Origin of the sequence: Lactiplantibacillus pingfangensis (genome assembly GCF_005404945.1) — a bacterium.
Classification (GTDB): Bacteria; Bacillota; Bacilli; order Lactobacillales; family Lactobacillaceae; genus Lactiplantibacillus; species Lactiplantibacillus pingfangensis.
In genome coordinates, this window is the sequence record NZ_BJDG01000005.1 from 57,672 (window position 1) to 145,862 (window position 88,191).

Below are 88,191 nucleotides of genomic sequence, written 5' to 3' on the forward strand. Positions count from 1 at the left end.
TGCGACTAATGAACCCAATCGGTCGTTGTTGCCACACTAATAACTGGTAACAAGATTGTGGTGAGGCTAAATCGGCCGCAAAAGTCGCCAACCGCCAAGGTGCCCCTTCCGGATACGCCGCTGCAGCTAACTCATAACAAACTTGTGCTACCGGCGTCCCTGACCAAGCGCCACTCTTAACCAGTTGCGGTTCAGGCATCGTTTTGGCCGACTGGAACTTTGTAAGTCATGTCAATGGCATCTTCATGATCGCCAAAATAATAGCGCTTTTTAATTCCAGTTTTCTCAAAGCCTAAGCTCTGATATAACCGTTGGGCGTTTTCATTGCTGTAACGAACTTCAAGAGTCACTGTGTGATAGTTTAAATAACCCGCTCGCCGCATCATTGTCTTCATCATAAAGCTACCAAGACCTTGGTTTTGGAAGTCTGGATGAACCGCAATATTCGTAATATGTGCGTCCTGACGCCGATCATCAAAGGCACAACCACAAAACGCACACAGTCGATCCTCATGACGCATCACAATATAGAAGCGACCACTTTGGCGGCGCAACTCCGTTTTAAAAGCATTTTCATCCCATGGCGTTTTTCCAGCATAGACCGCTCGTTCGATCGCTAACATTTCTGGGACGTCAGTGATCAAAGCCCGCGAGACGTAATAACCAGTTGACCCGACTTGGACAACGTGATTATCAATCTGCATGATTTTTTGGCGACGCTGCGTATGATTTCTAGTGAGCTTCTGAAGGTATTGCTTAAATCTTTTCAACATATGGCGCGTGGTCCTCTTTCGGATGTTTGGCTAACCAGTCACGTTCCGCTTGCGTTAATCGTAAGTAGTTGGGCACAAAATCATGTATTTTGGCTACCGGCGTGGCAGTCCGGCCCATTAAGCCTAACACGCTCGCCTGTGGCAAATCTAATTGTGGTTGAGCACGAACAAATTGATCGTCCAGTTCGGTTTGCAGCACGGTCGCATACTGCGAAACATCGCTCCCAATAAACATAATTGGTTCATGGATTGACGCTAACTGCTGGCACCATTCCGCGACACTGATATGTTGATCGGGTTTCTCACTAACTGGCTGTCCTTGCTTAATTCGATATAAACCGGTAAAAATATTATCCCGACGTGCATCAAACAATGGCGCAACTAATTGTCCCTCGGTCACCACGTTACCGGCCAATACGGCTAAGCTAGATAGGCCAACTAATTCCTTATGTAGCGTGAACGCCAATGTTTTCGCAGTTGTGACACCGATACGCAACCCCGTATAAGATCCTGGACCAGCGGCGACCACTACGCGATCCAAGTCATCTGCCGTTAAGCCTGCTTGGCTAATCGACTTTTCAATAATTGGTAACAATGTACTGCTATGATTACGACCCACATTAGTCGTGGTCGTGGCGAGCACACGGGTCTCATCTAAGACCGCCACACTTAACGGCCGATTAGACGTTTCAATTGCCAACAACTTCATATTAGAAAAAGCTCCTCATTTTGAATTACTTCACATATCTTATCATAATTTACCGACTTTGAAAGGAATACAGCCGTTTTCAAGGCGGTTGCAATCAAATCCTAAGCATTTTACAAAAAAAGCTATTTTTCGTGACCAACTTTCACGTTTGCCCCATCAAATTTACGATGTAATCAATTCGTAAACATTCTTTACATAACTTATACCAATTATTCACCGATAATTTTTCACACGTTTACATTGCCTTGTTATTCTACACAGGTAACTAATATTACTTTGGAGGTAATTGATTATTATGGTAAAGCTTAACAAGTCCCTCGTTGGACTCTCATTAATTTCAGTTTTAGGTTTGGGTTTGGCTGGTTGTGCATCTGGTACTAGTACTAAGGCTGGTAGCAAGAGTGCGGATAAGAGCAAGGCAATCACGGTCGTCTTCTATCCAAACGAATCAGCCAAGAGCTTCGCTGGTTCACGCGACGCTTTGAAGAAGTCAGTTGAAAAGGTCACAGGTAAGACGGTCAAAGTTCAAACGACCACTGACTACAACGTGGCCATTCAAGCAATCGCTTCTGGTAAAGCCCAATTAGCTTACATGGGTGCGAACGGTTATATTCAAGCCCACAAGCTCAGCAAAGATGTTAAGCCATTCGCTGCACAATCAGATGCAGATGGAACATTGAAGAAAGCCACCTACAACTCATACTTAATGGTACAACAAAAAGATGCCGATAAGTATAAAGCAGATGGTAAATTCAGTATCAAAGATATTAAAGGCAAGAAGATTTCTTACGTTTCTAACAGTTCAACTTCTGGTTTCTTAGTACCAACAGCTAAAATCACTAACGAATTCAAGATCAAAGATAAAGATGATTTAACGCAAAATGGTAAATTCTTCAGCAAAGTTCTTTACGGTGGCTCACACCAAGGTTCCGCAGTTAACCTCTTAAAGGGTGACGTTGATGTTGCAGCCTTTGATGATGGCGACTTAATGCCTTACTTGAAAGTGACTGACGGTTCATGGGATAAAGTTGGCTCAACTTTCGCCGTTAAAGATGACGCTGAAGCACCATTCAATGATCTTAAAGGCAAAAAAGTTGTGAATATCGCCATGATGCCAGTTCAACAAGGGCCATGGGTCTACAACACGAAGTCACTCAGCAAAGACGATCAAGATAAGATTGCCAAGGAATTCACTTCCAAGGAATTTGCACAAAACAAAGAAATCTTCTCTGAAAAAGATTCCAAAACACCAAAGCTCTTCCCTAAGAAGTCAGAAAAAACACAATTAGTCTCAGTTGATGATAACTGGTATGCCCCAACTCATAAGTTGGTTGGTTACTAAAATTATCATTAATCTGGATTAACGAAAGGACATGCTATGCTCAAGGTAAACCAACTAGATAAAACATATGGTCAAGACAAGCACTCACTCAAGTCTGTCAGTTTCACGGCCCAACCTGGTGAAGTCACCGCAATTATCGGTCCGTCAGGGGCAGGTAAAACAACAATTTTACGGAGTGTCAATCAGCTTATTCGAGACGATGGTGGTCAGATTTTATTAGACGACCAAGATATTCGTCAAGCAAATAAAGCAGAATTGCGTAAAATTCGTCATCATATTGGGATGATCTTCCAAAATTATAATTTAATCAGTCCACTAACTGCACTTGAGAACGTCTTGCATGGTCGTCTAGGGGCTAAATCAACCTTGGCTGGCATGTTCGGTCTATACAGTACCGCCGAAAAGACTGAAGCGTTGGCATTACTGGCCGAGGTTGGCTTAAAAGATTACGCGTATCAACGTTGTGATCAATTAAGTGGTGGTCAGCAGCAACGGGTGGGTATCGCCCGTGCCTTAATGCAACATCCTAAAATGATTCTTTGTGATGAACCGATTGCTTCCCTAGATCCTAAATCAACAAAAATCGTGATGGATATTTTAAGAAAATTAGCTCGCGAGAAAAAATTAATTATCCTAATTAATTTACATCAAATTGATATTGCGATGTCTTATGCAGACCACATTATCGGTATCAATGATGGCGCAATTGTTTTCGAGGGGCCGACTGCACAAGTCAACGACGCTGTCTTGCAAAAGATTTATCGTCAAGCGACTGAACAGAAAGCTAAGGTAGCGGCGAATGAAGCCTAAATATACCTCACCTCAACAGTTTTTCCGTCAGCGGCGAACACGAATGGGAATCGTTTTTGCCATTTTACTCGCCATCTACTTGGGTTCAGTCTTTTTAGTTAAGTTTCAAACATTCTCGTCACTGGCACAAGTTCCAGCCGGATTAATTTGGCTTTTTAAAACTTTCATCCCTAATCAACACACGACAACTTATTTAGGCCCAATTTTTTATCAACTTTGGCGCACGCTAATTGTTTCAATTTCTTCAACAATTTGTGCGGCAATTCTGAGTCTAATGTTTGCGGTATTGGGAGCGAAAACAACTAGCCCTAATCGTGGGTTTCAATTGACAGTTCGTTTTGGCGCTTCGTTGTTGCGAAACATTCCAGTCGTTGCCTGGGCAATGATTCTGCTGTTTTCCTTTAAACAAAGCGACTTCACGGGTTTTCTCGCCCTATTCTTCATGACGCTTGGGTACTTGACTCGCGCTTTCACTGAAACCATGGAAGATTTAGATGCTGAGAAATTACAAGCGTTACAAGCTGTCGGTGCCAACTATTTCCAATGTGTTTTCTGTGGTGTCTTACCTGAAGCGGCTAGTACCATGACAAGCTGGGTGCTTTACATGATTGAAAACAACATTCGTGATGCTACCCTAGTTGGACTTCTAACAGGGACCGGTATCGGCTTCTTATTCAGCCAATATTTCAAGAGCATCCGCTATGATGCTGCTGGTCTAATCGTGTTACTAATTGCTGTTTTGGTGATTGTTCTAGAGTTAACCTCAACGCAAATTAGGAGGGCTATTGCATGATTGAAAATTCATCTTCGCAACCAAACACGATTAAACCCAAGGTTCCCAATACTGAACGAATCTCACTCATGACCAAGCCTCGGCTAATTTTAAGAGCTGTGCTGGCTGTGCTAGGGTTAGTCACCGTCTATTCATTGGTGACGATTGATACCGCTGGTTTAAAGTTGGGCGATGCCTTTCATAGTTTAGGCATCAATTTAAAGGCCATGTTCCTTCAACCCAATGTTGGTCAAGATTCTTGGGGCGTCTTGTTAAAGGCACTTTCAACCAGTATCGCACTAACAATTTTAACAACCCTGCTCGGTGCCTTGATTGCCTTTTTCATTGCAGTTTTTACTGCCCGCAACTTATCACCAAATTGGCTCGCTAACACGTTAAAAGCTGTCATGGCCTTTATTCGGTCAATTCCAACGATCATCTGGGTACTGATCTACTCCGCAGTGATGGGGCTAGGTGCAAACGCAGCTGTCGTTGGACTGACTTTCCATAGTATTGCCTACTTGGTTAAAGCTTACTCAGAAAGTATTGAAGAAACGCCTCAAGCAACGATTGAAGCTTTAAAAGCTAGTGGTGTGCGCTTTTGGCCAATTATTTTTCAAGCAATATTGCCTTCGATCGTCCCTGCACTGCTAAGTTGGACCTTCATTCGTTTTGAAATCAACTTTGCGAATGCAGTGGCGGTTGGTGCAGCTGCTGGTGCGGACGACATTGGTTACTATCTCTTTATGGCAAGTGGTTTTTACTTCAACTTCCATGAAGTCGGCTTGATTGTCTACCTGTTATTAGGATTTGCAATCATTCTCGAATTGATTTCGATGCGCTTGCGCGGACATTATTTAAAGCAAAATTAGTTTGCTAAGTTTAAAGGAGTTTTTTTAATGACAATTCAAGCAGTTATTTTTGACTGGGCCGGCACGACAATTGATTACGGCAGTCGTGCACCAATCGTTGCTTTCCAACAAGCTTTTGCAAACGTTGGAATCGAAATTACCGCAGCTGAAATTCGACAGGATATGGGGTTAGACAAGTATACTCATATTCAAAAAATTATTAGCCTTCCAGCGGTTCAAAATGATTGGCAAGCACGTTTTCAAGTTTTACCCACAGCTGATGACTGTGACCGAATTTTCCAAGATTTCAAATCAATTTTATTAGCAACTTTAACTGACTTTGCCCGGTTAAAACCCGGCATGGATGCCGTTATTGCTTACTTAACGGAACAACATATTCCTTACGGTTCAACCACTGGTTATGACGAAGAAATGTTAGCAACTGTCTTGCCAATTGCGGCAAATCAAGGCTACTGCCCGACGGTTAACATTACTTCGGCTCAAACAAACGGTATCGGTCGCCCAGCTTCAGCCATGCTGGAACTGGCTTGTGATCAACTGGAAGTCACTGACTATGCCAACGTGGTTAAAGTGGGTGATTCAATCAATGACATTCTTGAAGCACAAAACGCGGATGCCATTAGTGTTGGACTCATTGACGGTAGTAATCTCATGGGACTATCTCAAGCAGAATTCGATGCGTTAACCAACACTGAACAAACCGAATTGCGGACTAAAGTTGCCATGCAATACGAAACTGTTGGCGCAGATTATATTCTTCAGTCAATGGCCGATCTACCAACACTCTTAACAACGTTGAGTCAACCAGTTACCGACTCGGAATAATCAGTTAAAGGAGATTTTATGAAACAACCTTATTTATTACTCACACCGGGCCCATTAAGTACCACGCCAACCGTGAAAGCTGCCATGCAGATTGACTACTGTACATGGGACAGTGATTATCGTCAAGTTACTGAAACCATCCGGCAACAAATCTTAACCCTGGCGAACGCGAGTGCTGATAATTACACGACCGTCTTATTACAAGGGAGTGGCAGCTACGGGGTAGAAGCCACGATTGGCACGGCAATTCCTCGTAAAGACGCCGTTTTAATGGTAGCTATCAATGGGGCTTATGGTCACCGGATCAGTGAAATTGCAGATTATTATGCCATTCCACATGTTGACGTCGTCTTCGGTGAAGATGAGATTGTTGACCCCGACCGGATTGCGGACGCCTTAACCGCTCATCCTGAAGTCACCCACTTTGCGACGGTGCATAGTGAAACGACGACCGGTATTCTTAATCCGATTGAACAACTCGTGCCACTGTTAAAAGCTCGCGGCATCATTTCAATCATTGATGCGATGTCCAGCCTCGGTGGCGTCCCAATTGACGTCGATCAATTGGATTGCGACTACTTGGTCAGCAGTGCCAACAAATGTGTTCAAGGGGTCCCCGGCTTTGCATTCATTATCGCTAAGCAAGCTGAACTAGCTAAAACTGCTGGCAATGCGCGTTCACTGAGCTTAGACCTTTATGCGCAGTGGCAGGCCATGACATCGCAACCAGGTAAGTGGCGATTTACATCCCCTACTCACGTGGTCCATGCCTTCGCACAAGCATTAAATGAACTTGATTTAGAAGGTGGCGTTGCGCCACGCTATCAGCGCTATCACGAGAGTCAATCCCGGTTAAGTGCTGGTATGCAAGCATTAGGTTTTGACCTAGTCATTAACCCAGCCTTTCAGGGGCCAATCATCACGTCCTTTAAATATCCAAACGACAGTTTTGATTTTGCTGACTTCTATCAGTTCATTAAGGAACGTGGCTTCGTGATTTATCCTGGGAAAGTTTCCAACATTCCAAGTTTCCGCATTGGGACGATTGGTGACGTTGACACCACTGACATTAATCGGTTACTTGCGATTATCAGTGACTACCGCCAACTAAACCCATAACTCAATTGTAATCAAAAAGGTCCTTATCAACTGACAGTGAAATTGTCAGTTGATGAGGACCTTTTTTAGACTTTATTTACGATCATCATAGCCGTTTGGATGCTTTTGAGTCCAAGTCCAAGCAGTTTTGATAATTTCAGTCACATCATCATAATTAGGCTTCCAGCCAAGTACTTCGCGGGCTTTGTCACTCGCAGCGACCAATGAATCTGGGTCACCAGGACGCCGTGGGGCAATTGCCGCCGGAATCGGTTGACCAGTGACCTTGCGAGCAGCCGTCAACATTTCTCGATTAGAGAAGCCGGTAGATGAGCCGAGATTAAAGGCATTGCTATCATGACCCTCAGCCAAATATTTCAAAGCTAAGATATGAGCATCTGCTAAGTCCAACACATGGACATAATCACGCACATTGGTCCCATCAGCGGTGTTGTAATCATCACCGAAGATCTTCAATTCATCGCGTTTGCCTTGAGCGACTTGCAAAATAATTGGAACAAGATGTGTTTCAGGGCCATGGTCTTCACCAATACTCCCGTCTGGTTTTGCACCAGCCACGTTAAAGTAACGTAGTGCGACAAACTTGATGCCATAAGCCACATCAGCCCAGTGCATGATCTGTTCCATCATTAATTTGCTAGCACCGTAAGGGTTAATCGGTTCTTGTGGATCAGTTTCTTTAATTGGAATTTGCTTAGGCGTGCCATAAGTTGCAGCAGTTGATGAAAAGACAATTCGTTTAACATCATGTGCCTGCATAACTTCTAACAGTGTAATCATGCCACCCGTGTTATTATCGAAATATTTCAATGGTTTAGCCATCGATTCTGGCACAATTGAAAAGGCGGCAAAGTGGACAACCGCTTCAATCGTTTCTTGATCGAAGACCTGCGTTAAAAAGGTTTTATCGCGTACATCACCCTGATAAAATTTAGCAGCACGATTGATAGCAGCCAAATGACCAGTTACCAAACTATCAACGACCACGACGTCTTGGCCCTGTTCAACCAACCGATCGACCATATGCGAACCGATGTAGCCGGCTCCACCCAAAACAAGAATTGACATAATGAACCTCCCTTTGATTATGCTCTAATCATAGCATAATCGACTGAACTTTCGGCTTAAAATTTACCCAAAAAAGGCTGAGTTTGGATACTCAGCACTAATTAAGTTATTTAATTGGCGCAGCTAACGTCTGCCATTGAATCGACACTTCACAACATTTTTCGTCCCCTAAACGAATCCGGTGACTCGTCGTGACTTCTGCGTCACTCGTCGCGGGCAAGATATTAACTTCAGCCGTAACGACGTGACCATACTGCACTTCATTTTCATAGCGCACATCGACGTGCTTTAAGTTATGTTGCAATAAAAACTCGGCCGGTAACGTATCTAATAACCAGTCAAAATAATGGGCATTATTGACATGCCGATTAGGGTCAATATCAAAAAAGCGGACTTGATAAGGTTTACTAATAGTCGTTGGTGTCGTTTCAAAACTTATCGGTCGTGGCAAACGTGGAATCCGTTTGGTAACCTCAGAATTGTATGGCGCTACTAAAGCGGGATCAATTTTGACAATGCGCCGCGTGGTTTGACTCATGGTGACCCAAATACTCGTAATATAGGCCAAGTCATTCCCGGCATCGTCACGAATCCAGAATTCCCGGAAAGCAAAGTAGGGATTGTAGGCTGACCCCCGGACTGCAATGGTCACCACTTCATCTAAACGTGGCATCCGTGTAATCTCAATGGCGTACTGGGTAACGACCCAGCCAACCCCATGTTGTTGAACAAAGGCAGTCGTCAACCCGAGATCATCACTTTGATCTTGAGAGCCCAAAATGGCGATATTGATCAAAGTGGTCAAGGTTGCGCGTCCGGTTCGATCACATTCATAATAAGTTAAGCGGTGTTTTTCAGTAAAAACTTTTGCTTGCGCACCTAAAGCTGCCATTGAACGCTTCACATCCTCTAGTTAATATCGTGAAACTCGTTGTAAACATCCTGACGTTGTCGCTGCCGCCGTTTAGCAATTTCTTTGATCGCGGCATTGGGTTTACTCCCGGCCGCGATTAACGCCTCTACTTGGGCTTTAATTGGTAACTCCGCGAGTTCATCCGTACTTTTTGGTTCTGGATCATTCGGGTTGCCACTAATTAAGAGAACAAATTCACCCTTTAATTGATGATCATGCGACCAGACGACCATTTCAGCCAGTGTGCCGCGCGCAAATTCTTCATAACGTTTTGTTAACTCACGACAAGCGACAATTTGGCGGGTCGGTTCACAGACTTTTGCTAAGGCGGTTAAGGTCTTAGCAACGCGAAATGGCGATTCATACAAAATTACCGTTTCACGATGCTGTGCTAAGGCGGTTAATGCGTCAGCTTGGTCATGCTTCTTACGTGGCAAGAAGCCATAAAAATAAAATGGCTGTGGCACTAAGCCAGACGCAATCAGTGCAGTTAGCCCCGCATTGGCCCCTGGCAGTGGCACAACCGGGATTTGAGCCGCGACACAAGCGGCCACTAATTCCGTCCCAGGATCACTAATGGAAGGCATCCCAGCATCGCTCACTTGGGCTAAATTAGTTCCTGCTTGCAATTTGGCGATTAATTGGGGCAGCCGTTCCTGTGTATTATGTTCATGGAAGCTAATCTGCTTCGTTTCAATTTCAAAATGATTCAATAATTTTTGGGTATTACGCGTATCTTCGGCCGCAATTAAGTCCACGGCTTTTAACGTTGCGACGGCCCGGTAAGTCATATCTTGCAAATTACCAATCGGTGTTGGGACAAGATAGAGTGTGCCAATGCCACCGTGTTCGGCAAAACTTTGTTGCGTCTCCAATGAACTGTTCCCCCCTCGTTTTTAGGCCCGCTCACGGTCGCCATAAATCACTTCCAAGCAAAACACACATGATTCATCATCATCGCGCCGCTTGCCGTAAAACTGATTACAGACATGGAAGCCCTCATCATAGAGTTTTTCTAAATTTTGACGTGACTTAGAAAGGGGAGCGGTACCAGCTGGTTTTTTAGGCAATTCATTTTCAATTTCAACCATATGCTCACGCAAGTGTTCATTTTCAATCACGAGTTCAGCATTTTTTTCCAGCACAGTCGTCATATCGGCTCTTAGTTGCGCCATTTTTTCGAGCATTTGTTGCATCTGTTGTTCCATGTCACCGAAACTATCATATAAATCACGCTTATCCACACGCTCACCCTCTGCTTTCTATTAATTAAGCGTTTTTAAAAATCGGCCATAACTTTAAGGTCAGGCCTTCTAACACATTTTGAAAGCTGACATTACTAGCCAGTTGGCGTTTGGCGGTCAACGCTAATTCCGTCGCCTGCACCAACTGCTGATCCGTTAACCGGTCAGTCATCGTTTGTAATTGTTGTTGATATTGGCCAAAGCTGAGTTCTTCAACCGCATCCACTTGAAAATGTAATTGGAGTAAATCTTGAAATAGTGCCGCAATGAGATCCAATAACACTAATTGCTGGCCACTTTCCTTACCCAAACTAACCAAATTTGTCTGCACCGCGACGAAACTGCGGGGATCGCCTTTGACAACCTGTTCAAACCAACGCCACAGTTGTTCTACCGCATTGGGTAACCAATCGTCCACTAGCAACATCTGTGCCTGGCTGACACTATTGGTTAACTGTCGTAAAGTTTGCGCCGCCTGTGGCTTAATTCCGGCCGCTTCGAAGTTTTTCTGCAGTTCAGCAGCTCCCAAGGGCGGAAACTCGATAACTTGCGTTCGGGAAATGATGGTCGGTAGCATTAACTGCTTATTCGTTGTTAGTAAGAGCGCCGTCACATTACCACTAGGCTCCTCAATAAATTTAAGTAAACTATTGGCCGCACTCGCCGTCATCTTTTCAGCATCCGAAATGATAAATAGTTTGCGATTTCCTTCGACAGCACTTTTAGAAAATTCCGCTTTTAAATAGCGCACCTGATCAACATGAATGCTCTGACCCGTGGGTGCCACCGTGACAATATCTGGATGCTGGCCGTTGGCAATCCGCACGCACTCTTCACAAGTGCCATCCGGTTCACCATCAACCACATGTAGACAGAATAGCCGTTGGGCAATCCAGTGAGCCAGCTCAGTTTGGCCTGCGCCTTCCATACCCGTGAACAAGTAGGCATGTGCCAAGTGTTGCTGGGCAATAATATGTTTGAACGCGGCTAACAAACGCGGTTGTTTGGTCGTTAAAGTTGTTGTTAACGGCGCCGTTGCTGACATCTTAACCACCTCGGCTCATTAAAATTGATGGAACTGTTCAATTGGCAAAACAAAGACCGTCGCACCGCCGACTTGAACCTCAACTGGATATGCCGAAGCACCATCCATGGTGACATCCAAATTGACCGGTGGTGTCATAAATTGGTCGCGCGCATGACTGGTACTTTTAATCATTTCAAGTACCTCATCAACCCGATCATCATCAATACCAATCATAAATGTGGTATTCCCAGAGCGTAAAAAGCCCCCGGTTGTCGATAATTTTGTCGCGCGGACATTAGCTTCAATAAACTGACTGCTCAGCCGATTACTATCTTTATCTTGAACAATGGCAATAATTAATTTCATCATTTCGACTTCCCCTCGGTTGCGAAATACTGTGGTAACTGGGCTGTCATGACCGCAATGGCCTGGGCGACAACTTGATCCAGTGGTTGACTGGCATCTAAGCGCTTGATTCGTTCCGGATAGGCCGCCAAGAGTCTCAAGTAAGCCGCCTGGACACGATGATGGAAGCTCAATGCTTCCACATCTAAGCGGTTAATTTCATCTTGACGGTGCGTTTGGATTCGCTGAAGGCCAACTTCAGCATCAACGTCAAAATACAAGGTCAAATCCGGATTTAACCCTTCCGTCGCAAATTGATTCATTTCATACACCGCTTGTTCACCGATCCCACGACCAGCGCCTTGATAAGCAATTGAGCTGTCAATGTAACGATCACAAAGCACGAGTTTGTCCTGCGCCAAGGCTGGCAAAATTTTTTGGACGATGTGCTGACGTCGGGCTGCGGCGTATAACAACGCCTCAGTACGATCATCCATCGCGGTATTTTTTCGATCTAAAATAATTTTACGAATAGCTTCTGAGATTTGATTGCCACCCGGTTCGCGAGTCACAATTAATTGATCGCCTAATCGTGGCGCAATTTGAGCCACAATGGCATTCAAGGCGGACGTTTTACCAGCGCCGTCAGGTCCTTCAAAAGTAATTAATTTTCCAGTCAAAATTCCCAATCCCATCTAAAATACATAGTTGTCATAATTGTACTTGATTGTCTCGACCATGTCTAATGCGTTCACCACTAGTGAAGGTAGCCGGTCTTCTTATTTTACCGCATTCACCACTACCAATTGTGTTTTTTGATTGATTCAAAAAAACTTTACTAACGAAAAATGACGCCTAACCACACTTTTAGCACAAAAAAACTGCTGTCAATTTTCAGACAACAGTTAGGTCATTACTATTTATCAATCACAGAACGTTGGATTTCATTACCATGAACTTGTCGCAACCGGGCTTCTCGATATAAATACAAATACTTAACCCGCGCTAACGCTGTTTGTGTGACTAACTCGCTGGTGTTATTATCATAAATCGCTTTTTCGTTTTGTTTCGCACGATCCCAATCGACCTTGGCAGCATTCAGCGACTGTAAGAGTTGTTCATCATAAGTTGCTTTGGGTTGCTTGATCTTCTGGTGCCGCTTAAATAATCCTCTCGCCATGACTTACATCTCCTGACGGCCTTCAACCGCCTTGAATAAGGTCATCTCATCCGCATACTGAATATCACTACCAACCGATAACCCATGTGCCAACCGGGTCACTTTGATGCCCGCTGGTTTCACCAACCGCGAAATGTACATCGCGGTCGCTTCACCTTCTGGCGTGGCATTTGTCGCAATAATCACTTCTTTGATCGCATCATTTCGTTGCAATCGTTTCAATAAGCTTGCGATGTTGATATCTTCCGGACCTTTGCCATCTACCGGAGACAAAACACCATGTAAGACGTGATAGAGGCCTTGATATTCTTTGATTTTTTCCATCGCCATCACATCTTTAGCCTCTTCAACGACCAAGACGGTACTTTGATCCCGAGACTTATCCTTACAAATCACGCAAGGATCATCTTCGGTAATATTTCCACAGATGCTACAAAAATGTAGATCACGCTTGGCGGCCACGAGTGACTTGGCAAATTCCGTCACATCGTCACCGGCCATATCAATGGTATAAAAGGCTAGCCGGGTAGCGGTCTTACCACCGATACCGGGCAATTTCATATAACTATCAATTAATTTTGCAATTGGTTCTGGATATTGCATCTCACTACCTCACGACCGTTTTTTTACTGTAACCCCTTAGTATACTTACCCATTGTACTTTGCGTTTGGGTATCAATTTGTGCTAAAGCGTCATTAACCGCTGCCACTACAAGATCTTGGAGCATGTCAACGTCATCTGGATCAACCGCTTCTGGTTTAATGGCGATATCTTGCATCTTTTTATCACCAGTAAACGTGACGGTCACCATGTCATCTGGTGCTTTACCAGTGAAGGTCTCCTCGTTTAAAGCAGCTTGCTCCGTTGTCATTTGTTGCTGCATCTTTTTCATTTGTTTCATCATATTTTGCATATTTCCCATACCACGCATCATTAGTCATCAAATCCCTTCAACTTAATCTGGTTTTACTTCTACTAAATCACCGAAACGCTTTTCGGCTTCATCAACCACTGGGGCCTTTTGTGGCGCTTGCTGCGTTGCTGCCCCTTCAGGTTGATGAGTTGTTAAATAATCTTTACGCAATTCTGGCCACTGTTCTTTGGGAACACAAACGATTTTTGGTGCCTGACCCATCAACCGGTCTAAACCATTACCAAGTGCATCCATTAAGACTTGATCATCAATCGCCTTTTGATATAAGAAAGCATAATCAAAGGCGACGACCACGCCTTCACCACTCGCGGCAACCGGTTTAGCAACATGCATTAAGGCCCGTTGCGTCACACTCAAGATCGACATTAAGTCTGCCCAGACGTCGCGCACCTTCAGCAAATCATCTTTAGTCGCTGCACCCAAAATCGGATAAATTTGGCTGACATTGACTTTTTTAACGACCGGTCCAGTTGTCGAGCGTGCCCGTGCCGGCTTCGCTACCGCCGCTGACCCACCAGTTGTTTTGAGCGTCGTTAACTCACTCTGCAACTGATCGACCTTGGCGGCCAGCTTTTGAATTGTTGGATCATCCGGATTAGTTGCAGCCGTGGCTTCCGTCCTAGTAATCGGCTTAGCCGTCTCCAATTGAGAAAGCTTGACTGTCAGCACTTCCAAATAGACATCTGGGTGGGTCGTAAACCGCATCTGCTGTTGAACGTCATTCAATGTTTTAATCATCTGATACAAAACTTCCGCGTCAATCTGTTTTGCAAAGTCTGCAAAGCGCTGGTCATCTTCACCCATCGCCACGCTATCGACCATTTCAGGGGCTTGTTGATAGAGTAACACATCTCGCATATAGCTAATCAAATCTTCGATGAAACGGTTGGCATCTTTACCTTCTTGTAAAATTTGACGCATCGTTTCAAGTGCCGGCTTAGTCACATGACTCGTGACTTCTTCGACATAATCAGCCAACAGTTTTTTCGTCACACTTCCCGTTACCATCAAGGCATCTTCGAGCGTCACCGTATTATCACCAAAGGAAATGACCTGATCCAAAATGCTCAACGCATCCCGCATCCCACCTTCTGCCGCTTGCGCAATCACGCGTAAGGCCTTCTCATCATAATCAACATTTTTCTGCTGCAAAATGTAAACCATCCGCTCGTAACTATCTTTAGCGGTGATCCGGCGAAAATCAAAACGTTGTGTTCGCGAAATAATCGTTAACGGAATCTTATGTGGCTCGGTTGTCGCTAAAATAAAAATAACGTTAGCTGGTGGTTCTTCCAACGTCTTCAATAAGGCATTAAAAGCTCCTGTCGACAACATATGAACTTCATCAATAATGTAGACCTTGTAATCGGCCTGAGTTGGTGCATATTTGGCCTTATCACGGATGTCACGAATTTCTTCGACGCCATTATTCGACGCCGCATCAATTTCGATCACGTCATTCATTTGGCCCTTAGTGATGGCCTGGCAACTCTCACACTCATTACAAGGCTCACCGTCGACCAAATGATGGCAGTTAATCGCCTTCGCAAAAATCTTAGCCGCGGAAGTTTTCCCAGTTCCCCGTGGGCCAGTGAATAAATACGCATGACTCGTTTGGTGGGTCATGATGGCATTTTTCAAGGTCTGTGTAATCATCTGTTGCCCGACAATTTCATCAAAACGTTGGGGTCGCCAAACCCGATATAGTGCCCGATACATGCGAATCTTCCTTTCTATGGTTCAAAGTTATGTATAAGTCTGGTCCCACGACCAACCCCGCCCAGAAATAACAATTATGGCACAATTTTTGTCTTTTAAACGCTGGTTATAAACATTTACTTAAATAAAAAGCTCTCAACCGAATGGCTAAGAGCTGTTACATTTCATAAAAACAAAAGGCACAAGATGAAGCAAACTTAGTGCTGCTTCCTTCCGGACCTGACACGATTCGTAAATCCACCCTTGCCTTAAGGCCTTGCGGCAAATACTATAATACATGATTTATTAGTAGAATGCTAGCCATCAGCCTAATTTTTTTCAGCGGCAGCTCGGCGGGCTTTCTTTTCGGCCTTTTTACGCTTGCGAATTTCACGGAAGAAGTTTTCAAGCATTTCACCAGCAGGTCGGGCAAGCACCCGTTCATGTACGGCCACTTGGTGATTAAGCCGATTATCGCTCAACAATTGATACAAACTTCGCACCGCCCCGGCCTTTGGATCACGGGCACCGTAATAAATTTCTGGAATTCGGGCGTTAATAATTGCACCACAGCACATGATACACGGTTCCAAGGTGACATAAATCTGACAATCTTCTAGGCGCCAGCTGTGCAAATATTCGCAGGCTTCTTGAATTGCCACGATTTCGGCATGCAAAGTCGCGTCTTGACCATGTTCACGTAAATTGTGTCCGCGACCAATGATTTCACCATCATGCACAATCACGGCGCCAATCGGGACTTCACCAATCACGTTTGCCATTCTAGCCTCATGCAAGGCTTCAAGCATCCAAGTTTCAGCTTCTGTTGGTTTCAAACTATCCCTCCTTCACACTTTGCAAAATATAGTAGCCTTTATCCTTTTTAATAATGGTACAATTGCCAAATGTTGTAGTCATTAATTTCTTGGCCGAAGGGGCGCCTTGTTTCTTTTGCAGGACGACCGTTAACGTCCCGCCAACCGTCAAATGTGATTGCGCCCCAGTTAGCATCGCGTCAACCACTGCTTTGCCGGCCCGAACAGGTGGATTAGTCACAATGGCAGCATAGTCAGTCTTCGTGACGCCATCATAACAGTCCGACGTAAAAATGGTCACATTTGAAATTTGGTTTAAGTTCGTATTTTTACGTGCCAAGCTTAACGCCAACTCATTCACATCAACCATATCGACTTGACGGTCTGGCGACTGGTAAGCCAATGCCATGCCAATTGGCCCATATCCGGTGCCTAAATCTAGCAGATCTCCAGCCGGGAGTGCTGTCGGATCAAATGCCGATAACAATGTCCGCGAGCCGTAATCTAATGTTCGTTTGGAGAAAACCCCGTTATCCGTAGTGAATTTAAAGTCGTGATTAAAAATTTCAAAATTCCATTGCTTTTCGTCATGCACAACGTCTGGATTGTGTGTATAATAATAGTTGGTCATATTTATTTTCCTCTGAATTTATAGGCTAGTTCTATGATAACTGATTCCGAGAAATAACGACAATTTATTTAAAAAATTTAATTACGGTTAAAGGCCGTCACTAACACAATATCTTGTATTTCGGATTCATTCGACCTACAAGATGTTGTGTTTTTTGATTGTATTTTCCACATCTTGTTGTATACTAAATTTATCGATAAAAACGAATTAAGGGTGATCAATGATGAAAAAAGTAACCGTATTTACGAAGAATAATTGTATGCAATGCAAAATGACCAAGAAGTTTTTGACTGCTCATAACATTGCGTTTGAAGAAAAGAATATCAACACCAATCCTGAATATGTTGACTATTTAAAGAATCAAGGTTTCCAAGCGGTCCCCGTTGTCGAAATCAATGGCGAAAGCGCAATTGCTGGTTTCCGTCCTGATGCTTTAAAGCAGCTCGCTGTATAGTACCACCGCGCTTTTTTGCGTGGTTACATAGTTGCGATTCAACACTTATTTATAAGCGACCCACAATCAATAGGACCCTACTGATTGTGGGTCGCACTTTTAACCACAACTTTCAACACTAGATAGAAAGAGGAGTACTCATGACCCTAAAAAATTTAAAAGACGTCACGTATTACGATTTGAACAACGAAATTAATATTCCAGTTGATAATCAAATTCCGTTGAACAAAGATCAAGAAGCCCTAGCAGCTTTCTTGGATCAAAATGTGCGTCCTAACACAAAACGATTCGACAACTTAAAGGCCCGTTTTGATTACTTGATGGCTCACGATTATCTTGAAGAAGGTTTTGTCGAAAAATACGACTTTAGCTTCATCGAAGCCATCTATGACTATTTAAAATCACAAGACTTCCACTTTAAAACGTTTATGGCCGCTTATAAATTTTATGCTCAATATGCGTTGAAGACCGATAATGGCGATTACTATCTTGAAAACTATATTGACCGTGTCGCCATGAATGCCCTCTACTTTGCCGATGGTGACGAAAAGCTCGCCATGTCCTTAGCTGATGAAATGATTCACCAACGCTACCAACCAGCCACACCTAGTTTCTTAAACGCGGGGCGGGCACGCCGAGGCGAACTCATCTCATGTTTCTTAATTCAGTCAACCGATGATATGAATGCCATCGGTCGGACCATTAATTCAGCCTTACAATTGTCACGAATCGGTGGCGGTGTTGGGATCAACTTGAGCAACTTACGTGGCGCGGGTGATCCAATCAAGCATATTGACGGTGCTGCCAGTGGGGTGGTTCCGGTCATGAAATTATTAGAGGATAGTTTTTCCTATTCTAACCAATTAGGTCAACGTCAAGGTGCCGGCGTCGTTTATTTGAGTGTTTTCCATCCAGATATCATTGCTTTCTTGTCTGCTAAAAAGGAAAACGCTGACGAAAAGATTCGTTTAAAGACCTTGTCACTTGGTGTGACGGTTCCCGACAAATTTTATGAACTCATCAAGGAAGATGCCGACATGTATTTATTCAGTCCTTACGGGGTTGAACGTGAATACGGCGAACCATTCTCATACGTTGACATTACTAAAGAATATGACAATATGGTCAAGAATCCGAACATTAAAAAGACCAAGATTAAAGCCCGTGATTTGGAAAATGAAATCAGTAAGCTGCAACAAGAATCTGGCTACCCTTACGTGGTCAACATTGATACAGCTAACCGTGCCAATCCGATTGATGGCAAAATTGTCATGAGTAACTTATGTTCTGAAGTCATGCAAGTCCAAACACCATCACTGATCAATGATCAACAAGAATACGAAAAGCTAGGAACCGATATTAGCTGTAACCTCGGGTCAACGAACATCGTGAATTTGATGCAATCACCAGATTTCGGACATTCTGTTGAGGCCATGGTTCGTGCCTTGACCTTTGTGACCGACAACTCCAACGTTGACGTGGTCCCTTCTATTCAAAAGGGTAATCACCAAGCACATACGATTGGCCTAGGCGCAATGGGCTTACATGCCTTCTTTGCCAAGAACCAAATGGCTTACGGCAGTAAAGAAGCGGTTGATTTTACAAACATCTACTTCTTACTCTTAAACTATTGGACCTTAAAAGCTTCCAATGAAATTGCGCGTGAACGTCAGACCACCTTCGTTAACTTTGACAAATCAAAGTATGCAGATGGGTCATATTTCGATAAATATACTGAAAAAGCTTGGCAACCAAAGTTTGAAAAAACACAAGAACTTTTTGACGGTATTTTTATTCCAACTCAAGCAGACTGGGACGCTTTAAAAACAGCCGTCATGCGTGACGGTCTCTACCATCAAAACCGCATGGCTGTCGCACCGAACGGGTCAATTTCATACATCAATGATACGACCGCAAGTCTGCATCCAATCATTAATCGGGTTGAAGAACGGCAAGAAAAGAAAATTGGTAAGATTTATTATCCCGCTCCTTACCTATCTAATGATACAATAAACTATTATAAGTCGGCTTACGATACTGATATGCGGAAAGTTATTGACGTCTATGCGGCTGCACAACAGCATGTGGATCAAGGCATGAGTTTAACCCTCTTCATGCGTTCCACTATTCCAGCTGGCTTATACGAATGGAAAGACGGTCGCACAGATAAAATGACAACGCGGGACTTAAACATCCTCCGGAACTATGCTTATCGGAAAGGCATCAAATCCATCTACTACATTCGGACCTTTACGGATGATGATGGTGAAGTTGGTGTCAACGAATGTGAAAGCTGTGTAATTTAGAACATTAGATCACTAGGAGGACAACTGGTTATGGCAACAGACTTGGCTTATTACCAAAAACTTCTCAGTAATGGCAACTATAAAGCAATTAACTGGGATCGCGTTTCAGATGCAATTGACAAAAGTACTTGGGAAAAATTAACTGAACAATTTTGGTTAGATACCCGAATTCCCGTTTCTAATGATATGTCAGATTGGCGTAACTTGGATGACGATCATCGTTGGGTCGTTGGTCACGTGTTCGGTGGCTTGACGCTACTTGATACCTTGCAATCACAAGATGGCTTACAATCATTACGGCGACACGTGGTCACTTCACATGAAACGGCTGTTTTAAACAACATCCAATTTATGGAATCTGTCCACGCGAAGAGTTATTCAACAATTTTTGAAACTTTGAATACTCCCGATGAAATTAACGAAATCTTCGACTGGAGTGACAGTGAAGAATATTTGCAAAATAAGGCTAAATGGATTTACAAATTATATGATAATTTGGATGAAGACCCATTGAAACAAAAAGTTGCAAACGTCTTTCTAGAAACTTTCTTATTCTATTCTGGTTTCTACACGCCACTCTTCTACTTGGGACATAACCAATTACCAAACGTCGCTGAAATCATCAAATTGATTCTTAGAGATGAAAGTGTGCATGGAACTTATATTGGTTATAAATTCCAAATTGGCTTTAAAGACCGTTCTGAAAAGCAACAAGCAGAATTCAAAGACTGGATGTTCGACTTCTTGTATAAGTTATATGAGAACGAAGAAAACTATATTCATTTAGTTTACGATCAAGTTGGCTGGTCCGACGAAGTCTTAACTTTCAGTCGCTACAATGCGAATAAAGCTTTGATGAACTTAGGGCAAGACGCCCTCTTCCCAGATACAGCTGAAGATGTTAATCCAGTTGTCATGAACGGGATTTCAACTGGGACTTCAAACCATGACTTCTTCTCACAAGTTGGGAATGGTTATCGTTTAGGCCAAGTTGAAGCCATGCAGGATACTGATTACGATATTGGTGAACCTGACGATTAATTAAGCTTAATTTTAGAGAGTGGGACAAAAGGCGGGTTGCTACCGAGCATAGCCTAGGAAACCGAATGATTGGGGTTTTCAATCGTTCGGTTTCCGTAGCTAAGCGGAGGTCGCAGTCTTTTGTTCCACGTTTCGACTGTAAATATTCGGAGCTACAAAAGCGGCTGGCGCAATGTGTGCCAGCCGTTTTTTTACTAATAACTGAAGGTTGAAAGGACAAAAGGGCTCGTAGACACTGTCAGATAGGCAACAAGCATTTTCAAATTAGTGACACTCCCGCTCCGGCAGGCAGAATCACTGTGCTATGGTGGGACAGCCGCAGCCATAGTACGGTCTGCGACTTCGATTCAAAGCCGACAACCCACGTCTTAGAATCGCCCTGTAAGATTAGGCGGCCAAGCCCCGCCGACCAATCTTACCGACACAGCACAACGATTCTGCCTGCCTGCGCTAAACCCTAACCTAAAAAACAGTTAAATTGGCTGGAAGTCGCCGCTGATAGTATCGGTGGTAAAGGTCAAGACGTTCCTTATGCTTGAACCGGTCCCACGGCCGTATGCTATCAGTGGCGACTGGAAGCGACCATGTCAACTAATTTTCATACCATAATCATTGACATGGCAGTAATTGTTAGCGATTTTGATCTTTCAACCTTTAGCTAATAAGATAAAATCATTTGAGCACTAAAATAATGTGACTCACGTTGATTGTGAGTGGTAATTTTATTCTGCAGGTTTTCTACAGGTTTGTTGCAGAATACCTGCAGCAAATTAATCCTTGGAATCACTAAAACTAAAAATACTCATCAGCTCTCAAGTAACAATTATTAAATTTAATGTGTATGGAGCTGACGATAAAGATAAACCAGTATATATCAAGAATGATTCCTGAATTATTGCGCCGTTTTATTAACAGTTCTCAAAATTAATGATAATAAGTCTATACAAGATTAAGTGTTAGCCAATTAGAAAGGTGATTATTAATGGCAATTCATAATATTTGCGTCTTCTGTGGTTCAAATTCTGGTTTAGATCCCAAGTTCGCCGATAAGACCCGAGCACTGGGCACTTATTTGGCCCAAAACGATTATCAACTCATTTATGGTGGTGGTAATCATGGTCTCATGGCCGACGTTGCCGAAGCGACTTTAGCAGCTAACGGTCGCGTCATTGGCATTATCCCCCACTTTTTAGCTGCCAAGGGCTTAGCACTAAAAACCGTGACGACATTTGTAGAAACCCAAACGATGAGTGACCGAAAAGAAAAAATGCTGCACCTTGCAGATGCCTTCATCGTTTTACCAGGTGGCTTCGGCACTTTTGAAGAATTTATTCAAATGCTCTCATGGAGTCAAATGGATATCCATCAAAAGCCAATTGCGCTTTATAACATCGACGGTTTTTACGATCCAATGGTAACGATGATGCAAACCGCCACCAAATACGGGTTTGCCCCGCAGGAAAACCTTGACCTCTTCATTGACGGTCATAACTTGGACGAAATCTTTAGTGGATTCCAAACCTTTAAACACATTTTACCGCCCAAATATACTAACTAATGCCCCCCATCCGGGATAGCAGGTAAGATTGACTGCTTCCGGATAGTTGGTCAGACAATTGAAAGGCAACCCAAATAACGCCGACACGTAAAATTGTGTCGGCGTTATTTAGTGCGCTTGAGAAACTTAAAAAGGACCACTACCCTATGTCAGTATCAGATGCGCCTAAATGAGCCACGTGCTATCAGTCAAAATTCTTGTGCCACATTAGCTTAAATAACCCAGACGCCAACGGCAAATAGGAGCGGATAAGCAATGAAAAATAACGAGGCACTCTTCACCGTAGTCATGAAAGTTTGCCGCTTATTTTGAACAGCGAAGAACGGCCGCATGCCTAACCACATCAACGGCAATAATAAGCTGACAAGCCCGGTAATCGCCGGCGCCAATTGTAACCACCAGTTAACTAACGGCCACAAGCTCCCAATCACTAAGAAAGCTTGGATCAACTTAACCGAACCAGGCTTCCCTAAATAGTAAGCCAGCGTGTAACGCTGATTTAGAATATCTTCATCGCGATCAGCAGTATTATTCGCCAATTGAATGGTGAAGAAAATCAAGGTCAGCGGTAGACAGAGTAAAAACGTCACCCCCACCGTCGCCCAAGTTAACGGCTGCACCCCATAAGTCGAAACGACCACACAGGTTAATTGAATTAGGAACGCAATCGACAACGCCACCACCGTTTCACACCACGGCGTCGCGTTGATTGGATGCGGACCAGCCGTATAAAAAATACCAATCACATAGCCGATTAGACCTAATACTAAAACGAGCCAGCCAGTGCGTAAGACGAGCCAGATTCCAGGTAACAATGACAGCCCGTATAATGCCAGGGCCAAACGTCCCACGCCAGCCACTGGCAAAGCTAAACGGCCAATCGGATTTGTTTTAGCCGCGTAACCAGCCCGGTCATGCGCATGTAAATAGTCATAATAATTATCAGACACATTCACTGCCAGATCGAAAATAAAGACCGCCACTAAACACAAGCCCACATTCAGCCAATTAACGACCCCGACTCGATACTGCGCAATTGCCACACCTAACACAAACCACATGATATTTAGTGGTGCCGTGTAAATCTCCGTTAACTCATAAAATACGGACCAAGTTAACCAACGTCGCATTTCAAATTCCCCCAATTCAACACTAATTAACATTTATCCTACACGATTTAATAACAGTTGACGATTATTTTGAAACTTTATCCTAAAGGTTAAAAGACGAACAGTAGCTATCAATCCCAATTTAACAATGGTTATAAGTGAAATACTAATTCAGTAGTAGTCGCTTCTAAGCTAAACTCATGGTGAACGCTCCGTCAGCCAGAATCGTTGTGCTCTGGGGGACAGTCCCAGCCAAAGGAAGGTCTGTGACTTCGATTTAAAGCCGATAACCTACGTCTTTGAATCGCCCTGTAAGATTGGGCGGTCAGGAACGCCGGCCAATCTTACCGACACAGCACAACGATTCTGCCCGTCTCCGCTAAAGCCTAACCTAACACTGTTAAATTAGCTGGAAGTCGCCGCTGATCCCATCGGTCGTGACCGTGGCGTTGGGTCGGCATGTTTCTTGCCGGCGTTACGCCACGGACGGTCCGGGACACTTGCGATTTTGGCAAGCGTTCCGGGCGAGGACCAAGACGGTTCTCAGGCTTGATCCGGTCCCACGGCCGCATGTTATCAGTGGCGACTGGAAGCGGCCATGTCAACTAATCTTCATGGCCTAATCATTAACATGGCAGTAGTTATTAGTCATTTTCATCTTTCAACCTTTAGACTTTGTCCGCAAAAAAAAACGGTTAGAACCGTTGTCAGGCCCTAACCGTTTTATTGACACTTAATTAGTGACGGATCGTATTTTGAATCCATTTGGGTAGCAAAATACTGTGGTGACTACCATGTTTTTTCGTCCGCGTATTCACAACTTGGAGCAACTGTAAAATCGTAAAGATTAACGAATTGCGTTTGCGATAAGCAATATACTTCGGCGCCCAATCCGTGACGTATTTTTCTTTGTATGACCGCAGTCCTTGGAACCCATATAACTGATAGCCATATTCATAAATTAAATGCGCAATCTTTTCTTGAATGAAACTGTATCGTGAAATCCCGACACCGGCTAACGGGGCCATCCCCATATTGAAGTAGGCATAGCCTTGGTCCCGCGCATCTTCAAACAAATGGACGAAGACCGTATCCATAATACCAGATGGCGCCTCATCACTGGAACGCATCAAATCAATTGAGGCCACCTGATCATTGCCTTGTGGCATCAAATTCGCAAAGGCCACAATTTTGTGTTGCGGATCGTAAACCACGGCGATCGGCGCCTGATTCAAATACGTTTCATCGAAAAAGCCTAGCGAGAAGCCTTTCTCAGATTCACCATGCAACCAGCTCTCAGAAACCGCGCGTAATTCTGCCATCGTCTCGGTCGAAAATGGTGGCTTGATCACAGCAAACTCATAATGATCCCGAGTAAATTTATTCATCAAGGCCCGCTCACCACGGAGGCGTTTCCCCGCTAAGCTAAACTCAGCTAATCTAACGTGACCTTCCTCGCCAGTTTTAATGAAGTCAAATCCCATTTCATGCAATCGCATCGTTAACGTCTCATTGATTTCATAAAAGACTAACGAACAGCCATCACTGTCAGCATCGTCCATCAGCTGTTCTAAGGCCGGCTGCAAATAAGCCTGGTTACCAAACGGCTCGCCCATTAAAATCAATTTATCGGCCTTCTGTTGGTATAGAAAAGCTAACTGATCAACCCCATCGACTTGATAGTAATAAACCAACTTGTCATTTAAAAAGGCCAAATGTGAAATCTCATTGCCACCAAATGTCGAAATTAGCGTTTTAATCCGATCAGTATCCAGCTTACCGCGCAAGCGTGGATTATGCCCGCGCGCTAAATACCCGTACATGGCGACCAAAATTAACGCCGCCAATACTAAGCCAATGACGCCAAAGAGCCATAATTTTTGCGATGGAAAGAATAAGGCTTCCGGGACCGCATGCCGATGATGAATTTGGGGGGCATTATAGACCCCGACAATGGTATACAAGACGAAGGTCACCACATACACGCAACCGACCCAGAGTGTCTGTCCCCATGAAAAGGCCAAACGCTCACGATAATAGGCGCGATGCGACAAGGGCACTAAGGCCAAGATGACCACTAAGAAAATAATGAACTTCATCGAAATCGCATCATACACCACTAACCAGCGAATCGTATTCAAAATAGCTACCAACAGAATAATCACCGTTGGCCAAAACGCCCGCTTAACGCGGCCAGCGGTTCCTAACCCGGCCCCAATTAAGAGAAACGCCATCACAATACTACTTGCTTGATTAATAAAAAAGAACGTAAACGGATAAACTTGTAAAAATAACTTATTGTTATAAGCAAAGTTAGGCACGGTCGACATCAACAACATCATGAACCCTGATAAATATAAAAACAAGGTTAACGCCAGCTGTGCAACCCGTTGCAGCGCAATTTTAGGTAGTCCCTCTAAACGGACATTTAGCCGATGACCCGTATCATGAATAAATAAGGTCAGGCCGATGGCGAACGGAATAATATAATAGAATAGTCGGTAGAACAACAACCAGGCCACAGCATCCGGACGCGACACGCCCACGGCTCCGAGACCAAAAATCATGAACACATCAAATGACCCAATCCCACCAGGAACCATCGAAACTTCCCCGACTACTGAGGCAATCACGAATAACGGCACCACGGCAGCGAAGTCGATTGGCAATTGCATAAAGTTCCCAATCAAGAGGAAGAACAAGACACAGCCCGTCCATTCCCCAAAGGAACCACTCAATAGCCGCACCACATTATTTAAAGTCAGGCCTTCAAAAAATTCTGAATCATTGACGCGCGTGAAAATAAATATCGCTGGAAAGTATAAGGCGCCACCAACTAACCAAATCCAGTAACTATCATAGACGCCACCAATTCGGAAAACATAAACTAAGACTAATGAAATCATGCAATACAGCGATAGACCAGAAACTAAGAACAGCGCAATTTTAGAGATTGCAAACACGATCTGCTTTTTAGTCGCTTCTTTATTATAAAAGTTCGCCCGCAATGACGCGCCCAGCACACCACCAAAGCCACCAATATTAGTGAAGGTGTTCGTAATCCAGCCGGCCTTTAAAATATAAGCCAGTGAGTAATGATTAGGCAGAAATTTAGTGATCATCACGTCGTAAGTGAGCATAGGCGTCACCGCCACAATCCCAATAATCACCATACTTAATAAATGCCACCAAGATTGTGACGCCAAGGCAGTGGCTAATTCAGCGCCACTAACTTCCTTCGCAATTTTGCCGACTTCAGTAATGACGAATAGCAGGACTGAAAAAATAAACAGCGCTTTAATGAGCCCCATTCGTTTAGTCAATACCGCCCCCATTTTTCGTAAGGTCGCCTTCAAAAAACATTCCCCCAATAATCTAATTAGTCCCATTATCGCAAGCTTTCACCATTTATACAACCACTCACGGTTTGAGCTTAGGGTACTTAATTATCTTTCGTTAGCCCCGTCATGCTTATCAACATCAGCCTGACGCTCATTCGCGTCTATCATTAAAAACTAATTATTATCAGCAAATTTATTTTAAAATAGTCTTTACCATTCGCTTTCCATGCTTGTATAATTTAGTTATTACTTATTGGAGGGGAATCATATGCATCTCAAGAAAAGCGCGCTACTGGTGCTATTAGGCGTCACACTACTCGGGGGTTGTAGTCAAACGACCACGCAAGCACCTAAATCAGTCGTCAAACAACAAGTGACGACGGTCAACAAGCGAACCAAAGCGGATGCCAACGCTTGGTCAGCAGCAAAGGCGGAGAGCCGGGCTAACGCGGCTTCGGCTAAAAAGTTAAGTGAACAGTCGTCCACATTAACTAAAGCAGACGATGAAGCCAGTTCACAAGCTAACGAACTCAGCGAGAGTCGTGAATCGGCCAGCTCTGCATCCGCCAAGGCGGCTAGCTCAGCTGCTGAAGCAGCTTCATCAACAGCCGCTTCACAATCCGAAGCCAATTCAAAGGCCGCTGCTAGTTCCGCCAAGGCCGCTTCAACGGCGGCAGCTGACACTCAGACGAGTTCTGCCAATCACGCCAACAATTTCTCGGGTGATACAGATACCGCTCAAACCGGACGGATCATTGGTAATAGCCGTTCCAAAATTTATCACGTTGAAACGCAACACAATTATCATATGGCCGGCAAAAATGTGGTCCAATTCAACACTGAGGCCGAGGCCCAGGCCTCTGGTTACCGCAAGTCAATGCGTTAAAACAATTTGGAGGAGTTATCAATGAAAGTATTTTTTGGACTAATCTTTTTCATCGCCGCGGCCTATTGGTCTTGGCACCTGACTCACGGCAAATCCTATCAAGGCCTTAACTGGCTCCGCCATAATTGGCAAGCTCTGATCTTGCTGTTGATCAGCTTTAGCTTACTAGGCGGTGTCATCAGTGGTTGGTTCTTACTGGGGCTCACGGGTTATTGGGGCTGGCACTTATTTAAACGACAAAACTATCGTGGTCTTCAGCTTGTTAAGCATGGTTGGCCAATCATCGTGCTACTTTTTACTATTTTAATCATGTTCGCGATACCTGGCACGGCAGACGCCACGCCAAAACCAACCGTTAAAGTTGAAACGGTTAAAAAGACGCATGCGATTACCGTCAAAAATGATCACAAGTTACAAGCCCTACAAAAGGCCAACGCAAGTTCTGCCAGTAGTTTAAAAACAGAAGCAAGCGATTTAACCAAAGAAAAATCAAAAGTTGATCAAAAGAAAGCGCAAAACCAAAAGGATGGCGCAACTAAGGCAACCGCGACCACGGCCGTTAAAGTTGGCGATAATCCGAGTGCCACTGACCTAGCCGATCGGACGTATGCGGGGGAACAAACGATTACCGTCAATGATAATCATCCGGCTTTCAGTCAAGATGACTTGTCAACCAGTCAAGGTGCTTGGCAACGTTATGGTAATTTGGATCAACTAAACCGTGTCACCGCGGCGAATGCACTCTTGAATCAATCCTTGATGCCGAAAAGCAAACGCGAACCACTCAACGTCGATCCAACTGGCTGGCGCAACAAAAAAATTGCCAGTGGTTGGTTATACAACCGCAGTCATTTAATCGGTTATCAATTGACTGGGCAAAATAACAACTTTAAAAACTTGATGACCGGGACGCGATCATTAAACGCCCCAGAAATGGTCACCTACGAAAATCAAGTGGCGGAATACTTAAAGGCTGATCCTAAGCACTATGTCCGCTATCAAGTGACCCCAATCTTTAAAGGCAACGACTTGCTTGCTCGCGGCGTCCAAATGCGTGGTCAATCCATTGGCGATGATACCGTTAGTTTCAATATTTATATTTTTAACGTTCAAGCCGGGATGACGCTGAACTATAGCGACGGGACTAGTCGGGTGGCTAATTAAGTCCGTTTTTTACTAACGAAGTGACTAAATGATCGTAAAAAAGCAGTTGTTGATGACTTGAGATAATTTTCAAGTCATCAACAACTGCTTTTATTATTATCCAGATTTGGCAAGTGCCTAAGCCTCACCGGTTATTCCCGCTTGATTTTCAGCAATCCAAGCCTTCAATGCCACACCAGTTCGTGACTTGGCAACATTAATGGCCTTACGCGGTGTGCCACTATATTGAATCTGCCCACCATAACGACCGGCGTCCGGACCAACATCAATTAACCAATCGGCTTGCCCAATGACCGCTAAATTGTGTTCAATAATAATCAACGAGTTACCAGCCGCCACGAGTTCGTTGAATAAGGTCAATAACCGATCGGTATCCTTGAGATGTAAGCCGGCGGTCGGTTCATCTAATAAATAAATGGTACCCTTTTTACCGAGTTCAACGGCGAGTTTCAAGCGTTGACGCTCACCGCCAGACAAGGTCGTTAGCGGTTGCGCCAACGTGAGGTAGCCTAGCCCAACGCGATCCAAATTCGTTAATGGGGTGGCTAATTTAGGGACGGCTTGAAAGAATTTCATCGCCTGCTTGACGGATAGTTGAAGCACCTCTGCAATATTTTTACCTTGGTACAGATATTGTAAGGCCGTCTCACTATATCGTTGCCCATGACACAGCTCACAAGTTTGCACCACCGGATCCATAAAGGCCATGTTCGTGATGGTGACACCCTTACCTTTGCATCGTGGACAAGCGCCTTTGCCGTTATAGCTAAACAAGCTAGTCCCAACCCGCTGATTGTCCCGGCTAAATAACTGCCGAATCTCGTCTAAAATACCCAGATAGGTCGCCGGTGTGGAACGAATATTTATCCCAATTGGGGTCTGGGCTAAATCAATATAATCGCCGGCTAGCTGACCTTTCAAAGCCGTGACTAAGGAAGATTTACCAGAACCAGCAACGCCTGAGATTACAGTCATGATTCCAAGTGGCACGGTCACATCAACTGCCTTTAAATTGTTTTGCGTCACATTTCGTAGCGCTAGTTCACCGGTTGGTTGCCGCTCAGCCCCCCAATGGTGCGGTTGCCGTAACCACTTACCGGTCAGCGAATCCGAGGCTAACAGTTCTGGATAAGTCCCGGTGAACGTAATTTTACCGCCACCTTGTCCAGCTAATGGCCCCATTTCGACCACGTAATCGGCAAAGGCAATCATCGCCGGATTGTGTTCAACAACCAAAATGGTATTCCCCTTTGCCTTTAACCGCGTTAACGCACGTTTGACCAGCTGAATATCATGCGGATGTAAGCCGACACTTGGTTCATCTAAAATGTAAACCATATCAACTAAGGCACTCGTCAAATACTTCGCAATTTTAATCCGCTGAGCCTCCCCACCGGACAATGAGCTCGTCCCACGATCAAGGGTCAAATACCCCAACCCAATATCGACCAACGACTGTAGCTTGGTACGCAATTCACGGACGACTTCCGTCGCTAAAGGTGCCGTAATCTGCTGTAAGAATATCAAGACATGGCGTAAATCCATCGCGGCGACTTCTGCAATATTTTGACCGTTGATACGATTCGTCAAAACTTCCGGCTTCAACCGCGTGCCATGACAGGCCGGACAAGCCTTGCGTGTCACGATCTCTGCAATGGCGTCACGATGGTGTTCTGCTTCCTTTTTACCAATCACCGAGCGCCGAATCCGTGGCACTACCCCTTCATATAAAGCTGTCCGGGGAAAGCCCTCACCAGGATGTGACAGCTTCTGTTGTGGTGCGTGCATCAGTAAGTCGTATTCGTCAGCAGTATAATCCTTGATTGGTTTGTCATCGTCAAATAGCCCGCTGGTGGCATACCGCCGCCAACGCCAAGTGTCAGGACCAAAGCTAACAAATGTGATGGCGCCTTGATTCAATGATTTATTTGGATCAATTAATTTTTTCTCATCGATGTCATCGACATAGCCTAGGCCCTGACAAGTTGGACACATTCCTTGTGGCAAATTAAATGAAAACGTATCGGAATAACCAATAAAAGGTTTCCCAATCCGCGAAAATAGTAACCGTAGTAACGAATAACTGCCCGTATATGTCGCCAGCGTCGAGCGGGCATTTTTACCTAAACGTTGCTGTTCAATCACAATCGCAACCGGGAGTTGTTCAATCTGACCAACATGTGGTTGCCCATATTTAGGCAAATATTGTTGTGTGAAACTAGGAAAAGTTTCATTTAACTCCCGTCGTGAAGCAGCCGCGATGGTATCGAATACGAGTGATGACTTACCCGAACCTGATAACCCAACAAATACCGTTGTTTCGTGTTTAGGTACTCGTAGATTGACGTGTTGTAAATTATTCTGTGTAGCATCCTTAATTTCAATGAAGCCCTGTTTGAAAGTTGGTTGCATCTCAACACTGCTCCTCTCATTACCTCGTCCAAAAACAGCTCTATTTCACCATACCACACTCTAAAATTTTTGGGTTATTCCGAATTCTGAGTCGGTGGCAGACTGCGGCACAGCTTAATCATTGATTCCAATTAAATGCCGTGAAAGCGATTGGTAGTTTTTTCACCGTCGGGCTTCGAAACGTCAGTTAACAAATATAACCCGATCACTAGCGGCACGACCACAACTATTTTACAAACCATTATCGGCAAACGTCCGAGTTAGCAGCCTTTGAACAGTCTCAGGTTTTGTTCGCTTTCATCAACTTTACAAAAGTAAACAAAATCAGAGGCATAATGAAACCATTTTTTTACATTGGCGCCCTATGATGTGTCAAAAAGGAGGAATGAATGATGAGTAAAAGATCTAAGACCCAACTATTCTTAGCAGCAGTTCTAATTGGGGGTGGCCTGCTAATCCTGGCACTATTTGCGGATTTGCCTATCAGCAATGCGGTCATTAATTACAACAGTCTCTTCGGTACACTTTTTCAAACTTTTGGTGAATTTGCCGTCTATCTTATTTTTGTCTTATGTGGTCAAATTGCCATGGCTTACGCTAGTCGCCACTTGGATGAGCCCTTATTCGCGGGAGGCTTATTTTTAGGTGGCCTTGGCCTATCCGCTTGGCAACTCAAACAATATTTGAACGAAATTGCCAGTTACGCTTTAACCGCTTTGCATAACAGCCACGTGGGCAAGCCAATCGGTCTAGCTAACAGCGATGCGGCCACCGCGGCGTTACCGGTCGGACAAGCACTAGCATTGTGGCTTGTCATCTACTTATTGATCACCGCTTTATGTCAATATTGGCTGCACCAACAAGATAATCAGCAGTTAACTAAATACTTGATTGTGGCAATCTTTGCGTCACTGACTGTCTGGTTTGCGCTCGAAGTTAACCTCGCCTTAAAAGATTTCTGGGGGCGCGTTCGTCCTTATGAACTCAACCACAGCCAGAACAATTTTACAGTTTGGACTCATCCTAACGGCGTCAATGGTCACAAATCATTTCCATCAGGCCATGCAATGGCGGGAACACTCAGCATCTTGTTTTCTTGGTTTGCTGTAAAACCAAAGACTAAAAAGATTCTTTGGATTGCTGGTGTGGTTTATGCCATCACCTTGGCTATTAGCCGGATCATCATTGGCGCTCATTTTCTATCCGATGTCACCTTCTCATTTCTATTGACCGCTGCCATTATCTTCGTCATGTCCGAATGCTACCATCATTTGGTCAGTGACGAGCAACAACTATAACGCAGCTCAACGATGAGCTAACGGTCCGTTACTTTTCAATCAGCCGGATATTGGCACAAAAAAAACAGCACCGCTGCAATCATCTTAAATGACTGCAACGATGCTGTTAATTTTTCAGAAAGGGGTGAATTACTTAAGCGTAACCACGCCACCAACTTCTTCAAGTTTAGCCTTGATGTCGTTAGCTTCGTCTTCTGAAACGCCTTCTTTAACGATTGAAGGAACGTTATCAACAAGACCCTTGGCATCTTTCAAGCCAAGACCAGTGATATCGCGAACGGCCTTAATAGCCTTAACCTTTTGGTCGCCAGATTCAGTTAATTCAACATCGTATGAATCCTTAGCTGCAGCAGCGTCGCCACCAGCAGCGCCAGCAACAGCAACTGGTGCTGAAGCTGAGACATCGAATTCTTCTTCGATAGCCTTAACTAAATCGTTTAAATCTGAAATTGATGCTTCTTTTAATGAAGCAATAATACTATCTTTATCAAAAGCCATTTTATGTTCCTCCATTTTTAGGTGAAAATTATTTTTTTGGTTGACACCAACAGCCTAAGCTGCGTCTTCGTCGCCCTTTTCAGCAACCGCCTTAACAGCGTATGCCACGTTACGAACAGGTGCTTGTAACAAGTTAGCGATAGTAGCCAATAATTCTTCACGTGATGGCATTGTAGCGTATTCTTGAATTTCGTCAAGCGTAGCGACTTTACCTTCAACCATCCCACCCTTTAATTGTAGGGCATCGGCAGTCTTTGCGAAGTTAGCTAAAATCTTTGCTGGAGCAATTGGATCTTCTTCAGAGAAGGCCACAGCAGTTGGGCCAGAAAAAACATCATTCATGTCAGCGTAACCAGCTTTTTCAGCGGCACGGACCATAACTTTGTTTTTAATGACTTCCATCTTAACACCAGCCTCACGTAATTGCTTACGTAAGTCAGTGACTTGTTCAACTGTCAAACCACGATAATCAACCACAATGGCAGATACGGATTTGTTCAATTGTTCTGTGACTTCTTCAACTTTTTGTGCTTTTACAGCAACAGTTTCTTTACTCAAATGATTCACCTCCCGGAATTTTTGTTCAGGGATTTATAAAAAAATCCCTATGTCCACCAAGACATAGAGAAAAAACAATGTCCTCGGCAGGTAGATTAAGGCCATATTGGCCGCCTGAGTCTTAGGTAGAGATATTACTTAACCTCTAGTAATCTATCACAGATCACCCACGGGGTCAATTGTTTTCAGAAACTAGTCCCTAAAATGATGCTAAGTCAACCCGTACAGCTGGTGTAAAGGTTGAAGTAACGACCAAGTTTTGGACGAAAGTCCCACGTACTGAGGCTGGACGAGCTTTAGTGATGGTTTCTTCAATGGTCTTGAAGTTACCAACCAACTTGTCAGTATCAAATGATACCTTGCCAACAGGAACGTGCACATTACCATCACGGTCGGTCCGGTAAGTCACCTTACCAGCTTTTGAATCGTTAACCGCTTTAGCAACATCCATTGTAACCGTCCCAGTCTTAGGGTTAGGCATTAATCCTTTAGGACCAAGTACCCGACCTAAACGACCAACTTGGGCCATCATGTCTGGGGTTGCGATTGCAACGTCAAAGTCTAACCAGCCATCTTGAATCCGGCTAACTAAGTCGGCTTCACCAACTACGTCAGCACCGGCTTCTTCAGCTTCTTTGGCTTTGTCGCCTTTAGCAAATACGATAACGGTTTGTTCTTTACCGGTACCATTTGGTAAGACAACTGCACCACGAAGTTGTTGGTCAGCTTGCTTTGTATCAACGTTTAATTTGAAAGCAACTTCAACAGTTGCATCAAATTTTGCGAAATCCATCTTTTTGACCAAGTCTACCGCTTCAGTTACATCGTAAGCTTTGTCACGATCAACTAGCTTAGCGGCTTCTTGGTATTGTTTACTTTTCTTTGCCATCTAAGTGTTTTCCTCCTTGCAAATGTGGTTCAAACGGAGATTTCCTCCCACTTGACACATCCATTTTGATGAAGTGTCCGACATACTCTCAGTACTGAATTAGCCTTCGACAGTGAATCCCATACTCCGAGCAGTACCTTCGATCATGCGCATAGCTGCTTCAACGTCAGCTGCGTTTAGATCTTGCATTTTAGTTTCAGCGATTTCTTTAACTTGAGCTGAAGTTACCGTAGCAACTTTGTTCGTGTTAGGTTCGCCAGAACCATGTTCAACACCGGCAGCTTTCTTTAAAAGAACGGCAGCAGGTGGGGTCTTGGTAATGAAGTCGAATGAACGATCCTCATAAACCGTAATCACAACGGGAATGATCATACCTGCTTGATCAGCGGTACGTGCATTGAAATCCTTTGTGAAGCCCATGATATTGATACCTGCTTGACCTAATGCTGGGCCAACTGGCGGAGCTGGTGTTGCCTTGCCCGCAGGAATTTGTAATTTAACAACGTTAGCTACTTTTTTAGCCACGAGACATTCCTCCTTAGTCCGTGATGTGGTAAATGGAGCTGAGTTTTTGCTCCTCCCACGTGAACGTGCATACGTGACGCACAAACGATATTCTACCACATCTATTTTTTATCAGCAACCGTTTTTGTCGGTTCTGGGTATAAAAATTGAACGATTTGTCGATCTACTTCATAGTTTTCATGTAACCTTGAGTGCCGTGCATTCTTGCCATGGACCACAAATTCATGATACCGATCCACAACTGGCCGCAATAAAAATCTTAACGACAGCGCACTATTTAACGCCACCACACCATCACTCTGAACGTCATCGCCGACATCCCCAGCAATATTCAAATAAGAAATCGTATTTGGCAATCGCTGTAGTGTCCGCAAAAAATAGTTATAGACTGGCGTCGTCTTAGTTGGTCCCATGGTTGTCAAAGGATGATTTTCAATGGGATACGTGTTCTGCGCGACTTCACTATCATTAAACGGTGCGCCAATCGTCACAACTTTGCGAACTTCTGGCAAATTAACGAATTGTGCGGCCGTCGTCAAATATTGAAATAACACAACGCCACCCATTGAGTGCGCCACTAAATTGATGGTTTGCACGTGTTCATGGGCCAGTAAATACTTCACGACCGCTAAAACGCCCGCCGCTTGTTGCCGCACGGACACCCGGGGCGTTGCAAAAATCAACTGTACCATCGGTCGATAAGCATCTAGTTGCCCAGTCACGTGTGGTTGATTATGCCGATCAATCAGTACGACCAATGATTTATTCGCGACTTCGCAGCGCACGAAGCGTTGCAGCATCCCGCCAAAGGAAAAGCGATTGCCGGCATATCCGGGAATAAACAACGTTACCGCACTATCATCCGCGGTTTGTGGCTGCGGTGACTGCGCCAAATGCTTAGGTTGACCATACTGGCTAAATTTGTAGGCAATCCGCCCCAAAATGCCAATAATGATGACCCCAATGATGATCAACACTAGTTGTGCCACAGTTGCCCACCAGCTTACTTATAATTATTGAATTTGATCAACTTGGTCGAAATCTAATTCCGTACTTGTTTCACGACCGAACATGTTAATGTTAACTTTCAACTTCAGTTTTTCATTATCAATTTCTGTAATTTCACCTGAAAGACCTGAAAAGGCCCCATCAATAATCGTGACATGTTCGCCAACTTCGACATTCAATTCAGTATGGCGTGCGCTCATGCCTAATTGATGTAAAATATTTTCGGCTTCTTCTGGTAACAGTGGCGTTGGCTTACTACCTTGACCATGTGAGCCCAAGAAACCAGTAACACCAGGCGTGTTCCGGACAATATACCAAGCTTGATCGGTCATCACCATTTCAACTAATACGTAGCCAGGGAAAACTTTTTTCATTTCAACTTTGTCTTTCCCATTTTTAACTTCATGGGCTTCTTCTTCCGGCACAACCACCCGAAAAATATTATCTTCCATACCCATTGATTGGGCCCGAGATTCCAAGTTTGAACTAACTTTGTTTTCATAACCAGCATAAGTGTGCAACACGTACCACTTTTTTTCAACAGATTCGACCATGATTAAACTCCTTTAAGAATGTCTTTTAGGTAAAATAAAAAAACCTCGTCGCAACGAAGTTTTTTCTCCAATAACCATATTATAACAAATTTTTAGCTAAAACGCCATTAGTGCCAAGCCATCAATAGTTTTAATAACAATTGGATGACCCAATCAAACAGGGCGAAAAAGGCCACGAAGAACAATGAGGTCGAAATTACGGTCCAAGAATCGCGCCGATTTTCAGCCCAAGTTGGCCAAGTAACCTTTTTCATTTCGTGTCCGACTGAACCAAAGAACTTAAATAATCGCATAATTAATCCCCCTACCGCGTTTCACGATGAAGTGTATGTTTACCACAAAATTTACAAAATTTGTTTACTTCTAAGCGGTGAGTTCGATTAGGATTGGCGTCAATCGTGTAGTTACGGGAACCACAAACGGTACAAGCCAACGCAATTTTTTTCTGTGCCATCGAGTCTACCTCCATAATTATCAGGTCTAACATTATCATGGACCGTTTCGAATGTCAATTTAAGCCATTGCGCTGTAAGTATCAAGTTTTTCTCGGTTTTCTCTAAATTCATTATCGAGTGACTCGATTCCCGCCTGTCGGGGGCTTCGTTTGGGGCTGGAACGCCATGAACCATTTTTGAGCCAAAAAGCGGTCTCAAAAGCTGGTTTTTGACTAACCGCGGCACCCCACTGTGCTAAGTCAAATGCCACGGCTGAGCCCCAAACGAAGCTCCCTCACGGCTAGAGACATGCATTATTTTGGATCGCAGCAGCCACCAATAAAACTAACCAGATGCCAACCGAACTAATCAGCGTTTAAACGTAATCGTCTCCAATAGACCAGGCACCTTTCACACTAACTCCAGATCAAGCTAACAACAGTGCTCGCAGTTTACGTCGACAACGATCTATGGCGTTCAACACCGGGGCCAATTCAAGTTGTAGCTTCAACGCAATACCTTGTGGCGTCAAGCCGTTTAACAAAGCCTTAAACACTTGATTTTCAAAATTAGAACACTCAATCACAAACTGTTTAATGATTTCGTGAACGAATAAAATGTCAATTGCCAATTGTTCTGGGCCAACTAACTCTTCTAAAATCATTGCTGCTTCATAATCTAACGAGAGTACATCTTGATCGGGCTGCCTTTTCTTGGCCTGGGTCCGTCGAATCAAATCAATGACCCGATTATTCAATAACAGCCGGTAAAACGCGCCAAAACTACTTGCTTGCCGGTGATCATACTGTTGCGCTGCATGGTGCATCACAATCAGGGCTTCTTGCGCCCAGTCATCAGTATCATAATTTCGGATAAAGTATTGGCGCTGTAGTTTATGAGCCACGGGAACATAACGCTTGGAAAGTTGTAACAAGGCATCTGTATCACCTGAACCGGCTAATCTAATCAAATGCTGTTCATCCAAAGTATTTTCTCCACTAAACTGTATTCAGACCACCCCGTTGAATCTGTAAAGCCTAATATACAGACGGTTTAGCAGGTATACAAGCGAACAAGCATTCTTATTTCACACTAGAAACTAATCCATCAATTAACTAGTTTTGGGAATTCAACTAATTGATCAAAAAAAATACTTTTATTGATATCGCCAGATTAATGATGGCGTTTAGTATGTTCTCGCTCTAACTGTTGCCGATACTGATCAAGTGCCGACAATTGATGGTCATTCCAGGGCGATTTACGCACCGAGCCGCGGTCTTGACTCTGCAAAGCAGTATGCCGCACTTCTTTAAGATCAGCATGCACACGCTTGCGTAACTCAAGTGCGGGAATTCGTAAGGCTCCCTCCGAAAAGATCACCCATTGTTCAGCCTGGTCACTAGTCGCAACCGTTACTTGCAACACCCGCGACTGTTTATCTGCCGCTAACTTTTCAATATAACTATCCGCCGTCTGGTCCTTGCTCGTCCAAACGATTTCCAAATCAGCCTGCCGATAACTTTTAGAATTACCGGGCACATACATCGCATCAAAAACAACCGTAATATTGAGACCACTAATTTTTTTATACTCGGTCAAAACATTTAAAAGTTCATCCCGGGCTTCCGGTAGTCGATCGGTTTGTTTTAACTGAGCGAGTTCTGGCCAATTACCAATCATATTATATGCATCCACAATTAATAATTGTTGTTTCATAATTAATTTCCAAGTGGATGGCGCGACGTATAGCCCTGATAAATCAATAAGCTGGCTGCGACGCTGGCATTCAAACTCTGCACATGACCAACCATCGGAATCGTCAACATCTCATCGACGCTCTTTTTCAGCAACGGCGAAATGCCTTTGCCTTCGTTTCCGATAATTAAGCCGACCGCGCCACTCGCATCCCAACGCCGATAATCCGTGCCGGCCATATCCGTGCCAAAGATCCACAAGCCTTGTTCCTGTAACTGTTTCACAGCCTGAACAAGATTAGTTACTCGGGCCACCTTGACGTGTTCGATCGCGCCAGTAGACGTCTTTGCGACCGTGCTAGTCAACCCAACTGCCCGCCGCTTCGGGATAATGATCCCATGAGCGCCCGCCGCATCCGCTGTTCGCATGATTGACCCCAAGTTATGGGGATCTTCAATATTATCCAAAATCAAGAAAAATGGGGGTTCATTCTTAGCCTTCGCCACTGCAAATAAGTCGGCAATGGTACTGTATTCAAATGCAGCCACACCAACCGCAACACCTTGATGGTTACCATTATTCGTCAAGCGGTCTAATTTTTGCTTAGGGACATATTGGACAATCAAATTGCGCTTTTTAGCAATCTTGGCAATATCATTGAGCACATCCGCTTGTAGCCCACTTTGAATAAACACCTTATTAATTTGTTGCTCACTTTTAATTGCGGCCATCGCTGGATGACGCCCAATCACAAAATCAGCTGGTTCCGGAGTCGTTTGTTGTTCATCAGTTGACATTTGAAACCCTCCCTTCATCTACTTGTTCAATACACCAATTTGCCAGTTCAGCAATCCGTTCTGGCTGTTGTGTGAGTTGTAAATACCCAAAAATCGCTTCGAAGCCCGTGGAAATTCGGTAGGTCACAACATCCGTATGCTTAGCCGATGTATGACTTTTCGCATTACGACCATGCTTGAAAACGTCAACTTCGGTATCGGTCAACACATCTTCGGCCTGCATGCGTGCAATTAAAGCCGCCTGGGCCTTAGCGGAAACGTAGTGCGTGGCGTGGTGATGTAACTTGGTTGGTTTCGTATACCCAAGTTCAATCATGTGTTGCCGGATAAATGGTTCATACACCGCATCGCCTAAGTAGGCGAGTGCAATGCCATTCAATTGTTGATAATCGACTGTCATATTAATCCTTTCTGAAACGAACCCCTTGAGGTGTGTCTTCTAAAACAATCCCCTGGGCCTTTAAGTCATCGCGAATTTGATCCGCCTTCGCGAAATCTTTATTTTTTCGAGCGGCTTCCCGTTCATCAATCATCGCTTGGATGTCATCGTCCGCTAATTCCGGTGTATTGGCCGCTAACTTGACACCAAACACACTCACCAAAGTCGCCAGCGTCTGTTGTAGCGCTTGGATGGTCGTCGTCTGAACAGTCGTTTGACTCGCATAGACATTCGCCAGCTTGGCAAGTTCATACACTGCTGCAATCCCATTCTGAACGTTAAAATCATCATCCATGGCCGTGACAAAACGGTCAATCAGGGCTTGGCGTTGTCCTTGCACAGCTGTATCGTCCCCGGCTTGGGCATCCTTCAAGCGATAAGCCAAGTTACGATAAGCATTTTGTAGCTTGCTCAGATTGTTCGCCGCTTCATCCAAATTTTTTTGACTGTACTGAATTGGCCGCCGATATTGCGTCGTCGCCATGAAAAAACGTAAAATTTGGGGATCGATTTGTTTAATAATATCATGAACCGTCACAAAGTTACCTAAAGACTTACTCATTTTTTCATTTTCGTCACCGACCGTGACAAAGCCGTTATGCAGCCAATAGTTGGCAAACTTCTGCCCCGTCTTCGCTTCACTCTGGGCAATTTCATTTTCATGATGTGGAAACTCTAAGTCTTGACCGCCACCATGAATGTCAAAATTGTCTCCTAAATACTTTGTCGACATCACCGAGCATTCAATGTGCCAGCCTGGACGACCAGCCCCCCAAGGAGACGGCCAAGCGATTTCATTTGGTTTGGCCGACTTCCACAAGGCAAAATCAATTGGATCTTCCTTACGGTCCGTTTCTTCATCCGCCGTATGTTGGCTCGCACCAACCTCCAAATCATCAATACGTTGATCGGATAGTTGCCCATACGCTTTAAACTTGCGGGTTCGGTAATACACATCCCCATCGGACTCGTAAGCATAACCTTTTTCAATCAATATTTTAATAAAGTCGATAATTTCTGGAATATTCTCAGAAGCACGCGGGTGGGCAGTTGCCGGTTCGATATTGACTGCTTCAGTATCGGCCATAAAAGCCTTAATAAACCGATCAGCAATTGCTGGTACCGTCGTTTGATCTTCCTTGGCTCGTTTGATCATTTTATCGTCCACGTCGGTAAAGTTCGACACATAGTCAACTTTAAAGCCGCGATATTCAAAATAGCGCCGAATCGTATCAAACGCAATCGCAGACCGGGCATTGCCAATATGAATATAGTTATAGACAGTTGGGCCACACACGTACATCTTCACTTCACCCGGCGTAATTGGCTTAAAGGGTTCTTTGGTTCGCGTTAAGGTATTAAAAACTTGTAGCATCGTTTTCGCTCCTCTCAAAGTACAATCGTTAATTTTCTCATTCATGTCAAGGTAGTATGAATATTTTCACACGACCCTATCAAAAAAGCGACTCTTATATCAGAGGATTACTCCTCAAATACAAAAGACGCTTTCGCGTGCTTCCACTCTTGCTTCACCGTTGACCGGTCTCATTGTAGGGATAACGGCCACCCGATAACCATCGTGATAATTGCACTTCAACTTGGGTCGCCGCGGCGTTCCAGTCCCCGTCGCTTCCTGAAGACATCTCCAAGTTTACTCTTATTATCGTTTATTTAGCTAATTCCGCAATCATGGCATCTAAGTGTTTCATGGTTGTTTCACGGCCTAATAATTCAATTGTTTCTGGCAATTCAGGACCATGCATTTCGTGAGAAACCGCAATCCGAATTGGCATATACAATTGACGACCTTTGATCTTAGTATCTTTTTGAATTGACTTGATCGTCTTTTGAATTTCCGTTGCTTCGAAGACATCAACCGATTCAATCCGTTGACGGAATTCTTTCAAGACCGTTGGTGCGGTCTCAACAGCTAATTCAGCCTTAGCTTCATCATTGATCTCCGCTGGGCCGTTAAAGAACAAGTCCGCCAATTCCACGATTTGACCCGTGTAACTCATTTGGTTCTTGTAGAGTGAGACTAACGTCCGCGTCCATTCAATTTGAGCTTGGGTTGGCCGTTTAGGTAAGCGTCCGGCCTTGATCAATTGACGAATTGACATCGCAAAGACTTCATTTTCATCGGACTTCTTGATGTATTGGTTATTAACCCATTCAAGTTTCTTCCCATCAAATGAAGCTGGCGATTTGCTCAAACGTTTTTCATCGTACATCTTGATGAATTCACGCTTAGTAAACAATTCATTCTCACCAACTGGCGACCAGCCGAGTAAGATGATGAAATTCAACATGGCTTCTGGTAAGTAGCCCAATTCCCGATATTGTTCGATAAATTGGAGCACCGTTTCATCACGTTTACTTAACTTCTTACCCGTTTCGGTATTGATGATCAAGCTCATGTGACCAAACTTTGGTGGATTCCAACCAAAGGCTTCATAAATCATTAATTGTTTTGGCGTATTGGCAACATGATCGTCCCCACGGAAAACATGGCTGATTTGCATCATGTGGTCATCAACGACAACGGCAAAGTTATAGGTTGGCATCCCATCGCGCTTCTTGATGACAAAATCGCCACCAACAGTCTTCGATTCAAATGACACATTACCCTTGACCATGTCGTCCCAAGCATAAGTTTGACCTTCTGGGACGTGGAAACGAATGACAGGTGTGATCCCAGCCGCTTTAGCAGCCGCAATCTTCGCTTGTTTTTCGTCTTCGCTCATGCCAGCAAATTCGTAGACGTAATGTGGCATTTCTTTGCGAGCCTTTTGCGCATCGCGTTGAGCCGTCAATTCGTCTTCCGTCATGTATGATTCATAGGCTTTGCCTTCATCAACTAATTGTTGAATCAATGGATCATAAATTGCTTTCCGTTCTGATTGCCGATAAGGACCAAAGTCGCCACCCTTATCAGGACCTTCATCCCAGTCAATTCCTAACCAGGCTAAGTTATCCATCTGGCTCTTTTCACCGTCAGCGACGTTCCGCTTTAAATCGGTGTCTTCAATCCGTAAGATAAACTTTCCCTTATTATGCCGGGCAAACAAATAATTAAATAACGCTGTCCGAGCATTACCAATGTGTAAATGGCCAGTTGGACTTGGTGCGTAACGCACACGAATCTTGCTCTTTGCCAATGTGATTAACGCCTCTTTCATTTTTTATCAAAACTTATTCGACAGACTCATCGTGCCGAAACGTGGTTGGTCAAGCGACCGCTGCTAGTAATGACATCAGCACGCCACTTGTCCGCACACACTTGCTAGTCCAGTTTACAATTTTTAGCACTAAAAATAAAGGACTCAGCGACATTCCGGCTATTTATTCCGATGATTATTATTATTGTTATTGTGATGCGTGTTATTCTGGTTCTCATGCTCCGGCTTGTCCGAAATACCACGATTAGCGTGTGCCAAGCGTGCAAAAATCATGCGGCCAGCATCCGTCTGTAAAGCACTCGTCACGACAACATCCACTTTTTCATTAATATAGAACTTACCATCTTCGACAACGACCATCGTCCCGTCATCCAAATAGCCGACCCCTTGTTGGCGCTCGCTCCCATTTTTAACGACCATAATGTTCATCTCTTCACCAGGAATAACCCGTGGCTTGAGCGATTTAGCGAGTTGGTTAATATTCAGCACTTGGACGTTTTGGAATTCGATCACTTTATTCAAGTTATAGTCGTTGGTCACAATGACCCCGTTGACTTTTTTCGCCAACTGAATCAATTTGGTATCAACTTCTGGAATGTCTTCAAAATCACCTTTATACATTTCGACCGGGATAATATTCTCACTCTGTAACTTGTTTAAAATATCCAACCCACGCCGACCACGAACTCGTTTGATACTATCCGCCGAATCCGCGATGTACTGTAGTTCGTACAAGACGAAGTTTGGCACTAATAAGGTCCCTTCAAGAAAACCAGTTTTGACCAAATCATAAATACGACCATCAATCAAAATGTTAGTATCCAAAATTTTATAGTGATGATAATTTTGATCCGGTTGCGCATCCGTAATTTCCGGCGAAGTTTCTTTTTCACGCCGACGGAAGTTAAAGACCTTACGCCATTCATCAATTCGAGTGGTCCCAACACGGGCACCAATATAACCAAAGAACAGCATCAAGATAATCGGGACGACCGTGTTCAATAAGAATAATGGACTGCGATTGAATAATTGCGAAATCAGAACCGCGATCAGTAACCCAATAATGAACCCGACACTTCCGAATAATAAAGTCATCGGATTTTGTTTTGACAGATTTTTTTCAACACGATCAACTAATCGCATCGCCGCATTCGCTAAAAATAGTGACAGCACCCATAAAACAAGTGCCCCCAACAAAAAGTTGGTCAAAATATTATTTAACAACGGATTCGGTTGCGTCCAAATCGTGTTCCATAAAAATGGCAGGTAAGTTAATCCCAACGTCCCACCAACGACAATGAACACGAGTCGCACCGTTAATTTCTTCATGGCGTCAGCCCCTTTTTAAGTTTATTTTGGTTGTTGTAAAGCTAATTTAAGGGCCTCTTTCAAGGTGGCCACTCCAACCACATCAATCCCTTTAGGAATATCCCAGCCTTGCAGATTATTCTTTGGGACAAAGATCCGTTTGAATCCTAACTTGGCAGCCTCACCAACACGCTGTTCAATCCGGTTAACCCGGCGAATTTCACCGGTCAGGCCAACTTCACCGACAAAGCAATCGCTTGGCCGCGTTTGTTGATCGCGGTAACTTGACGCGACACTGACTGCAATCGCCAAGTCAATTGCCGGTTCATCCAGCTTCACGCCGCCAGCTGCCTTCAAATAAGCATCTTGATTTTGTAGCATTAAACTCGCACGCTTTTCAAGCACGGCCATCAACAAGGATACCCGATTGTGGTCGAGGCCACTAGCGGTTCGTTTGGCATTGCCGAAGACGGTTGGTGTCACTAATGCTTGGACTTCAACCAAGATTGGCCGCGTACCTTCCATCGAGACCACAATCGCCGAACCGGTCGCATCCTTCAAGCGTTCTTCTAAAAAGATTTCAGAAGGATTCGCGACTTCGTACAACCCACCCGTCCGCATTTCAAAAATACCGAGTTCATTAGTTGAGCCAAACCGATTTTTGACCGCGCGTAAAATCCGGTACGTATGGTGTAAATCGCCTTCAAAATAAAGCACCGTATCCACCATATGTTCCAGAATCTTCGGCCCGGCAATGGCACCGCCCTTGGTCACATGACCCACGATAAAAATTGTAATGCCATTAGTCTTCGAAATCTGCAACAACTCCGCGGTGATTTCACGAATTTGAGAAACAGAGCCAATCGCCGAATCGACATCGGGTTCTTGCATGGTTTGAACTGAATCAATCACCACGTACTGCGGTTTGGTTGCTTCAATGGTTGCCCGAATATTACTCATATCCGTTTCTGGATATAAATAAAATTCTTCACTTTCAACTTTTAGCCGTTCAGCACGCATTTTGACTTGTGCCGCACTTTCTTCACCAGTGACGTACAAGACAGAGCCACCAGTTTCAGCCAACTGACCGGAAACTTGTAGCAGTAAGGTTGACTTCCCAATCCCAGGATCCCCACCGATCAACACCAGCGACCCCGGTACCACACCACCGCCAAGCACCCGATTGAATTCCTGTAACTTCGTCTTGACCCGTGGCGTTTTCGTCAAAGAAACTTCCTTGAGTCGTTGTGGCTTAGCCTGTTTACCGGCAAAGCTAACGCGTGATTTACGGTTCGGCGTTTTGTCGAAGTGTTCTTCAACCAAGGTATTCCATTCGCCACAATTAGGACAACGCCCTAAGTAACGTGGTGTTGAATACCCACAATTAGAACAAACAAATTGTGTTTTAACTTTTGCCACTAATCATTTCCTCCAATCTACGCTCTTAGCCTAATGATTAAATATAGTCACCTTTTATTCTACCATTAATGGCCTTGAAAGCAGTGAAATTACCTTGGTTTAAGGTATTTTTAGTTATTTTCCACTCGAACCAAAACCGCCAGAACGGGTCGCCTTAATTTCAGTTTCATCGGTGGCCGTTAAATACTGCGTAAAAATACCTTGCCCAATCCGCTCGCCCTTTTTGATCTGGACATCACGAATCCCCATATTAACTAACTGAATAAAAATTTCGCCTTCATTATTTTCATTATCATAATAGTCGGCATCAATGACACCAATCCCATTTGGCAAAATCAACCCGCGCTTCAGCGGGTTACTAGACCGGTTGGCGATCATTAAATATTCATCATCATTCATATAAGCCTTGATTCCAGTTGGTACCAAAAATGGTTTAAGCGTTTTGGCGGCTGCATCCAAGTCAGTAGCCGAGCTCGTCTCGCCATGGCGAAGTTGCCAGAGCACCTTAATAAAGTTCAACTTCCAAATTGACGGTAAAGTAAAATCCACTGCGGCTTCAAAATCATAGCCAGCAGCCTTTTTGGTCGTCCGATAAGGAATGGTTAATCCCGCTTTTTCATATTTGCTCACAATCTTAAATCCACGTGCCATTTTCATTTCCCACTTTCTTTAGCTGTTTAGTTTTTTTTACGACATCTAAGCTGAAATATGCCAAGCACGATTGTGCCACCATGTCGCTGTTTAGAGATAGGTAGTATTGTCACCTTTTATAATGAAATCAAGAATAGCTGATGACATCGAGCGATGAGCTGACCACTATCATCTCAAATTTTTATCATTTATTACAAGAATTGCTTGTCGTTATTATTTCGTCTATAAGTCGCACTGTAACAATCTAAATGCATGCTTTTTTTACTTGCGTCACAATCAAGACCATTGCTTGTCAGAGCTAGTCACCTCAAATAGACAGCACATTTAGCCGTGAGGTCGAGGAAATTTAGGGCTCAGTGGTGAAATTTTACTTAGCTGGCGGTGATTTACCGGCAGTTTAGTAAAAGGCTGGCTTTCGAGACCGCTTTTTGGCTCGAAAACGGCCCACCACGTTCCAGCCCTAAATTTCCTCGACCGGCAGGCGGCAACCACGCACTAGCTCCAGACCACTTTTGACCCGAAACCAACTCACCACGTTCCAGTCCTAAATCTTCTCGACCGGTAGACGGCAACTTCGCACTAGTTTCAGGCCGCTTTAAGCTATCATCGAACACACCCGATAATGTTAATATTTTACCATACTTCAGCTAGATGTATCGTTGACAAATCAGGCATTTATCGGTTTAATTACCTTGAGAGTTAAAACCCTTTACAAGGTGGTGACAGCAATGGAATTCACGCGTGAACCAAATCGATTTTTCTTTAATGATGCCACCGGAAAATTAGCCGGTGAGATTACCTTTCCCGCTAGTCAAGATGGTCAAGTCTGGGTGATCGAACATACTTTTGTGCGCGACGACTTTGGTCATCAAGGAATTGCCGGACAATTAGTCACGGCCGTCATTGACGCCGCGCGGGCAGAGCACAAGCAAATTAAGCCGCTTTGCACCTACGCTAAAGCATTCTTTGATCGTCACCCCGACGCAGCAGACGTTTTAGCCAATCAAAATTAAGGAGCTAGCTGATTATGACTCAAGATCAATTGAAACAACTTGTCGGCCAAAAAGCCGTTGAATATATCAAAGACGGCATGCAGGTCGGTCTCGGAACTGGTTCAACCGTTAAATTCATGGTTGATGCCCTTGGTGAACGTGTCAAGAATGAGCACCTAAATATTGTTGGTGTCTCCACTTCTGAACGGACCGCCGCCCAAGCTAAAAGTTTGGGTATCCCTATGAAGTCCGTTGATGAAGTCGACCACCTTGATTTGACGATTGATGGTGCCGATGAAATTTCTGCAGACTATCAAGGCGTTAAAGGCGGCGGGGCCGCATTACTATTTGAAAAAATTGTCGCGATCAACTCAGATAAGATCATGTGGATTGTTGACGAAAGTAAACTCGTTGATCAACTTGGCGCCTTTGGGTTACCAGTTGAAGTTATTCCTTATGGTAGCCAACATATTTTTGAAAAATTGGCGGCTAAAGGCTACCAGCCCGTCTTCCGTAAGGTTGATGGTGACTTCGTCCGCACAGATTCTAATAATTATCTCATTGACCTTCACTTAAACCCAATTGTTGATCCTCATGCCCTCGCTGAAGAACTCATTCATATGGTTGGCGTGGTCGAACATGGTCTATTTTTAGATATGGTCAATACTGTCATTGTCGGTCATGAAAACGGTCCCGAAGTCATTGAAGCCCGACCTTAATTTTAAAAATTCCGGAACACTTGCCGGAAAGTCGATTTACCGATACAATTAAAATAAGATTAAAGGAGTGTGATTTTTTGAGTAAAGCAATTAGTATGGATCAAATCGCTAATTTCCAAGCTGATTTAGATCAACGCGCTGAAGCGAAAGTCATTGAACGCGCCGTCACCAAAAATGGGATCCTGGCTAGCAGCCAAGATATCCAAGCAATGAGTCAAACAACCCCAGTATTCTCGATTGATTTGGATACCGGTGGTGTAGCTAACCAAAAACAAAGTGGTCGTTGCTGGATGTTTGCCGCCTTGAACACAATGCGTCATTCATTAGCGGACCGTTTTAAATTAAAAGATTTCGAACTCTCACAAAACTATACCTTCTTCTGGGACAAATTCGAAAAAGCAAACTACTTCTACGAAAACGTCTTAGCCACTGCTGATCAACCAACCAGCAGTCGTAAAGTGGCTTGGTTGATGACTACCCCACAACAAGATGGTGGTCAATGGGATATGCTCGTGGCCATTATCCAAAAATATGGGATCGTGCCTAAGAGTGTGATGCCCGAAACTTACAACAGTTCAAAGTCCGCTGAAATCAACAGCACTTTAAACTTAAAGCTACGTAAAGACGCCGTTGAATTGCGTGAATTAGTTGCATCAAAAGCAACTGACGACCAAATTCAAGATCGTAAAGAAAAAATGTTAAATGAAGTTTACCGGATGTTAGCTTATGCATTTGGCGAACCCGTTAACCAATTCGATTGGGAATATCGTGATGATGATAAAAATTATCATATCGACCAAGGCTTAACCCCTCAAAGCTTCTTCAAGAAGTATATTGGCTGGAACTTGGACGATTACGTTTCAATCATCAATGCCCCAACCGATGACAAGCCATACAACCACACTTACACCATTGAAATGTTAGGCAACGTCTTAGGCGGCCGCGAAGTTAAGCATTTGAACGTCACAATGGCTGACTTCAAGCAACTTGCGATTAACCAACTTCAAGCTGGTCAATCAGTCTGGTTCGGTTGTGATGTTGGTAAATCATCTGATCGTCAAAAAGGTGTGATGGCAACCGACGTTTACGGGACTGACGAATTATTCGATGTTGATCTCGCAATGTCTAAAGCTGAACGCTTGGATTACGGTCAAAGCTTAATGACCCATGCCATGGTTATCACCGGTGTTGACTTGGTCAACGGCCAACCAACTAAATGGAAGGTCGAAAATAGCTGGGGTGACAAAGTCGGCGAAAAGGGCTTCTTCGTCATGAGTGATGCCTGGATGGACGAGTATTGCTACCAAGTTGTTGTAAACAAACAATTCTTACCTGATGAACTCAAAGCTGCTCAAGCTGAAAAACCAACAGTCTTAGCACCTTGGGATCCAATGGGTGCCTTAGCTTAATCGCTGAGCGTTTAAAAATCCAATCATCGTTAATCAGTTTCTGATTGACTGTGATTGGATTTTTTTGTTTAACTCACTTTGATTTGCCCCATCATGCCCTGTTCTTCATGTTCCAAGTTGTGACAATGATACATATAAATGCCCCGATTTTTAAACGTGAAGGCAATTTTGACAGACTGCCCTGATTTCAAATCAACCGTATCCTTCCAACCACGCTCGTTTGCTGGTGGCTGTTGCCCATCAATGCTCAGGATTCGGAATTGAACCCCGTGTAAATGAAATGGATGGCTACGACCGCTCATCATCCCCTGCGCATTTTTTAACGTCCAGACTTGCGGCTGTCCGACTTTAGCTGTCAAATCAATCCGCTTAGCACTGTAAGTTTTACCATTAATCGCAACCATATGTCCCATCCCACTAAAGGTTAAGGATTGTTGCTGGGCGCCTTCAGTCTTCGGCGTCGGTAACGAGCTCAAATTTGCAGGTAACCGACCACTTGTCTGTCGATGTTTCGCCAATCGCAAGTTTAAGACGGCTTGTTTCCCGACCATGACGGCAAGCGGCTGTCCGGCTGCCAACTTAGTTGTATCAACGACGACTTCCGCCCTTTCGCCAGGCGCTAGCGCTAACTTTTTGACCGCCACTGGTTTTGCCAGCAAGCCACCATCATCCGCAATCTGTTGCATCGCCTGCTGATTACTCAACGTCAATTGATAATGACGCGCATTGGACCCGTTGACTAGCCGCAGCCGAACCAGTTTCGTCTTAACGTTGATGTAGGGATTGAGCGTCCCATTCATCAATAGTGTCGGTCCAGTTGTGCCATCAGACGAATAAGCTTTATCGTAATTGAGCTGATTCTGCGCATCAAACTGGCGATCCTGAATAATCACCGGAAAGTCATCTTTACCATAGTCATGCGGCAACTTGAGCTTCTGACTAGCCGTATCGCTGACATAAATTAATCCCGCTAGACCTTGGTAGACTTGTTTGGCCGTGCTCCCCATGACATGGGGATGAAACCACAGTGTGGCGGCTGGTTGGGTGACTTTAAACTTCACCCGCTTAGTCGCACCAGCGGCAACTGGCTCATGTGGACCGCCATCCACTTTTCCTGGGACAACTGCCCCATGCCAATGAAAACTCGTCGCTTCACTGAGATCGTTTTTAGTCGTAATCGTGACAGTCTGCCCTTGCTTAACTTGTAAAACCGGGCCTAAATAATTACCATTATAGCCTAAGGTCCGTGTCTTTCGCCCGGCTTTAAAGGCCATGGTTCCCGACTGTGCGACCACGGTATAGGCAACCGACTGCGCATTCGATTGATCTGGCTTTAGCAGTGGTGGTAATGCTAACTTGTGACTAGCCGTTTTTGTGGCAACCAACTTTGTTGCTGAACTCCCATGTGACATCATTCCGCTGTGACGTGCGGATTGTCCCATCATCGTTGGTCGTGATTGACCAATCGCAATGCCCACACCGAGTATGCCTAGACTGACGACCCCAATCAAGCCCCAACTTTTTGCCTGCATTATCCCGAACCCCCGTTAGCTTTTCTTGATTACAAGTGTAAACGAATTGACTGCAATTTACAACTGTAAACAATTTAAAACACAAAAAATGGTTTATGGGGTCCTCTCCGTAACAGATACCGCTAAATTAAGCTTGTGTTGCCACTTCTCAATACTCAGAATTGTTATGCCCTGTCGATTTCGATGGTCTCCGCTAAGCTTAATTTGCTGAAGGTTGGAACTGATAACATCGGTCGTGATGGTGGTGTTAATCGGCGCTCTTTGCCGATTTTACACCACGGACGGTCCGAGACACTTGCGCATCTTGCAAGCGTTTCGGGCGAGGGCCAAGACGTCCTTTGGCTTGGCCAGGTCCCACGGCCGCATGTTATCAATTCCAACCGGAAGCGATATTTTTCGCTCTAAACTAAAAAAAGCTACCGTCAGCAACCCGCCAACAATAACTTTGAGCTAAATTTCATCTTTACCTAACACATGTAACTGGCGATCTAAATGGTATTGGATTGGCACCCCATTGGCGACTTCCACACCATCAATACCCGTATCACTAATTTGTTCCAAATACTTGATTAGTGCCCGTAACGTACTGCCATGGGCCACAATGAGTTGATTTTCACCAGCAAGTAAGCGTGGGGCAATCATGTCAATCCAATAAGGCATAATCCGATCATAGGCCATTTTCAAGCTCTCACCACGGGGTTCAACCGCCGGCCCATATTTCGTATAACGCCGATCATGGCTTAACTCAGTGGACTGTAATAACGGTGGCACCGTTTCAAAACTTCGCCGCCATTGCTGAACTTGCGCCTTACCATACAGTCGTCTCGTCTCGTCCTTATTTTGACCACGCAACGCGCCGTAATGCCGCTCATTCAGCCGCCACGTTTTATATTCCGGCAACCACAATTGGTCGATTTCGTCCAAAATCACATTTGCCGTCACAATCGCCCGTTTTAAGACTGACGTATGAACCGCGCCAAACTGCAAGCCAGCTTCGCGGAGTCGTTTACCCGCATGATGCGCTTGCTGGAGTCCCACATCAGTTAGCGGCACGTCGCTCCAACCCGTATACGTGTTATCACGGTTGGCCGTGCTTTCACCATGTCGGACAATTACCAATTCTGCCATAATTTCTCTCTCTCCACCTGTCAGCTTGAATGACTCTATCATAATCGATTTTGCAGGACGAACGCAAGCTGTCCCTAAATAAAAGAGTCTGGGATAATGCCCCAGACTCGGTTTGTAGCTCCGAATATTTATAGTCGAAACGTGGCACAAAAGTCTGCGACCTCCACTTAGCTACGGAAGCACCCGCCTTTTGTGCCACTCTTTAATATCAAATTTAATCTTCTTGTTCTGAAATGGCATTGGAATGGGTTGCCATCTGTTCGCGTACCGAAGCTTTAATTTCAGCTTCCGCGGCTGCTTTAGCTTCCTTGCCCATCGTACTGTCGCGTTCCTTGAACCGGTTCCCAACAAAGGTAACCACCGATCCAATTAAAATGACGACAATCCCAACAATTGTTGTTGGCAGAATTTTCTCATGCAAAATCAGTGCGGCTAAAATTGGTGCCAGCCCTGGTTTGATGAAAAAGACTAACGAAGCGGTTGAAACATCCGTCTGTTCCATGGCCAAGAAGTAGAAGGCAAAGCCACCACCCGTGACACAAACGCCGATAAAGAATAATAGCCAAAAATAAGTCATATTAACGTTCGTCAACACTGGAATGGCCGCAAACTGACGTAACCCGATCGTCCGCAAGCCACTGGCAACGACTGGAATTTTAGTGATTAAGGCAATAATCAATAATTCAAACGCGCCAGCAAAAAATGTGAAACAAGTCATGGTCAAGCCATTCAGTCCACGTTTAACCGAGCCGTAACGTGACACAATACTGTATAAGCCGAAAGTAATCGCTGAGGCAATCGCTAAGACTAGGCCTAAACCATTGGTCAGATGGGCTGGATTAACAATAATGAGTAACCCAATCACCGAAATAACAACGGAAATCAAGTTTGAGCGACCTAATCGTTCATGGAGAATCAAATATGAAAACAGTAACGCAAAAACTGGGTTGCAGCTAAAGAGCACCGCGACAGTTGAAGCTTGGTCCACCGTAATCGCCAGTTGATAAAGTGACATACTAACAATGACACAGACCAAACCAGTGAGTGCAAATAAGCGCCAATCAGCCCCTACCAACTTTCGACCAGTTTGCTTTAACGCGCTCAAGGCAAATGGTAGTAAAACAACTGCCCCAATAAAGAACCGAATCAAGTTTAATTGAATCGGATTAAATGCGCTACCTGCCATCTTTAGGGCAATTTCCATTGAGCTAAACATCAACGTTGAAATTGCAATGTAAAGATATGCTTTCTTCACGAATCGTTCGCTTCCCTCTTAATAAAAATTTAATAGTCAACGGCGTCTAGTATAGCACCATTTTCAGTCAATTTTCAAATTAATGAATTAAATTCGACTGGACAATCATCATCAAAAACGGAATGACAATCAAACTGAGTAACGTCGTCTCAGTCACCATAACCGCAGCGTAGTCCGCATCAGCGCCATATAATTTGGACACCACTGGGGCATTCGTCATGACCGGCATCGCCGATTGTAAAATGAAAACTTGTTTCATTTCGATTGGCATCGACATTGGTATCAGCATCAGCGTCATTAACACTGGGGCAAAGATGAATCGGCCGAGTAAGATACCGATGCTGTCCTTGTCAAAGCGCATACTGCTGAGACCCGCGTTGGCCATCGAAATCCCAATGAAAATCATCGATAATGGCACGGTTAGCCCACCGATATACGTGAAGTCTTGCATTAAGAAGTTCGGTAACTGAATGTGGCACAATACTAAAATAACCCCAATAATGAATCCCAATAGTGGTGGTGAAAAAATTTTAGAGAGCGTTTGTTTCAAATTAAACTTGGCCGTTCCGACACCATCACGCTGAATCAGATAAACGCCCAATGTCCAAAAAATCGTGGTATTCGCCATATAATAAACTAAAACGTATGGCAAAGCGCTATTACCGAATAGCGCTTCGTTGACGGGCAAACCAATGAAGACCGTATTTGAATTAAGAAACATCGACGAAAATAGTCCCCGGTGTTCCTTTTTAATGTTCAGCGCCCGCATCACCCCGAAAGATAAGCCAAACAGAATCGCCATATTTAAAACTGGAAATCTCAGTCCCGGTAAGGTTGATAACAGTTTCTGTGCGGTAAAATCCTTTGTAATCGTGGCAATCATATAGGCTGGTAACGCAATTTGGGTCACCAACCGCGCGACTAATTTTGTCGAATCTTCACTAAACCAGCCCCATGAGGCTAACAGATACCCCAAGGCGATCATGACAATAATAATGACGACGCCTTGAATACTATGTAAAAAGAGTGCCATGCTGATCCCTCCTCCTTCAAAAATAACAATTCTATGAGAATTGGTCAAGTATACCACTGTTTTTCACTGGCTTATAGCCGCTTCTCATCGGCAAACGTTTGACACCGCCTACAAATTTACTTATAGTATTCTATAATTGTGTTCCGGCTGATCAGAATGTACTCAGTCAATCATTGATTATTAAAATCTTTTTAAATCAACCTGATTTTGGCACGATAATTTGAGTTTCGGCATAGAATGGGATAAGTGAAAATACGAGATAACGAGGAACTAAAATGTCAGAAAATAACAACGAACCAATGGGACCCCGAGAGACGCGCTATCGACGACGGCAACAACGTAATCCACACATCCGCCCACACAAACGGCGGCCATGGCTATTAATTTTATTACTAGTCATCGTCGCCCTCGGCTCTGGGGCAGCAATCTGGGGGATTAAAACTTGGAACGCCGCTCAAAAAACGATGGATACGACTTATGCCGGCACCGGTTCCGCGAAAATGCGGAATGTTGATGCCGTTTTAAAGAAGGGCAAGCCTTTCTCCATCCTATTGTTAGGAACTGATACTGGTGCCTTAGGACGTGGCAAGACGTTTTCCGCTCGAACTGATACGATGATTGTCGCAACCATCAATCCGAAGAAGGAAAAAATGACCTTAACGAGTATTCCGCGAGACACACTGGTTAATATTGATGGTCAATCCGAGAAGATTAATGCGGCTTATACTATTGGTGGTGCCAGTGGTGCGGTGAAGTCAGTCCAGAAGTTACTTAAGTTTCCAATTGACTTCTATGTGCTCATTAACATGGGTGGCTTGAAACAAATTGTTAATGCCATGGGTGGCGTGACGATTACCCCAACCATGACCTTTAAATATGGCAACGCCGACGTCAAGAAAGGCGTCAAGATTAAGCTAAAAGGGGCCGCTGCTTTAGATTACTCACGGATGCGTTATGATGATCCATTGGGTGACTACGGTCGGCAAAAACGGCAACGACAAGTTATCATGGCGATGGTCAGTCAATCGAACTCACTCGGCTCAATTGCAAACATTGAAAAAATCACCAAAGAACTTGCTTCTAATATGCGAACCGACTTAACTTGGAGCGATATGGTCGCCTTGGATACGAAGTATAAAAACGCTTCTCACCATGCCAAGGCCTATACATTACAAGGGACCGACGCAACTATTGATGGTCTTTCTTACCAAGTCGCCTCCGCCACGGAACGCTACAACACGTCCAAACGGATTCGGCAAGATTTACAGCTTTCAACTAAAAATTTAACCTTGTCTTACTTTGAAACGACCGCGTCAACTACGACCGGTAATAGCAGTTCATCAACGTCGTCTTCAACAACGACCACGACAACTGATGGCACAGGCACAGCTGGGACAACCACAGACTCGTCGCAGACTTACGATACAACAACGCAAGGCCAAGATACCACCACGACGACACAACAAGGTTATTAAACAAATAGCGGCGTCGCCCATTAATTTGGGCGACGCCGCTATTTTTGACCAAGTTGCTAGCTCAGTTACTGCACTGGCCACCAATCCATAAACGTTTGGAACTTGGCTTCCCTTTGCGCAATCAACGCAGTCCCGGAAAGTCCTTGCAAATCAGTCACCCGTGTCAAAATTTGTTGACAGAGTAACGCGACTAAATCGGGTCGCGTATGGTCGATCACATCATCTGCCAACCCACGTTTTTTTAATTGATCGGCGGTCATCGGCAGCAAATCAATCGCGTCGCTAACGGTCTGTTGCCCATGTAAAATGGCAGCAACCGCTTCTGGTGATGCGACATTAAATAAACTATCATCTAACATCATCATGACATTTGCATTCGCAAAAGCTAACGCCCCACCACTATGCCCTTCACCAAGAAAAACCACCAGATTCGGGACGGTTAACTGTCCCATCGCCGCAATCAAATCGGCAATCGCTTGACTTTGACCATAGCGCTCGGATTTCGGGCTGGCATCTGCCCCTGGCATATTGATTAAACTAATGACCGGCATGCCAAACTTTTCAGCATGGTTAACGACTCGCAAAGCCGTTCGATAACCAGCGACCGTTAAGGCGCCACCATTTTTCTGCCGTCGCGTCGCTAAATCATGCCCACGATCAACACCTAAAACTGCTAGCGCTTGTTGCTGCGCTGTTCGGCCAAAGCCAGCGGTTAACGCTTGGTCATCACCTAACACCCGATCGCCGCGTTGACGAATCATCGTCGGTAATAGCGCTTTGATCACGGTTGGTGCACTAATTCGATCGGCAGCCCGTAAGCGCCGTAACCGTTCATCCATGAGTCGGTCCCCCTGACAGTTGGTAAGTCGCCAAAACCTGACTTAAATAGGCCCGTAATTCTGGGCGCAAGACGACGGCATCGAGCTGACCATGTGCGAGTAAACTAGCCGCAGATTGAAAATCAGCCGGTAGCGTCGTCGGCATCGTCTGTTGAATGACACGGGCTCCAGCAAAACCAATGGTTGCACCCGCTTCCGCAATAACCACGTCACCTTTAAAGGCAAAACTTGCCGAAACGCCGCCCATGGTCGGATCAGTTAAGACCGTAATCAAGGGTAACTTAGCCGCGGCTAAGCGCGCCACTTCCGCCAAGATTAAATTCATCCCAACTAACGCGTACAGCCCTTCTTGCATCCGAGCGCCGCCGGAAGCCGTGACGATAATCACGGGTAGCTTTTGCTTTCTCGCTTGTTGCATCGCCGCGATAATTAGCCGGGTCACACTCGTATTCAAGGTGCCCATCATAAAATATGAATCCATCACGATGACGATGGCTGGCCACTTCGCAAACGTTGCTTGTCCGGTGATGACCGCTTCGGTTTGCGCTGTTTTCAATTTAGCCTGCCTAAGCTTTTCATCATAGTTTGGAAAATCTAAACGATTCTGCGACTGTACCGTGGTCGTCAGCGCTGTGAAGCTGCCAGGATCGACCAATTGTGTTATCCGGTCAACTGCTGGTAAACGTCGCCAATAATGGCAATATGGACATTGTTGCCAGCGTCCCCATTGACTTTGATGAACATGTCGGCCACAGGCAGGACAACTGGTCCAAGTGCCGGCTACTGGATAATGGCTCATTGTTCGTCCTCCCATCGTGCTAAGCTGTGAATCGAATAAGTATCGGCCAAATAGGCTGGTCGCGCAACGGTTTGCCGCAAAAATGATAAATTAGTCGTAGGGCCGACTAGCGTGACTGCCGCTAAAGCGGTCTGCATTTTTTTGACCGCATCCGTACGTGTGGTCCCCGTGACCATGAGCTTCGCAATCAACCCATCATAGCGGGTTACAAAATGGTCGCCGGCCTGATAGCCAGTGTCAACCCGCACATCAGTCGGCCAGTCGAGCTGTTGAATCAAAGTCTGTTTTAATGGCAAGCTGGCCGTAATCCGGGCCTCAATCGCCACACAGTGCGTCGGTTGTGTCGCCATTGCGGGCAGTGCCAAGGGTTCCCCCGCAGCCTGCTTCAATTGGGCACACACAATATCAATGCCCGTCGTTAACTCCGTCACCCCATGTTCCACCTGGAGACGTGTATTCATTTCCATGAAGTAGCACGCGCCATCGGCAACTAAATATTCGATAGTTCCCAAGCTTTGATAACCCAAATTAGTGAGTAATTGTCGCGATAGCCGAGTCAATTCTTGGCGTTGTTCCGCGGTCAAACTACTAGCGGGACTCTCTTCTAAAACCTTTTGCTTATGTAACTGTAAACTGCAGTCCCGGTCACCTAAAATGTACAGCTGGTTGCCAGTCCCCAACACCTGGACTTCAATATGCCGTGCCTGTGGTAAAAAATGTTCCAAATACATGGCGTCATTTAAAAAGGCCGCCGCCGCTTCTTGGCGGGCCGCTCGCAGTTGCTGATGAAGCGCATGTACATCTGACAGCACTCGAATACCCTTACCGCCACCACCATGACTGGCTTTCAAGACTAATGGAAAGCCCATTTTGGTCGCAAGTTGCTTAATCTGTGGCCAATTCAAGCCTTGAATCGAAGCGCCCGCCAAGACCGGAACCTGCTGTTTGCGAGCATAATCTTTCGCGCGCGACTTGTCCCCCATCAGCCTAATTTGGCTTGCCGTTGGTCCGACCCACGTAATCCCGCATTCTGCACACATTGCTGCAAAATCAGCATTTTCCGCCAAAAAGCCGTAGCCCGGATGGATGGCGTCAGCGTGAGTATTAATCGCCGCCATTAAAATGGCTTCGGCATTCAGATAAGAATCCGCCGCGGGGGCTGGGCCAATACAGACCACTTCATCGGCCAATTGGGTATACCAAGCTTGACGGTCCACTGTGGAGCACACCGCCACTGTTTTAATATTCAGTTGTCGACAGGCTTTGATAATCCGGATGGCAATTTCGCCCCGGTTAGCAATAAGCAGCTTGTGAAACATTCCTACCGATCCTCTCGCATTTTAAATAAGGGTTGTCCAAACTCAACGGTTGCGCCATCCGCGACTAGAATCGTGGTTAACGTGCCAGTTTGTGGGCACACCAATGGATTAAATAATTTCATACTTTCAATTTGACCCAATTCTTGTCCTTTAGTGACCGCTTGATTAATCGCGAGGTCACTTGCTAAATGGATGACCCCAACCATTGGGCTGGTAATCGTTTGGTCGTCATCCGCAGCTGCTGCCGTCGTCGTTGGCAGTGGACTTGCAGTAGTTAACTGACGTGAAACTTCGATCTCTAAGTCACCGGCCTTGACGCGAATTTGTTGGTAGCCTTGCCGGTCGTATTTTTCAACTAAACGATCCAAATCTTTGATATCCATCGTCATTACCCCTATTTCTTGATTAAAATTGAGCCATAAGCCAGGCCACCGCCGAATGCAGTCAGTAAAACTGGCCCAGTCAACTGGTCAAACACCTCAGCCAGCGCCATCGCCACGCCGGCCGAAGACGTATTCCCAAATTTTTGCACATTATGTGGAAATTTGCGCATTGGTAACTGTAATTTTGCTGAAATTTGCTCAATAATTCGTAGGTTGGCCTGATGACAAATCACATATTGTAAGTCCTCAGCAGCCACATTGGCCGTCTTCAATAAGGTCTGCATCTGTTCTGGTACTACGTTGGTCGCAAATTGAAAGACCTCGCGACCGGCCTGATAAAAAGCATCCGTTCGTGGATAATTATCGGCACTAATTTCGGTAATTGGTTGCACGCGGCCGGAGTGAATCACCGTCGCGTTACCTTGTGTCTGGAGCTTTTCCGCTAAAATACTATTTTCAGCTGGATCACTCGTCGGTTGCAACAACACGCCACCGGCACCATCACCAAAAAAAACAGCCGCAGTGCGATCTTTAAAATCCATCATCTTGGAGTTAACTTCGGCACTGATAACCATCACATTTTGATATTGACCACTGCGAATAAATTTGTCAGCGGTTGATAAGCCAAACGTGAACCCCGCGCAAGCGGCGCTCATATCAAAGGCAAACGCATTGTCGGCACCAATGTTTGCTTGCACTAAACACGCGGTAGCCGGTGTGAGTGCATCGGGCGTAATCGTCGTCACAATAATCAAATCAATGGCACTGGCGGTCAAACCACTGCGCTGCAATAACTGCTGGGCCACTTCGGTCGCTAGTGACGACGTATTTTCTTGCGCCATGGCAAAGTGACGCGTCACAATACCGGTATGTGACTGAATCCACTCATCCGTCGTATCCATAATTGTGGCTAATTCATTATTGGTAACCACCCGCTGTGGGACGTATTGCCCAGCGGCGGTGATCTTACTATAGATTGTCATCTGCTGACCCCCATGATTTCCGACTCAATATAATTATGTTTATTGCTTTAATTTTATCAATAAAATACGTCAGGTCAAAGTTTGCGCCTGAATTTTAGTCAAATCCTTAGACAAGCGCCACGGAACGCCCATTCAGCCGTCGACAAGTCTGATTCATTGAAAGTTAGCCATTAAACAAAAAAGTACCGTCTAAAATCGACAGTACTGATGTCACAAGTTTATTTACTCGTCGCTTCAAAGCCATTTTTGGCCAGTAACGGCATGACATCGACCCGTTTGTCCGTGGGCACTTTTTGTGCAAAAATTGCTAATCCAGCCGCTTGCAGTTGATACAGTGCCGCGGCCTCGCTTGGCCCAACAGCAATCGCATTCGTGACCATCACCATGCCAGCTGAATAGGCCAAACTACCAATATCAATTCCGGTTGCCTTGAAGTCTAAGCCCCCCGCCACTAAACGCGCCATATTCTGTGGTGTATCAGTGAGGATTAACGGCTTAACCCCATCAAACAACGGTTCATGATAAATCTGGATCATTTTATCGACAGTAATGACGTTCGCCTTAACACCCGGTGGCGCCGCCTGAACAATTAGCATTTTACGGAGTTCATCCTGTGCCACACTATCAGAAACGACTAAAATTCGGTTTGGCGCCACTGTCTTCGTCCAAACCGTGGCCACCTGACCATGTAATAGGCGACTATCAATCCGTGCTAACCGGATCATCATCGTCATAACAAGTCATCTTCCCCGCCATCTTGCAATAATTCCAAATGCTTGATACCGATTTTCCCAGTTTCTTCCAAATGTGCAATGACCTCGTCGATTGGCTTATCCCGAACCGTATAGGCTTCAATCAACATTGGCAAATTAAGTCCCGTGATCAACCCCATCCGATCGGTATGTTCCGCAACGATGCGGCTAGCCGCATTAAACGGTGACCCGCCCCATAAATCAACCAAAAATAGCACTTGGTCTTCAGGATCAAAGGTGGCAATCGCAGCATCCAGCTTTTTAGCTAAATCTTCTGGTTCCTCATCCAAATTGAATGTGACCGTTTGAACCTTTTCTTGTTGTCCAAAAATCATATAAGATGAATTGACCACCCCGTTGGCAAATTCACCATGACTCACAACGACAAACGCTAACATCTTAAAATAGCCTCCTTTTTTCTCTAAACATTTCCTCATTAGGATACATGCAAGAAACATGCCAAGTAGTGTATCACTTTAAGCCAATTTTGCTTGATGCGTTTCGAGTGATTGCACAATATAATAATTTTCGGCTTCCGAGAACGTTAATTGCAATTGATCCGTTAATTGTTGATTGGCTTGCTGAACGATTGGGTACCATTTGGAAGTCGTCATCGTTGGCAATTCTTCCTCGGGCGCCGTAATCTGATCCTTGATGGCAGTTCGTTCCAACGCGCCAGCGAGATGCATAATTAAATCAATACGAAAGGCATTCGACATTGGCGATTCCAAGCTCTGATTAATCACTTCACTGTATTGCCACAAAATAGTGGTCAACTTACGTGGGTTTAAAAAGGTGAAATAGTCACCCAAATACTTTTCACATAGCTCCGGCGTGAGTTCTTGGGTATCTGCTAGTTTACTTTGTGGGGCATTCAAGCCCATCGCCAATTGATCGATGAACTTTTCACCACCGCCTTGCAATAACTCTTCTAACGAAATGAACGGTACATCCAGCTTAGGCTTAACAATGCCGGTTGCCGCAATGATCTGGTAGCTGCGACTAATTTGGTCCAAACGCGTTGCCATATCAACGACCGAAATTGGAAAGACCGTAATCCCTTCAATAAAGTTTTGCGCCAACAGACTGTCAAGAATCGTTTTAATCCGTTCCGCCGTCCCCACACCGGTTGCACAAATGGCAATGATTGCCCGATGATTACCATCCGGTTGCGTGGTTGCGGCCGGTTCAGCCGGTACCTCAGTTTGTTCCGTTGGTAAATTGCGTGAAATCCGCGAATAACCTTTGAAACCCACTAACTCACGGAAAATCGTTTCCAAGTCGCTATCAATTAATCCTGACTTACGAACCGCTTCCAAAACAACCGGCGTCGTCACCATATCAATGGTCCGAATCGCAATGCCAGTTTCCTTTTGGATGCGCTTGCCAAATGTGGTCAATGAGCCCATGTCGACTAGCATCAAAACGCCGTTACCCGCATCCAATTTCTGAATCTGAGCTTTAACATGCCCATAAGCCACTTCTGGATCCATATCAAGTGGCATGTCAAAGGCATCCGCATCATAATCGTCCAACAATTGACCAACGACTTGTGTCATTGACGACGCCGTGCTCATCCCATGGGCTGCAACAAACACGCCCACTTTGCCATCCAATTGCATTGACTTCAATGAAATTAATAAAATCGCTAAATAATAAACTTCTGATTGTGGAATTGGCAAGTGATACCGTTCGTCCAAACCTTGCTTCAAGACTTGAGCTGCCTTGATTTCAGCGGGATATTCTTTGACCATCGCCAACATATCCGCACTCATCTGCCGCATTGGCTTACCCGCCTGAATCCGCTTGATAAACGAACTAATATGCAAACTCACGGCATAAATAAAATTATCTTTAAAGTTGTAACCGAGTAGTTCTTGAATCGTCGCCTGTGCGGTCTTCGTAAAGTCAATCACATCTTGATCCACGATCTCTGCAAGCTTGTTTTCCGGGGAGACATTCATCTGAGTCTGTTTATAAAATGACTTCAAGTGTAAATTAATATCCGTCGTAATGAACCGATTGATATGTTCTTTATCCAAACCTTCCCGTCGTAGTAAGGACGCCTTATCGCCAATAATTTCATACAAATTATAAGGTAATTCATAATTATCATTCTTGTTGCGCAACGGGGTTGGCCCATCGTTAGGCTTCACAATCAGAACAGGGTCCAATAATTCGGAAATTGCCCCAAGTTCATGTCGATTAGACGCCACCGTCATCAGACCACTCCGAATGTTCTGTGGTAAATCATCCATCGTGATATTAATTTCAGTATCATTTTCAATACTGTTCACGAAACCTTGCGCACAGACTAACTGAATATTAGACTTCAATTGCCCAACATTCCCATAAGTGACCGAACCTAATAACGCTTGCACCACGTCTTCGGTGAGCCGAATCTGCTTGTTGATCCGTGCCGCTTCTAAGGACAACAATGCTTTAAGCAATGCCAAGCGTTCCTTTGCCGAACGTTGATTAAATGCCGGTAACTGAATCGTGATGGGAATTCGACGCACGAAAGTTTGTAACAGTGAGCTCTTTGGATCTTCAGTCGTTGCACAAACTAACCGCACATTCGCATGGTGATTCTTAGCCGTCTCGCCCAGCCGTGAATATGTCCCATGATCCATGAAATAGAAAATCATTTCCTGGCCCTCTGGTGGCAGCCGGTGGACTTCATCCAGAAAGAGCATGCCGCCATCAGCTTCTTGAATCAACCCATCTTTATCTTCATTGGCGCCGGTAAATGATCCCTTGATATACCCGAATAAATGTGACATTAATAGTTCGGGGTTATGCGCGTAGTCCGCACAGTTAAACGTGATCAGCCCTTGTGGATTGGTCAGAACACCTTGGGTTTCAGCGAATTCATACATGGTATTGGCAAAATAAGTTTTCCCGGAACCCGTCGGTCCAATCACTAGCGTATTCAAGCCGCGTGGTGGGTATAAAATGGCGGCTTTCGCCTGTTCAACTTGATTTTGTAAACTCTCATGGGTTCCAATCATGCTCTCAAAAATATCAGTTGCCCCAACTTTAGGTGCCATCGTCGTTGTGGCGGTGCTTTTTTGCTTTGGTCGTGCTGGTCGCGCCTGGGCGGGTGTTGCCGGACTCGTCGCGGCTAATTCTGGTTGTGTGTATCGCACTGGTCGCCCAGTTAGTTTGGTCAGCTGTCCGTCACGGACTAACGCATTGAGTTCCTTACTAACATTCGAGCGCGCCAAGGCGAGTGCTTGCGCAACCATTTCCGTTGTGAGTCCCGTGGCATCACAATGATGGCGAACAAACTCAAATATTCGTGCTTTTCTTGTCAACCGTGCCACTCCTTTGGAATTACAGTCCTTACGTCTAGTAAACGCTTAATTATGTCTAATCTTAACACACAAGTGTATCAATACACTACGGATATTCTTGGCTGGTTAATGGCTACTGTCATCTGGGCATGCCGGTTGTGATGAGCTAATTGGCCGCGACTCACTTTGCTGATCTGAGTCACTGTATTGGGTTAGTGTTTCAAGGCATGCAAAAAGGCGACCACAACTGATCGCCTTTTCATTGAAATTAAGCTTATTTCAAATAACTACTCTGATTTTTGCCTTTGAAGGCGCGCTTCAAAACATCGAAGAACGTCAACGACCGCACAATATGGTCTGGTTTGATGTATTTCCGAACTTCTCGCAAAACTTTCCGTGGCTGTTTAGAAGAGAAGGTATAAGTCCCATTCTTCTTCGTCCGGAACCCATAGCGTGGAATCCAGCGGCCTTTGAACATGACCGAAACAATGACCACATCAACTTCCTTCCAAGGAATCTGAATGTAGTTTTTAGCATTGCGATTATCGTAAAATTCAAAACCATGATCACCAATCATGATTTTGCCGTAATCCGTTAGGCCTAAATGCGAGTTGCCGTCAACAACCATATCAACCTTGGTATTAAGCGATTGAACCATTTAAATGTCTCCATTTCTTTCTCTTGATAACACCGATTATACGGCGCCGACGCTTTTTTCGCAAAGCCTCGTTTTTAACAAAAAGAGATGAACTCAGATGAGTCCATCTCTTAAGACCTAAGTCAAAGACTCAGATTGAATCAAATCATCTCTACATAACACCGATAACGTGCATGATAACACCAAAGGCGAATAAGCCGAAGATGATCCAGATTGGTGAAACTTTCTTCTTCAATAACCACATGCAAAGGAAAGTAATGCATAAGGCAGCTAAACCTGGAATTAATTGATTCAAGTTATCTTGCAAGGTCGTAACCTTGTACTTGTCCAATGATAAACCAGCTTTTTGTTCAACTAAAGCTTCCTTGACACCTTTGGCACCAGCTGGAAGACTGTTCCAGTCGATGTAAGCACCTTTAGCTTGCTTGATTGATGAAACTTTAACCGGACTGAAGTCAACGTTAACCCAACGTTCGATCAAGGCTGGTAAGATGAACATCCCTAAGATTGAAGCACCCTTAGTAATGTCTTGTAAGATACCACCTGATAAGTCATCGGTAATCGCAGAACCAGCTTTGTAGCCAAGTTCTTGAGTATACCACATGAAGGCCATCCGAATAACGTTCCAAACAACGAAGTACAAGATAGGACCCATGATACTGCCACCCATAGCTAATGAAGCAGCTAAGGCACCAATAATTGGCTTAGCCGTGAACCAGAACACTGGATCACCAACACCGGCCAAAGGACCCATCATCCCAACTTTAACCCCTTGAATGGTAACGTCGTCAATGGGAGCCCCATTTGAACGTTCTTCTTCAAGTGCCATGGTAACACCAATAATTGGTGAAGCCACGTAAGGATGAGTGTTAAAGAATTCCATGTGACGCTTTAAAGCAGCGGCACGATCTTCTTTAGTCGTATATAACTTTTTCAAAGCTGGGATTAATGAGTAAGCCCAACCACCGTTTTGCATCCGTTCATAGTTCCAAGAACCTTGGAGGAACGTTGAACGCCACCAAACATGAATACGATCTGATTTGCTTAATTTAATTTGATCAGCCATTTTAGTTTTCCTCCTTCGCTAATACTTGTCGATGATATCGCCGACAGGGTCACCGGTACCAGAACCGCCACCATTACCAGAACCACCCATTTTAGAAAGGTTCAAGTAGATGAGGGCCATAGCAACACCGATACCACCTAAAGCGATCAGCGTCAATTCAGAAATCGCAGCTAAGACGAAACCTAAAACGAAGAATGGCCATACTTCACGAGTAGCCATCATGTTAATAACCATGGCATACCCAACGGCAACGACCATCCCACCACCGATTGACAAACCATCTGTCAACCAAGTAGGCATTGCGTTCAACATTGCTTTAACGGGACCAGCACCAACTGCTAAGATCAATGCAGCTGGAATAGCGATACGTAAGCCTTGCATTGCAATGGCAATCATTTGCCACATGTCAATTTTAGCAAAGCTACCTTCTTCAGCGGCACGGTCCATGATGTGGACAATAACCGTTGCTAAAGTACGAGCAAGGATGGTTAATAATAACCCAGCAACAGCCAAAGGTACGGCGATGGCAATGGCAGATGCCACTCCGGCACGGCCTTGGCCACCAAGTACTAAAATAATTGCAGATGCAATAGCTGCTAATGCGGCATCAGGGGCAACAGCGGCACCAACGTTTGACCAGCCTAAGGCGATCATTTGAAGACTACCACCTAAAATAATACATGGGACTAATTGTCCGGTAACTAAGCCGATTAATGCGCAGGCTACAACTGGCTGATGGAAATGGAATTCATCCAAAATACCTTCCATACCAGCTAAAAATGCGACTAATACGACTAAAATCATTTGAATCGCGTTCAAATTCATGATTTAATCCTCCATTTTTCTCCGATAGTTAATTAACTATTCGCTTGTTCTTTCAGCATCTTTTCAGCTTTATCCATGATGTGATCGAGATTATCCTGACCATCAGTTGGAACTTTACGAACATCCATCTTGATGCCCATCTTTTCCAATTCATGATAAGTGTCAATATCATCTTGGTTAAACGCCAAAACTTTGTTTGGTTGAACTTTACCAACAGAATGCGCCATGGAACCAATGTTTAAGGTATCCAACGGCACGCCACCCTTGATTGCTTTCAAAGCATCTTGTGGGGTTTCGAATAATAGCAAAGCCTTTTGACCACCGAAGTGTTTGTCATCTTTAGCTAACTTGATCATTTGATCAATTGGCACCACATGGGCTTTAACACCATTTGGCGCAGCTTGGATGATCATTTGAGTCCGCAAGTTGTCTTTGGCAACGTTATCTGAAACCACGATAATCCGAGTTGGGTTAACTGTTTTGCTCCAGGCAGTTGCAACTTGACCATGCAATAAACGTGAGTCGATCCGAGCAAGAACATAATCGAACTTACCAGGACGACCAGCGTTGGCACTATTGTCAGCAGCCGCTTTAGGCGCTTCCTTAGGTGCTAATGCTTCAGGACGAACCTTAACCCCATCCTTCGCCGTTTCAATAATATGAGTAGCGATTTCGTGAGCTGAGTCCATTGAAAGCCGTGATGCATAGGCTTCAATTAACATTGGTAGGTTCAAACCAGCAACGATCGCCCATTTGTCCTTATGTGCTTCAAACAAGCCGTTGACTTGGTTGAAAGGTGTGCCACCCCAAAGATCGACTAAGAACAAGACTTGGTCTTGATCGTCGAAAGAAGCAATGGCTTTTTCCAACTTAGCCTTAATGTCATCAGGGCCTTCGCTAGGCATCAACGTAACGGGTTGAACGTTTTCTTGTTCGCCGAAAATCATTGAACCAGATTGATAAATGCCTTTGGCAAATTCGCCATGACTAGCAATGATAATGCTTACCATCTTTGTACCTCCTATTTTTTTGTTACAGTCATAGGAAATGAATAAATAAGTTCTAAATAGCCTGTAACCTAAGTTATTGTGATACTGTAAGCGCAATCTTTTAGCACTCACTAATATATATGCAACTTCCGTGCCAAAATACACTAAATGCGAATTGCCGGTATTAGTGGCTTTAGATTGATACACTAATTATGATACAGTGGTCACTATTCCATTTTGTGTATCAATTTAGTGTATTTTTAATACAATTTTACGAAACAGTTAGCTTTCTTAAAATTAATTTCCTAATCTTAATAACTAAGGGCTCGGAATTGATTGCCTTGCCAGGCAATATTAAAGGCCGCGTTTGATAAGTGGGTTGCTTGTCCGGTCCAAGGATCATTAAAGTAAATATTAGCGGCATCAAATCCCGTGACCGTTAAGGCATGGCTCGCAAAACCATCAATATTAGTGACCCACGCGACCACCGGGTGTCCCCGGGTAATCTGAGCTTTAAGTTGCGTCAAGCTAATCCCCGTTAAATCAACCGCTGTGCCGATATGCCGCTGAACGGTTGAGAGCAACCCACGGGGATAAACATAGAGACCATAGCCAAACTCTGAATAAGGGTCCCCGACAAACCCTTGATTAGGATCATCACTACGTGGCATTTCATTAGCAAGTTGCAATTTATCTACCTTAGCGCCAGCATACTGTAACATCATGGTGACGGCGGTAATTTCACAGCCAGTCGGTAACTCTGGCAACTGGCTAATCACTGGTACCTTAAGCTGTGTCCTAATCGGCTTTAAATAGCCTTGCCAAATCCAACCGCTTTGACCAGCAGCATTGGCAACATAATAATATAGAAGCTTTTGACCATGGCGCGTGATATATGCTTGCTCAGACCGTGTCCAAATCGTGTTTTGATGCCGGCTTAGATGTAAGTTGGTACGTAACCGGACGCGCTGTTGTGGCAAGACCGTAATATGATACCCTTTTCCCGTTTGACTGTTGGTGCGAAAAGTTTGTCGCTCAGTCGTTTGAATACCAGTAATTCGATCACTATTCGCCGCCTTGGCCGGAACGACTCGACTGAGTCCCAGGCCTAATAACAGGCTGAGTGCCCCGACTAATCCCCATCGTTTGTTACCCATGCTAACCACCTCTTTAATTGTTAGTTTAGTGACAATTGAATCAGGTTAATTATAATGCTGGAATTTGTGGGGTATTAGTAAAGTGGCTTATAAATAATGTTATAAAACGGGCGTGCATGTTCTGAAATAACTATTATGTTGAAAATTAGTGTGTGCTGATATTGATAACAACACCACAAAAAAGCACGACCAACGCTGATTAACAACGTTTGTCGTGCTTCAATAGTTTAGTGCGCCCAAGAAGATTCGAACTTCCATGAGGTATACCCTCACAAGATCCTTAATCTTGCGCGTCTGCCAATTCCGCCATGGGCGCATCAATAACTCACAAAAACCATTTTAACAAAATGTTGTGAGTCTGACAAGCTTTAATTATGATTTAGTCACGGTGACACCTTGTGCATCAATCGATAACAGGTGACACTGACCGGTTAATGCCGGGTTTTGTTGTAGCTTAGTTTGTAATTTCATCAAGTCCGCTTTGTGCCCAAGCGTCACGATTGTGGGGCCGGCACCGCTCAAATAAGTGCCCACCAACCCTAATGTATGGGCAGTCTCACGAATTGTCGTTAAGGCTGGGACTAATTTGGCCCGATACTGTTCATGAAATTGGTCTTGTTCTAGCAAAGCTAAAGCCAGTGACCAATTTTTCATTGCTAACGCGGCCACCAGCGTATTGCCAACACTACTCCCGGCAATGGCTTGTTTGAATGGCAAGGTCGTCGGTAATGCACGCCGACTCGCGGACGTCAGGAGTTCTTCATTCGGCACGTAGACACTGGCAAATACGTCTGGCGTCGGTAACTGCACCGCTTGGACTTGCTGCTCTGCGACTGTCGCCACCACCAGCCCGCCTAAAATCGCTGGGGCAACATTATCAGGATGACCTTCTAATTCTGTCGCCTTGAATAATAAGTCACGCTTCGAGAGTGGTGTCGCGACCAATTCATTTGCAAGCACTAAGCCAGCGACGATGGCGGTCGAGCTACTGCCCAACCCGCGCGCTAAGGGAATCTCCGAGGTAACTTGAATCCGTTGTGGCGGTAAATGTGGCGCTAACGACAAGGCGGTCTTAACAATTAAGTTGCGCGCATCATCGGGCACTTTCTCGCCAAATGGATGCTCAACTTGCCAAGTCTGGCTGGGACCAATCACTGTCAAGCTGAGTTGCATATCTAAAGCCAACCCAATTGAGTCAAACCCCGGGCCTAAATTGGCAGAAGTTGCTGGCACTGAAATTTTTAACATCTGCTCACCTACTCGTTCTTTAAAACTTTATAACTCGCTAGCAAACGCATATCCGTCTGACCTGCGATGACCGTCGTAATCTCAGCCAATTGTTGATCATTCATCGCATGCGTAATAATGACGACGCGCGCGTTGCCATCGCCTAATTGGTTCTGAATAATCCGACTAAATGAGACTTTCGCCGCGGTCATAATTTCAGTGAGCCGCATCATCATCCCGGGCACATCCCGCATCTTCAATGCGATAAAGTGTGGGTAAACCACATCCGCCGGAGCTGCCAAAACCGTCTCTTGACGGTAAGAATTGAACGTATTACCGGTCGTGTTTAACGCAATGTTCTTAGCAACCGTCGTAATATCGCTCAACACGCTATTCGCCGTTGGTAATTCACCAGCACCGGGCCCATAAAACATCGTATCGCCAACCGCTGTCCCAGTGACCATGACCGCATTATTTTCATTTTGAACGGTTGCCAATGGATGATGATCCGAAACTAGCACCGGGCCAACTGAAACTGCAATCCGATCATCAATTTCTTCGGCAATCCCCAACAGCTTAATGGTATAGCCAAGTTGGTGTGCTTCTGCAATATCTTCGGGACTGATCGTTGTAATGCCTTGCACTTTAACGTGGTTCATCGACAGACTCATCCCAAAAGCAAATTGAGTCAGAATAATCATTTTATAGGCCGCGTCTAAGCCTTCCACATCATTAGTGGGGTCACTTTCAGCGAAACCTAAGTCCTGGGCCGAACTCAGCGCCTGTTCATAAGACCAGTTCTTCGTCAGCATTTGCGTCATGATATAGTTGGTCGTCCCGTTAACAATTCCCATAACACGTTGGATCTTATCCGCCGCAAAACTGTTATCAATCGTCCGCAAAATTGGAATACCACCGGCGACACTCGCTTCGTAGAACAAATCACGATGATTTTCTCGAGCAATTTGAACCAATTCTCGACCATACTGGGCAATTAAGTCCTTATTAGCCGTCACCACATGCTTGCCAGCTTGCAAAGCGCGGGTGATATATTCCTTTGCCGGATGGATTGAGCCCATTACTTCGACCATAATCTGAATTTCGGGGTCATCAATCAAGGTTTCAATCTGGTCGGTCAAACGGACATCCCCCAGATCGGTCTGTTGATGTTTTTTCAAGTTATGGACGACCACACAAGCCAACTCCAGATTACGCCCGGTAATCTCGGAAATCTTCGCTTGATGGGCTTGTAACATTTTAACCACGCCGTTCCCGACAGTGCCGAGACCAACGATGCCAATTTTGATTGTTTCCATTGATTAATGCCTCCAAATTTCTTAATAGTTAGCCTAATTCTATCGAATCACCGTGGGATAAGCAAACCTTTTCAGACTAGTTTGATGGGGCCACGACAACGACCACAAGTGTAGCGTGTCGTATCTAGTCGGCGCTTACGATGATAGACCAGCCCACAACGTTGACAACTATAGGTGTAACGTGCCACCATTTGAACACGTTCTTTGGGCGTTGGCGCATACCGCGAACCCCCAACTTGTGCGAGTAACCGCTTGAAGTCCGCATCTCGATGACGATAGCCACTGCCAGACAAGTGCAGGTGGTAATGACACAGTTCATGCTTGATAACACCAATCAAGGTCTGTTCATCAAAATCCGTTAACATCTTAGGATTGATATCAATATTGTGGCTTTCCAGTTGATAGCGGCCACCGGTTGTTCGTAGCCGGGCGTTAAAATAGGCGCGATGCCGAAATGGCTGATGGAACGCCTGACTCGAAATCTGGTTGACTAACTGCTGCAGTTGGCCATCAGTCATGGGCCGTCACTTTCGGTTCAATCATCGTTAAGGCAATGCGTTGCCGTTGCTCATCAACTTCCTCGACCCACACCGTGACAATATCACCAACGGCGACGGCCTGACGCGGATCTTTTAAAAACTTATCGGTTAACTTTGAAATATGGACCAAGCCATCTTGTTTGACGCCAATATCCACAAAGGCCCCAAAGTCCACGACGTTTCGAACAGTGCCTTGTAATTGCATTCCCGGTTTCAAATCACTCATTTTAAGCACATCTTGCCGCAATAACGGTGCCGGCATCGTCTCGCGGACATCACGACCGGGCTTTTGCAAACTGCTGATAATGTCTTTCAAAGTTAGTTCGCCAACGCCAGTTTCAGTCACCAGTTGCGTCAAGTTAAGTTGGGATAATTTTTGCGCCTTTGCGGTACCCACATCCGTCAGCGCCAAACCGGCTGCTTTCAATAAAGCTTTCGCGGCGGGGTAACTTTCTGGATGAATATCCGTATTATCAAGAATCGTCTTACCGGCAATGATCCGTAAGAACCCAACGGCTTGTTCATATGCTTTTGGTCCTAAACGTGGCACCTTTTTCAATTGTGGCCGACTGCTAAACTCACCATTTTCGTCACGGTAGGCCACCACATTTTGGGCAATTGTTTTGGAGAGTCCGGAAATATGTGTCAGTAATTCTGGACTGGCAGTGTTCAAATTAACCCCAACTTGGTTGACCGCCGTTTCAATGACGACATCCAATTGCGCGGTTAAGTCTTTTTGCGGTACATCATGTTGGTACTGCCCAACCCCGACCGATTGGGGGTCAATTTTGATTAATTCGGCTAAGGGGTCTTGCAACCGGCGCCCAATACTAATCGCACTGCGCTGTTCCACGTGCAATTCCGGAAATTCTGCCCGCGCATTATCACTTGCCGAATAAACCGAGGCACCAGCTTCATTGACGATGACGTAGTACACTGGCCGCTTCAACGTTTTCAGAATGTTGGCAACAAACTCTTCTGATTCACGGGAAGCCGTCCCGTTACCAATCGCAATCATTTCAACTTGATAGGTTTCCAAAAAAGCCTTGAACTCACCAGCGGCCGCCGCACGTTTTTCAGCGTTAGCGGGTTTATGCGGATAGATGACTAATTTATCCAGAAATTTACCATTCGCATCCATTACCGCGAGTTTACAACCAGTCCGATAGGCCGGGTCAAACCCAAGAACTACCCGGCCTTTTAAGGGTGCCTGCATCAGCAAGTGATACAAGTTATCGCCAAAAACTTTGATGGCCTGCTCATCGGCGGCATCCGACAATTCATTGCGGAGTTCACGCTCAATGGCTGGGCCAATAAACCGCTTGTAGGCATCTTGATAAGCTGCTTCAATTAACGGCACAGCGGGACCTTGATGCTGACCAATAAAGCGAAAATGACAGTAGCGTTCGATACCCGTTTGATCAATTTGGATACTGACTCGTAAAACCTTTTCCTTTTCACCACGATTAATGGCAAGGACACGATATGGCACGAGCTGTTTAATTGGACTTGTGAAGTCATAGTATTGTTGATAAACCCCTTGCTCATCCAATGCTTTAGCCTTTGGTTTCACTTTAACGACCAAGTCACCGCGATTGCGCGTTTCATTACGAATCCAGTTTCGTAACTGGGCATTGTCACCAAAAGCCTCCGCTAAAATTTCATGCGCCCCGGCTAATGCCGCAGCTGTATCCGGGATGTCCTTATCGGCATCAATAAACTGCTCAGCTTGTTGCTCAGGCGCCGTCTGTGGAAAACTCAGCAGCCAGGCAGCTAATGGCTCCAACCCAGCTTCTTTGGCAATGGTCGCCTTGGTCCGCCGCTTTTGCTTATACGGTAAATAAAGATCTTCCACATCTTGTAACTTATCTGCGGTTTCGATCGCTTTTTTTAAGGCTGGCGTCAATTGTTGCTGTTCAGCAATCAACTTGATGACATCCGCCTTGCGCCCTGCCAAACTGGCTAGGCGATCATAATTGTCTTTAATATCACGAATTTCAACTTCATCTAGGTCGCCAGTTCGTTCCTTCCGATACCGTGCAATAAATGGGACCGTGTTACCTTCGTCCATCATACTAAGGACGGCTTTAATCTGTTGTGGCTTAAAATTAGTCAGTGCCTGTTGCACCAATTTTAAAATTTCATTATCCATTTTTTCACCCAATCTTTAGCTTGCTTAATACTATTATTATACGCGTTTAGTCCCACTTTTTCGTGAAATTAAAACGAGTCTGGGGTAAAATCCCCAGACTCGTTTTAGCTCCGAATATTTATAGTCGAAACGTGGTACAAAAGGCATGGATGCAACAGAGCTACGGAAATCGAACGATTGAAGACCCCAATCATCCGGTTCCCTAGGCTATGCTCGGTAGCAACCCGCCTTTTGTGCCACTCTTAAACCATGCTTACATCACCATAGTCATGATTCGTTGAACATCATTGGAAACGCGTGCCATTTCGGTTTCTTGTGCTTTTTCCGCCTCATTAAATGCCGCCAGATCAACTGTTTGATCCGTCACGTTCAAGCTAGCAGTCATCGCAGCACAGGCAGTTGCATAGGCTTCATAGGCCGCTAATAAATTACGATGGCGACCAATCAACCGTGCCGGCACGCCGGCCTTTTTTAGCAGTTGAACATTCTGTTGATACTGTTCCGTACCATCCGTGAATTCCATCTGAATGTCATTAAATTCAGCGGGCACCATCTTAGCCACCGCATCGTCATCAATCGCTTGCCGTAATTTTTCAAATGATGGGTTGAGTGCTTCACCTGTTTTTTCGGTACTTTCGATCACTTTTGATAAAACTGGCATATAAGTTGCCATCGTTGCTTTTCTCATTATGATAAGCTCTTTTCTTAGATTAAGTTATGCCTTATTTTACCCTATTCGTCAGAATTATGCTTGCCGTAACCGACGGCGTTGGAAGAACTTAACAATTTCAACCACGACCACCATTGCGAGTGAAGCAGCAAAGACGATTCCCCATTGATAAGCATCCAAGTGTGACACATGGAATAAGCTATTAAAGCCTGGCACCATAATGGTCATCGCGAGTAACGCGAAGGCAATCAGGATTGCCCAATTAAAGAATTTGTTGCGGAATAGGCCCACCGTAAACAAGGAACCATGAATCGACTTCGAGTTAAAGGCATGGAATAACTGAATCAGGCCTAAGGTCGCAAACGCCATGGTTAAGGCATCCGCATGGGCCAAGCTAGCACTAGCATGCACTGGATACGTGATTGCCAGCCAGTAGACGAGCAACGTGATGCCACCTTCAAGCAACCCTTGGTAAATAATACTTGAGAACACCCCACCCGAGAAGAAATTGGAATTTCGACCACGTGGTTTATTTGCCATGATGTTCTTTTCTGTCGGTTCAACCCCCAACGCAATCGCTGGTAAGGTGTCGGTCACTAAGTTGATCCATAAGATGTGCACTGGCGCTAAAATTTGCCAACCGAGCATTGTCATCATGAATAACGTCAGCACTTCTCCTAAGTTAGCCGAAAGCAAGTATTGAATGGCCTTTTGAATATTCGCAAAGACTTTCCGACCCTCTTCAACCGCCACGACGATCGTCGCAAAATTGTCATCGGCCAGAACCATATCACTGGCGCCTTTTGACACTTCAGTCCCAGTAATTCCCATACCGATACCAATGTCAGCGGCTTTCAGCGCGGGCGCGTCGTTCACGCCATCACCGGTCATCGCGACAACTTTACCGCGTTTTTGCCAAGCGTTAACAATCCGAACTTTATGTTCAGGTGCCACTCGCGCATAAACCGAGTAATCACTGACCTTTTTACCAAATTCAGCATCGCTCATCTCATCAAGCTCAGCCCCGGTAATGACGGCCGCGTCATCACCTTCATCAATAATCCCAAGTCGCACGGCAATGGCTTCCGCAGTATCCCGGTGGTCACCCGTAATCATCAATGGCCGAATTCCCGCCGACTTGGCTTCAACGACTGCTTGCGCAACTTCTGGCCGCTCGGGATCAATCATCCCAACCATTCCCGCAAAGACTAAGTCGTTTTCCAACGTTTCAGAATTAACAGTCGTGGGCACAGCCGTAATAATCTTGTAAGCAAATGCCAGCACTCGTAAGGCTTGCGTGGCTAATTCATGGTTAGTCGCCAAGATTTGGTCACGTAATGGTTTAGTCAACGGCGTCACTTCACCGTTGATCTCAACGGATGTAATCCGTTTGAGTAGTTCGTCAGGCGCCCCTTTAACCGCCACTAAAAACTGGCCGTCATCGAGCGGGTGAACCGTCGACATTAATTTTCGTTCAGAGTCAAATGGCACTTCACTGACCCGTGGCCGATCAGTTAATAATTGGTCAACCGGATAGTCTTGGTCTAAATTATATTGCACCAACGCCGTTTCCGTTGGATCACCCGCGAGTCCATCGGTCATAATTTTCGTGTCATTACTTAAAATCATGACTTGGGCTAAATGACTGTCCGTTGGGAGATGGGTTGGTCGCGCATCAACCAATTTCTGGTTCACGTATAGCTTTTCAACCGTCATCTTATTTTGCGTTAACGTCCCAGTCTTGTCAGAGGCGATAATATCGGTACTTCCCAAGGTTTCAACCGCTGGTAGCTTCCGTACTAAGGCGTGACGTTTGGCCATCCGTTGGGTTCCTAAGGCTAAGGTAATGGTAACAATGGCCGGTAACCCTTCTGGAATTGCCGCCACGGCTAACGAAATCGCCGTCAATAACATATTGATTAAGCTCTCGCTACCACGCAACATCCCAATCCCAAAGACAACCGCCGCAATCACTAAAATGAGAATCGTCAGTGACTTGCCAAGTTGCGTTAAGTTGGCCTGTAATGGCGTCGTCGTTTCATCGGCCGCTTCGATCATCCCAGCAATCCGACCAACTTCGGTCTGCATCCCAGTCGCAACCACCATCCCGGTCGCACGCCCGTAGGTGACATTACTGTTCATGTAAGCCATATTCAAGCGATCCCCGATTGCTAAATCATCGGCGGTTAGTGTTTCGGCTTGTTTTTCAACCGGTACAGATTCCCCGGTCAGCGCGGACTCTTCTACTTTTAAAGAGGCACTTTCAATCAAACGCAAGTCAGCCGGGACAATATCGCCAGCTTCGAGCGTCACAATATCACCGGGAACAAGTTCATCACTTTTCACCGTTTTAAAGGTCCCATCGCGCAGCACGGTTGCGTCCGGTGCCGCCATTTCTTTCAAGGCATTGATTGCTTCTTCAGCTTTGGATTCTTGAAAAACGCCAAAGACTGCATTTAACACGACAACCAATAAAATAATGACCGCATCCACGACTTCACCAGTGAACGCTGCAATCAGTGCCGCGACAAGTAAAACAATGATCATGAAATCTTTAAACTGTGCTAAAAACTTTTGCAACATCGAAGTAGTCTTTTGCTGGTTCAAGGCGTTATGCCCATACTGTTCCAAGCGTTGACTCGCTTCAGTTTGTTGTAAGCCTTGTTCGTTAGCCTTTAAATCCTGATAAATCGTTGCTAACGGTTGTTGGTACCTAGATTGTTTCGACATGTGTGTCTCCTCCTCGCATCCGAGTCCCATTTTCTAAACCGTCCAGATATAGAAAATGAGACCCATGTATGCACGTGTAATTGTGACATACATAAGTCTCACTATTTAAGACAATACCGGATTGGCTTCTTGTTGACGATATTGCCGCAGTTACACTGCTAGTTACTCCCTTATGATTGTATGGCTAATATAACAGATAACCTGAGAACTGTCTACTGATACGATGACTTTGTAAGTATCGGTTTTTTAAAATTAGCGAATCGTGCTAATTCCCGCCTACCGGGAGCTTCGTTTGGGGCTGGAACGCCATGAACCAGTTTTGAGCCAAAGGGCGGTCTCAAAAGCTGGTTTTTGACTAACCGCGGACAAACCACCACGCTAAGTCAAATGCCACGGCTGAGCCCCAAACGAAGCCCCCTCACGGCTAAAACTGTGCATTTTTGTAAATAATCGGTCAGCTAGAAAATCTTCGCTAGATGCACGGGCCAGTTGGTTGATATAGGCGCAAATTTAGCGGCGTGATTGCTAGGCGAATGAGCTACTTAACTTTCGGACATATGATTTTGTTTAGTCGGCTATTCAGTGCTTCAGTTGAACTGGGTAGTACACTTTCGAGCAAAAAAATCGCCAACCACTTTTCAGCAGTCAGCGATCTAATTAAGTAACCTATTTCCAAAAATCATCAAAAACATTAATCGCCGCGTGCCGTTTATGAGCGGTCTTTAAATACCAAGCCTCAATCTTCTCAGCCGCCGCAGAGTCAATGTCTTTACCTTCCAAATAGTCATCAATGTCGTCATAGTGCACACCCAGAGCAACTTCGTCCGGTAAGGCCGGCCGATCGTCTTCTAAGTCGGCAGTTGGCACCTTTTTGTAAAGGTGGGCTGGTGCTTGTAAGACTTCTAGCATGGCCCGACCTTGGCGTTTGTCCAAACGATACAGGGGTACGATATCTGCGCCACCATCACCGTATTTCGTATAGAAACCAGTGACCGCTTCCGCGGCATGATCCGTCCCAACAACCGCACCGTGACGTTCGCCCGCAATCCCATATTGCACGATCATCCGTTGGCGTGCCTTGATGTTACCCTTGTTAAAGTCATGAATTGTTAAGCCAGTCGCTTCAAGCGCCGTCACCATGGCATCGGTAGCTGGTTGAATATCGACTCGGTCAATAACATCGGCTTGCATGAATTTGATGGCATCCATCGCATCGGATTCATCAGCCTGATCACCATAAGGTAAACGAACAGCGATAAATTGATAATCGTTGTCGCCAGTTTCTTCACGCATTTCCGTAATAGCGAGTTGAGTCATTTTACCGGCTAACGTGGAGTCCTGACCACCCGAAATGCCTAAGACATAAGTTTTTAAGAAAGCATTTTTCTTTAAATAAGCCTTTAAGAAATCAACACTGCGTCGGATTTCAGTTTCCGGATCAATCTTAGGACTCACATGTAAGGCGTTAATAATTTCAGTTTGTAATGGCCGCATCGGCAAAAATCCTCCTAGTAATCTTTTTTATTGACCCAGTCGCGCACTGAGTGAATAATGTTCATCTTGTGATCATACAGCTTCTGTGATAAATCCACTGGATAATCTTGTGGATTTAAATCCCGCTTATATTCATCCCATAAAGAATCCAAACTATCGTAAGCATACTGTTTGATTTCTTTCAAAGCTGGCAAGTCATAAACTTGTTTGCCTTGATCGTAAATGGGAATTAAAACTGGCCGGGCATCAAAGTCGCTGACCGTCTTATTGATATACGTGTAACTTGGATGGAACATGTAAATCGACTCTTCATTGCGCGGATCTTCATCATAAAGCGTCACGTAATCCCCTTCTGATTTGCCATCCGCGCGCTTAGTAATCCGCCAAACTTGTTTCCGACCAGGTGTCGAAACTTTTTCAGCGTTATTGGATAATTTGATCGTATCGACCATCTTACCGTTATCATCCTCAATAGAGACCATCTTGTAAACGGCCCCTAAAGCCGGTTGATCAAATGCCGTGATGAGCTTCGTACCGACGCCCCAAACGCTAATTTTGGCGCCTTGCATCTTCAAGTTTTGAATCGTCTTTTCATCCAAGTCATTGGAAGCATAGACCTTCGCGTCAGGAAAACCGGCTTCGTCTAACTGTTCTCGCACCCGTTTTGATAAGTAGGCCATATCGCCACTATCAATCCGGACACCTTGAAAGTTAATTTTATCGCCCATTTCCTTAGCCACTTTAATGGCAGATGGCACACCACTACGCAACGTGTCATACGTATCCACTAAGAACACGCAATCGTGATGCGTTTCAGCGTAGGCTTTAAATGCGGCATAGTCATTTCGATACGTTTGAACTAGGGCATGCGCGTGCGTTCCACTAATCGGAATGCCAAAAATTTTCCCTGCTCGGACATTACTCGTCGCATCAAAGCCACCAATATAAGCCGCCCGGGTGCCCCAAATTGCGGCATCCATTTCTTGCGCCCGGCGTGTTCCAAATTCGAGCAGCCCGTCTTCTTCACCAACAACCGACTTGATTCGAGCGGCTTTAGTCGCAATCAAAGTTTGATAGTTGATAATATTCAACAATGCGGTTTCGATCAATTGACAGGTCGCTAGTGACCCCTCAACTTGCATCAAAGGCTCATTATTGAAAACGAGGTCCCCTTCACGCGCAGACCGAATGGTGGCATCAAACTTGAAATTCTTTAAGTAGTCTAAAAAACCTTCTGGATAATCTTCGGCTTCACGTAAATACGCAATATCCGTCTCCGTAAAGTGGAGATTATTGATATAATTAACTACTCGCTCAAGACCAGCAAAAATCGCATAGCCATTTTGGAACGGCATCTTCCGAAAGAAGACTTCGAACACCGCGTGTCGGTTATGAATCCCCTGTTCCCAATAAGTTTGCATCATGTTGATCTGATAAGCATCCGTATGCAAGGTTAAACTATCATCCGGATAGATTTGAGTCATGAGTTTAATTCTCCATTTCGTAGGTTGTAAACGACATTAGTTTAAGTTAAGCCTATTCTATCATTATTTTGAAAACTAATGAATGTAAGCACCTGAAAAAGTTGCAGAAATTACTGAAATCCCTATACTTTAATTAAGTTTTGAAAGTGAGGCCGCTTATGTCTGCACCATTTGATACTGTTTCTATTTTAAACGTGCCGTTTATTAAGACGACTAACCAGGCTTTTGTTGCCCAGCTTGAACAAGATGTGCTGGCCCATCAGAATCGCTTTGTCGTCACGGCGAATCCAGAAATTTTAATGTACGCTCGCGAACATCCCGAGTATCAGCAAGTCCTTCAGCAGGCCGATTATATTACACCAGATGGCATTGGCGTCATTCAAGGCGCGCAAATTCTCGGAACACCACTCCCAGAGCGGATTACCGGCTATGATACGCTGCTGGCCTTACTAAAATGGGGCGCCAAGCAGCACCAACGTGTTTTCCTGCTTGGCGCCAAGCCAGCAGTGCTAAAGCAAGTTGTGGCTAAGCTCAAGTCGACGGCACCCAATTTAGTCATCGCCGGTGCTTTGGATGGCTATTACGCCGATGAAACCACCGTCGTTGACCAAATCGTTGCTGCTAAACCAGATATGATCTTTATCGCGACTGGTTTTCCTAAGCAAGAATTTTTCATTGCCGCTCATCGCCATCAAGTTGATGGCTTGTGGATGGGCATTGGTGGCAGTTTTGACGTGCTTGCCGGAACCGTTAAACGTGCCCCCAAATTTTGGCAAAAACATCATATCGAATGGTTATATCGTTTGATCCAAGAACCTAGTCGTTTCAAACGCATGCTGGTATTACCGCGATATCTCCATTTGATCAAAAAAATCGCCAAACAATCAAAGTCGTAATAAAAAACGATCCATCAGCTTTTGACTGATGAATCGCTTTTTTGACTTTATTTTTCTAAATAAAACTCAAATCGGTTACCCACATACTGCGTGCGGACGTATTCAAACGGATCACCCGTTTGCAAATATGAAATCTGACGAAGCCGCAATAACGCATCGCCACGCCGGACAGACAAGTATTCCGCAATCCGCTCAGAAGCAGACATCGCAGAAACGGTCTGCTGGGCTTTACCAGGAACAAATCCCGCTTTTTCTTCCAAGGTCCGATAAAGCGAGCTCGTGATCTCATCCTTAGTAAATTGTTTAACCAAACGTTCGGGCACCGTGGCCACCTCAAAACAAATCGGCACATCATCGCCATAGCGGATCCGTTCCATCCGTAGCACTTGCTCATTTGGTTGTAACGCCAGCTTCTCACTTTCAGAGAGTGAGGGGCTCGTCACGTGGTATGAAATGGTTTTACTAGAAGGAACTTTTCCCTGAGCCAGCATTAAATCAGTAAAGCTGGTGACCCCAGACATTTTTTCCTGCACTTTTTGATTTGCAACAAAGGTGCCAGCGCCCACTCGCCGCTCTAGTATTCCTTCATCAACCAAGGTCTGAATCGCTTGGCGCAACGTCATTCGACTCACATCAAATTGACCTGCTAGCTCCCGTTCAGATGGAATACGATCACCAACTGCCCAACGACCGGCTTCAATGGCTTGTTTGATTTGGTTATGAATTTGAATATAAATTGGCGAACTCATGGATCTCATCCCTGTCTTCTATTATTTATTTAGCAGCTTTTTTACCATAGCTGTATGTTGCAACTAAGTCTTGGTCGGCATCTAAAACATTGATGTCGGCGTCCTTGCCAGCTTCCAAAGTTCCTTTAGAAGTTAGTTTGAATTCTCTAGCTTGGTTGACTGATGACATCTTAACGGCTTCAAAGATCCCACAGCCGGTGAACTTTTGAACATTCTTAAAGGCGTCAATATAAGTCAAGACAGAACCGGCTAAATTACCAGCTTCCAAACGAGCTTGACCATCTTTAACGATCACTTTTTGCCCACCTAATTCGCTGACACCATCAGGTTCGCCTTTAGCACGCATTGAGTCAGTTACTAATTCAATGCGATCAGCACCCTTTTGTTCATAAGCAAGCTTGATCATGTCTGGGACGATATGGAAACCATCACAGATCAATTCACAGACCATGTTATTTTCAAGCATGGCGTGACCAGTAACCCCTGGTTCGCGATGCTTGAATTCACGTTGGGCATTGTATAAATGCGTCACATGAGTGGCTTTACTTGCCAACAATTGTTCACGAGTGGCATTGCTATGACCGACTGAAGGGACAATCCCATTTTCCAAGCAATACTTTTCGAATTCACGCGAGCCTGGATCTTCTGGCGCATACGTAATCAATTTAACGCGACCGCCGGAAAGCTTGTTCCAGTTATCCAATAAAGCAACGTTCGGATTCTTAATATACTTTTCTGGTTGGGCACCCTTAAATGTGGCTGAAATGAATGGGCCTTCCAAATGAACCCCTTGAATAACGGGATTTTCTTGAGCAGCCTTGTTGATGCCGGCCATAGAATGATCCAAATTCTCGTTAGATTGCGTCATTGTGGTACAGAAGTATGACGTAATCCCTTCACGTGCAACCATATCATTGACCATTTCGTTAATTTCAGCTGGATTACCATCCATTGAATCAAAACTATAACCACCATGGCTATGCACATCGATGAAACCAGGTACAATTGTCTTGCCACTGACAAATTCAATATCATCGTCAGGTTGGGCAACATACTCGTCCATTGGCCCGACCGCTTCAATTTCCTTACCGAAACGAATGTAGCCGTCATCGATCTTTTCTAGACCAGTATAAATGATGGCATGTTTTAAAACTTTGCTCATGAACAATTCCTCCTTGGATTTACTGGTTCTATTATAATCGGTATAGACCAAATATGCAACCACAAAGCGTAGGAGTTACCACCGGAACCAGCAAACCCGATTCAGACCGAGCTAGTCACCCAGTTCTTTGGCAATCGTCGCATCAATGCCTTTAACGACCGACGTCATGAATCCGGCTTCTTCCATCGCTAACAGGCCAGCGACCGTTGTGCCACCGGGAGATGACACTTGATCAATTAAATCGAATGGGATCTTATCTGAAGCTAAGACCATCTTGGCGCTGCCTAAAGTTGCTTGTGCCGCGATCTTAGTTGCAGTAGCTTTATCTAACCCATGTTTAACCCCAGCACGCGCCATCGCGTCAATGAAAAAGTAAACGTATGCTGGCGAACTACCAGCCAATGCTGAAAACGTACTAAAATGTTTCTCTGAAATTTCGCTGGTCTCACCAATGGTGTCAAATAACGCCTGACCGGCCGCGTATTGTTCAGCAGTTAGACTCGCATTTCCAACTAACGCTGTCATCCCACCACCAATCGCCACATTAACATTTGGCATGATTCGCAAGATTGGTAATTTCCCGACGGCAGCTTCATAATCTGCCAGTTCAATCCCAGAAACCATCGTAATAACCCATTTACCGGCCGTAATTGCCGATTTTAGCTCTTTTAACACCTTCAAGGTAATATCAGGCTTAATTGCTAATACAATGACATCGGCGGCTTGAACAACGTCCAGATTTGACGCGACCGCGTGCAAGCCATTTGCTTTCGCGTATGGTTCATAACTTGCGGTGTGCGCACTATGAATATATAACTCATCTGGCGCAACCGCCTTAGTCTTCAACCAACCATCAATAATGGCACGGCCCATATTGCCGGCCCCAATAAATCCAATTTTCATTTACGCTTTCTCCTTAAAATTGACCAATTAATCACTATAAAATTTATCGTACAAATAACCATTGATTTTGTAAAGCTTGAACGCTTGTAATTCTGGATTAGTCTAACTATACCAATAGTACGACAACTTGATAAGGTGTCAGGACCAAATTTTTCATGACTCATGCTGTTACCTTGGTCACACTAAACCATGCGATTAATATAAATTCATAAATCACGTATGAAGGCACAAAAAAACAGCCACCGGAGTGACTGTTTGGTAGTTGGGCTAGCTGGGTTCGAACCAGCGCATGACAGGATCAAAACCTGTTGCCTTACCACTTGGCTATAGCCCAATGATAAAATGGAGGGGAGTGGATTCGAACCACCGAACCCGAAGGAGCGGATTTACAGTCCGCCGCGTTTAGCCAGACTTCGCTACCCCTCCGTGAATCATTCAACTATATTAGAATACAGAACTTTGAATAAAAAATCAAGGGATTTGGCAAAACTTTTTTATTTTTCAGCCAAATCTAATATTTTAAGATCATGTTGCCATTCTGCCATGAAAGTTGTCTCTTGCCATTCATTTAAGCGGGGCCGCCCGTAGCCGACTGCCTGATCATAATATGTTGTCTGCTTAAATTGACGTGGCGCTGGATGCACATGTAGATGTCCAAAAAGGACCCGCTCGACTTGATAGCGTTCTACCAAGTCGCCTAACCGTGGCGACCCCATCAAAGCATTTGCCATATTCCAAAAACGATTATCATTAGTAAAGCGCAAATAGTCAACTTTGGGAACAAAGTGCGTCATTAAAATAACCCGTTTGTGATCAGCTTGTGCCGCGGCTAATTGGGCGGTCACTTGCGTTAACATCAGCTGCGCCCGTTCTGGATCACTCATTGGCTGTTTGATTGCCCGATCAATCCAAAAGGCCCGTTTCCACTGCTGGAAGTCCGAAATCGTGGTGTCAGGCACTCCTGCCGCAAAACGATAATCATACCAACCGTTGTGACCAATAATCCGCCACTCGCTATGTGGTAAATCGATTGACCGATTATGCAAATACCCCGCAAAATACCCGGTTTCCAACTCATCAAACGAAATACCATGTACCATGTCGTGGTTACCAGCAATCCAATAGACTTGCGTTTGTTTGCCTAGCAGGGCTTGTAGATCCACCACGAATTGCTGACTCCGTTGAAAGTCATTAAACAGGTCTCCTGCGATTAAGTACACTTGGACACCATTCGCTAACAAATACTCGGCTTGAGCACGCATCGTGACTTGCACGTCAACTTTATTCACATCAAAATGATTATCACTCGTAAAAGCTACCCGACTCACCCTTATCACCTCAAAAAAAGATATGCTATCTTTAAGATAACATACCTTGATTTAAATAGGTTTTATCGAATTCCTTGCATAGCCTTCTTGATCATCGGTACCATCATGAAGAGGATAATCCCTAAGATAACACTCACGATACCAATTGTCGCAAAATAAGGCACTTCGGTCTTTGAGGAGTAGAAACGCACGATTTGTGCATTCAAGGCACTCCCAGCCGCATCAGTCAGGAACCACATACTCATCATTTGAGAAGCGAAAGCCTTTGGTGCCAGCTTGGTTGTTACCGACAAGCCGATTGGTGAAATTAACATTTCAGCAACTTCAACGACGGCCCAACTACCAACAAGCCACAAAGGACTAACTTTGCCACTTGTGCCAAAGAAGAATCCTGGCATTGCCATGATTAAGTATGACACACCGGCAAACACAAGCCCAACCGCGAATTTAGCAGGTGAACTAGGTTGTTTTTTACCCCACTTCGTCCATAGCAAGACAAATGGTGTCGTATATAGCATGATAAACAATGGATTTAAGATTTGGAAGTCAGAAGCGGCTAAATGCCAGCCTAAGAGATTCAAACTTGTCCGATCGGCAGCAAATAGTGCCAAAACTGCAGATCCTTGTTCTTCAATTGCCCAGAACAATGCCGCAGCAATAAAGAGTGGAATGTAAGCACGTACACGCGAGCGTTCCTTAGCATTGGTTTTTTCAGAGGTTAGCATCAACGTGAAGTAAACCACTGGCGTTAGGATAACTAACACACTAATTAACGTAATAATATTGTTGAGATTCAAGGCGTTCAATAATTGCATCAAGAGTAGGACTAACCCTAACCCAACGATACCAATCAGTGTCCGGCGAATGACTTTGCTCAAATCGCCTGGTTCCAATGGATCAGTTGGGTACAAGCTAGCAGTACTTAAATTCTTCTTACCATCAAAGTAATATTGTAGTAAACCGAAGAACATCCCAATCGCAGCTAATGAGAAACCAAGATGGAAGTTAACACCTAAACCAATTCGACCAACTAGAATTGGTGCAACCAATGACCCTAAGTTAATCCCAAAGACAAAGATACTGAAACCGGCATCCCGGCGTGTATCTTCTGCAGTATATAATTGACCAACCATATCGGAAACGTTAGGCTTTAACAACCCAGTCCCAATGACGATTAAGGCAATTGAGATAAACAAGGTGCTGACACCGGCTGGAATCGACAAGACAATGTGGCCCAACATAATCAGGACCCCACCAATAAAGACTGTCTTACGACTACCCCAAACCCGGTCTGATAAAAATCCACCCAAGACACTGGAAACATAAACTAACGCTGAGTAGATTGACATAATCGATGCAGCGGTTCCTTGATCAAAACCAAGGCCACCTTTAGCAACGCTGTAATACATATAGAAGATTAATAGCGCGCGCATCCCATAGTAACTGAATCGTTCCCACATTTCTGTGAAGAACAACGTCCGCAAGCCACGGGGTTGGCCAAAGAACGACCGATCCAGTTTTTGCTCTTTATCCAATTAAATTTCCTCCAAACTTCATCTAGCAGATCAAACTTCGTTTAAAAGTAACAAATTTCGTTTCTTAATTAAACATAATAACTATTATACTAGCCTTAATCTTATTCAACAACTGCTTTAATTGTTTTCTAATCTTAAACACATTAGAGCAAACAATTCTCATACTTTTGTGACAGATAAAAAGCCCGTTAAATTGCAGAAAGTTAGTATTTTCATATATTTCATGAGCTTACATAAATAATTTAATAACATCAATTTCTAATTTTACAGCAGGCATTTAGCGTCATCATCTGGTAAAAATTGTGGTATTTACCATTGTAAATCTAATTAAACAAACTGACCTTTCGCCTTGAAAACGGTTGATTTACCGGCTTAACCGTGCCGAGGTCACCTGTGTTCTGACCAGCTGACGAGACCGTGACGATAATAATAGCCAAAAAGAGCGTCCAGACATCAGCCTGAACGCTCACTTCATGATCAATTGAATTAAAAAAGACGAGAACCACGTCCCGTCTCAACAAGTGCCGGCTACCAGAGTCGAACTGATGACCCTCGGTTTACGATACCGATGCTCTACCAACTGAGCTAAGCCGGCATGATATAAAAAAGATGTCAACACCGTGGGGGCTAACATCTGTCACTCCGACAGGCGGGCTCGAACCGTCGACATCTTGATTAACAGTCAAGCGCTCTACCAACTGAGCTATGTCGGAATATTCGCATGGCAACGTCCTACCCTCGCAGGGAGCGATCCCCCAACTACTCTCGGCGCTAAGAAGCTTAACTTCTGTGTTCG

Annotated in this window: 84 protein-coding genes, 5 tRNA genes, 1 other RNA gene and 1 other annotated feature (1 of these 91 cut by a window edge); of the genes, 18 read left to right on the plus strand and 72 right to left on the minus strand. The window is 44.8% G+C overall.

Features of this window, described 5'->3' with window-relative positions:
• The 3 genes in view from rimI (FFM74_RS03345) to tsaB are tightly spaced (each overlapping or abutting the next) and all read right to left on the minus strand, a layout consistent with a single transcriptional unit that may run on beyond the window.
• Nucleotides 1-199 carry the start of a ribosomal protein S18-alanine N-acetyltransferase gene (rimI, locus tag FFM74_RS03345; protein ID WP_137625223.1) on the minus strand. The gene continues 260 nt to the left of window position 1, outside the view, so only the first 199 of its 459 coding nucleotides appear in the window; it begins with the start codon at nucleotides 197-199; the stop codon falls past the left edge of the window.
• The gene (rimI, locus tag FFM74_RS03350; RefSeq protein WP_137625224.1) at nucleotides 192-773 is read right to left on the minus strand and encodes a ribosomal protein S18-alanine N-acetyltransferase; all 582 of its coding nucleotides are present in this window, start codon (nucleotides 771-773) and stop codon (nucleotides 192-194) included. Before rimI (FFM74_RS03350) ends, rimI (FFM74_RS03345) begins: the two co-directional genes overlap by 8 nt.
• Nucleotides 757-1,482 (minus strand): tRNA (adenosine(37)-N6)-threonylcarbamoyltransferase complex dimerization subunit type 1 TsaB, encoded by a 726-nt coding sequence (gene tsaB, locus FFM74_RS03355; RefSeq protein WP_137625225.1) that lies wholly within the window; start codon nucleotides 1,480-1,482, stop codon nucleotides 757-759. The genes rimI (FFM74_RS03350) and tsaB overlap by 17 nt, the downstream gene beginning before the upstream one ends.
• Nucleotides 1,483-1,777: 295 nt before the next feature.
• On the opposite strand from tsaB, the gene FFM74_RS03360 reads away from it, so the two are divergent.
• Genes FFM74_RS03360 through phnW form a run of 6 tightly spaced genes read left to right on the plus strand, consistent with a single transcriptional unit; the run spans nucleotide 1,778 to nucleotide 7,222 of the window.
• The gene (locus tag FFM74_RS03360; protein ID WP_137625226.1) at nucleotides 1,778-2,824 is read left to right on the plus strand and encodes a phosphate/phosphite/phosphonate ABC transporter substrate-binding protein; all 1,047 of its coding nucleotides are present in this window, start codon (nucleotides 1,778-1,780) and stop codon (nucleotides 2,822-2,824) included.
• A 36-nt stretch (nucleotides 2,825-2,860) separates the two neighbouring features.
• Nucleotides 2,861-3,634: a phosphonate ABC transporter ATP-binding protein gene (gene phnC / locus FFM74_RS03365; RefSeq protein WP_137625227.1), complete on the plus strand. Its 774-nt coding sequence runs from the start codon at nucleotides 2,861-2,863 to the stop codon at nucleotides 3,632-3,634.
• Nucleotides 3,624-4,427, plus strand: coding sequence for a phosphonate ABC transporter, permease protein PhnE (phnE, locus tag FFM74_RS03370; protein ID WP_137625228.1), 804 nt, complete (start codon nucleotides 3,624-3,626; stop codon nucleotides 4,425-4,427). Before phnC ends, phnE begins: the two co-directional genes overlap by 11 nt.
• Complete coding sequence (locus FFM74_RS03375) at nucleotides 4,424-5,278, plus strand: PhnE/PtxC family ABC transporter permease (protein ID WP_137625229.1); 855 nt, start codon at nucleotides 4,424-4,426, stop codon at nucleotides 5,276-5,278. The genes phnE and FFM74_RS03375 overlap by 4 nt, the downstream gene beginning before the upstream one ends.
• 27 nt (nucleotides 5,279-5,305) lie before the next feature.
• Nucleotides 5,306-6,103 carry a phosphonoacetaldehyde hydrolase gene (phnX, locus tag FFM74_RS03380; RefSeq protein ID WP_137625230.1) on the plus strand — a complete coding sequence of 266 codons (798 nt, stop codon included), beginning with the start codon at nucleotides 5,306-5,308 and terminating at the stop codon, nucleotides 6,101-6,103.
• An 18-nt stretch (nucleotides 6,104-6,121) separates the two neighbouring features.
• Nucleotides 6,122-7,222, plus strand: coding sequence for a 2-aminoethylphosphonate--pyruvate transaminase (gene phnW / locus FFM74_RS03385; protein WP_137625231.1), 1,101 nt, complete (start codon nucleotides 6,122-6,124; stop codon nucleotides 7,220-7,222).
• Nucleotides 7,223-7,294: 72 nt separating this feature from the next.
• Here phnW and galE read toward each other — a convergent pair whose 3' ends face one another.
• The 14 genes from galE to FFM74_RS03455 form a co-directional block, all read right to left on the minus strand.
• Complete coding sequence (gene galE, locus FFM74_RS03390) at nucleotides 7,295-8,290, minus strand: UDP-glucose 4-epimerase GalE (RefSeq protein ID WP_137625232.1); 996 nt, start codon at nucleotides 8,288-8,290, stop codon at nucleotides 7,295-7,297.
• Between the two features lie 106 nt (nucleotides 8,291-8,396).
• Nucleotides 8,397-9,182 carry an acyl-[acyl-carrier-protein] thioesterase gene (locus tag FFM74_RS03395; protein WP_137625233.1) on the minus strand — a complete coding sequence of 262 codons (786 nt, stop codon included), beginning with the start codon at nucleotides 9,180-9,182 and terminating at the stop codon, nucleotides 8,397-8,399.
• A 17-nt stretch (nucleotides 9,183-9,199) separates the two neighbouring features.
• Complete coding sequence (rsmI, locus tag FFM74_RS03400; protein ID WP_137625234.1) at nucleotides 9,200-10,078, minus strand: 16S rRNA (cytidine(1402)-2'-O)-methyltransferase; 879 nt, start codon at nucleotides 10,076-10,078, stop codon at nucleotides 9,200-9,202.
• Between the two features lie 21 nt (nucleotides 10,079-10,099).
• Nucleotides 10,100-10,447, minus strand: coding sequence for a DNA replication initiation control protein YabA (locus FFM74_RS03405; protein WP_137625235.1), 348 nt, complete (start codon nucleotides 10,445-10,447; stop codon nucleotides 10,100-10,102).
• Nucleotides 10,448-10,472: 25 nt separating this feature from the next.
• The gene (gene holB, locus FFM74_RS03410) at nucleotides 10,473-11,492 is read right to left on the minus strand and encodes a DNA polymerase III subunit delta' (RefSeq protein ID WP_137625236.1); all 1,020 of its coding nucleotides are present in this window, start codon (nucleotides 11,490-11,492) and stop codon (nucleotides 10,473-10,475) included.
• A gap of 18 nt (nucleotides 11,493-11,510) precedes the next feature.
• Nucleotides 11,511-11,840: a cyclic-di-AMP receptor gene (locus tag FFM74_RS03415; RefSeq protein ID WP_137615837.1), complete on the minus strand. Its 330-nt coding sequence runs from the start codon at nucleotides 11,838-11,840 to the stop codon at nucleotides 11,511-11,513.
• Nucleotides 11,840-12,502 (minus strand): dTMP kinase, encoded by a 663-nt coding sequence (gene tmk / locus FFM74_RS03420; protein ID WP_137625299.1) that lies wholly within the window; start codon nucleotides 12,500-12,502, stop codon nucleotides 11,840-11,842. Before tmk ends, FFM74_RS03415 begins: the two co-directional genes overlap by 1 nt.
• Before the next feature lie 233 nt (nucleotides 12,503-12,735).
• The gene (locus FFM74_RS03425) at nucleotides 12,736-12,999 is read right to left on the minus strand and encodes a YaaL family protein (RefSeq protein WP_137625237.1); all 264 of its coding nucleotides are present in this window, start codon (nucleotides 12,997-12,999) and stop codon (nucleotides 12,736-12,738) included.
• A gap of 3 nt (nucleotides 13,000-13,002) precedes the next feature.
• Nucleotides 13,003-13,602 (minus strand): recombination mediator RecR, encoded by a 600-nt coding sequence (recR, locus tag FFM74_RS03430; protein WP_137625238.1) that lies wholly within the window; start codon nucleotides 13,600-13,602, stop codon nucleotides 13,003-13,005.
• A gap of 23 nt (nucleotides 13,603-13,625) precedes the next feature.
• Complete coding sequence (locus FFM74_RS03435; RefSeq protein WP_137625239.1) at nucleotides 13,626-13,934, minus strand: YbaB/EbfC family nucleoid-associated protein; 309 nt, start codon at nucleotides 13,932-13,934, stop codon at nucleotides 13,626-13,628.
• Between the two features lie 21 nt (nucleotides 13,935-13,955).
• Complete coding sequence (dnaX, locus tag FFM74_RS03440; protein ID WP_137625240.1) at nucleotides 13,956-15,653, minus strand: DNA polymerase III subunit gamma/tau; 1,698 nt, start codon at nucleotides 15,651-15,653, stop codon at nucleotides 13,956-13,958.
• Between the two features lie 163 nt (nucleotides 15,654-15,816).
• Nucleotides 15,817-15,914: signal recognition particle sRNA small type (gene ffs, locus FFM74_RS03445), an RNA gene on the minus strand.
• Between the two features lie 47 nt (nucleotides 15,915-15,961).
• Entirely contained in the window at nucleotides 15,962-16,468 is a 507-nt protein-coding gene (gene tadA, locus FFM74_RS03450; protein WP_223877149.1) for a tRNA adenosine(34) deaminase TadA, read from the minus strand.
• Nucleotide 16,469: 1 nt separating this feature from the next.
• Complete coding sequence (locus FFM74_RS03455) at nucleotides 16,470-17,078, minus strand: class I SAM-dependent methyltransferase (RefSeq protein ID WP_137625241.1); 609 nt, start codon at nucleotides 17,076-17,078, stop codon at nucleotides 16,470-16,472.
• Nucleotides 17,079-17,301: 223 nt separating this feature from the next.
• On the opposite strand from FFM74_RS03455, the gene FFM74_RS03460 reads away from it, so the two are divergent.
• The 4 genes from FFM74_RS03460 to FFM74_RS03475 all read left to right on the plus strand — a co-directional run bounded on the left by FFM74_RS03460 (nucleotide 17,302) and on the right by FFM74_RS03475 (nucleotide 22,437).
• Nucleotides 17,302-17,532, plus strand: coding sequence for a redoxin NrdH (locus FFM74_RS03460; RefSeq protein ID WP_137625242.1), 231 nt, complete (start codon nucleotides 17,302-17,304; stop codon nucleotides 17,530-17,532).
• 140 nt (nucleotides 17,533-17,672) lie between these two features.
• Nucleotides 17,673-19,838 carry a class 1b ribonucleoside-diphosphate reductase subunit alpha gene (gene nrdE, locus FFM74_RS03465; RefSeq protein ID WP_137625243.1) on the plus strand — a complete coding sequence of 722 codons (2,166 nt, stop codon included), beginning with the start codon at nucleotides 17,673-17,675 and terminating at the stop codon, nucleotides 19,836-19,838.
• A gap of 30 nt (nucleotides 19,839-19,868) precedes the next feature.
• Nucleotides 19,869-20,879 carry a class 1b ribonucleoside-diphosphate reductase subunit beta gene (gene nrdF / locus FFM74_RS03470; protein ID WP_137625244.1) on the plus strand — a complete coding sequence of 337 codons (1,011 nt, stop codon included), beginning with the start codon at nucleotides 19,869-19,871 and terminating at the stop codon, nucleotides 20,877-20,879.
• A 982-nt stretch (nucleotides 20,880-21,861) separates the two neighbouring features.
• On the plus strand, nucleotides 21,862-22,437 hold the full coding sequence (locus tag FFM74_RS03475; protein ID WP_137625245.1) for an LOG family protein: 576 nt from the start codon (nucleotides 21,862-21,864) through the stop codon (nucleotides 22,435-22,437).
• A 212-nt stretch (nucleotides 22,438-22,649) separates the two neighbouring features.
• Here FFM74_RS03475 and FFM74_RS03480 read toward each other — a convergent pair whose 3' ends face one another.
• Together FFM74_RS03480 and mprF are read right to left on the minus strand one after the other, a co-directional pair.
• Nucleotides 22,650-23,567 (minus strand): prenyltransferase, encoded by a 918-nt coding sequence (locus FFM74_RS03480; protein WP_137625246.1) that lies wholly within the window; start codon nucleotides 23,565-23,567, stop codon nucleotides 22,650-22,652.
• Nucleotides 23,568-24,283: 716 nt separating this feature from the next.
• The gene (gene mprF / locus FFM74_RS03485; protein ID WP_137625247.1) at nucleotides 24,284-26,902 is read right to left on the minus strand and encodes a bifunctional lysylphosphatidylglycerol flippase/synthetase MprF; all 2,619 of its coding nucleotides are present in this window, start codon (nucleotides 26,900-26,902) and stop codon (nucleotides 24,284-24,286) included.
• Between the two features lie 253 nt (nucleotides 26,903-27,155).
• Here mprF and FFM74_RS03490 point away from each other — a divergent pair, with 253 nt between their 5' ends.
• Nucleotides 27,156-27,773 (plus strand): sunset domain-containing protein, encoded by a 618-nt coding sequence (locus FFM74_RS03490; protein ID WP_137625248.1) that lies wholly within the window; start codon nucleotides 27,156-27,158, stop codon nucleotides 27,771-27,773.
• 285 nt (nucleotides 27,774-28,058) lie between these two features.
• Entirely contained in the window at nucleotides 28,059-28,937 is an 879-nt protein-coding gene (locus FFM74_RS03495) for a DNA/RNA non-specific endonuclease (RefSeq protein ID WP_414672069.1), read from the plus strand.
• 117 nt (nucleotides 28,938-29,054) lie between these two features.
• On the opposite strand, the gene FFM74_RS03500 is transcribed toward FFM74_RS03495, so the two are convergent.
• Entirely contained in the window at nucleotides 29,055-31,349 is a 2,295-nt protein-coding gene (locus tag FFM74_RS03500) for an ATP-binding cassette domain-containing protein (RefSeq protein WP_137625250.1), read from the minus strand.
• Nucleotides 31,350-31,741: 392 nt separating this feature from the next.
• Between FFM74_RS03500 and FFM74_RS03505 the strand changes: the two genes are divergently transcribed.
• Nucleotides 31,742-32,647, plus strand: coding sequence for a phosphatase PAP2 family protein (locus FFM74_RS03505; protein WP_137625251.1), 906 nt, complete (start codon nucleotides 31,742-31,744; stop codon nucleotides 32,645-32,647).
• A gap of 129 nt (nucleotides 32,648-32,776) precedes the next feature.
• On the opposite strand, the gene rplL is transcribed toward FFM74_RS03505, so the two are convergent.
• From rplL to FFM74_RS03590, 17 genes are all read right to left on the minus strand, one after another.
• On the minus strand, nucleotides 32,777-33,145 hold the full coding sequence (gene rplL / locus FFM74_RS03510; RefSeq protein WP_137615853.1) for a 50S ribosomal protein L7/L12: 369 nt from the start codon (nucleotides 33,143-33,145) through the stop codon (nucleotides 32,777-32,779).
• A gap of 54 nt (nucleotides 33,146-33,199) precedes the next feature.
• Nucleotides 33,200-33,703: a 50S ribosomal protein L10 gene (rplJ, locus tag FFM74_RS03515; RefSeq protein WP_137625252.1), complete on the minus strand. Its 504-nt coding sequence runs from the start codon at nucleotides 33,701-33,703 to the stop codon at nucleotides 33,200-33,202.
• A gap of 29 nt (nucleotides 33,704-33,732) precedes the next feature.
• Nucleotides 33,733-33,847 (minus strand) — a sequence feature (ribosomal protein L10 leader region).
• 55 nt (nucleotides 33,848-33,902) lie between these two features.
• Nucleotides 33,903-34,592 (minus strand): 50S ribosomal protein L1, encoded by a 690-nt coding sequence (gene rplA, locus FFM74_RS03520; RefSeq protein ID WP_137625253.1) that lies wholly within the window; start codon nucleotides 34,590-34,592, stop codon nucleotides 33,903-33,905.
• 99 nt (nucleotides 34,593-34,691) lie between these two features.
• Nucleotides 34,692-35,117, minus strand: a complete 426-nt coding sequence (rplK, locus tag FFM74_RS03525; protein ID WP_137606316.1) for a 50S ribosomal protein L11 — start codon at nucleotides 35,115-35,117, stop codon at nucleotides 34,692-34,694.
• 101 nt (nucleotides 35,118-35,218) lie between these two features.
• Nucleotides 35,219-36,106, minus strand: a complete 888-nt coding sequence (locus FFM74_RS03530; protein WP_137625254.1) for an alpha/beta hydrolase — start codon at nucleotides 36,104-36,106, stop codon at nucleotides 35,219-35,221.
• 24 nt (nucleotides 36,107-36,130) lie between these two features.
• A complete protein-coding gene (gene nusG / locus FFM74_RS03535; protein WP_137615858.1) occupies nucleotides 36,131-36,679 on the minus strand; it encodes a transcription termination/antitermination protein NusG in 549 nt (182 codons plus the stop codon).
• A gap of 107 nt (nucleotides 36,680-36,786) precedes the next feature.
• Complete coding sequence (secE, locus tag FFM74_RS03540; protein WP_137606319.1) at nucleotides 36,787-36,972, minus strand: preprotein translocase subunit SecE; 186 nt, start codon at nucleotides 36,970-36,972, stop codon at nucleotides 36,787-36,789.
• Nucleotides 36,973-36,983: 11 nt separating this feature from the next.
• Entirely contained in the window at nucleotides 36,984-37,133 is a 150-nt protein-coding gene (gene rpmG / locus FFM74_RS03545; RefSeq protein ID WP_137606320.1) for a 50S ribosomal protein L33, read from the minus strand.
• A gap of 407 nt (nucleotides 37,134-37,540) precedes the next feature.
• On the minus strand, nucleotides 37,541-38,098 hold the full coding sequence (locus tag FFM74_RS03550; RefSeq protein WP_171000646.1) for a sigma-70 family RNA polymerase sigma factor: 558 nt from the start codon (nucleotides 38,096-38,098) through the stop codon (nucleotides 37,541-37,543).
• Nucleotides 38,099-38,286: 188 nt separating this feature from the next.
• Nucleotides 38,287-38,829: a YacP-like NYN domain-containing protein gene (locus tag FFM74_RS03555; RefSeq protein WP_137625256.1), complete on the minus strand. Its 543-nt coding sequence runs from the start codon at nucleotides 38,827-38,829 to the stop codon at nucleotides 38,287-38,289.
• A gap of 2 nt (nucleotides 38,830-38,831) precedes the next feature.
• On the minus strand, nucleotides 38,832-39,605 hold the full coding sequence (gene rlmB, locus FFM74_RS03560) for a 23S rRNA (guanosine(2251)-2'-O)-methyltransferase RlmB (RefSeq protein WP_137625257.1): 774 nt from the start codon (nucleotides 39,603-39,605) through the stop codon (nucleotides 38,832-38,834).
• A complete protein-coding gene (locus FFM74_RS03565) occupies nucleotides 39,595-40,005 on the minus strand; it encodes a Mini-ribonuclease 3 (protein ID WP_137625258.1) in 411 nt (136 codons plus the stop codon). Before FFM74_RS03565 ends, rlmB begins: the two co-directional genes overlap by 11 nt.
• Before the next feature lies 1 nt (nucleotide 40,006).
• Nucleotides 40,007-41,419 (minus strand): cysteine--tRNA ligase, encoded by a 1,413-nt coding sequence (cysS, locus tag FFM74_RS03570; RefSeq protein WP_137625259.1) that lies wholly within the window; start codon nucleotides 41,417-41,419, stop codon nucleotides 40,007-40,009.
• 292 nt (nucleotides 41,420-41,711) lie between these two features.
• Nucleotides 41,712-43,202 (minus strand): glutamate--tRNA ligase, encoded by a 1,491-nt coding sequence (gltX, locus tag FFM74_RS03575; protein ID WP_137625301.1) that lies wholly within the window; start codon nucleotides 43,200-43,202, stop codon nucleotides 41,712-41,714.
• A 180-nt stretch (nucleotides 43,203-43,382) separates the two neighbouring features.
• Entirely contained in the window at nucleotides 43,383-44,552 is a 1,170-nt protein-coding gene (locus FFM74_RS03580; RefSeq protein ID WP_137625260.1) for a PIN/TRAM domain-containing protein, read from the minus strand.
• A 21-nt stretch (nucleotides 44,553-44,573) separates the two neighbouring features.
• Nucleotides 44,574-45,950, minus strand: coding sequence for a DNA repair protein RadA (gene radA / locus FFM74_RS03585; protein WP_137625261.1), 1,377 nt, complete (start codon nucleotides 45,948-45,950; stop codon nucleotides 44,574-44,576).
• Between the two features lie 114 nt (nucleotides 45,951-46,064).
• Nucleotides 46,065-46,601 (minus strand): dCTP deaminase/dUTPase family protein, encoded by a 537-nt coding sequence (locus tag FFM74_RS03590; RefSeq protein WP_137625262.1) that lies wholly within the window; start codon nucleotides 46,599-46,601, stop codon nucleotides 46,065-46,067.
• A gap of 716 nt (nucleotides 46,602-47,317) precedes the next feature.
• Here FFM74_RS03590 and FFM74_RS03595 point away from each other — a divergent pair.
• From FFM74_RS03595 to FFM74_RS03605, 3 genes are all read left to right on the plus strand, one after another.
• Nucleotides 47,318-47,614, plus strand: coding sequence for a GNAT family N-acetyltransferase (locus FFM74_RS03595; protein ID WP_464412018.1), 297 nt, complete (start codon nucleotides 47,318-47,320; stop codon nucleotides 47,612-47,614).
• A gap of 14 nt (nucleotides 47,615-47,628) precedes the next feature.
• Entirely contained in the window at nucleotides 47,629-48,312 is a 684-nt protein-coding gene (gene rpiA, locus FFM74_RS03600) for a ribose-5-phosphate isomerase RpiA (protein WP_137625264.1), read from the plus strand.
• 77 nt (nucleotides 48,313-48,389) lie between these two features.
• Nucleotides 48,390-49,721 carry a C1 family peptidase gene (locus FFM74_RS03605; RefSeq protein ID WP_137625265.1) on the plus strand — a complete coding sequence of 444 codons (1,332 nt, stop codon included), beginning with the start codon at nucleotides 48,390-48,392 and terminating at the stop codon, nucleotides 49,719-49,721.
• A gap of 68 nt (nucleotides 49,722-49,789) precedes the next feature.
• Here FFM74_RS03605 and FFM74_RS03610 read toward each other — a convergent pair whose 3' ends face one another.
• The 4 genes from FFM74_RS03610 to FFM74_RS03625 all read right to left on the minus strand — a co-directional run bounded on the left by FFM74_RS03610 (nucleotide 49,790) and on the right by FFM74_RS03625 (nucleotide 54,669).
• Entirely contained in the window at nucleotides 49,790-51,253 is a 1,464-nt protein-coding gene (locus FFM74_RS03610) for a multicopper oxidase family protein (protein ID WP_223877150.1), read from the minus strand.
• Nucleotides 51,254-51,703: 450 nt separating this feature from the next.
• Nucleotides 51,704-52,381 carry a 2,3-bisphosphoglycerate-dependent phosphoglycerate mutase gene (locus FFM74_RS03615; RefSeq protein WP_137625267.1) on the minus strand — a complete coding sequence of 226 codons (678 nt, stop codon included), beginning with the start codon at nucleotides 52,379-52,381 and terminating at the stop codon, nucleotides 51,704-51,706.
• Nucleotides 52,382-52,595: 214 nt separating this feature from the next.
• On the minus strand, nucleotides 52,596-53,636 hold the full coding sequence (locus FFM74_RS03620; protein WP_137625268.1) for a DMT family transporter: 1,041 nt from the start codon (nucleotides 53,634-53,636) through the stop codon (nucleotides 52,596-52,598).
• 79 nt (nucleotides 53,637-53,715) lie between these two features.
• On the minus strand, nucleotides 53,716-54,669 hold the full coding sequence (locus tag FFM74_RS03625) for an AEC family transporter (RefSeq protein WP_137625269.1): 954 nt from the start codon (nucleotides 54,667-54,669) through the stop codon (nucleotides 53,716-53,718).
• A gap of 275 nt (nucleotides 54,670-54,944) precedes the next feature.
• On the opposite strand from FFM74_RS03625, the gene FFM74_RS03630 reads away from it, so the two are divergent.
• Nucleotides 54,945-56,144, plus strand: coding sequence for an LCP family protein (locus tag FFM74_RS03630; RefSeq protein ID WP_137625270.1), 1,200 nt, complete (start codon nucleotides 54,945-54,947; stop codon nucleotides 56,142-56,144).
• A 65-nt stretch (nucleotides 56,145-56,209) separates the two neighbouring features.
• Here FFM74_RS03630 and accA read toward each other — a convergent pair whose 3' ends face one another.
• The 22 genes from accA to FFM74_RS03740 form a co-directional block, all read right to left on the minus strand.
• Nucleotides 56,210-56,983, minus strand: a complete 774-nt coding sequence (gene accA, locus FFM74_RS03635; protein WP_137625271.1) for a carboxyltransferase subunit alpha — start codon at nucleotides 56,981-56,983, stop codon at nucleotides 56,210-56,212.
• Entirely contained in the window at nucleotides 56,976-57,782 is an 807-nt protein-coding gene (locus FFM74_RS03640; protein WP_137625272.1) for an acetyl-CoA carboxylase carboxyltransferase subunit beta, read from the minus strand. Before FFM74_RS03640 ends, accA begins: the two co-directional genes overlap by 8 nt.
• Nucleotides 57,779-59,101 (minus strand): acetyl-CoA carboxylase biotin carboxylase subunit, encoded by a 1,323-nt coding sequence (locus FFM74_RS03645; RefSeq protein ID WP_137625273.1) that lies wholly within the window; start codon nucleotides 59,099-59,101, stop codon nucleotides 57,779-57,781. Before FFM74_RS03645 ends, FFM74_RS03640 begins: the two co-directional genes overlap by 4 nt.
• 2 nt (nucleotides 59,102-59,103) lie before the next feature.
• Entirely contained in the window at nucleotides 59,104-59,484 is a 381-nt protein-coding gene (locus FFM74_RS03650) for an acetyl-CoA carboxylase biotin carboxyl carrier protein (RefSeq protein WP_137625274.1), read from the minus strand.
• Nucleotides 59,485-59,495: 11 nt separating this feature from the next.
• Nucleotides 59,496-60,467, minus strand: a complete 972-nt coding sequence (locus tag FFM74_RS03655) for a beta-ketoacyl-ACP synthase III (protein WP_137625275.1) — start codon at nucleotides 60,465-60,467, stop codon at nucleotides 59,496-59,498.
• Nucleotides 60,468-60,685: 218 nt separating this feature from the next.
• Nucleotides 60,686-61,201 carry a PTS sugar transporter subunit IIB gene (locus FFM74_RS03660; protein ID WP_137625276.1) on the minus strand — a complete coding sequence of 172 codons (516 nt, stop codon included), beginning with the start codon at nucleotides 61,199-61,201 and terminating at the stop codon, nucleotides 60,686-60,688.
• Nucleotides 61,198-61,617, minus strand: a complete 420-nt coding sequence (locus FFM74_RS03665) for a PTS sugar transporter subunit IIA (RefSeq protein ID WP_137625277.1) — start codon at nucleotides 61,615-61,617, stop codon at nucleotides 61,198-61,200. The genes FFM74_RS03660 and FFM74_RS03665 overlap by 4 nt, the downstream gene beginning before the upstream one ends.
• A gap of 78 nt (nucleotides 61,618-61,695) precedes the next feature.
• Nucleotides 61,696-64,536: a sigma-54-dependent transcriptional regulator gene (locus FFM74_RS03670; protein WP_137625278.1), complete on the minus strand. Its 2,841-nt coding sequence runs from the start codon at nucleotides 64,534-64,536 to the stop codon at nucleotides 61,696-61,698.
• A 253-nt stretch (nucleotides 64,537-64,789) separates the two neighbouring features.
• Complete coding sequence (locus tag FFM74_RS03675) at nucleotides 64,790-65,173, minus strand: DUF956 family protein (RefSeq protein ID WP_137625279.1); 384 nt, start codon at nucleotides 65,171-65,173, stop codon at nucleotides 64,790-64,792.
• Nucleotides 65,174-65,324: 151 nt separating this feature from the next.
• Nucleotides 65,325-66,239 carry a PTS system mannose/fructose/sorbose family transporter subunit IID gene (locus tag FFM74_RS03680; protein WP_137625280.1) on the minus strand — a complete coding sequence of 305 codons (915 nt, stop codon included), beginning with the start codon at nucleotides 66,237-66,239 and terminating at the stop codon, nucleotides 65,325-65,327.
• An 18-nt stretch (nucleotides 66,240-66,257) separates the two neighbouring features.
• Nucleotides 66,258-67,064, minus strand: a complete 807-nt coding sequence (locus FFM74_RS03685) for a PTS mannose/fructose/sorbose transporter subunit IIC (protein WP_137625281.1) — start codon at nucleotides 67,062-67,064, stop codon at nucleotides 66,258-66,260.
• Between the two features lie 32 nt (nucleotides 67,065-67,096).
• Nucleotides 67,097-68,074: a mannose/fructose/sorbose PTS transporter subunit IIA gene (locus FFM74_RS03690; RefSeq protein WP_137625282.1), complete on the minus strand. Its 978-nt coding sequence runs from the start codon at nucleotides 68,072-68,074 to the stop codon at nucleotides 67,097-67,099.
• Between the two features lie 290 nt (nucleotides 68,075-68,364).
• Entirely contained in the window at nucleotides 68,365-69,210 is an 846-nt protein-coding gene (locus FFM74_RS03695) for a C39 family peptidase (RefSeq protein ID WP_137625283.1), read from the minus strand.
• A gap of 231 nt (nucleotides 69,211-69,441) precedes the next feature.
• A tRNA-Leu gene (locus tag FFM74_RS03700) sits at nucleotides 69,442-69,526 on the minus strand.
• 56 nt (nucleotides 69,527-69,582) lie between these two features.
• On the minus strand, nucleotides 69,583-70,458 hold the full coding sequence (gene thrB / locus FFM74_RS03705) for a homoserine kinase (RefSeq protein ID WP_137625284.1): 876 nt from the start codon (nucleotides 70,456-70,458) through the stop codon (nucleotides 69,583-69,585).
• A gap of 8 nt (nucleotides 70,459-70,466) precedes the next feature.
• Nucleotides 70,467-71,753, minus strand: a complete 1,287-nt coding sequence (locus FFM74_RS03710; protein ID WP_137625285.1) for a homoserine dehydrogenase — start codon at nucleotides 71,751-71,753, stop codon at nucleotides 70,467-70,469.
• Between the two features lie 71 nt (nucleotides 71,754-71,824).
• A complete protein-coding gene (locus tag FFM74_RS03715; RefSeq protein WP_137625286.1) occupies nucleotides 71,825-72,271 on the minus strand; it encodes a SprT family protein in 447 nt (148 codons plus the stop codon).
• Nucleotides 72,264-74,444, minus strand: coding sequence for a Tex family protein (locus FFM74_RS03720; protein WP_137625287.1), 2,181 nt, complete (start codon nucleotides 74,442-74,444; stop codon nucleotides 72,264-72,266). Before FFM74_RS03720 ends, FFM74_RS03715 begins: the two co-directional genes overlap by 8 nt.
• Before the next feature lie 253 nt (nucleotides 74,445-74,697).
• Nucleotides 74,698-75,132: a hypothetical protein gene (locus FFM74_RS03725; protein WP_137625288.1), complete on the minus strand. Its 435-nt coding sequence runs from the start codon at nucleotides 75,130-75,132 to the stop codon at nucleotides 74,698-74,700.
• Between the two features lie 57 nt (nucleotides 75,133-75,189).
• A complete protein-coding gene (locus FFM74_RS03730; RefSeq protein ID WP_137625289.1) occupies nucleotides 75,190-77,844 on the minus strand; it encodes a cation-translocating P-type ATPase in 2,655 nt (884 codons plus the stop codon).
• 666 nt (nucleotides 77,845-78,510) lie between these two features.
• Nucleotides 78,511-79,338, minus strand: coding sequence for an ammonia-dependent NAD(+) synthetase (gene nadE / locus FFM74_RS03735; RefSeq protein ID WP_137625290.1), 828 nt, complete (start codon nucleotides 79,336-79,338; stop codon nucleotides 78,511-78,513).
• Nucleotides 79,339-79,352: 14 nt separating this feature from the next.
• Entirely contained in the window at nucleotides 79,353-80,822 is a 1,470-nt protein-coding gene (locus tag FFM74_RS03740; protein WP_137625291.1) for a nicotinate phosphoribosyltransferase, read from the minus strand.
• 158 nt (nucleotides 80,823-80,980) lie between these two features.
• Here FFM74_RS03740 and FFM74_RS03745 point away from each other — a divergent pair, with 158 nt between their 5' ends.
• Nucleotides 80,981-81,718 carry a WecB/TagA/CpsF family glycosyltransferase gene (locus FFM74_RS03745; protein ID WP_137625292.1) on the plus strand — a complete coding sequence of 246 codons (738 nt, stop codon included), beginning with the start codon at nucleotides 80,981-80,983 and terminating at the stop codon, nucleotides 81,716-81,718.
• Between the two features lie 47 nt (nucleotides 81,719-81,765).
• Here the strand turns inward: FFM74_RS03745 and FFM74_RS03750 are convergent, their stop codons facing one another.
• From FFM74_RS03750 to FFM74_RS03790, 9 genes are all read right to left on the minus strand, one after another.
• Entirely contained in the window at nucleotides 81,766-82,467 is a 702-nt protein-coding gene (locus FFM74_RS03750) for a GntR family transcriptional regulator (protein WP_137625293.1), read from the minus strand.
• A gap of 25 nt (nucleotides 82,468-82,492) precedes the next feature.
• Complete coding sequence (gene nagA / locus FFM74_RS03755) at nucleotides 82,493-83,629, minus strand: N-acetylglucosamine-6-phosphate deacetylase (protein ID WP_137625294.1); 1,137 nt, start codon at nucleotides 83,627-83,629, stop codon at nucleotides 82,493-82,495.
• A 111-nt stretch (nucleotides 83,630-83,740) separates the two neighbouring features.
• Entirely contained in the window at nucleotides 83,741-84,532 is a 792-nt protein-coding gene (proC, locus tag FFM74_RS03760; protein WP_137625295.1) for a pyrroline-5-carboxylate reductase, read from the minus strand.
• Between the two features lie 262 nt (nucleotides 84,533-84,794).
• A tRNA-Gln gene (locus FFM74_RS03765) sits at nucleotides 84,795-84,866 on the minus strand.
• A gap of 9 nt (nucleotides 84,867-84,875) precedes the next feature.
• Nucleotides 84,876-84,958 (minus strand) — tRNA-Tyr (locus tag FFM74_RS03770).
• Nucleotides 84,959-85,026: 68 nt separating this feature from the next.
• Nucleotides 85,027-85,860, minus strand: a complete 834-nt coding sequence (locus FFM74_RS03775; protein WP_414672068.1) for a metallophosphoesterase — start codon at nucleotides 85,858-85,860, stop codon at nucleotides 85,027-85,029.
• A gap of 62 nt (nucleotides 85,861-85,922) precedes the next feature.
• Nucleotides 85,923-87,395 carry a peptide MFS transporter gene (locus FFM74_RS03780; RefSeq protein ID WP_137625296.1) on the minus strand — a complete coding sequence of 491 codons (1,473 nt, stop codon included), beginning with the start codon at nucleotides 87,393-87,395 and terminating at the stop codon, nucleotides 85,923-85,925.
• A 522-nt stretch (nucleotides 87,396-87,917) separates the two neighbouring features.
• Nucleotides 87,918-87,990: transfer RNA gene (locus FFM74_RS03785), tRNA-Thr, on the minus strand.
• Between the two features lie 45 nt (nucleotides 87,991-88,035).
• A tRNA-Asn gene (locus FFM74_RS03790) sits at nucleotides 88,036-88,108 on the minus strand.
• Nucleotides 88,109-88,191 lie beyond the last annotated feature (83 nt).

What these genes read in the sequence shown, in the direction of transcription:
- FFM74_RS03675 (WP_137625279.1), bottom strand. Translation starts at nt 65,173, where the DNA reads ATGGTTCAATCGCTTAATACCAAGGTTGATATGGTTGTTGACGGCAAC.
- FFM74_RS03580 (WP_137625260.1), bottom strand. Translation starts at nt 44,552, where the DNA reads ATGAAGAAATTAACGGTGCGACTCGTGTTCATTGTCGTTGGTGGGACG.
- tsaB (WP_137625225.1), bottom strand. Translation starts at nt 1,482, where the DNA reads ATGAAGTTGTTGGCAATTGAAACGTCTAATCGGCCGTTAAGTGTGGCG.
- FFM74_RS03645 (WP_137625273.1), bottom strand. Translation starts at nt 59,101, where the DNA reads ATGTTTCACAAGCTGCTTATTGCTAACCGGGGCGAAATTGCCATCCGG.
- FFM74_RS03640 (WP_137625272.1), bottom strand. Translation starts at nt 57,782, where the DNA reads ATGAGCCATTATCCAGTAGCCGGCACTTGGACCAGTTGTCCTGCCTGT.
- FFM74_RS03395 (WP_137625233.1), bottom strand. Translation starts at nt 9,182, where the DNA reads ATGGCAGCTTTAGGTGCGCAAGCAAAAGTTTTTACTGAAAAACACCGC.
- nrdF (WP_137625244.1), top strand. Translation starts at nt 19,869, where the DNA reads ATGGCAACAGACTTGGCTTATTACCAAAAACTTCTCAGTAATGGCAAC.
- secE (WP_137606319.1), bottom strand. Translation starts at nt 36,972, where the DNA reads ATGCGATTATTTAAGTTCTTTGGTTCAGTCGGACACGAAATGAAAAAG.
- FFM74_RS03555 (WP_137625256.1), bottom strand. Translation starts at nt 38,829, where the DNA reads ATGAAACAACAATTATTAATTGTGGATGCATATAATATGATTGGTAAT.
- FFM74_RS03360 (WP_137625226.1), top strand. Translation starts at nt 1,778, where the DNA reads ATGGTAAAGCTTAACAAGTCCCTCGTTGGACTCTCATTAATTTCAGTT.
- phnX (WP_137625230.1), top strand. Translation starts at nt 5,306, where the DNA reads ATGACAATTCAAGCAGTTATTTTTGACTGGGCCGGCACGACAATTGAT.
- FFM74_RS03745 (WP_137625292.1), top strand. Translation starts at nt 80,981, where the DNA reads ATGTCTGCACCATTTGATACTGTTTCTATTTTAAACGTGCCGTTTATT.
- FFM74_RS03665 (WP_137625277.1), bottom strand. Translation starts at nt 61,617, where the DNA reads ATGTTAGCGTTTGTCGTTGTGAGTCATGGTGAATTTGCCAACGGGGTG.
- rplL (WP_137615853.1), bottom strand. Translation starts at nt 33,145, where the DNA reads ATGGCTTTTGATAAAGATAGTATTATTGCTTCATTAAAAGAAGCATCA.
- FFM74_RS03610 (WP_223877150.1), bottom strand. Translation starts at nt 51,253, where the DNA reads ATGCAGGCAAAAAGTTGGGGCTTGATTGGGGTCGTCAGTCTAGGCATA.
- cysS (WP_137625259.1), bottom strand. Translation starts at nt 41,419, where the DNA reads ATGCTACAAGTTTTTAATACCTTAACGCGAACCAAAGAACCCTTTAAG.
- nrdE (WP_137625243.1), top strand. Translation starts at nt 17,673, where the DNA reads ATGACCCTAAAAAATTTAAAAGACGTCACGTATTACGATTTGAACAAC.
- FFM74_RS03730 (WP_137625289.1), bottom strand. Translation starts at nt 77,844, where the DNA reads ATGTCGAAACAATCTAGGTACCAACAACCGTTAGCAACGATTTATCAG.
- FFM74_RS03425 (WP_137625237.1), bottom strand. Translation starts at nt 12,999, where the DNA reads ATGGCGAGAGGATTATTTAAGCGGCACCAGAAGATCAAGCAACCCAAA.
- FFM74_RS03415 (WP_137615837.1), bottom strand. Translation starts at nt 11,840, where the DNA reads ATGAAATTAATTATTGCCATTGTTCAAGATAAAGATAGTAATCGGCTG.
- thrB (WP_137625284.1), bottom strand. Translation starts at nt 70,458, where the DNA reads ATGTTAAAAATTTCAGTGCCAGCAACTTCTGCCAATTTAGGCCCGGGG.
- FFM74_RS03500 (WP_137625250.1), bottom strand. Translation starts at nt 31,349, where the DNA reads ATGCAACCAACTTTCAAACAGGGCTTCATTGAAATTAAGGATGCTACA.
- FFM74_RS03750 (WP_137625293.1), bottom strand. Translation starts at nt 82,467, where the DNA reads ATGAGTTCGCCAATTTATATTCAAATTCATAACCAAATCAAACAAGCC.
- proC (WP_137625295.1), bottom strand. Translation starts at nt 84,532, where the DNA reads ATGAAAATTGGATTTATTGGGGCCGGCAATATGGGCCGTGCCATTATT.
- FFM74_RS03650 (WP_137625274.1), bottom strand. Translation starts at nt 59,484, where the DNA reads ATGGATATCAAAGATTTGGATCGTTTAGTTGAAAAATACGACCGGCAA.
- FFM74_RS03625 (WP_137625269.1), bottom strand. Translation starts at nt 54,669, where the DNA reads ATGGCACTCTTTTTACATAGTATTCAAGGCGTCGTCATTATTATTGTC.
- rpiA (WP_137625264.1), top strand. Translation starts at nt 47,629, where the DNA reads ATGACTCAAGATCAATTGAAACAACTTGTCGGCCAAAAAGCCGTTGAA.
- FFM74_RS03690 (WP_137625282.1), bottom strand. Translation starts at nt 68,074, where the DNA reads ATGGTAAGCATTATCATTGCTAGTCATGGCGAATTTGCCAAAGGCATT.
- FFM74_RS03685 (WP_137625281.1), bottom strand. Translation starts at nt 67,064, where the DNA reads ATGAATTTGAACGCGATTCAAATGATTTTAGTCGTATTAGTCGCATTT.
- dnaX (WP_137625240.1), bottom strand. Translation starts at nt 15,653, where the DNA reads ATGTATCGGGCACTATATCGGGTTTGGCGACCCCAACGTTTTGATGAA.
- phnE (WP_137625228.1), top strand. Translation starts at nt 3,624, where the DNA reads ATGAAGCCTAAATATACCTCACCTCAACAGTTTTTCCGTCAGCGGCGA.
- nadE (WP_137625290.1), bottom strand. Translation starts at nt 79,338, where the DNA reads ATGCGGCCATTACAAACTGAAATTATTAACGCCTTACATGTGAGTCCT.
- FFM74_RS03480 (WP_137625246.1), bottom strand. Translation starts at nt 23,567, where the DNA reads ATGCGACGTTGGTTAACTTGGTCCGTATTTTATGAGTTAACGGAGATT.
- rimI (WP_137625224.1), bottom strand. Translation starts at nt 773, where the DNA reads ATGTTGAAAAGATTTAAGCAATACCTTCAGAAGCTCACTAGAAATCAT.
- FFM74_RS03435 (WP_137625239.1), bottom strand. Translation starts at nt 13,934, where the DNA reads ATGATGCGTGGTATGGGAAATATGCAAAATATGATGAAACAAATGAAA.
- FFM74_RS03490 (WP_137625248.1), top strand. Translation starts at nt 27,156, where the DNA reads ATGCATCTCAAGAAAAGCGCGCTACTGGTGCTATTAGGCGTCACACTA.
- FFM74_RS03695 (WP_137625283.1), bottom strand. Translation starts at nt 69,210, where the DNA reads ATGGGTAACAAACGATGGGGATTAGTCGGGGCACTCAGCCTGTTATTA.
- accA (WP_137625271.1), bottom strand. Translation starts at nt 56,983, where the DNA reads ATGGATGAACGGTTACGGCGCTTACGGGCTGCCGATCGAATTAGTGCA.
- holB (WP_137625236.1), bottom strand. Translation starts at nt 11,492, where the DNA reads ATGTCAGCAACGGCGCCGTTAACAACAACTTTAACGACCAAACAACCG.
- FFM74_RS03655 (WP_137625275.1), bottom strand. Translation starts at nt 60,467, where the DNA reads ATGACAATCTATAGTAAGATCACCGCCGCTGGGCAATACGTCCCACAG.
- FFM74_RS03455 (WP_137625241.1), bottom strand. Translation starts at nt 17,078, where the DNA reads ATGACCAACTATTATTATACACACAATCCAGACGTTGTGCATGACGAA.
- recR (WP_137625238.1), bottom strand. Translation starts at nt 13,602, where the DNA reads ATGCAATATCCAGAACCAATTGCAAAATTAATTGATAGTTATATGAAA.
- rplA (WP_137625253.1), bottom strand. Translation starts at nt 34,592, where the DNA reads ATGGCAAAGAAAAGTAAACAATACCAAGAAGCCGCTAAGCTAGTTGAT.
- FFM74_RS03505 (WP_137625251.1), top strand. Translation starts at nt 31,742, where the DNA reads ATGAGTAAAAGATCTAAGACCCAACTATTCTTAGCAGCAGTTCTAATT.
- phnC (WP_137625227.1), top strand. Translation starts at nt 2,861, where the DNA reads ATGCTCAAGGTAAACCAACTAGATAAAACATATGGTCAAGACAAGCAC.
- FFM74_RS03565 (WP_137625258.1), bottom strand. Translation starts at nt 40,005, where the DNA reads ATGACAGTCGATTATCAACAATTGAATGGCATTGCACTCGCCTACTTA.
- FFM74_RS03715 (WP_137625286.1), bottom strand. Translation starts at nt 72,271, where the DNA reads ATGACTGATGGCCAACTGCAGCAGTTAGTCAACCAGATTTCGAGTCAG.
- FFM74_RS03460 (WP_137625242.1), top strand. Translation starts at nt 17,302, where the DNA reads ATGAAAAAAGTAACCGTATTTACGAAGAATAATTGTATGCAATGCAAA.
- FFM74_RS03680 (WP_137625280.1), bottom strand. Translation starts at nt 66,239, where the DNA reads ATGGCTGATCAAATTAAATTAAGCAAATCAGATCGTATTCATGTTTGG.
- FFM74_RS03630 (WP_137625270.1), top strand. Translation starts at nt 54,945, where the DNA reads ATGTCAGAAAATAACAACGAACCAATGGGACCCCGAGAGACGCGCTAT.
- FFM74_RS03740 (WP_137625291.1), bottom strand. Translation starts at nt 80,822, where the DNA reads ATGACTCAAATCTATCCGGATGATAGTTTAACCTTGCATACGGATGCT.
- nusG (WP_137615858.1), bottom strand. Translation starts at nt 36,679, where the DNA reads ATGGTCGAATCTGTTGAAAAAAAGTGGTACGTGTTGCACACTTATGCT.
- FFM74_RS03660 (WP_137625276.1), bottom strand. Translation starts at nt 61,201, where the DNA reads ATGACGATGATGATCCGGTTAGCACGGATTGATAGTCGCCTATTACAT.
- nagA (WP_137625294.1), bottom strand. Translation starts at nt 83,629, where the DNA reads ATGAGCAAAGTTTTAAAACATGCCATCATTTATACTGGTCTAGAAAAG.
- FFM74_RS03615 (WP_137625267.1), bottom strand. Translation starts at nt 52,381, where the DNA reads ATGGCAGAATTGGTAATTGTCCGACATGGTGAAAGCACGGCCAACCGT.
- FFM74_RS03375 (WP_137625229.1), top strand. Translation starts at nt 4,424, where the DNA reads ATGATTGAAAATTCATCTTCGCAACCAAACACGATTAAACCCAAGGTT.
- FFM74_RS03475 (WP_137625245.1), top strand. Translation starts at nt 21,862, where the DNA reads ATGGCAATTCATAATATTTGCGTCTTCTGTGGTTCAAATTCTGGTTTA.
- galE (WP_137625232.1), bottom strand. Translation starts at nt 8,290, where the DNA reads ATGTCAATTCTTGTTTTGGGTGGAGCCGGCTACATCGGTTCGCATATG.
- rpmG (WP_137606320.1), bottom strand. Translation starts at nt 37,133, where the DNA reads ATGGCACAGAAAAAAATTGCGTTGGCTTGTACCGTTTGTGGTTCCCGT.
- rlmB (WP_137625257.1), bottom strand. Translation starts at nt 39,605, where the DNA reads ATGTCAACTGATGAACAACAAACGACTCCGGAACCAGCTGATTTTGTG.
- phnW (WP_137625231.1), top strand. Translation starts at nt 6,122, where the DNA reads ATGAAACAACCTTATTTATTACTCACACCGGGCCCATTAAGTACCACG.
- FFM74_RS03720 (WP_137625287.1), bottom strand. Translation starts at nt 74,444, where the DNA reads ATGGATAATGAAATTTTAAAATTGGTGCAACAGGCACTGACTAATTTT.
- FFM74_RS03725 (WP_137625288.1), bottom strand. Translation starts at nt 75,132, where the DNA reads ATGAGAAAAGCAACGATGGCAACTTATATGCCAGTTTTATCAAAAGTG.
- FFM74_RS03590 (WP_137625262.1), bottom strand. Translation starts at nt 46,601, where the DNA reads ATGGCACGTGGATTTAAGATTGTGAGCAAATATGAAAAAGCGGGATTA.
- FFM74_RS03710 (WP_137625285.1), bottom strand. Translation starts at nt 71,753, where the DNA reads ATGGAAACAATCAAAATTGGCATCGTTGGTCTCGGCACTGTCGGGAAC.